A 115,343-nucleotide genomic window follows, 5' to 3' on the forward strand; every position below is an offset into this window, starting at 1 on the left:
CCTAACTCTTCCAAGCTGGCATCGCGATGGTCCAGACGAAGCTGCCCAGCAGCACGCAAATTATCGGGGACCTGATCGCCAAGTATTTGGAAAGCTTCAGTTACTTTGGCGGAAGCTTCAACAGCAGCTTTGGCAGAACGGCGCATGTTGGCATCATCAAAGTTGGCCAGTCGGTTAGCCTTGCCTCGGGATTCGCCATCGGAACGCTTACCAGTCCATTCACGCGACGTTTTGGGCGCACCAATGAGGTTGAGCATACGCTCAATAGCATCAGGATCGCGTAAGGTCACTCGCTCTGAGCTACGAACCTGACGGGCAGTAGCTTTAATCCCTAGTCTACGAGCCGCCTGCACCAGTGCCAAGGCTGCCTCCGGGCCGGGGCACACAATCTCTAAGTATGAGGCTTTACCAGGATCCGAAAGCTCTCCGTGTGCCAAAAACGCACCGCGCCAAGCCGCCTTTACCTGCGAAATGTTGCCGGAAATAATATCTTCTGGCAGGCCTCGAACTGGTCGCTTTCGTTGATCAAGCAAACCAGTTTGTAAAGCGAGAGCACCGCCAGCGCGCAAAACTCGCACCGAGTATCGAGTTGCTTGGCCTGTAGGAGTCTGACGGGTAACTTCAATGAGTTCAGACTCATGACCGTATACGTCACGAATTGTATTTTGCAACCAGTGAGCTGCAGGCAAAGAATCAAATTGAGCCTCGACTACAATGTGGCGCTGAATGATGTGTAAGCCACCACCAAACCGTATCATTGCAGCAGACTGCGCCTTCTTAACTTGCGGCAGTTCACTATCAATGCTGGCGAGCTCACTTTTGACGTCATCCAGTAGGGCCAAGACCCGTCCTCCTACGATTCTTAAGATAACTATTAAGGCCTCATCATGTCAGAACTGGACAAGACCACCGGACTACTGTGATACCGAATATCGTGGACAAACTACACTATTGGCATCTGTACCGAAGTCCGATATTCGGCACACCCTAGGCTACCTGTTACGCGGGACGGACAGCAATACATTTTAGCGATGCACCGCACGAAAGCTGTGGATAAACTCACAGTTTGCTTCTGTGCGGAAGCTCTCGAGCAGAAACTGTGACTTCTAATCCTTGCCGGCGTAAGCGAGATGCTAATTCTTCGCTCATGGCCACCGAACGATGTTGACCGCCGGTGCAGCCGATGGCGATATTGACGAAGTGTTTATCTTCGTGAGCATAACCGCGAATTGCAGTCATGACAGCCTTGGTATAGGCATCAATAAAGTCCTTAGCCCCCTGGCTAGCCATTACATAATCGCTAACAGCCTTATCTCGACCGGTAAGTTCACGCAATTCAGGAACCCAGAAGGGATTGGGCAAAAAACGCACATCGGCCACGAAATCAGCGTCGATAGGCAAGCCATACTTAAATCCAAACGAGAAGATATGCACAGCAACGGTGGTCGGACCTTTGCCAAGCAATGCCTCGTAGAGCTTAGTCGAAAGCTCATGAATGGTGAGATGAGAGGTATCAACGACGATATCGGCACGTTCCTTCAGCCCCTCCATCAGTTGGCGTTCCTTAATCACGCCATCGGTGAGGCGACCAGAGCCTTGAAGAGGATGCGGGCGCCTCACCGACTCATAACGAGCGATCAATACTTGGTCGGAAGCATCCAAAAAGAGAATTCTGCACTTAATGCCTAAGTCGTCTAAATGCCCAAGTACTGCATTCAAATCGTCGAAGTAGGAACGCGATCGTACATCGATAACCGCGGCTAGACGTTTGATAGTACTGCCAGCCGAAGTCATTAAGTCAACCATCGGGACCAGCAATTTAGGGGGTAAATTGTCTACCACATACCAGCCCATATCTTCTAAGCAATCGGCAGCATGTGTTCTTCCGGCACCAGACATGCCGGTAATAAGCATAACTTCAAAACCTTCTAGCGGCGGCTGCACCTGATCAATCTCGTAAGACTGAGTCGAAATCTTGTGTTCACCGCTCATGAAATCTCCCCTTGCATCGCAGTATCCATTGCCCCTATAGGCACTTGCTCAATAGCTAACCCCGTCATGAGTGACAGCTGCCGTACAGCTTGGTAGAGCAACATGCGTTCTCCACCCACAGCTATTCCCCCTCTACCATTGTGCCACGCTTGGGTTAACTTGCTTGCCTGACGATTGTACGCCACATCCAACAAAACCGGCTGCTCACAGTTGCTACTAGTTTGCCTCAAACCGCTGCTTTCTAAGCGCTGCGCTAGAGCATCAGCCCCACCGGAAGGTATTGCCGAAACCACTATTCGAGCTTGCATCAACGCAGACAAGCAATTTTCCATATCGGTAAGTTCCACACGTGCGAAACTTAATTGCTGGGCCAGCTGAACCGCCTGCTTTGCATGCTCGAGATGATGGGCAACAATAGTTACACGGCGCACTCCTAAAACAGATAGCGCTGCCAACGCCGAACAAGCAGTTGAACCAGTACCGATGACCACCGCCGAGGCGTCTGATACTCCCATGTAATCTGTATCATTTTTGTCTCGACCCCCAAGAGAAGCTGCCTCGATAAGACTGACTGGTTTGAAACTGTCGTGCATCCTCGATGGATTGCCGTATTGACTTCCCTCGGTCAAGCCTTCCGATATGGCACAGACTATACCTTCAACATCTGTGTTGTAGAGATGCAAAGACTGAGTAGCTCTCTCTACTGACCAGTCGAAGATAGCTGTATTGGCTACGCCCAATCTCTGCGACCAATAGTCTTGCGCCTGTCCGTAGGCAAAGACTTCTTGTTTCAAAGGCATTGTCAAGCTTAACCCTGCCCAAGACACGTCGGTAGCAGATAAGAATAAGCTAAGCCCTCCGCTGGAAACTTCTTGGCGACTATACAACCAGCCAGTCAGCCCCAAGGCTCGGTATGCCGCTGTATGTAAGAGTGGCGACAAAGAATGCTGGATGGGGCAACCCAGAACCGCGCACTGATGGCTCACTTGGGGCATGACCCCTCCTTGTATTCTTTCAACTCACCTCTAGCTTAACGAACTTTCGTTACTGCTCAGCACCATTGTGTGTTACCGTCTCGTGACTTTCGTTTGCTTGGCTCTGTTCTGACTCGTGCAGGGCTTGGTAAATAATCTCTGCTTTTTTATGGCCAATACCATTCACGGATTCCAATTCTTCAAGGCTCGCCAGGCGCATCTGTCTCACCGAACCGAAAGCTTTCAACAAGCGCTTTTGATAAGCCTGGCCTACGCCTGGGATGTCGTCTAGGGCCGAGCGCAGAGAACCTTTACGCCTCGTTTGCCGATGGTAGGTGATGGCAAATCGGTGGGACTCATCGCGCACTCGCTGCAGTAAGTACATTCCTTGAGACTGACGTTTCAAAATGATTGGATAATCATCATCGGGCACCCACACTTCTTCTAGTCGCTTGGCTAGACCGCACAAGGCTACGTCCTGCACACCGGCATCTCGCAAGGCCCTGGCAGCAGCCTCCACCTGCGGCTTACCACCGTCGACAACAATCAAATTGGGCTTGTAGGCAAAATGGCGTGCTTGCGTGTTTTGCTGGACAAGCTGCTGCCCGTCTGGTAGATCAACATTGGCAGTTAAGCCCTTCTGCGAAGCCTTCTCCAACTCTCGCTCATTTTCGAGACTTTCGCCAGAATCGCCTGCAATATTGCCATGCTTGAAACGGCGGGTCAACGTCTCGTAGATAGCAGACGTATCGTCCAATGCTCCCTTGCCATCCGCCCCTCGAATAGCAAACCGTCGGTACTCTGATTTCTTCGGTATAGCATCCTCAAACACCACCATCGAAGCTACTTGGAAAGCACCGGCTACTGTATTGGAAATATCGTAGCATTCAATGCGCAAAGGCGCTTGGCTAAGACCAAGAGCTTGAGCAACGTCATTCATGGCTGCACTCCTCGCTCCAAGGTCTGAGATACGACTCATTTTGGAACGTTGAAGAGACTGTTGAGCATTGACATCAGCTCGCTCCATCAACGCTTTCTTTTCGCCTCTGCTAGCCACGCGAATAGTAACAGCTCCCCCACGTATACCCGAAAGCCAGTTTTCTAAATCTTGAGTCCTTGCAGGTTGCACAGGAACCACGATTTCCCTAGGGACCGGTGAAATAGGTTCAAGTAAATCGACTCGACCAGTCTGCTCCTGGCGTTCATGGCGAGCTTTAGTAGCACGTGCTCGGTCTGCAGCGTCTAAGGCAGTTATCCGCTGCGTACTTCCAAGTGCATCACGTTCCTGACTGACCTCAATGGAGGAATCATCGCTGCTGGGCAGTTCGATAGGAGGTAGACTCGGATCTTCTTCCTGCTGGTGCTCAGAAGCCAAATCGGAATACACCTGGATGATTAAATCGCTCATCAGTTCTTCGTTTGAAACATCTTCAACACGCTCAACGCTCCAACTTCTCTCACCCCTGATGGCGCCAGAGCGCACGAAGAAGGCATGAACTGAGGCTTCCAACTCATCGGATGCCATGCCAAAAATATCAGCGTCTACGTCTGAGTTAAAGACCACAGAGTTCTGCTCGATAACAGTTTCTAGCATAGCAATTTGATCACGCAAGCGAGCAGCTTTTTCAAAATTCAGCTCGCTGCTGGCTTCTTTCATCTGCTTATGCAAACTTGCCTTGTACGACTTTCCTAAACGACCAGTCATGACACCAACGAGCTCAGCTACGAGCTGACGGTGATCACGTTCAGATATGCGACCAACACAAGGAGCCGAGCACTTCCCGATAGAAGCCAACAGACAGGGCCTTCCAGAGAGTTGTGCTTTATGAAAAACGCCAGGAGTGCAAGTGCGCACCGGGAAGCTTTTTAAGAGCCCGTCAAGTGTATGGCGCACATCCCATACCTTGGCATAGGGGCCGAAGTAACGGGTATCGCGCCTTTTACGCACACGGGTCATCCAGACGCGTGGCACTTCTTCGCCGACCGATACTGCCAAATACGGGTAAGTTTTATCGTCACGAAATACGACATTAAAACGAGGATCGAATTCCTTAATCCACGTATATTCTAGGGTCAGTGATTCCAACTCAGTACCAACAACGGTCCATTCCAAGCTACGAGCTGTCAGAACCATAGTCTGAGTGCGCGGGTGAAGGTTGGTAAGAGGCTGGAAATAATTACTCAGTCGGTTGCGAAGATTTTTCGCCTTGCCTACGTATATTACGCGACCGTCTTCATCACGCCACTTATACACCCCGGGCTGAGCGGGGATATCTCCAGCTTTAGGCCTAAAAAGGTCGCGACTATCTCCCAAGAGGGGGGCACCGTTTGCGTTGACCCCCTCTTGGTCTGCTTCAGAACCAGTTTCGGCAGGCTGAACCAAGTTCTGGGCAGTTCTGCGCCAGACACTTGACGAATGCCGTTCGAAGCAGCTTCTTGACATTTATACCTTCACTTTACGGGTTGAGCTTGTTCGTCTTGCTTTGGAGGAGTTCGTCTTGCTGGAACGTTTCTTATCAACTGCAGCCAATTTTGCTTCGTCGAGCATGGGCTTGAGGAAGCGGCCTGTCCAACTTTGCGGGGTTAAAGCTATGTCTTCTGGAGTTCCTTCCGCCACGACAGTACCGCCACCGTCGCCACCTTCAGGACCTAAATCGACGACCCAGTCGGCAGTCTTTATTACATCGAGATTATGCTCAATGATAATGACGGAATTGCCTTTGTCAACCAAACCTTGAAGAACGTCTAGCAGCTTTCGAACATCTTCAAAGTGCAAACCGGTCGTGGGCTCATCCAATATGTATACAGTGCGACCGTCTGAGCGCTTCTGTAATTCAGTAGCTAGCTTGACTCGCTGCGACTCACCACCTGAAAGTGTTGGAGCTGGCTGCCCCAGTCGGATATAACCTAAGCCGACATCTACCAGAGTCTTCAAATAACGCGAGATGGAGGGATAAGCCGAGAAGAAGTCAGCAGCCTCTTCTATGGGCATGTCAAGCACATCTGAAACCGTTTTGCCCTTGTAGGTAACTTCAAGTGTCTCGCGGTTGTATCGCTTACCGTGGCAAGTTTCGCACTGCACGTATACGTCGGGCAGGAAGTTCATTTCAATTTTAATAGTTCCATCGCCATGACAGGCTTCACAGCGCCCACCTTTTACGTTAAACGAGAACCTTCCCGGTCCATAACCACGAACTTGCGCTTCGGGAGTCTGAGCAAAGAGCTGACGAATCTTGTCCCACACGCCAGTGTAAGTGGCTGGGTTCGAGCGAGGCGTGCGGCCTATAGGATTTTGGTCAACATGAATCACCTTGCGCAAGAGGTCGAGACCCTCAACACGGGTATGTTTACCCGGAACAATGCGAGCATTGTTGAGATTGTCTGCTAGCACTGGGTACAAAATAGAATTCACCAGAGTCGACTTTCCAGACCCAGATACTCCGGTAACCAAAGTCATCACGCCCAGGGGTAACTTGACCGTCAAATTCTTCAAGTTGTTTTCCCTGGCACCAACCACTGTCAGTTCTTTAGTGCGGTCTATTTTGCGACGATGTTCAGGTAAGGCAATCTTTCTGCGACCGGCAATATAGTCTCCGGTTACCGAACGGCTAGCGGCAGTCAGGCCAGCGGCAGGACCGGAATAGATAACTTCGCCACCGTGCTCACCCGCACCAGGGCCAATGTCTACTAACCAATCCGATTCCCTAATGGTATCCTCGTCGTGCTCAACCACGATAAGGGTATTACCCAAATCGCGCAGGTGTTTCAAAGTTCTGATAAGACGCTCGTTGTCTCGCTGATGCAGCCCTATAGAAGGTTCATCCAAGACATACATAACGCCAACAAGGCCGGAGCCAATCTGCGTTGCCAAACGGATGCGTTGCGCTTCACCGCCGGAAAGCGTGGCCGCAGCTCGAGACAAGGTCAGATAGTTGAGGCCCACGTCGTTGAGGAAGCGCAGACGGGCGCAAATCTCTTTGAGCACTTCCCCGGCAATCTTGGCTTGCGCGCCATCCAAGTGCAAATCCTCAATCCACTGGTAAGACTGAGAAATCGGCATGTCACATACCTGCGCAATGGAAAGGTCCTTGACCGTCACCGCCAGCACTTCGGGCTTGAGCCGTTTGCCGTGGCATACTTGGCAGGGCACCTCACGCATGTACGACTCATAATATTGTTTCATCGAGTCAGAATCTGTTTCATCGCGACGGCGCATCAGTGTACGAATCACACCTTCGAAACCAGTCGTATACTCGCGCAAACGGCCCCAACGGTTACGGTAGGACACCTTCACCTTGAAGTCATGCCCATACATAATCGAGTGCTTGACGTCGTCGGGGAGATCTTTCCAGGCCGTTTTGGTAGAAAAGCCCATTTCCTCTGCTAAGCCATCCAGCATATGCCCATAGAAACTCTGCTGAGTCTTAGTGGAAGACCAGGGCTCAATTGCACCATCCGCTAAAGATTTATCCGGATCTGGCACAACCAATTCAGGGTCAATTTCCAAGCTGAATCCTAAGCCTGTGCAGGTGGGGCAAGCGCCGTAAGGCGCATTGAAGGAAAAGGTGCGCGGCTCGATTTCATCAAGCTCCAATTCGTGACCATTAGGGCAAGAACGGTGCTCAGAGAACGGTTGCCGACGCTGAGGGTCTGCATCTTCTAAATCTACAAAATCAGCTACTAGCAGCCCCTTAGCTAAGGTGAGAGCAGTCTCCACCGAATCAGTAAGGCGCTGACGGACTGAAGGCTTAATAACGAGACGGTCAACTACTACCTCAATGGTGTGTTTCTTTTGCTTAGCTAACTTGATGTCGTCCGACAACTGATGCATTTCGCCGTCGATGATTGCTCGCGCATAGCCATCCGATCTCAACAGACCTAGTGTTTCAACGAACTCACCCTTGCGTCCACGGGCTATAGGAGCCAAAATTTGGAAACGGGTACCTTCTGGCTTTTCCATCAGGGTATCAACTATTTGCTGAGGCGTTTGCGAGCTTACGACCGCTCCGCAAACTGGGCAATGAGGAATACCGGTACGTGCAAAAAGCAAACGCAAGTAATCGTAGACTTCTGTGATGGTACCCACAGTGGAGCGAGGATTGCGATTCGTGGTCTTTTGATCGATAGAAACAGCAGGACTCAGACCTTCTATAAAGTCCACGTCTGGCTTATCCATCTGCCCAAGAAATTGACGAGCGTAGGAAGACAACGACTCCACGTAGCGACGCTGGCCCTCAGCAAACAACGTGTCAAAAGCCAGGGACGACTTTCCAGAACCAGAAAGGCCAGTAAAGACAACCATCTTATTGCGTGGAACTGTCAGATTGACGTTCTTGAGATTGTGAGCACGAGCGCCTTGTATCACAATCTTACGGTCGTTTGCTAGATTGTGCAGGTCTGTGATTAAGGTACCATTGTTGTCCTTCATTTTTGGCTCCTTGATCCCTGCGTGCGACATATTACCCACCATGCTTCGCTCCTGCACTTGTTTCATGCGCTCTCTCAATGCTTACTGCCTGAAATTGACAAATAGCTCAGATAACCAGTTTACTCCAAAGAGCGAAATATTTCGAACGAATGTTCGATTAGAGCGAAGTTAGCTTCCTGTCAGAGTTGCGCTACAGGCGTTTTCTGCATAAAACACGACTTGCTCGAACACAGACTCTAAAATAAGAAATAAGACCTATTGAGGGCCTAGAGAGCAGTAAGGAACAAGGAGTTGTCATGAATTCACATGAAGATGCATCGACTACAACACAACCGAAGCTCAAGGTCAATACACCACAAAGCGACAGATCTTCGCCAACTACGGCAGTGAAAACACCTTCTGTTTTAGCAGCTGAGCGCTCAGCACACGAGTCTGTGGCCCGCAGTGATGCGCGCGCCGAACGAAGGTGGAAGCTTATCGAGACGATCATCCTGTGGACTGCTTGGATTATCATGGTTGCTTTCAACGGTTACGCTGAAGTCTTCCAATTCCAAGGAACTACTACCGGGCAAATCGCCAAATCTGCAAACGTCTGGTTTATGCCGGCAGGCTATGCTTTCGCCATTTGGGGTCTCATATACATCGGTTTGGCTGTATGGCTGGTTCGCTATTGCATGGCTGGACCTTCGCGCAAAAAGCTCGGTTTCCTACCAATGAGTCTTAGTGGGCTCATATTCGTAGCCACCTGCGCTCTTAACATCTGCTGGCTAGCGTTCTGGCACATGAAGAGATTCACTATCTCTCTCATCATTATCTTGGCATTGACCGTCTTAACTTGGCTGCTTTATGCCATTGTGCGCCACGATGAAGATGAGAAAAACACCTCTTCTGCCGTCCGCATCTTGGATTGGGCTCCCTTGTCCTTGTATGGCGGCTGGCTGACCGTTGCCACCGTTTTGAACGCTTTCTTCGATGCGGAAGTCCTGAGCATGGGCATCGCTGACGTAATACAAGTGTTTGCTGTCGTGATTTTGCTAGGACTCTTGCTGATAGTCGCTTTCCTCATGGAGCAGAAAGCCAACGATTGGGTGTTTGGTCTCGTTATCTTCTGGTCAGCCCTAGCTATTGGCATCCAAATTCTGAGCAGAAATACAGCTATTGGCGTACTTGTGATTGCTATAGCAGCTGTGGGCGATGTGCTGGTCTACTTCCCCTGGGACAAGTTTAAGCTTGTTCGCCGCTGAGAGCTCAAGCTTTATCAGCCCCTTCGCTATGATGGTCGTCGGGGCTTAACGCGTTTGCTACTAGGGAAGATGCGCTGAGCCAACTTGATGAACGGTAAGAAAGCGGTAGGCAGAGAATGGCAATTGAGGCACAGGGACTTGAAATTCGCATAGGAGCCCGCCTCCTGCTATCCCCCACCGACTTCCACGTCGTTAAGGGCGATCGCATAGGTTTAGTAGGCCGTAACGGCGCAGGCAAAACTACACTCACTCGCGTCATTACAGGCGACATGCTGCCCTCAGCAGGCTCCATACACGTCAGTGGACAGCTAGGATATCTACCTCAAGACACCCACGCTGGCGACCCGGAACAGACGGCGCTCGACCGAGTCATGTCCGCTCGTGAAATTTCAGCCATTATTAAGCGATTGCGCAAGGCCGAAACTGACATGACTAATCCCGACCCAAAAATCATGGAAAAAGCCATGAACCGCTACGACAGAGCTCAACAAGACTTCGATGCCGCAGGTGGTTATGCTGCTCAATCCGAGGCCATTGTGATGGGCGAAAGTCTGGGATTGAGTCAAGATACGCTTAAACAAACCCTCGGCACACTTTCCGGCGGCCAACGACGCAGAGTGGAACTGGCCCGCATCCTCTACGCCGGTGCCGACACCATGATTCTTGATGAGCCCACCAACCATTTGGATGCCGATTCTATTGAATGGCTCAAAAACTACCTCAAGAAATTTGAAGGCGGCTTCCTCGTTATCTCTCACTCCACTGAGCTACTTGACGAAACAGTGAACAAGGTTTGGCACTTAGACGCTCAGCGCTCGCAGATCGATATGTATTCGATGGGCTGGAAGGCCTACCTCAAACAGCGCGTAGTAGATGAAGAGCGTAGGCGTCGCGAACGCGAAGTAGCCGAGAAGAAAGCCGATCGCCTGATGAAACAAGGCATTCGTCTCCACGCCAAGGCCACCAAAGCTGTTGCCGCTCAAAATATGATGAGGCGAGCTGAGCGCCTGCTTGAAGGGACTCAAGAGGCTGAGCGGGCTGAGATGGTTGCAGACTTGCGCTTCCCCGAGCCTTCACCTTGTGGCAAAACGCCTATTATGGCCGAAGAAGTCTCAAAAGCATACGGTTCTAACATTGTTTTTGCAGGCATCAATCTGGCCATAGATAAAGGTTCGCGAGTTGTCATTTTGGGATACAACGGAGCTGGTAAAACTACAACCCTGCGCATTCTTTCCGGTATTGAAAAACCTGATACTGGGCATATCGCCCTGGGACACGGCGCAAAAATTGGTTACTTTGCCCAGGAGCACGACACACTTGACGACAACTTAAGTGTACTTGAAAACCTTCAGCGTGTAGCACCAGATTTGGACGATACGCAGGCCCGAAGTATCCTAGGCTCTTTTCTCTTTTCAGGAGACGATGCTATGAAGCCAGCTTCGGTGCTGTCTGGCGGCGAGAAAACTCGTTTAGCCTTGGCTACCTTGGTCACCTCTCGCGCTAATGTGCTGCTTCTTGATGAGCCTACCAACAACTTGGATCCAGCATCAAGGGATGAAATCTTGAAAGCGATTGCCAAGTATGAAGGTGCAATAGTGCTCGTAACTCACGATGAGGGTGCCGTACAAGCCCTTGACCCCGAGCGTGTTTTACTCATGCCCGACGGTGACGAAGATTTGTGGAACGACAGCTACTTGGACTTGGTAGCCGAAGAGTAAGGTACAACCCCACAGGGGGTCTCTACAGGCATAGCCAGTGGGGACCCTTAATCTTCATCGCCCAGTACTTCCACACCTTCGACACCATCGGTCTTACCAACTTCTTCAACGAGGCCAGAAACATCACCTTTACCTAGTAAGTTGACTGTAACCGAGGCTCCGTGCCAGCCCTCACGTTTGACTTCTCGAATGCCCAGCACCCTAGATTCAAACCCCATCTTGCTTGCTTCTAGCAAAGTGGCTCGTAAGGAACCATGTCCATCTTCATATACAATCCGTAGGCCCGTACTTTGCCTATTACGCAACAGCCACTTCACGATTGGTGAAATAACAAGAATCGAAATGAAATATAATGCAACTGCCACAATTGCAACGGTGAACATACTGGCACCGCAAGTTACACCAACCGCTGAAGCCACCCAAATAGCAGAGGAAGTTGTCAAACCACGCACGGCATCATGGTTAAAGAAGATAACACCAGCGCCGATAAAACCTATGCCAGAAGCCACACCGGCAGCTATGCGAGAAGCGTCCCAATTATAATTCCCAACTGCTGCGTTCACACCATAGATAGAGACAAGTGTAAAGAGACAAGAACCGAGACCTACTAAAATATGGGTGCGAATGCCGGCATCATGCTTGAGGTATTCACGTTCAAAACCTATCAAGCCACACAGCACTACAGTGAGTACGAGCGCCACAATCTGTGTTGCAGCTGGCAGTTCAAATCCTTGCATATACGCTGTCCTTCCTGCGACACTCCATACTCAATAGCATAAGTTTCGAGATTAGCCTCTTATCGTGACATGAGCAAGCGTTTAAGTAGAGATAAGCGGTATGCGCAAAGCACGAAAGCTCGTTAGAGTAGTATGCAAGACTACTGAAGCCATCTGGGCGATGCAGCCGAGAAAGGACGAGACCATGGTCAAAGACGAGTATCAAGCTGAACACAAGTTAGCGAGGACTGCTTACCGATCCCAAGTAATCCGTTCCTTAGAACAGCCCCTCCTTGAAGATGGTCAACCGCTCATGCAAAAAGCTGGACAAGCGGTGGCTGCAAACGCTTGGCTCATGCTCTCAATGGCTGGAATAGATATTGAAGATGCTACTGTTGCCATCTTGGCTGGCGGCGGCAATAACGGCGGCGATGGCTTGTATGCAGGGGCTCAATTGGCAGCTTGGGGAGCGGAAGTTACGGCGCTTGCGACCGGCACCCAACTTCACGACCGAGCTACAGATTCTTTTGTTCAAGCAGGCGGCACCATATGGGTCTTGTCTCCACAGGCCAATATACCTTTCGCCCCGTCAGCAGACGACACATCCCAAGCAAACGAGCGATTACAAGAGAGTATAAAACTGGTACGCCACTGCGATATCATCATTGATGCTATGACTGGCATAGGCGCGAACGGCCCCCTTCATGGCATTGCCCAGACTCTAGCAGCCACAGTTGGGCAAGCCGAGGGAAGCATTCAAACTGCTTCGTATCAGACACAGCCTTGGAAAGCAGATCGGCCCCTGATTTTGGCTGTTGATGTACCTTCTGGAGTTAATGTCGACATGGGAACCTTACCTGGCGCTTATATCCCAGCCGATGTCACCGTCAGCTTTGGAGCACTCAAACCTTGTTCCCTTCTTCCACCGGCGGCATACGTGTGTGGCCGAACAGTTTTGGTAGATCTTGGCTTTGATGTTGAAGACGTGCAAGCAGACGTCGAAGCAATGACTGCAGAAGCTTGCGCCAGCTTACTGAAAGTTCCAACAATCAATGATAGCAAATACACACGGGGTGTCGTCGGACTTGTTACCGGCTCTGCACGATACCCGGGAGCAGCAGTCTTGAGCTCCAAAGCGGCGGTTGCCTGCAATGTAGGGATGATTCGCTATATAGGTCCCGAACAGAGCGCTCGCTCGGTAGTCGAGGCTCTACCAGAAGCGACGGTCGGGGCAGGGAGAGTGCAGTCGCTAGTCGTCGGCTCAGGCGTACCTACCAGTAAGGCTGCGCAAGGCAGTGAAAGTCAACGCGATATTATTCGTAGCATTCTCGAAGGCAGCGGTGATGAAGACGGCACGTCTCATTCGCTGCCTCGCGAAGACAAACCCTCCACTCCTGTCTTAATTGATGCGGGGGCTTTAGACCTACTCCCCCACGCCCAGCTAACTCCCAACTTTGTAATAACACCTCACTTTGGTGAATTGGCAGAGCTGCTCAGCAGGTATGGAGAGGAAGTAAGCGCTGCTCGCATAGCACAGGAGCCACTAGCTTGGGCTATTGAAGCGTGGAAACTCACGGGTGCAACTGTCCTGCTCAAAGGTGCTATCACCTTAGTGATCTGTGACGGCGATGACGAGGGGAACAAACCTCAGATTTACACCAGTGGTTTCGGACCTACTTGGTTGTCAACTGCAGGGTCTGGAGATGTCTTGTCTGGAGTAGAAGGAGCGTTCTTAGCCAGTCAGGCAGATCTTATTGATGGTGATATGCGTCACACAGGCCAGATTGCTGCGGCCGGCGCATACTTACACGGATTGGCAGCATCCTTGGCATCTAACAGTCGTGAGCGGGCTTGGAAGAAGCCACTCATAGTTCGCGATGATCAGCTGAGTGAGTTCGTAGAAGACGCGCAAAAGGCTTGGAGCATTGATTTCGATAGTGCAGACGGCTTTACTGCTATAGGCCATCCCATACATGCGTCAGACATCGTCAACGAATTGGAACACGCTCAAGAGGTTTTACTCGCTCTACGATATGCACCTGATTCGCAACAGCTCGAAAGCAACAAAGCAAGCGATGATGACACTGGCCATGCTCAGATTCAAAATCGCTCACAAAGCTTAGGATATGCTGGAACGAACGAGTCTGAGCGCATGAATAACACGGGTATAGCAGCCGCTTCCGCTTTTGATTCCTTATGGTTTTAGGAGGTGCAGGTGGACGGAAAACTCATCCTCATGCGACATGGCCAAAGTGAGTGGACGCGCAGTGACATCAACCGTTTTGCTGGTTGGGTCGATATTCCCCTGAGCGAATGGGGAAAGCAGCAAGCACGCCAGGCAGGTCAGCTTATACAAAACGCAGATCTTAAACCCGATTGTGTATTCACCTCACTCTTAAGACGTTCTATTGAGAGTTCGAACCTAGCATTAGACATGATGAATCGTTTGTGGGTACCAGTACAACGTTCTTGGCGACTCAACGAACGGCATTATGGCGCTTTCCAAGGGCAGACCCGGCCAGATATGCTTGCTCAATACGGGCAAAGGCATTTCGGTATATATCGGCGCTCGTATGATGTGGCACCGCCTGCACTTAGTGTCGATTCGCCCTATTGGCAGGGTCAAGATTCTCGCTATAGCGCGCCCTTCCTAGACCATTTAGATCAAAAGGATCCGGCATGTATCACCGCAGAATCCCTAAGCGATGTGCTGATGCGCTTTCTGCCTTATTGGCAGGAACGCATTCTTCCCTTACTTGCTAGCGGGCAGACTGTTTTTGTGGTCACTCACGGTTCGGTAGTTCGCGCAACGATTAAGATGCTCGAGCAGCTCTCTGATCACGATATCCAATATATCAACGTACCGACTGGCATACCGCTGGTGTACCGGTTCGTGAAGACTACACACTCTAGCCAATTACTTGAGACTATTGAGCCAGGAAGATACTTAGACCCCGTGGCCGCCAAATCGGGTATTGCCCACGTAGAAGCCTTAGGACAAGGCGAGTAGTTTTCGAAACATAAGGAATTGTCACTGCCGCTATACTGAGGGGCATGACCCTTCTCCAACTCAAATACATAGTAAAGATTGTCGAATGTGGCTCTATGAACGAAGCCTCCCACGAACTTTACATATCACAACCCGCTCTATCTTCAGCGGTAAAAGAGTTAGAAAATGAGCTAGGCGTTGAGATTTTCACCCGCCATTCTCAAGGCATCTCTCTCACAGTTGATGGGGCGGAATTTTTAACCTATGCCCGCCAAGTGTTGGACCAAGTCGACTTGATGGACAAACGTTACCAGCAGACTAAGCCGCGCAAACAGTTGTGCCGTGTTTCCACTCAGCATTACATGTTCGCCGTCGAAGCCTTCGTCGAAATGATTAGTTCGATTGAATCTGAGGAATACGAGTTCACTATTCGAGAGACGCAGACCAAAGACATCATTGACCAAGTGTCCAGCTTACGTTCCGAGATTGGCATCATTTATCAATCCGGATTCAACTCTCGCATCATATCTAAACTTCTTCGTGAAAAGCATTTAGCTTTCCACCCTCTCTTTCGTTGTCAACCTCACGTGTTTATCTCCCGCAATAATCCACTCGCTGCCCGTCAAGAACTAACTATGGAGGACTTGGAGCCGTATCCATTTTTGCAGTATGAGCAAGGCAACGAAGGTTCCTTCTACTTTGCAGAGGAACCAGTATGGCCTGATTATTCTTCAAAGCAAATAACGGTTTCTGACCGTGCAACCATGTTGAATTTTATCGTTGGGCTCAACGCTTACACCGTGTGCACGGGCATTGATAACGAGGACCTGAATACTGAGAAAATAACTACAATTCCCCTACGCTCAGAGGAAACCATGCTACTGGGTTGGATTAGCAATGAACGAGCGAAACCTTCCCAAGCTGCCCAGCTGTATTTAGGCAAGCTCAGGGAGGTCATCGCTCATCACGGTTACGATCTCATCGATTAGAAATACAACTTCCAAGCAACCGTTTCCTATATGGCGTTGGGTTTACCTGTGGCTCCAATGGCAGGCAAGCTTCCAGCCTTGCCGACCTGATTTTCGTCTAAACCAATGGCCTTATAGAGGGCCTTGCGCACATCGTCAGCCCCGCCGCGTATATGGTTTATCTGCAAATACGTATTGTTGATAATGATGGTTGGGGTAGTCATCTTACCCTTGTCGCTACCGTCAGGATGCGCTAATTCGGCACGCGTAACCGTATAAGCGTTGAGTTTTTGTGTCCACTCAATATATTCCCCGCTCGCAGCTTTCTTAGCCACTGACTCAGGAACGCCGACCGACATCATGCGCTCGGCAAGCTGTTCGTCGCTAATGTCTTTGCCAGCTTCTTCCGCCGGTTGGAAATCTTCAGCATAGAATGATGCAACCACGTCGAAGAAGTGCTTAGGATCCTCTTGAGCAACTGTTGCCGCAGCCGAAGCGGTACGGCTGGAATATTGGTCAGAACGCGTTCGGTCAAGGAAGTCCATAAAATGCATGCCGACATTGATTTGCCCAGCTTGTATCATTTTCTCCAAGCTAGGGTCGAGCGTGCGGTGCACAGATGCACAAGGTGGGCATAAAAAGTCCATGTATATGTCGAAAGTTGGCACATTTGCACTCGCCCGGCCAACACCTTCTTTACTCACGATAATGCCGCCCTGATTGTCTGCAACGCTTGGCTTATGGACCACAGCTTGCAGTGCTTCGTATTCCTTGTTCTGGACTGGCTTCGGAGCTCTTGCAGCCGCGGCTGAAGTCTCAGAGGCAGTTGGCGAGGTGATGGGATCTGAGTTATGAACCCAAAAAGCACCAGCGCACACTAGAGCCACGATTATAACCAAACCCAGTACAGTTACCAGTCCTTTGCGGCTTTTTGCCTGTTGAACCTGCTCGTTTGAAGTGGGCTGAGGTGTTTCCATTACACTTTCCTTCTGTTCTTTGCTGACCTACGACTCTATTGAAACTTCCTAAAAGAGAGCTGTATTGCCTATGCTACCTGACTCATTGTCCATAGAAAAGCCGGAGCATTACCTCGCGGGAACGACGCATTGCCCCAAGTAGTTCATTGGCGAACTCGGCTCCCCGGTGGGCAGGATAACCAAGATATACAGCCATGGCACCAAGTGTATAGGTATCATCGGGCAAAATATCAGCTTGGTTAGAGCGGCCTGACCACAGGTAGCTCCCATTGCGAGCGCTGGTACACAGCCGCCAGCCAGCTTCCATAGCTGACGCATCACGCTTTCCGATAAGACCGAGATGTCGCAGGGCTTGCAAGGCTTGCAAGGTGGAAGTTACTTGCAGCTCACGATGGTTGCCGGCATATTCTAACTGCAGAAGTTGTACAGTCCATTCGATATCAGAGAGCCCTCCCGCTCCTAGTTTCAAATGGCGATCTCGGCGCACCCCGCGAGGCAACCGTTCTGCCTCCATACGAGCTTTGAGCTTGCGAATTTCGCCAGCTTGCTCTTTGGTCAAGACAGACGAGGGATAGCGTAAAGGATCAGCAATCTCCGTAAGGAAACGCTGGCCTAGCTCGCCGTCTCCCGCAGCGACACGTGCCCTCAAGAGTGCTTGGTGTTCCCATACACTGGACCACTGCTGGTAATAGGTACGGCACGACTCTAGGGAACGCACCATTGGCCCGGACCTGCCTTCGGGACGCAGGTCTAAGTCCAAATCAACTTTTGGCTCTACGCTCACCGTCATACTACCCAAAATTGCTCGCAACTTGTCGCAAACCCCTTGGGCAAATGCGAGAGCCGATTGGTCGATTACTCCGCTTTCACCTTCATAAATAATCATCGCATCGGCGTCTGAGCTGAAATTTACCTCACGCCCACCGTATCGTCCTAAAGCGATGATACTCATGCGAGATGGGGCTTGCGACTTGCCTTCCTCGCGAAGCTGGGCTTGCAGCGACCACTGCAAGGCTGCTTCTATCATAGCGTCGTAGACATCACTCATTCCAGTCAAGCAGGTGTCTTCATCGCAAACCCGGCTGAGCCAGCCCAAACCTATGCGCTCTATCTCGCGTCGACGCATAGCCCTCAATGCTGTTGCAAAATCTGCCATGTCATCGCCGTGCCGCTCCATATACCCCTTGCAGGTTATGGTAAGCGATTCCAGTGAACGCGGTCGCAACTGTTGGTCATCGCCCAGCCAAGTAACCGATTCGACCGACTTGCATAAGGCAGTGCCCAAATACCGCGAATTCGATAGCACATGACACAGGCGTCGGGCAGCAGATGTGGAGTCGCGCAAGAACCCTAGGTAGGCACTTTTGTTACCGAATCGTTCTTCGAGCGTACGCCAGCCTAGGAGCCCCATGTCAGGGTCTTGACCATTGCCGAGCCAGGCAAAAACTGCCGGCAAGAGAATGCGGTTTATCTTCGCGGATCTGGTCAACCCTTGAGTAAGCGCTTGCACATGGCGTAAGGCAGCATCCGGATCAGCGAAACCGATTGAGGCAAATCGCTCCTTTGCAGCTTGCGGTTTCAAGCTTACTTCGTCGTCTTCGAGCTGAGCCTCGATGGGAAGCATTGGCCTAAAATAAATAGCTAAATGAAGGGTACGAATCTCTCGACGGGTTTTGTCGTATCGTTCCACCAGTTCGTCTGCGTGCAGGCGGAAAGCCCGTGCCAACCGATATAAGTCATCGTTGCCGTCAAGGTCTTTGAGAGTCAATTTGCGCCGACTGTCTAGACCACCCCGATTGTGAGAGCCTAAGTCCGGGAACAGATGGGTGCGCTTGAGTAGCCACATTTGTTGTCGATGCTCAACAACGCGTTCAAACCGGTAGTCTGCTGCTAGCCGCTGAGCATGCTGAGTTGCAATATAACCGCCAGTTGCGAGCGCGGTCAATGCATCCAGGGTTGAGCGAGTATGCAAACTAGGGTCAGTCCTACCATGTACCAGTTGGAGCATTTGCACAGTGAATTCAACATCTCTTAAACCTCCTTGCCCTAACTTGATTTCCCTGTCTTTGAGCTTGGCTGGTATCAAGTCTTCAACCCGCGAACGCATTTGCTGGCAATCGTATACAAAGTTGGGCTTTTGCGAAGCTGACCACACCAGTTCATTGCACATCTCTTCGAAAGCCTGTCCGAGTTCGCGATCTCCTGCAACACTTCGCGCCTTGAGTAGGGCTTGGAACTCCCAATTTTGTGCCCACGAGCCGTAGTATTCTTCGAAAGAATTCAAAGTACGCACTAGTGGCCCATCTTTACCTTCTGGCCTCAGGGCCGTGTCAACTTTCCAAAGGGGTGGTTCACTAACTGCAGGAATAACAGACTGGCAGACCTGTTGAAGAGTCATCGCTATATTGCTGCCCACTTCAACAAGACTTTGACTATTCAATGCTTGCTTGCCGGGTGCTGGTTCCACTACATATACTAAGTCGACATCTGAGACGTAATTGAGTTCTTGAGCTCCTAATTTTCCCATACCGATGACACTAAAACGGCAGCTATGAGAACCAGCTACACGCTCTTGAGCAATACGTAAGGCTCCTTGCAGGGTTTCATCAGCCAGCTGGGAGAGAGCTTGACTGATCTGAGGCTGAGTTTCAACTGGGTCTTGGGCGTTGAGGTCTTGGGCCATGATGGCAACTAATCGACAATAGTAAGCAGCTCTTAGGGCGTTCACCGATGCCGCATAGCTGGGGCTTGCGCCCTTCTCGTGCAAACGGTCAAGCGCGCTTTCGATTGATGACTGATTGCGTTGGAGCTCATTTCCTTTAGCGTTATCTATTTCGATAATCGAGCTGATGAGCTCGGGGCGATTTTGCATGAGTCGGCCCATGGTTTGGGAAGCGCCGAGCACTTGTATCAGCGAGGTGAACGCCTGCGACTGTTCCGCTAAATCAGCCAGCGCATATTGGCTTAGCCCAGCATCACAAGCGCACTCGAACTCGTCTACACACTCACCGGCAGCATTCATCGGAACAGTACGGTCTCCGTATTGCACGAGGTGTACCAGCGATTCCAAGGCACGATCGGGGTCACAGGCCAGAGCTAAGGCGTGCAGTAATGTTTCGCAGCCTTGAGAGCTCAAACCCCGTTCTTGTAGGAAAGCCACTTCACGGCGGGCGCTTTCTAGATGGCGCAGCCCGGCACGAAGCAGCAATACAGAGCTCAACTGTTGACCGCTATCTACTTCATCAGTTGCCACGCTTCGGTCCTTCTCTTCTCTAGTCCAAGCCCGCTCTTCCATACTATCCGCATCCCAAAACACCCACCACCCCTCCCCCGCAAGCTTTTTACAATTTTGGGCACTTTCTCACGAAATCATGCCAGCGCCTGCTTAATAGCGTGAAAAAGTGCCCAAAATTGCAAACTGCGGGGAGATTATGAGGGTCGCTGCGGGCGTGAGGCTTGTATTAGAAAAGAGTGCTATTGGGAATTTCCACGAACAGTGGTTCAACATTGCGCCATATCCGGCGGGTCACAACGGGATGATTCATGGAGTAGAGATGAATACCATCCACACCTTGAGCGAGCAAATCGCATATTTGCTCAGATGCGTAAGCGATGCCTGCCTCAGATAAAGCTTGAGGGTTGTCTTCCCATTTATCGAGCATACGCACCACTTGCGCAGGAATTCTAGAGCCGCAAGTCTGGCTCATATGACGCACCTGACTGGCACGAGTCACCGGCATAATGCCCGCTTCGATAGGGACACTAATACCAGCTGCACGGGCACGATCTAAGAATCGCATAAAATCTTCATTCGAATAAAACAGTTGAGAAATCAGATGTTCAGCCCCAGCATCCACCTTTTCTTTGAGATGAGCTATATCAGCTTCCGGCGAACTGGCTTCAGGATGCGTTTCTGGATAGCAGGCAGCAACTATCTTCATACGAGGCTTAGAAGCGTGTACATAATCGATTAAGTCACGAGCATACGTAAAAACTCCAACAGGTTCCCGCCCCTCAACGCAATCGCCCCGCAGAGGCAAAACAGCCTGAACGCCCGCCTCTTCAAACATATCAAGCGCTTCATCTACCATTTCACGAGTCATATACTGAGCCGTCAGATGCGCTACAGCAGCAAGGCCATACTCCTGTCCAATAGTCGCGCAAATTCGAGCCGTGGCGGTGCGATCAGCATGTTTACCAGTTCCGTAAGTGACCGAAATGAAATCTGGTTTCACACCTTCTAAACCATCTAAAGTATCGTAAATAGAACATACGGAAGCATTACGCCTGGGCGGAAATACCTCAAGCGAAAATATAGGTTCGTGCAACCCCACAACCTCCTCTAACTTTCGTCTCCAGCGCTCCCACGCGCACCCCTGATAAGTATGGTTTTCGCCGCGCTCACATTGAGACGAAAACCACACAGTAACAGCTTTAGTTTTATACCAGCTCCTGCCTGATATGTTGAGCAGCAGCAACCATGTGTTCCAAGCTAGGCCACGTTTCCGCATTAGCGCGAGTTTTCAATCCGCAATCAGGATTAATCCACACTTGCTCAGGCCGCATCTTAGATAAAATTGCCCGAATCCGCGTTTCAATTTCTTCTCGGCTAGGAATGCGAGGCGAATGAATATCGTAAACACCCGGCCCAGCTTCTGTCGCAAAGTGTGCCTTTTCGATTGCGTCCAAGACAGTGAGATCAGAGCGCGATGCTTCGAAGGAAATAACATCGGCATCCATGGCATCAATATCTTCGATAATGTCGTTGAACTCCGAATAGCACATATGCGTATGAATTTGCGTAGATGCTTTAACCCCCGAATGAACCAGACGGAAGGCTGCGACGGCCCAATCCAAATAGTCCTTATGCCAGTGAGAGCGACGCAAAGGTAGCTTTTCGCGTAAAGCCGCTTCATCAATTTGAATAATCTTGATACCAGCTGCTTCCAAATCCAGCACTTCATCACGAATCGCCAAAGCCAGTTGCTGAGTCTGCATTTGCCGACTGATATCTTCCCGCGGCCAAGACCAGTTGAGAATAGTAACTGGCCCCGTCAGCATCCCCTTCACTAGGTGCTGAGTTCGCCCCTGTGCGTAGGCACTCCAACGAACTGTCATGGGCTGAGTTCGAGAAACATCGCCCCAAATAATAGGAGGCTTCACACACCGCGTTCCATACGATTGAACCCAAGCCTGCTGAGTGAACAAGAACCCTTCAAGCTGCTGTCCAAAGTATTCAACCATGTCATTGCGCTCAAATTCGCCATGTACCAGCACATCTAATCCAACCTGCTCTTGACGCTCAATAACATCATCAATACTAGTAGCTATGAACTGGTCATACTCGCTTTGGCTAATTTCAGCCTTCCTCAGGCGCGCCCGCTCCGCCCGAATTTCGCGGGTTTGTGGGAAAGAACCAATCGTTGTTGTCGGGAGGAGAGGCAGCCCTAGCTCTGCTCCCTGAATCTTCTGACGGTCGGACCTCTGCGGTTGGCGAACAAAATCGCGCTCGTCGAGACAGCTGAGACGTGACTGAACGGATGGATTCGCTGAAACACGCGTACCATCGAAGAGCGCCTGATTGACAGCCAGAATGGGCGAGGTATCTCGTTCTACCTGATCTTGTTCCACCAAAGCTGCAACGTCGCAAAGCTCTCCCAACTTTTCGACGGCGAAGGCAAAATGATCGCAAACCGCTGTACCCAGGCCAGTTTCGCCTTCAATACTAAAAGGCACGTGTAAAAGCGAACAAGCAGTAGAGACAACAACTTTGTCGGCGACCTCTTTTACGGCATCAAGCAGGCCTAAACTCCTTACGTAATCGTTACGCCAGATATTACGACCGCTTACGACACCGGCAAAAATTGTGGCATCTTGTCCCGCTCCATAACGAGCAAGGGCTTCCAAATTTTCGTCGCGCCCTTCAACTAAATCCAAACCAATACCATCAAACCCATATAGTTTGAGAGTTTCATAGCAGTCTGCCACATGCCCAAAATAAGTTTGCAAGAGCAGCCGCACGGAACCGTTCGCACTTGTTCTCGCCGGCAATATACGACTATACAAGCTCTTAAACAGCTCAATATCGCCATCTGCCTTGTCCATTACCAGATAAGGTTCGTCGAACTGCACCCAGAGGGCACCTAAGTCGATAAACCGCTGTAATACTTGCGCGTACACACCTGCAATCGCATTGATGAGACCCATATCATAGGTGAGATGCTCACCCTGTGGGCCGCGTGCAAGTTTTAGGAAGGTATAAGGTCCGATGATGACCGGCTTAGTAAGAATGCCTAATGCTTGCGCCTCACTAAACTCGTCAAACGGCTTGCTTGAGCTTAACTCTATGTGGGCAGATTCTTCAATTTCTGGAACTAGATAGTGATAATTCGTAGTGAACCACTTCTTCATAGGCAGGGCAGTCACGTCGCCTTGCGCTCCTTGATATCCTCGGCCCATAGCAAACATGGTGTCTTCCGGGCTCAGTCCAAGATTGCGATACCGAGCGGGCACAGCGCCAAGCAACATTGCTGTGTCGAGCATCTGATCGTAATAGCTAAAATCATTGCTGGGAATGAGATCAACACCGGCGCTATGCTGGGTAAGCCAGTGCTGCTTCCTCAGTGCTCGAGCCGTTTCTCTCACCTGGTTAAGGCTGCTTTGCCCCTTCCAATAGCGTTCGATAACCTGTTTGAGCTCACGCTGGGCGCCGATTCTAGGGAAACCGACTACAGAGGTATTCACGGACATACATCCTCCAAATTCTGCTGGTGCAACTAGCTGTCAGCCTAGCAGTGGAGAGCACAGGGTTGGTAATTAGCTCAAGTATGGTGTCGCTATAAGTTGAAGCTATAGCAAAACCGCATGCTATTTGTTTTCCTTATATAGGAGTTTCCAAATTGCATGCGGTCTACTGAAAACGAGGCTCGTGGGCTTACGGTTCGACCATATCTTTAGGGTTTAAGATTCCCAAAAGCTGAGAGCCATGCATATTCCATTCACCAAAAGGATGGTCACTTGCCAAAATTGCGACATTTGCGGGCGAAAGTCCAAGATTCAGCTTCCGCATAAGCTTGGCGTCGGTATGAATATCAGAAAGAAGTTGGGCTCCCATAGACATCGCCGGCTCGTGTGCCACTATAAGCAGCGTATGTTCATTCGCCTTGGTGACAGCGAGCTGGTCGAAAACTGCCTGAGTTCCGTCCGAATACAAACTTTCTCTATAGTCCACATGCGGATCGTCGCCGAAGAGGTCAAGCATCTGGTCGAGTGTTTGTCTCGTTCGAGCAGATCCCGAACATACAATCCGGTCGGGAATTAGCGAAAGTTGAGAGAGAGTCGCACCGATGCGCTCTGCCTGGTCAAGACCTTCCATGCTCAAAACGCGTTCACGGTCTCCATTGTATTCACCGGGCTTAGCCGCCGCATGCCGCATTAAAAGGAGCAGGTAGGCATATTTTTTACTGTTCTGCACAACTGCTTGCGCGTTTCCGCTCACGAATTCTTCTCCTATCTGAAAGCGAGTGTCTTACTCGCTTCAAATCAGTACTTGACATGTGCGCTATATAACTCTTGCGCAGCAATGGCTTGCCGCTCTTGCTGTTCTAAGTCGCGCAATACTTTACGTAATTTACGGTCAGAGATATCTCGCAATTCGAGTGAAGATAAGTCACTCATTGCAGCAGATGTCTCTGAATCGGCTGTTTGATCTGGTCTCTGGTCTACATCAGTGTAAAGATCCTTGGTAGCGTGCGTGCGCTTACGCATCGCTTGGTTACCTAGAGCCATTGACCTGGTCACAAGTAGGAAACCTGTATGTCCAATCATTTGATGCTGAGGACGCACTGCTAAGCCGTCCGCTTTCCAACCGCGCTCAAGTAATTCAACCATCTCCGGCTCCGTCCACTGACCGCTTGAACGCAAGGCCTCTGCCAAACGGCTGAGCTGAGTAGTGGTGGTGATATAGGCTGTCAGCACTCCCCCAGGCACTAACGCTTGCCAAACAGAGTCCAAGCGATTCCAAGGGTCCAGCTGATCCAACACAACCCTGTCGAAGCTATGAGATGTCAAAGTAGGCACTACTTCGTCAAAACTTCCAACTAACAGACGCCACCAACTGGGACGTTGCCCGAAATAGACAGTCGCATTCCCCTGAGCGACACGCGCAAATTCTGGACGCATTTCCACAGTAGTGAGTGTCCCCGCTTCACCCACAGCATCAAGCAAAGCAATACTCATCGCACCTGAGCCTGCACCGGATTCCAAGACGCGCATACCTGAGCGTATATCCCCAATGCTTATAACTTGCGCTATATCTTTTGGGTACATAATTTGCGCGCCACGTGGCATAGAAAGAGTATAATCAACTAACCGTGGACGCATCATCGTGTATGCCCAACCACCCGATGACCTCGCTGACTTCCAAGGCTTGCGTTGAGAACGTTCATCCGCAAGGACATTCGTATTCTCGCTAGCCTGTGACGAATCAGAAACAGAATGATTGTTCGTTGAGGAATCCGCCTGTTGGATTTCCTTGAGCTCGGCAACTGAAACGGTATGTATCACAGTACCCTCAGTTTGTCCGATTATTAAATCATGGGTTAAAAATCCTCGATCTGTTTGAGTGATAGCTCCCGCTTGGAGCATGATAGTAAGCATTTTGCCTTTGCGGTCGGTCAGCTGAACCTTTTCACCAGCTCGTACGGGCCCCCGCCTCACCACCATGAATCCTCCAGCTGAAGCCAGCACAATCGTTACTATTCTAGGCGAAGTCGCATCTCAAAAAGGCATACAACCCTCGCCATCAAACCGCTCCGCCATAATCCCAGTTCCCTCACCAAAATAATTTTGGGCAATTTTACACTTTCTGTACACAGCATACCAAAGATAATGTGCGAAACTGCCCAAAACTCACTTTCACTTTCGATGCAATAAGATTCGTTACTCCAAATAGCTGATTCTCACGCAACCATATCTCCCCAATAACACCAGCCCCAAGAGCCCAAATGCCCCTAGAATCAATTTTGGGCAACTTCTCACGCTGACTGAGCCAGAGCGGCTATTTAGCGTGAGAAGTTGCCCAAAATTGATTTTTGAAGATGGGGGGGGAATAGGGAGATAAACTATGTTGCAGTTTTCTCGAGTCAGAGGCTAGACCGCTGCCCCATACGAGTCGAGTCGCGGATTCTCTTTATAGGAACCAGCCACGAAGAAGAGACTCAGCACTCCCACCACAAACACTGCGCTAATAGTAATAATCGCCCACATTGGTACGTTGGGAATCCACATAGCAACAAGAAAAGCGATGACAGAAAGAATGATGAGAGTCCAGCTTAAAATACGGAACCATTGCTTTACCGAATGTGGTTTTTCAATGACCTTTGGATTGTTTAAGCTTAGATCAGACTGCAGTGCAGACGTTGCAAAGTCTCTGTGTCCGCTAGGTTTCCATTCGCCAGTTTCACCATTAGCTAGTCGGCGAGCCTTCTCCTGAAGGGCAATCTCGTCAACGACACCTCTACGACTTTTCGTCTTGCCGCCTGTGAACTGATTATCCCCGTTCTTACCCGTGCTTCTTGCACGTGCTCGACGTTCGGCACGATTTGACATCTCTAACGCCTCCATTACTTTGTGCACAGCGTATCCGTGCTGAGACCCCTTATATGTTCCACTCGTCACGTTATGAAGAGGAAACGCACAATTGTTATCCTAGCCTATAGTAACGAGAGAGTTAATTATGAAACGCGATTATCCTCCAGACGTGTATAACCCGAAAGTTAACGTACCATTACTATCTTGACACCATCTCAAAAACGTTGCTTATAAGATCATCGTTAAGTAAGCGACCACGTCGGGTTGCTACGATTCGCCCCGCTTCGACAGCCGCAAGCCCGGACTGGGTAAGCGCAGAGACATCCTGTTGAGAGATGGCTTTGCCTGCTACTCGTTCAAGTTTCGCCAACGACAGGCCTTCGCGTAATCGCAAACCGAGCATGACAATTTCCTCGACATTTTCTTCGACCCCGATGATTTCGCTACCGCCCCATGGGATGCGCTTAGCATTGATCGCATGCGCCCATTCGCCAGGATGGGTAATATCCCAAGCTCTCAAAGATTTCTTGGCAACTGGTGCTGATTGCATCAACTCTGTATCTGCTAACAGAGCATGTTGCTGAACTTGCAAAATCGAATCAGCTTGAGAAGCCCCGGTTGATCGCCACATCGTGGACTGACGAGCGCCTGCAGTCGCATCAGATTCTGCGAGGAAACTTGCTTTATTATAGTGAGAATGAGCACCTGGCCCTATTCCTGCCCAATCCACGTTACGCCAATATCCTAGGTTATGTCGGGATTCGTGCCCAGGTTGAGCCCAATTAGAGATTTCGTACCATTGCAGTCCCGCAGATGCAAATATATCATCTGCGAGCTCGTATTTATTGGCTTCATCATCGTCGTCAGGACTATGCAGAGCGCCGGACGCAATTTGCCTACCCATTTTCGTACGTGATTCTATGGTGAGGGCATACGCGGATATGTGATTTACACCGAAATTTAGGGCTGTTTCGACACTCTGTCGCCAGTCGTCAATGCTTTCGCCGGGGGTACCATAGATGAGGTCTACGCTGCACTCGAGTCCTATATGTTGAGCTGCCGCCACATTTGCCGCCACATTTGCCGGCGTATGTGTGCGATCTAAAGTTGCGAGTACGTGAGGCACAGCAGATTGCATACCAAAGGAGACACGTGTAAAACTGCCATCCTTGAGCTCTTGTAAGTAGCTTCGGTCCACTGTGTCTGGATTGGCTTCAGTTGTAATTTCAGCACCAGTCTCGATGCCCCACATTTCGCGGATTGCCTCGACCATACGCACAAGATCGTGCGCAGGAAGCACTGTAGGAGTTCCTCCACCAAAGAAAATGGCCGACACCGGCGGCTCTACGATGTTGTGAGAATGCTGCCACTGCTTCAGCAAACGCATTTCTTCGATAGCCATGTTTGCGTAGTTCTCACGGCTGGCGCCCTCTCCTAAATTCGTGGCAGTATACGTATTGAAATCGCAATATCCACAACGTTTCAGACAGAAAGGGACATGAATGTACACTTCAAACGGAAAAGTAGTTTCATCTGGCTCTACGTTCACGCCAAACATTTGTTCCACCATCTCTCTCGTCACTCTTCGCTGTCGCCCACATAAACCACCCCACTCCCCGCCCTTCGCTATCTCAATTTTGGGCACTTCCTCACACATCTGTCCGCTTACCGATAGATTATCGTGAGAAAGCGCCCAAAATTGCTGTAATGGCAGAGTTAGTGGGTATTTGCGAGGGCTGGAGTTAATCACTAGCTGCTTTCAGCGTGTATTTATCGACAATGAAAGCAGCCTGCATAAGACCGATTGTTTGCCGATTATTACTCTTTCTTAGCAGCTCGGATCTTATCTTTACTATCGCGATCTTCAGGATCACTCGTAGTCAGCGCAGCGATGAAAGCCTCCTGCGGGACTTCCACATGTCCAAGCATCTTCATCCGCTTCTTGCCGGCCTTCTGCTTTTCGAGCAACTTACGCTTACGCGTAATATCGCCGCCATAGCATTTTGCCAACACGTCTTTGCGAAGAGCACGAATCGTTTCACGGGCGATGATACGCGAACCAATTGCAGCCTGAATCGGTATTTCGAATTGCTGGCGAGGGATAAGCTCGCGCAATTTTTTGGTCATCATTACACCGTATGTGTAAGACTTTTCTCGGTGAACGATGGCACTGAAGGCGTCAATTTTCTCGCCTTGAATCAAGATATCAACTTTCACCAAATCAGCAGATTGTTCACCAGCCTCATGATAGTCCAAGCTGGCATAGCCTTTAGTTCGGCTCTTAAGCTGATCAAAGAAATCAAAGACAATCTCAGCGAGCGGCATTTTGTAATGCATTTCCACGCGTTCAGGACTCAAATATTCCATTGTGCCCATTTGACCTCGGTGGTCCTGGCACAGGTCCATTACTGAGCCGATAAACTCTTTAGGTGTAATAATATCCGCAGCGACGACTGGCTCGACTATACGTTTGACCTTGCCCTCGGGGAATTCGCTCGGGTTTTTAACCACATGCAGCGTTCCGTCTTCCATTGTCACTTGGTAGGTCACATTCGGCGCCGTTGAAATGAGATCAAGCCCGAATTCACGGTTCAGCCGCTCGTTGACAATCTCCATGTGGAGCAGTCCCAAAAAACCACATCGGAATCCGAAGCCTAGCGCCACTGATGTTTCGGGCTCGTACACAAGCGCCGCGTCATTAAGCTTCAGCTTATCGAGAGCATCGCGTAGCTCGGGGAATTTAGCGTTATCTACGGGAAACAGGCCAGAATAGACCATTGGTTGCGGGTCTCGGTATCCAGCTAGTGGTTCAGCAGCCGGGTGTACCTCGCTAGTGATGGTATCGCCAACTTTAGATTGTGCTACATCTTTAACGCCAGTAATGACGTAGCCTACTTCACCAGCACCCAAGGCTTTCGTTGACATCATCTCTGGACTGATAACTCCCAGTTCGACCGGATCGTGAACGGTGCCGAGGCTCATCATACGAATTCTTTGCCGCGCTTTAAGTTCTCCGTCTACCATACGAATATAGGTGACAATGCCGCGGTACGAGTCGTACACAGAATCGAAAATTAGTGCACGGGCCGGCGCTTCACGGTCACCATGCGGGGCAGGAACTTCGGCCACGATGCGGTTAAGCAGCTCTTGTATGCCCTCACCAGTTTTCCCCGAAACTCGCAGCACATCGTTCATCTCGCAACCCAGTAGATTGGCAATTTCTTCGGCATGTCTGTCCGGGTCAGCGCTGGGCAGGTCGATCTTGTTCAGCACGGGAATCACGGTCAAATCGTGGTCTATGGCCATATAGAGATTCGATAGCGTTTGCGCTTCAATGCCCTGCGTTGCATCGACAAGCAAGACCGCGCCTTCACATGCTTCAAGAGCGCGTGAAACCTCATAGGTGAAGTCAACATGGCCTGGGGTATCAATCATGCCCAGAGTGTACTCAGTACCGTCTTTAGTCCAGGGCACTCGTACAGCCTGCGACTTTATAGTGATGCCGCGCTCCTGTTCGATATCCATGCGATCCAAGAAACGGTCATGCATTTCTCGCTGCGCAACAACTCCGCTAAGTTGGAGGATACGATCCGCCACGGTTGATTTGCCATGGTCGATATGCGCTATGATGCAAAAATTGCGAATAAGCGACTGCTGTGTGAATCCTGGCTGGTTTGTATACGTAACCACCGGGCTCCTCTCCTCGCGACACCTGAAGTTCTAATTCTATCTTGTGGCCTAGGCTTTACTGCACTAAGCGATTCCCAGCTCTCAGCTGCAACCGTTAAAAACCCACCCGTTTTACGCTCCCCCATCGAATTTTGGGCACTTTCTCACGGTTGTGGTCACAATCAGATGTAAATTCATGAAAAATTGCCCAAAAAAAATGATCTGAGCAATCGATTGGGCCTTTTGCTACTTTCTTTTTGCGTGGGTTAAGCAAGCTTTGCCGTTTCCGTGTTTACTTCTTGGATTACCCTCTAGAATAAAGCAAGAGGTTAAGGAGAGAATATGAGATTGAGACCCTATCGTAGGCATGAGGACGATGCGCGGTTAATAGAGCTGGCCCAAGAGGATATAAATACTCGCGGTCACACAGGTCTGAGCGAGCAGGATGCAAAGTTGTTTGCACGCCAACGCTTTGCTGAAGAACTCGGCAAAGAGATGCGTCCCGACGAAAATGTAATCGTCATTGCGATAGCAGATTCACATGAAGAAATTACCGCATTAACTGCTCAATCCACTGTATCAACCAACAACGAGGAGGAAAGCTCAGACAATAATCAGTGCCTTAAACCAAGCCATTGTGCAAGCCGGATTATGGCCTTTATCAAGCTCGAGATACGACCAGATTCAGTGACGAATCGTCCTGAAGGCTTTATACATCATTTATGCATCGATCAGCGTTGCAAAAATACACGTTTATCTGCCGCTCTTATCAACGATGCACAACACTGGGCTCAGCGCAACGGTTTGTACAAACTTTCGCTCGATTTAGACGCCGCCGATGAAGCCTCCATCTCACTATATGAAGCAAGCGGTTTCCATGTTTCATCCGTAAGTATGGAAATACCTTGCTTGGAACCAGAGCGGTGAATACCATAGCTTTATCATTTTCGTGCCCGCATGATAGTATTGAGAACTGTCTGTACAGATATAGCACATGTCGTTTGGAGTAACATTGGCAAACATTAAGTCGCAAAAGAAGCGGATCCGCACCAACGAAGCAGCGCACCTGCGCAACAAGGAAGTCAAGAGCGCCATCAAGACTTCCATTCGCTCCGTTCACAAGGCTATTAACGATGGCGATAAGGACAGCGCAGAGACAGCATTTGCAGTGGCGGCTCGACGCCTCGACAAGGCAGCTGGACGTGGTGTAATCCACCGCAACCAGGCCGCTAACCGCAAGTCTGGTTTAGCAACCGCTATCAACGCTATGTAATTTTGTTCCGCTAGCAGCATCTTAAAACCCGCTTGTCTCGCAAGAGCAGGTGGGTTTTTTGATTCGGTCCGTTCGATTTTAATCAATAATCTCTATGCGTGGTGACCTACCGCGCCAACAGTCTTTTAGCAAGTCTGTGTTTCTCCCCATCATTTAGCGGTTATACATCTGAGTAATGTTTATACTCAATCTTTCACGACCCTCTTTTGGGTCAAACATCTATCATCCGTATGCTTCTTTCCATTTTTGGGCAACTTCTCACACAAACAGCTACGTAGCTCTCACTTTTCGTGACGAACTGCCCAAAATTGATACGCGAATAAATGCGATGGGGGTGGGCACGCATCGACTGCTGAGATTGATTAACAATGTGGACAGTTATCCACATTCGACCACATAGGTCATTTTTCTTTGGTTGCAATTTGATTTCGTTTTAGAGTCAAGATTATGAACCAACAAGAGAAATTACTGAATCAGCTCACGCGCAAAGCTCACCGGCAGCGTCATTGCATCGTTGCGAAAACTAACGCGGAACGAATGCAGTTATTGCGTGCTTCACGTACTCAAATCGTAAAACAGGTCAAAGCACATCTGTATATGCCTTCGGCTGCTTGGGAAGCCCTCACACACCCGGAACGTGCAATGTATTTAATGCGCGCTACTAACGAGCGCCACCCCGAGTGGACATTCTGCTACCTTTCAGCAGCCCTTATATGGGAATTAACGGGCACCATTTTCCTCAAAGCGCAGATGCATGTGGCAGCAAGCAACCATACTCATGTCCGTTGCAAAGCAAGTATAAAATTCCACTATTGCTTGGTAAAACAGGCACAGCAACGGGCAGGATTAAGCGTTACCCCCCTGATTCAAACAGTGTACGACTGCGCTCGACGACTCGACTATGCAAATGCGCTGGCCATCTGCGACAAAGCAATGCGCAAGTATGGTCTTACCAAAGCGCAGCTCATCGATTATGCCAATCTTTCTTCACACACCTGGGGTCGGACAAGGGCACTCTACGTTTTCTCTCACGCTACTCCACTTAGTGAAAGCGGTGGCGAGTCGATAGCTAAAGCTCGCTTTGACGGTTGGGGTTATCAGCAACCCCAACAACAAGTCAATGTCTCTAGTCCTCTTCGGGGCGGAAAGTTGATACGTCTCGATTTCTCCTGGTTGACTGACAGCGGCAAACAGGTTGCGGCCGAACTCGACGGTTACGAAAAATATGTAAATCCCAAGATGACCGGCGGACAATCCCTACCAGATATTGTCTTTAAAGAAAAAGATCGAGAAACCGAACTGTCTTTATCTGGCTATCTTATTATCCGTTTTTCATACCACCAATTACGAGAAAGGCACGGTCTTAACGTGAAGAAAAAACTAACCATGGCACAGGTACCCAAGGAGCACAAAGGAACGAATCCGGAAGTAATCTCTTTATTCAGCACTTGTTGGGAATCAACTCACACATGTTGGGCTGGAGTTGGGATTGGACGAAGGCCGAGATCAAGTTCGCGCGCCCACGATAGCAGGAGACCACCTTCCCGGCCCAAAGCACACGCAAGACGCAAACCACCTCAAGAACAGATCAGTTGTTTGACATGAAGCATGCCAGGGGGGGGGGGACTAAGCAGCCTCGAGCGGGCTTGTCCGCATGTACACAGCCCAGCTTAAGAGGTCAGCATATGGAAGCGAAGCGTATCAAGGTAGGAATAAAATGTCAATACGCTTCGCTCGGTTCAACAATGTTAGCAGACCTTCCACATCCAATTGTGGAGGTCCGTAACCTCGCCAAGCTGGATACCAAGTAGCTGATTACGCAGTTGCATTGTTAACGATCCGGATTCACCATCAGCAACTGTCACATCAAAAGCTTCTGATTTGAAACACTTAATCGGAGTAACGATGGCAGCCGTACCGCAAGCAAATACCTCAGTAACTTCTCCAGAACGTATGTCTTCCAAAAGATCATCGAGGCGTATCATCGATTCACGCACCTCATGGCCGGCATCTTGCGCAAGCTGAATAAGGGAACGCCTCGTCACACCAGGCAAAATCGTACCGGTTAGCGACGGGGTCTCTAACGATCCGTCTCGATGCACGATGAACATATTCATACCGCCGAGTTCTTCCAAATACGTTCCCGTAGCAGCATCGACAAAGCAGACCTGTTCGCAGCCGTGCTCGCTACCGCGATTCTCCCCCACCAAAGATGCGGCATAGTTCCCACCACATTTTGCGAATCCGGTTCCCCCCGGTCCAGTTCTGAACCAACGGTTCTCAACCCAGATACTGACCGGCTTCACTCCACCTGAAAAATAAGGGCCTGAAGGCGAAGCAATCACGCAGAAATCAACTTGGTGAGGGGCGCGTACACCTAAGAACGGCTCTGACGCATACATAAAGGGCCGCAAGTACAGAGTATATTCTCTGCGAGTTGGAACCCACTGAGCATCTTGCTGGACCAAGGCAGCCACGGCACCTAAGAAATCATCGGTACTCAGTTCGGGAAGCGAAAGTCGACGAGCAGACTCTTTGAAACGTTCAGCGTTGGCATCTGGCCGGAAAAGCCAAATCGAACCATCTTCGCGATGATAAGCTTTAAGGCCCTCAAACACTTCTTGAGCATAGTGCAAGACCGCAGCTGCAGGGTCAAGATGAAGAGGTCCATAAGGCTCAACTTGGCCATGCGACCACCCACTTTCCTTATGCCACGTCATCCGAACCATACTGTCAGAAAATACTTGACCAAAGGCTGGTTTGTCAGTTTTTGATTCACGGTCTTCGGGCGTTGCCTTATTGGGGTTTGGCAACACTGAAAATGCTGAAGCAAGACGGTTTAAAACTTCTGGATTATGGTGTGTTTGCTCTGTCATATCGTTCTTCTTCTCAGCAGGTCTCGGCGGTTTGTCTATCAGTCGGTTCGTCGCTTGTGGCGATTTCAACCATATAGAGCATCTTAGAGGTCATCCTGTAAAAGCCCAGCCGGAACGTCCACATAATGACATCTCTTCACCAAAATTAACGTCATCGTCTCCTCCTTCCATTCTCACCGGTATAACTTTTGGGCACTTCTTAACAGAAAAGAAGCGAATACTGGCAATAATAGTGAGAAAATGCCCAAAATTGCGTACATGATGAGGAGGGTAAGGAGAGGAGGTAGGGTGAGCAGGGAGGGGGGATACAGTTGTGGGGTTGCGTATATGATTTACGCAACCCCACGTTGGTGAACAAGCGAGCTGAGCTCAACCAGTCACTGGAGCCTTAGAAACTTACTCGGCAGCCTTTTCGTCAGCGGCAGGAGCAGCGGCCTCAGCAGGAGCGTCGCCTTCAGCGGTCTCGGTGCCCGCAGAAGTCGAAGCAGCTTCTTCCTTGGGAACTTCTACCGTGACGATTGAATCTTCAAGGCTATCAATGACCAATTCTGCGCCCTCAGGAAGAACGAGATCCTTGGCCAGAACCTTGTCGCCATCTGCGAGGCCGTCAACACTAACCTCGATACGCTCAGGCAGGTTGGTCACATCTGCACGAACCTGGAGGTTCTGCATATCGATGAATGCAACAGCAGCACCCTTAGTAACACCCTGAATGAATACAGGAACGTCGACAACAACCTTCTCGCCGGCGCGCACTTCGTAGAAATCAATGTGCTCAACCTGGCGCTTAACAGGATTGCGCTGAACATCCTTGACCACGGCCATCTTAGTTTCGTTGCCGAACTTAATAGTGAACAGCGCGTTTGCACGACGCAACGCGAGGGTGGTCTCCTTCATTGGCAGCTTAACGAATGAAGGCTCAGTGCCACCGGCATAAATGGTTGCCGGAATCTGCTTTGCCACTCGCATACGGCGGGCAACACCCTTGCCGAACTCGTTGCGAACTTCACCCTCAAGAGTAATAGTATTTGCCATAATCTCTCCTTGTTCGAATCTCTTATGCAATAACTCGGCGCTTCAACGCGTCGGATTGCTCGCCGAACTACTTGATAGGCAAACCATCACGCCGAGTCGATAACGGATATGTCATCACAACACACCCCTCGCCAAAGCAACATTTATAAGTCTACCACGAACCCTCGCTAAAACCCCACCCCTACGTGTACAGATCGTCTTACGAGCACCACGTATAAACCAACATGCCCCAACAATCAGCGCAGGGCCCGTTCACCACAGGATCCGCGCAATGTTGGTGTAAGGAAATACATGGTTCAATCTATCAACACAACTCAAGATTCAACCACATCCACGCCTAGCATCAACCCGGGCTTGCTGCTTTATCTCAGTGTTCCTTATATTCGCCCGAATCTTGTGCTTTATTCGGCCTTGCCTGCGCTACCATCGACAGTGTTTGTCTTACCAACGGCACCGGCTGAAGGAGAGGAGGTTTGAGCGCCAAATCCGCCTTGTTGTTGTTTCTCTTGCTCCGACTGACCTGACTGGCTCTGCTGACTCTTTTGGCTCTGACCAGAGCTTGGGGTGGCGCTGGGAGTGGCTTGCTCACCGGGGCGAGCAGACTGGCTGGCTTGTTGACTTGGCTGATTATTTTCTGTGCTCGAGGACGAGGAAGTCGAAGATGCCGAGGGCGAAGGTGTTGCACTAGTAGACGGAGACGGATTCGTGCTCTGGGGCGAGGTCTTCTCATTACCGTCAGGAGATTGGCTTGGCGCACTTTGCTGCTGTGAGGGCACAGACGTGTCAGGCGTTTGCACGCTCTGTGATGGGCTGACAATATTGCGCACAACCTGGTCAGTACCTTCACCTCGAGTAAGTAGGTTAATTACCACAGCAGAAAGAAGAACGGACACCAAAGCGCTCACCACAGATACCACAATTACCATCTGCTTTTTACGCTGTACAGAAGTGTGAGCAGGTGTCACAACACTCTCTAGGCGCACGCGACTTTGAGACGATTGGGCAGTTGAAATCTGACCGGAGCGAGATGAACGAGCCGAGCGTGGCACAGCTGAACCATGCTCATACGGCTCAGCAATTGGAACGAATACCTTGGTATCGTCGTGGTCTACTCGCTTGGGCATGATGGAAGTTTGATCATCCTCATTTTGGGCTGGCCCAGACTCACCATACGCACCTGCAGCACTAGAGCCCACACTACTAGATATCCTCCCCTGCAGATTTATAGCAGCTTGCGGAATCAAAACTTGCGTTTGCTTATCTAGGATTTGTGCCGCAGTCTCCTCGTGCCTAGGCGCGCGCGAACCTGTACCACGTTCACTAACTTCTACGTGTTCTTCTTCACCGTCAGGACTAATAACAGTTTCCTGGATTTTTTGTGTCGAGGCGTCTAAGACGTTCTTGTAGAGTTGAGAAGCAACAGCCGAGACGATTGAACCCACTGCCACGCCGATAGCAGAACCAGCTATGCCGATCTTTGCAGCGAGGAAGAAAGAAGTGACCGCAGCAAGTGCGCCCGCAAACACCTGTGCCCAAGACAAGTCCTGGAAGAACTTTTTCACTCCTGCTCCTTCCGTACCCGTTCAAAGTACGTTATTCATCAAGGAATGTAACCACTCATCTGAGTGATTACCTCGTGTTGAATCATGCTAGCGCTTGAACAGGCGGACTCGCCGAAGCCAGCAAAACGTCTACACAGGTTTTACTGCCGGAGCATTTCGTTGCCAGGATTGTTCCAATCCACTACACGAGCAATGACTGGTCCTCGATTGTAGTCGAGTAAAGCCCAGCGAATGCCCTCTTCTGCTACAAACCTTGGTACGAAGTGGGCCCAGTGAGCGTTGCGCACCGACCCTAAACTCGCGTTTTCCTCGTGAACCTGCGTGAGCCCCATAAGCGCTTGGATAGTCTGGGCAATCCAAGAACCGTGCGAGAAGATAAACAAATCTGTTTGCTCGTCTGCCTTGGCAATCCAATCTTCCAAGGCTTGAAGACCACGTCTACCGACAGCAACTTTAGACTCCGCCCCGTGTTTCAGCTCTCCCCCAGCAGACAGCATCCACAACCGGTAATCCTCAGGCCAGCGCTCCTGAACCTGCTCGGGAGTGATGCCCTCCCATTCACCAAAATTGCGCTCGCGAACCCGTTCATCTGGATAGACTTCTAAGCCCAAAGGACTGGCGAAAGCCTGCGCAGTAGAGAACGCCCGAGACAAATTAGAAGCCACGACAAGCTGCCGACGCTCCGGAAAGGGATCAACGTATTCTGCGCGCAAAGCATGAGCGGTTCGCGCTGCCTGCCACCGGCCGACATCGTTGAGAGCAATATCAGTTTGGCCTTGCATACGGTGAGCTGCATTGTAGGCAGTTTGGCCATGTCGCACCATGACAATACTACGTGCATGGTGTTCTGTCATAGCCATTGCTGCCCCTACGCTCTCGTTCATTCGGATGCCGGTGCGATCTCCCCATTAGACTCTGTACTCTGAGAGAAGAGAGGATGCTCAAGCTGCAAGTCAATGGGCACACTGTCTTTCCAGAGGCGCTCCATATCGTAGAACTTACGAGATTCCTTGTGCATGATATGAACCACGAAATCAGAATAATCAAGCAGAATCCAGCGGGCTTCTTCAACTCCCTCGCGTGCAGATGGCTTAAGACCAAGTTGAACTTGGAGCTCGCGCTCGACTTTGTCCGCAATTGAAAGAACCTGACGTTCATTGTCACCACTGGCAACCAAAAATGCGTCTGTTATAAACAGTGTTTCACTCACATCGAAAGCGATAATATCAATCGCCTTCGCTTCATTTGCAGCCTTTGCAGCCACTCGTACAGCGTCAATAGAACTTTCTAGTGCTGGCACTGTTTCACCTTCTCACCTTCTACGAAACTCTCATCCCGTATTTTGTACCGCTTATATAACTTCTTTTTTACTCTTGTGAAGATTGATCACTGCTATCCTCAGCTTGGCGCTCCCAAGACGGCTGCCAGTGTTCAATCGTATGCTGCGTATTCTCGGAATAGACCATGGCACCATCTGGAACCTGATGACGAATAACCGAACCTGCTCCTGTCGTAACTCCATCGCCAACGCTTACTGGCGCTACAAAAAGATTACCAGCACCAACGTGGACATCAGAGCCAATCTCAGTGCGATTCTTATGAACTCCGTCATAGTTAGCGGTAATAGTGCCGCCGCCGACGTTACTGTGCTTTCCGATATGGGCATCGCCAACATAGGATAGGTGCGGAATTTTGCTGCCTTCGTCAATCTGAGCCTTTTTCATCTCGACGAAAGCGCCGGCTTTGGTGTTATCTGCGAGCTCATTACCAGCTCGCAGATACGTCCACGGGCCGATGTTTGCGCAGGCACCTATGCTGCTATCTTGCACGCGAGAACGCTCAACTTCGGCTCCTTGGCCAATACGTGCGTCGATAAGCGTGGTGTACGGACCCACCACGGCCTCTTCAGCAATCGTGGTGTGCCCTTGTAAGAAGCAGCCTGGAAGTATTACAGCATCTTGCGAGATAGTCACATCGTCTTCAATCCAAGTAGTTGTTGGGTCAACAATAGTGACACCTTCACGCATCCAGTACTCGCATATACGCATGTTGTGGGCCTGGGCAAGGTGCGCGAGCTGAACTCGGTCGTTGACGCCTTCAACACTCAAGGGGTCTGGAGCTGCGTAAGCACCAACACGACCGAGTGAACGGGCTGCTTCAAGTGCATCTGTGAGATAGAACTCACCTTGCACATTTTTGTTGTTCAAACCAGAAATAGCTTGGATAAGCACTTGAACGTCGAAAACGTATACGGAGGTGTTGACCTCGTTGACTTTAAGTTCGGTTCCAGTGGCGTCTTTTTGCTCGACAATACGCAGTACTTGACCATCTTGGTCTCGAATAATGCGGCCATATCCGTTGGGATCGCTCAGCCGAGTTGTCAGTACCGTGGCACCGTCGGCTTGGGTCTTGTGGAAGTCCACTAGTCCTTGCAAAGTCTGGGTATCAAGCAAAGGCATATCAGAGGCGACAATAAGAACCGTTCCGTCACTGTCAATACGATCTGAGAGTGCACTCAATGCGCACTGCACAGCCCGTCCAGTACCGGGAATCTCATCTTGCTCAACAATGGTGACTTGCTTGTTGTAGCTACGCGCGGCCTGTGCCACCCTCTGAGCTTGGTAGCGCACCACTAAGCTCAAAATATCAGGATTGAGCTCCCCTACCGAGTCCATGACCCTGTTGAGGAAGGTTTTACCTGCTAATTCGTGCAGAACCTTAGGCTTTGAAGAACGCATACGCGTACCTTCTCCAGCTGCCAAGATAATAGCGGCCGACACAGCCCTTGCGCTGCTCAAATCTCTACTTCCCCAGTTTCAGCAATGGTAATCAAATTCTGAATGGAGTCGACAACCTGATCTGGTCGGAAGGGGAAGGTTTCAACCTGCTTACGGTGTGTAATACCGGTCAAAACCAAGAAAGTATTCAAACCGGCTTCGACACCAGCGACAACGTCCGTATCCATTCGATCGCCAATCATGGCTGTAGTCTCGGAATGTCCGCCGACTCGGTTAAGAGCGGTACGGAACATAATGGGATTTGGCTTACCGACGAAGTATGGCTCGCGGTTTGTTGCCTTGGTAACCAAAGCTGCTACGGAACCAGCTGCGGGCAGAATGCCTGAATCGCTGGGACCGGTCGCATCTGGGTTCGTGCAAATAAAACGCGCACCACCAAGAATAAGTCGAATTGCTGTAGTAATCGACTCGAAGGAATAGGTGCGAGTCTCACCTAAGATTACGTAATCGGGATCGGTGTCTGAAAGAATATAACCGGCCTCGTGTAGAGCGGTCGTTAATCCTGCCTCACCGATCACGTAGGCAGAGCCATGTGGGATAGTCCTTGCGCAGAAGTCTGCGGTAGCCAAGGCAGACGTCCAGATGTTTTCTTCCGGTACATCGATACCAGAACGACCTAAACGAGCAGATAAATCCCTAGGTGTGTAAACCGGATTGTTGGTAAGAACTAAGAACCTTCGATCGTTTGCTTTTAGCGTTTCGATGAATTCTGCTGCGCCAGGCAGCGCGGTGTTCTCATGTACGAGAACACCGTCCATATCAGTAAGCCAGGTCTCGATCTTCTTGACTGCCAAACTGCTTCCTTTCGGTTGGCCGCCGACCTGTCCTAGGGCTTGCCCCGAAGGGATCGGCAAGCTGCAAGCTCCCCCACCTGGATTCGAACCAAGACTAAAGGTTCCAAAGACCCGTGTGCTGCCATTACACCATGGGGGAAAGGCAGGTTGCCCTGCCAAGTTCAATTATGACATATCCCCTCGATACGCCACGCACTTGCGCGTGGCGCGCGAGAAATCAAGCAAAAAGGAAGCCTTGCCCGTGATGGGATGGATAGTTGTCGAAGAGCTTAGCCACGGAACCATCTTCGAATACTGCACGAATTGCTGAACCCAGCAGAGGCGCAATCGAGAGTACTGTCAGGTTATCCCAACGCTTCTCTTCAGGAATCGGCACGGTGTCAGTAAGTACCACTTCGCGGGCGTCACAATTCTTTAGACGCTCGACAGCCGGCCCAGAAAGCACACCGTGAGTAGCTACGATAGTGATGGAGTTTGCTCCAGCTTCGCGTAATACCGAGCAAGCTTGAGCAATAGTGCCGCCTGTATCAATCAAATCATCAACCAAGACGCAGTCGAGCCCCTTCACATCGCCGACTACACGATTAGCCACTGCTTTGTTGGGCTGAGTGATGTCACGGGTCTTGTGAATAAAGGCCAGAGGAACGCCACCCAAGCGCTGAGCCCACTGCTCGGCCACGCGGATACGACCAGCATCGGGAGAAACTACGGCAACATTGGACAAGTCCAAGCGATCGCGAACATAGTCAACCAAGACAGGCATAGCAATCAGGTGGTCAACAGGACCATCAAAGAATCCTTGAGACTGAGAGGCATGCAGGTCTACTGACATGATGCGGTCAGCACCCGCCGTCTTGAGCAAGTCAAACATCAAGCGACAAGAAATAGGCTCGCGGCCCAAGTGCTTCTTGTCTTGACGAGAATAGCCCAACAGGGGGCAAACTGCCGTGATAGAACGAGCTGATGCCCGCTTGAGCGCGTCAATCATGATGAGCTGCTCCATGATTGATTTATTGATCGGATCGGCGTGGCTCTGAAGCACGAACACATCGGCTCCACGCACAGACTCCGTATACCGCACATACATCTCACCGTTTGCAAAGTCGTAAGCGGTGGTCTCTAACACTTCGATACCCAGCTGCGCGGCCACCTCTGTAGCCAGCTTGGGGTGGGTCCTGCCCGTAACGAGGATGAGGTTTTTACCGGGCCTGCCTTTGAGGATTGTGCTCACCATATCTCCAAACGTTGGTGTCGTTGAAGCAACACTCCTATGGTAGCCAGCGAGCGTGACAGAGTGAGCATCTTTCGCGACACCCCTTCCCCCAGCTCACAGCTGAGCGCTTTACTCACTCCTAGCACTCGGATACAGTCCGTGCTTATTAATATATTGCACTACACCGTCGGGAACTAAATACCACACTGGCATCCGCTCAGCAGCGCGTTTGCGCACATCAGTTGAAGATATGGCAAGAGCTGGAATTTCAATCATATCGACCGCTTGTTTGGGTAGTTCCAGCCCCGAAAGTGTCGACGAATAACCAGGCCTAGAAACGGCCACGAAATTCGCCAAACTCCACATTTGATTGGCGTCTTTCCAACGCATGATTTCTGCAATTGCATCAGCACCAGTGATGAAGAATAGCTCACAATCAGGGCGAAGAGCGTGAATATCTCGCAAGGTATCGACAGTGTAAGTAACTCCCGGCCGGTCAATATCGACTCGAGAAACAGTGAATTTGGGATTCGAAGCAGTTGCGATAACCGTCATCAGGTAGCGGTCTTCCGCGTTTGTAACTTGCTTGCGAAGCTTAAAAACTGGTCGACCAGTAGGCACAAAAATAACTTCGTCGAGATCGTAAACCCAAGCTACCTCGGAAGCTGCTACTAAATGCCCGTTGTGAATGGGGTCGAAAGTACCACCCATAATCCCAACTCGCCGCTGCTTATGCCTGTGGTGTGCATGTACAGGCCTTTGAACCGGTTCAGCGATGTCTAAGTCCTGAGCCATCGCTTCGGGACTGAGTTGTGCCATTCGGCGCTTGTTGCTCAGAGCAGACGAGGCTTTGCGATTCTGGTCAGACGAACTCATAGGCTGGCAGACTCCTCGTTGCCATTTTGTTGAGCGTTTTCCGCTGCTAAGTTGGCAGAGAGGCCAGTGCCCACGTGGGTATGCAAATCGACTTCGCTGGAGGCTTCTTGCATTTCCTTCACTTCCTCGGGAGATGTCACTTGATCTGGGTCGATACGACTCATGTCTTCATTCCATTCCTGCTGCACCACTTGATGAATCTCCTGATAGGTGGGCAGCGGGAAGTCTGGCTGATAGTGCCGACGCACCTGAGCCACGCACTCAGTAATCATCACCAAAGTCTGTGACAGCTGGTCAATCTCGCCATCGCACTCCTGCTTTCGGAAGAGTGGGATCTTGTCTTCCATCTCAGAGATGACCTTGCGGACCTGATCTAGCTGAACCTCGTCCAAATCGACGACTTGCTCGGCATCTTCATCGGGCCAACCAATCAGTACAGCATCAGCATATTCCAAGCAGGCTCGCTGGTCTGCGGTAGGAATGCCATCCTCAATTTGAACCAAGTAAACGTAGCGCAGTTGGCTGAGGCGCTCAGAAGCCACACGCAGCCAAATTTTTGGGTTCCCCGCTTCTTTGGCCTTGAGCTCTTCGACGTTCTCGTTCACTGCCGCACCTGCCCTGTTCCGTAGCCAATCCATTTAGTCGTCGTCAACTCATTCAACCCCATCGGCCCTCTGGCATGCAACTTTTGGGTAGAAATTCCTAATTCTGCACCCATGCCAAACATCTCGCCGTCTGTAAAACGAGTAGAAGCGTTGACCATAACTACAGCCGAGTCTACCCTACTGGAAAAACGCTCAATGGCATTGTAGTCTTGCGCAAGAATAGCTTCGGTATGGCCGGTTGAATGGTTGTTGATATGGTCGATGGCTTGATCAATAGAATCAACAATTTTAAGGCCCATAGTTAAAGCTAGGTATTCCTCATCCCAATCTTCCGGCTGAGCCTTGCGCACTAACTCAAGAGGCAGAGCGCTCTCTTGTTGCTTCTGAAGACCTGCTATGAGGTCATAAGAAATAGTATCTAAGCGCAGTTCCACTTGCGCTGCGGTAAGAGCTTGGGCCACCATCGGCACGAACTGGGCAGCTATATCGCGGTGAATGAGCAATTTTTCAGCTGCATTACACACTCCGACGCGCTGGGTTTTAGCGTTGAGAACAATCGACACTGCCTTGCGCATATCTGCAGAGGAATCGACATAGATGTGAACATTGCCGGCGCCCGTCTCGATAGTGGGTACTTTGGAATGCTCAACTACGCTCGAAATGAGTCCTTTACCGCCCCTAGGCACCAACAAATCAATGTGACCACGTGCTTCCATGAGCGCGCGAGCGCCGGCACGCCCGTATTGGTCAACGCTCGAAATCAAGTCAGGCGAAAAGCCTTGTTGCTCCAGACTGCTCTGCAAAAGTGCAACGGTGGCTTGGTTAGTGCGCTCGGCTGCGTGACCGCCTCGTAGCAGGACCGCGTTGCCAGACTTGAGGCCTAAACCAGCTACATCGACCGTCACATTTGGCCTTGCCTCGTAAATCATCGCAACTACGCCCAAAGGCACACGAATCTGGTTGAGCCTCATGCCATTGCCCATCCTATGCCCGCTGACCACTTGCCCTAACGGGTCGGGCTGCTGAGCCACTTGCTTCAGAGCTTGGGCCGAGTTGGCAATGCGCTCTCGGTCATAGTGCAAGCGGTCGAGCAGTCCGCTACTCATACCAGCAGCGAAGGCTTCTTGCTCGTCTTGCTCGTTGGCCGCGATGATGGAATCTGCACCTTCGTTGAGGGCATCGGCGAGCGCATGGAGGAGCTCACGGCGAGTTTCGCTTGTGGCTAGCGCTAAGTCACGCTGAGCTTGAGCTGCCTTATCCGCTTGCTCACACACGTCTGCGAATACGCGTGAGTCGAACTCGTCGGCAGACGTGCGGCCACTGTCTTGCGCTTTCATGCTCCTCCTTACGCTTGCCTTCAGATGAGCTGAGGCGAACTCGTGTTTCCTACGATTGTAGACCTAGGCAGCTCCCCTTGAGGCGAGGGTCAGTTCACTTGGTCAAGGCCCTCATAGAGGGGGAAGTCTTCGGCCAAAGCGTCGACCTTGGCTTTAAGCGTATCGACATCGGTTTGAGGGCCTTCTGCGAGCGCTTGGGCGATAATGTCTGCTACCTGCTCGAATTCGGTAGCTCCGAAACCGCGTGTAGCCAGCGCTGCTGTGCCGATACGTAGGCCTGAGCTCACCGAAGCTGGGCGCGGGTCAAAGGGTACGGTGTTGCGGTTGACGGTAATCCCCACTCGTGCAAGCAGGTCTTCTGCATCTTTACCGGTCATGTCACTATGGCGTAAGTCGACCATGACCAGATGCACGTCTGTTCCTCCAGTGAGGACGGAAATGCCCTGTGCTGCGAGCTCAGGGGCACTAAGACGGTCTGCAATAATGTTGGCACCCTCGAGCGTGCGTTCCATGCGTTCTTTGAATTCGTCACTTCCCGCAATCTTGAAAGCTACTGCTTTGGCTGCGATTACGTGCATTAAGGGACCGCCTTGTTCCCCGGGGAAAACAGCCGAGTTGATTGCCTTAGCATATTCTTGACGGGCTAGTATGAATCCCGAACGTGGGCCACCTAATGTCTTGTGGGCTGTGGAGGAAACGACGTCTGCGTAGGGCACCGGGCTGGGATGTAATCCTGCTGCAACCATTCCTGCAAAGTGGGCCATATCGACCCAGAGCTTGGCTCCCACTTCGTCGGCGACCTCTTTGAGGGCTTTAAAATCTTCAATACGTGGGTATGCTGACCAGCCGCCGATGATGACGCTCGGGTGTGTTTCCAAAGCCCGCTGCCGCACGAGTTCGGGGTCAATGAGGAAGGTTTCTGGATTGACGGTGTAGGTTTCGGCCTTATAGTAACGCCCCGAAAAGTTCATTTTCGTGCCGTGCGTTAAGTGGCCGCCGTGGTCGAGAGCTAAGCCGAGTATGGAGTCTCCAGGCTGAGCGAGCGCTTGGTAAATGGCGGCGTTGGCTTGGGCTCCTGAGTGAGGCTGCACGTTGGCATAGTCTACTCCAAAGAGATCGACGGCGCGCTGACGGGCTAGGCTTTCGACCTGGTCTACGAACTCGCAGCCACCGTAATAGCGTCGGCCCGGATAGCCTTCGGCGTACTTATTGGTGAGCACTGAGCCCTGCGCCTGCAAAACTGCCTTGGGCACAAAGTTCTCAGAAGCAATCATTTCTAATCCGCCACGCTGACGCTTGAGTTCAGCTTCCAGCAAATCTGCTATCTGCTGATCCGCGCTGTGTAGGCTCTCCTGAAAGATATGAGTGGCTTGTTCTCTGTCCTGTGCAGTCATGTGTACCCCCTGATTGAAGCTCACAGCACCTCAACACAATTGCCTCGGCCCTGCAAGTGTCTGCTTGTCTCTTATACTGTTATATATACCTGTATTACATTGTTTTTAGCGCTTTTGTGGCGGCTTTCGACTTTGCGAAAGTTGTAGCACTCAGTTGGCTTGTGTGAGCACCGTCGAAAGATTCGAGTACACGTGCTCAGCCTATCAGCAAGAGCTAAGGCCCAGGCCTAGTGTGTTTAGGCGCTGCAACAAGTTATATGGCAGAGTGTATACAAAAGAGCAGCAAAAAAGGAGGCACTGTGACCGAAGCCACAGAAGGCGGGTCTGTCGCGCAGCTGGAGGAGGAGCGGCCAAAACAAGTGGTGCGCACCCTGCTTCACTCTTTGCGCGATTATAAAAAGGCAAGTTTGCTGGCACCCGCATACGTTTTCGTCGAGAGCGTGTTAGAGATTGTTATTCTGACGATTATGGCCGTGCTCATCGATCGCGGTGTTTCGGGTCAGTCCATGCCCGACATTTTTAAATTCGGTCTTATCTTGCTGTGCTGCTCGGCAGTGTCGCTTTTCTGCGGTTTTATGTCAGGTAAGTATGCGGCTATTGCCTCCTCTGGCTTCGCTAAGAACTTGCGCCATGACCTCTTTGACCAGGTACAGTCGTTCTCTTTCACCAACATTGACCGCTTCTCTACAGGCTCGATTATTACCCGTCTGACTACGGACGTTACCAACCTGCAAAACGCCTATCAGATGATTATCCGAATCGGCGTACGAGCTCCCATTATGGTCGTCGTGGCTTGGCTCTTCTCCTTCCGTATTTCGCATTCCATCTCTATGGTCTTCCTCGCAGCGGTACCCATATTGGGAATCGGTCTCATTGGCCTATCGGTGTATGTGCACCCACTCTTTGAGAAGGTTTTCCATACATACGACCATCTCAATGCCGTAGTCGAAGAGAACGTGCAGGGCATCCGAGTGGTGAAGTCTTACAACCGCGAAGACTTTGAAAACCGCAAGTTTGGCCGTATCTCCTTGGCTATTTACAACTACTTCAGCAAGGCTGAGAAGGTCATGAGCTTCACGGTTCCCTTGCTGAACTTCTGCATCTATGCCTCGCTTATCCTTATCTCTTGGCTAGGTGCCAAGCAGATTGTGGCATCAGGCAATAACTCTGCAATGGGCTTAACTACTGGCGACTTAACAGCTTTGGTTACCTATGCTATGCAAATTCTTATGGCTATGAATATGGTTGCCATGATTGTGGTCATGGTCATCATCTCACAAGCCTCCGCAGAGCGCATTTGCCAGGTACTTCAAGAGGAATCGACCGTGCGTGATCCTACACATCCTCTTATGGAAGTGCCGAACGGCTCTATTGAATTCGACCAGGTGGGCTTCCGCTACTCTGATCAGTCAGAAAAGCCCGTGCTCGATAATATCAATCTGTCCATCGCATCAGGCCAAACCATCGGAATCGTTGGCGGCACTGGCTCTTCCAAGTCCAGTTTGGTGCAGCTTATCCCCCGCCTCTACGATGTTACTTCCGGATCGTTGAAGGTGGGCGGACAAGACGTGCGCGAGTACGATTTGGAAGTTTTGCGAGACCAAGTCGCTATGGTCTTACAAAAGAATGTGCTCTTCTCTGGTACCATTGCTGAAAACTTGCGCTGGGGCAACCCTGATGCTACAGACGAGCAGCTCCGCCACGCCTGCCAGCTAGCCCAGGCAGATGGCTTCATCCAAGAGTTCCCTGACAAGTACCAGACGCACATCGAGCAGGGCGGATCCAACGTTTCGGGCGGGCAACGCCAGCGCCTCTGCATAGCTCGCGCCCTGCTGAAGAAGCCGAAGATTCTCATCTTGGACGATTCCACATCGGCAGTTGATACCAAGACTGACCAGCTCATTCGCCAAGCTTTCACTAGCGAAATTCCGGACACTACCAAAATTATCATTGCGCAGAGGGTGGCCTCAGTCCAAGATTCCGACCGTATTGTAGTGCTTGATAATGGCCAGATTCTCGACACCGGCACCCACGAGCAACTGCTGCAATCCTGCGACGAATACCGTTCTATTTATGAATCACAAACCAACAACCAGCCCCAAGGAGATGATCTTCAATGAGCGCGAAGTCCTCTCAACATGAGCAAGCTGGCCTCCAACGCGCCACACCCGGCACGACCAAACGCCTCTTTAGCTACATTTTGCAGTACAAGTGGCAGGTTGCCGTTATCGTAGTGAGCATCGTAATTTCGGCTGCATCGCAGGCGGCTTCGGCCCTTTTCTTGCAAACGCTGATTGACAAGTACATCCTGCCCTTGGTCGGAAGCAAGAATCCTTCTTGGGAACCACTGGTGCAGATGCTCATTATGATGGGCTGCTTATATGCAGTGGGCACTTTTGCAGCATGGCTGTGGTCGTGGCTGGTCGTAAGCGTAGAGCAAGGCACGCTTAAAGACATTCGAGACCAGATGTTTGCCCACCAGCAGCAGCTACCCATCCGATACTTCGACACCCACGAGCATGGCGACACCATGAGCCGCTACACCAACGACACCGACACCCTGCGCCAGGCCATTTCTCAGTCCTTCCCGCAGATGTTTTCGTCCATTATTGCCGCCTTGGCTGCGCTGATTTCTATGCTCTGGCTCTCGGTGCCCTTTACCCTCTTTACCTTGGCATTTACGGCTTTCCTCATCTTTGTAGTGCGAAAAATCGTGACTCGAAGCGGCCTCTACTTTGTTAAGCAGCAGCAGGAGTTGGGCGGCGTCAACGCTTTTGTTGAGGAAGCTGTTGGCGGGCAGAAGGTTATCAAGGTCTTCAACCACGAAGATGCCACTGCGCAGACTTTCGCTAGCAAGAATGAAGCCCTCTTTGAAGCATCGGCAGAGGCCAACACTTACGGCAATGTAACCATGCCCATCGTGGGCAATATGGGCTACGTGCTCTACGTATTGATGGCAATTTTGGGCGGTATTGCTGGCATTGCCGGCTGGAGCAACTTCGGCTTGGGCGGGGCTGGCACGCTTACCCTAGGCACCATTATCTCCCTGCTCACCCTCTCGCGCTCTTTCATCAACCCCATCGGCCAGGTTTCCATGCAGTTCAACATGGTCATGATGGCCTTGGCTGGCGCTTCACGTATCTTTGCCTTGATGGATGAACCAGTAGAGTCCGACGAGGGAAGCGTCAAACTGGTCTCCGTGGAGCTCGGCTCTGATGGTAAGACCATGACAGAAGCCGATCACGAAACTGGTCACTGGGCTTGGAAGCGCGCCGCAGATGATGATGGCACGCGCTCCCTGGCAGCAGCAGCCAAGCTGCGTGGAGATGCCCGAAAAGTAGCAGAGAAAGCCAAGGAAGTGGCCGTCACCTCTCCTGATGGTCGCTATACCCTATTGAAGGGTGATGTGCGCTTTACTGACGTCACTTTCGGATACAACCCTGACAAGCCGGTCTTGCACGACATTACCTGGTTCGCTGAACCGGGCCAGAAGATGGCTTTGGTAGGCGCTACGGGCGCTGGTAAGACTACGATTACCAACCTCATTAACCGCTTCTACGACATTCAAGAAGGGCAGATTCTCTACGACGGCATCGACGTGAAGAACATCTGCAAGCCCGACCTGCGCAGGTCTTTAGGCATCGTGCTACAAGATGTGAACCTTTTCACCGGCACTGTGCTCGACAATATCCGCTACGGTCGCCTTGATGCCACCGACGAAGAGTGCATAGCAGCTGCCAAGCTCACCAATGCTGACGGCTTTATCCGCATGCTCCCCGATGGTTATCAGACCGTATTGGAAGGTGATGGCTCCGGTCTTTCCCAAGGCCAGCGCCAGCTGATTTCGATTGCTCGCGCCGCCGTGGCTGACCCACCGGCCATGATTTTGGACGAGGCCACCAGCTCTATCGATACCCGCACTGAGGAAGTGGTGCAAAAGGGCATGGATAATCTGATGAAGGGGCGGACCACCTTCGTTATCGCCCACCGTCTCTCTACCGTGCGCAACTCCGACGTCATCATGGTCTTGGACCACGGTCGCATCATTGAGCGCGGCAACCACGAAGAGCTCATCGCTCAAAAGGGCGAGTACTATCAGCTCTACACCGGAGCACTCGAACTAGAGTAGTTCCTAGCCTCATACAGGTAATGGCACGTATCTCGCACCCAAATTGGGGGTGCGAAGTATGTGCCATTTTTCTTGCTCAGTGGCTGAAAACTCGCAATGTGAGCAGACTGCGCCCTGCTTTAGGCGATTAGAGGTCCTTCTTCTGGTAAGTGTGTATGGAGAAGGCTATGGAGAGTGCTACAGTGCCGATTGCTAGGCATATACCTAGAGCTGTCGTGCGCACAGTGCTTGCGCTGAGAAAATCAACAATATGCAGAAATATTGCCGTCCAATCCCAAGGGGCGCGAGAGGCCAGCAGTCCGATAACTGCCAAACCTGCAACACTGAAGCCTAAACCTCTCATCACGCTCATACTGCTGAACCGGTACAGGAACGGTGTAACGATGCCGGTAAGTATCAAAACGAGTAATATGCAAACTCCGCTGGTGGCCAGTATCGGCATGTCAACAGGAGTGCCCGTTAATCGCAGAATTACAGGCACCAGCAGTAGTCCAACTAGATAGGCAACTATGTTGACACTAATCTGCAAGTATCGACCTAAGACCTGCCGCCTACGCGAAATGGGAATCATGCCATCCAAACGAACATCCCCAAACTGCTCAGTAATCATGAAGGGATACATGTTGAAAATTACCGTCATAAAACCGACACTGCCGCCCACTGCACCCAAAACTCCAGAACCGAATTCTGCCGTCTTAAGACCGAGAACTCCCATTACTGCTGACATAAGAATCGGTAAACCAAGGATTATCAGTATGCCGCTGGCCTTTCCGTAAGCATCCATACGGGCCTTGTCGAGTCTGGCTTGTGCGATGATATCATTCATGACTTTACCGTCTCTTGTTCGTCCTCTAAGCTCTTGCCGCTGATACCGGTCTCATAACCACTTTTTAACAACTTACCGGTTAGCCGAATAATGTCGTCGAATCCCGGGCGCTCTTGCTGGTAGCGGCCTTTGGCAGAGTCGGTTACCGTCTGCCCCGGTTCTCCCCCGCTTATGAAAGCTTGCACATGCTCGGCAGCAACCAAGGCGTCGAAACCGGTCGAAAACTCATGGATGCCGACTGCTAGCTGGCGTTGGCTTGAATTGAGATCGCCCGGAGCTCCGTGAATGAGCGCGAACGCATCCTCGAACTCGTCTCGCGGCCCGGTGTAATAGAGCGAACCGCCGTTGATATAGGTGATGAAGTCTGCCACTCGTTCAAGGTCTGAGGTGATATGGGTAGAGAAGAGCACCGAGTGCTGGCCGTCGGCAATATAATCAGCCAATAAATCCATGAGCTCGTCTCGTGCTAATATGTCTAGGCCGGCTGTGGGCTCGTCCAAAATAAGTAGCCGGGCATCGTGGCTGAGAGCGACCGCTAGCATGAGCTTCATCTGCATACCGCGCGAAAGCTCTTTGACTTTCTTCTTAGCTCCTAGTCCAAAACGGTCTAAATACGCTTGGAAAGTGGTCTGGTTCCAGGCTGGATACAGGGGTGCCATAGCCTTGCCGCAGCGTTCCACCGTCCACAGGTCTACGAAGTATGAGGTATCGAAGACTACTCCCAGCTGTGATTTCACGCGCTCTTCTTGGGCGATATTATCCATGCCCAGCATTTCGATAGAGCCCTGGTCTCGCTTGGTCATGTTGAGCATGAGCCGAATCATCGTAGACTTACCGGCGCCGTTTGGCCCGATCAAGCCCATAATGTAGCCCATGGGCAGATCGAAAGTGACATCGCCCAGACTAAAAGGCTGACCGGCACCATCGCTGTGCTTAGCCTCGTATCGCTTGCCAACATCGTTGACACGTAGGGCGTAGGTAAGGTCGCCCTGAATACTTTGCTTCATGGTATGCTCTTTCTTTGCTCGCAACCCAGCTTTCAGCCTTACGAATACAACTCAGCGGCAATGCGGTCGAGCATGGCATGCAAGTCAGTTTGCGCCATACCTGCCGCTTGTGCAGCCTGTAGAGCCTGGCTCAAATTGGAGTGAACCTGTTGAGTCAGCTGCTCATGCATACGCTCGTTGCCCCGGTCCATAACGAAGCTGCCCTTGCCCTGCACGTTTTCTATAATGCCCTCTTGAGCAAGTTCGTTGTAGGCTCGAGTGACGGTCAGTACCGAGATGCGCAAGTCCTTAGCAAGCGTACGCAAGGAGGGCAGTGCCTCCCCCGCCTTGAGTTCGCCATTGAGAACCGCAGCCCGAATTTGGTCTTCAATTTGCTGATAGATGGGTTGACCGGACACGGATGAGATGATCAGTTTCACCCTAGCCCCTTTCTGTGTAAGTGATGACAGTCCAGTTTCCTCGTACGAACCAGGCACAAGCAAACAACTGTTGTACTGTCATATATGACTATATAACAGTTAGAGTAACTGTGCAAGTCATCAGCATAACAGTTGCGCATTCGTTGGAATTACAGCGAAATAGCGGAGCATCGATGGCTTACAGAAGCTGCGGAGCCTGGGCAAAATCGCGGATAGCACCATCTGCCTCACGCGTGATGGCATCCCAATCAGAAGCCGACGACTCGTCGTACATGGCCCAAGCCTTCATCCCAGCCCGGTGAGCTGACTTGACTGCTATGAGCAAGTCTTCAAAAACTGTGCAATGGCTCGGTTCAATGCCAAGTCTGCTCGCCGCCAGCAAGTAAATATCGGGCTCTTCCTTGCCCTTGCTGTGCGCATCATCGACGCTACAAACGTGGTCAAAGTAGTCTTTCATCTGAGCATGCCCTAAAGCAGCTTCTCGTAGGCGCGGCGGCAAGCTCGTGGCCACAGCCAAGCGAGCCCCGCTCTCGCGCAGGCTGCGCAAATAGCTCACCGCATGAGGCTTAGGGCTGACCGCGATGGCATAGAGCAGCTGAGCATCATCATTCCACTCATCTACCAAATCTTGGGCGCTTTCCTGCAAGTTAAAACGCTCAACAGTGTATTGAGCAATTGCCCCAGTTTGCATAGACGCCACGTGGGCCGCATAGTCGGCTGGCATCTCAATATGACGGCGACCAAAAAAGCGGCGGTCAATCTCTCGCCAAATGCCCATCGAATCAAGCAGGGTGCCGTCCAAATCAAAAATGGCAGCCTTACCAGCGTTAACACCGCGCTCGACCCCGCCCGTAGCATCGCTTTCTTGACTCATAACCCACACCCCTCGCCCAAATATGTAGAACTTCTCAGGCTATCAGTGCTTAGAGACGACTCGATTCCAACAGCTCTCGGGCATGCTGCAAGGAAGTATCGGATTCGCTACCGGCCAGCATGCGGGCTATCTCTTGCTCGCGCTTGGCTTCGCTCACTTCTTCCACGCTGGTATTGGTAGCACCAGACCCACTTTCTTTAACAACCACAAACTGGCGGTCCGCCCAAGAAGCCACCTGGGCCAAATGTGTCACAACAATAACCTGGGCACTCTGAGCCAGCAAAGCCAGCCTCTTGCCCAGCTCAACCGCAGTCTTGCCACCTACTCCCGCATCGACTTCGTCAAAAATGAAAGTGACCCGCTCCCCCAGCTCGGTAGGGTGACTGGCAGCAGAAGCAGCATTTGAGCCCTTCTTAGCTTTCGCCTGGCTCTTGCCAGCAGGCGATCCCTTAGCCTCAGCAGCCACCAGCTCCATAGCCAGCATCAACCGGCTCAACTCGCCGCCAGAAGCGCTCGAACCCATCGGAAGCTGAGGAGATCCAGGAAATGGCGTAAAGAGGAAGCTCACATCGTCTACTCCGTGGGCATCCAAACGCGAATCGGCCCGAGCCGCAACCTGCACCGACAACGCAGCCCCGCTCATAGCAAGAGCATTGAGTTCTTCGCTCACTTGGGCACTCAGCCGCTTCCCAGCCTCTTGACGCTTACTAGAAAGAGTTTGAGCAGCTTCCAAGGCTAGCGCATGCGCCTCTTCTCGCTCACCGCGCAAGGCCTGAACCTTTTCGGGGGAAGCATCCATATCTTCCAAGTCATACCCGGCTTGCTCCCGCCAGGCGAGCACATCTTCAATGGTGGGCCCCCAGCGCTCTTTGAGTTCTTCTATGTCGTGAATGCGAGCGTTGAGCTTGTCGAGGTCTCCAGATTCCCCCTCGCCATCTATCTGCTGAGCCAAGCCAAATACTAGGTCAGAGAGGTCTGCGCTCATGGAACGCAAGCGCTGTATTGGGTCGTCGAAGAGGTCGTTCACGCCCACTGCCTGCAAGGATTGGATAGCCTGATCAAGCAGCGCTGCAACGCTCGGCGCATCAACGTCGACATCGGCAGCCAGCTGGGAGGCATCTAAGGCCGCTAAGGCACCGGTAACGCCCTCCCCTATCTGGGCAGCATGCTCGATTCTGTCTCGATGCTCCTTGAGTTCGGCATCTTCGCCAGCCCTAGGTGCCACCTGATCGATGCGGGCGATAGATTGGCGTAAGTAGTCAGCCTGTTGTAAGGCCCCTACCTGCTGTTCACTTAGCTGTGTCAGTCGCTTATCTAATTCTTGCAATCGCTCCCAGGCCAACCGGTAAGCGTCTAGTTCAACCCCATCGCCTGCGTAACGGTCGAGGAAGTCTCGCTGCCGGGCAGGGGCCGCCATTCGCATCTGGTCTGACTGACCGTGGATAGTGACCAGCTGAGCACTAACATCGGCTAAGAGCGTGCGAGGCATGGTATGCCCATTAACCAAAGAGCGCGAACGCCCCTGCTCGGGAACTGAGCGGGCCAAAAAAAGCTGCCCGTCTTCCAGCTCCATGCCAGCGTCTTCAAGTATGTGTGCGGCTGGGGAATCTGCGTTGACTGCAAACACGCCTTGGGCCCAAGCGGCTTCTTGCCCCGGGGCTATTCGGGCAGTTTGCGCAGGAGCTCCGGAGATTAAGCCGATTGCATTGAGCAGCATGGACTTACCTGCGCCCGTTTCGCCAGTAATAGCCGTCATGCCGGGGGCTGGGCTGAGCAGGGCGTGGTGAATCGGACCTAAGTCACGTACTTCGAGTTCTTCAAGCATCTCTTGCCTCCTGCCCTCGCTTAGCGGAGAGATTGGGATGGTGTTGTTCCCTCCACCCCACGACCGGCAAATCGAATTTGCTCACCAAACGTTGGGTAAAGGAAGCTCCGGACAGTCGCGCCAAGTGGAATATGTCATGCGATTGGCGGACCGTAACTCGCGAACCCTTGGGCACCAAAAGCTGGCGGCGACCATCGCAGCAGATCCAACCATCGGAAGGCGAATCGTCGAGCAAACCAATAGTATAAGTGGACTGCGGGCCAATGACGAGCGAACGCGCGAAGAGGGCATGCGCCGCTATAGGCACCATTTGCAGGGATTGGGCGTCGGGCCACACAATCGGGCCTCCTGCCGAGAAAGCGTAGGCGGTAGAACCAGTTGGAGTTGCAACGATAATGCCGTCGCAGCCGTAGGAAGACATTTCTACGTCGTCTACGCGCAGGCTAACCTCAACCATTTTGCCCCGGCTGTATCGCTCTAGCGTCATGTCGTTCAGGGCCCAGTCAGTCAAGGGCTTATCTGCCCCAGGCAGCCACAAGTCCACGTGGGCCACCATGCGCTCTTCAATGGAGTAATCGTGGGCGGCAACCTTGGACATGGCCTCACCAATTTGGAAGCTCTCAAACTCAGCCAAGAAGCCTACATGTCCAAGATTCACCCCCAAAATGGGCACTCCGGTACATTTCACCAGCTCTGCGGCGCGCAAAATAGTACCGTCACCGCCCAAGACGATAACGATTTCAGTATCAGGGTCGACCTGTTGGTAGGGCTCGCCGAAAGCTGGAGCTTCGCTGTTATCAACGATAGAAACGCTAAAACCTGAGCTTTTCAGCTGGTTCAGAGCTTCCGTTACGATACTGCTCGAACGCACGCGCTGATGCGTGACCACTACCGCTTTTCTCTCGCTCATAGCTCTCCTTCGCCCGCCATCTTCACTTAGCAAACTACCCTTTACGCAGTTCGCTCCTCAAGAGTTTGGTCGCCTATGCCCTTTCGTACCAGTTGCGGCGGCTGTTCACCATCGACCGCAGCTGCATCAACGAGGACTTGGTCGATGTCTGAGCGTTCCGGAATTTCAAACATGGTGTCTTCCAAAGTTTTTTCGATAATAGAGCGCAGTCCGCGGGCACCGACTCCTGCCGCGAGTGCCTTTTCAGCAATCCTATCTAAGGCATCCTCGCTGAAGGTGAGGGTCACGCCATCGTCGAGGAACATGCGCTGATATTGCTTCACCAAGGCGTTGTCTGGCTGAGTCAAGACTTGCTTAAGTTGGTTTTGGTCCAGCTTGCCCAGGGTAGAAATGACTGGCAAGCGGCCCACGAATTCGGGCAGCAATCCGAAATTCTCCAAGTCGTCTGCGTTGACCTCGCGCAGAATCTGCTCACGCGGCACGTCTTTGTCTTTCCAAGAGGCAGCGAAGCCGGACTCATGCAGGCCCAAGCGCTGTTGAATAATGTCTTCAAGGCCTACGAAAGCACCGCCACAAATAAAGAGAATGCCGTGGGTATCGAGCTGTATGCACTCCTGATCTCGCTGCTTGCGCGAGCCTTCCAAGGGCACCCGGGCTACTGTGCCTTCAATAATCTTTAGGAGAGCCTGCTGCACGCCTTCGCCAGACACATCTCGGGTTATGGAGGTGTTCTCCCCCGATTTGCGGGCAATTTTGTCAATCTCGTCGATATATATAATGCCCTGCTGAGCTCGCTCTACATCGCCGTCAGCTGCCTGCAAGAGTCGCTGTAAGACAGTTTCTACGTCGTCTCCCACATAACCAGCTTCGGTCAGCGTCGTAGCATCCGTAAGCACAAAAGGCACATTCATCATGCGAGCCAGAGACTGAGCCAAATAGGTTTTACCCACGCCTGTAGGGCCCAAGAGCAAGATGTTGGACTTATCAACTTCAACATCGTCCAAATCTGCGTTCGCTGCTGGCGGCGCCGGCAGCGGCATGGAAGAGCTACCTTGGTCAGCTGCATCGGTCTTGGTGCTCACTCCCATGCGAGAAGCGACCCGCTGGCGCTCGATATTGGCCCGCTTGTAGTGGTTGTAAACAGCCACAGCGAGCGTACGCTTAGCAGCTTCCTGTCCCACTACATAATGATTGAGATAGCCGAAAATCTGGCTGGGCACCGGCAGAACTACCTTGCTCTCCTGGTGCTCTTTCGTCTGGTCCTCGGACAGCATTTGCACGCACAAAGCCACGCATTCGTCGCAAATCGCAGAAGACGGCCCCTTAATCAGCTTGCCGACCTGCTTCTCACTTTTGCCGCAGAAGTCGCACCGAAAGAGTCCCTCATTGTAATTGACAACGCGCCCCATGCCTGCTCCTTGTGTTAGTTCCGTTGCCTATATTACGCGGCGGGCTCGCCTTGGCGCAACGAATTGAGCAATGTGGTCGAATGTGCCTGCTCCTACGAAGAGGAAACCCCCAAGCTAGGCATTCCCAGCTCAGGGGTTTCACCCATGGTAGTGATAGCGGCGAACTACTTGCGGCTTTCCAATACTTCGTCTACCATGCCGTACTCTTTGGCTTCTGGCGCGGTCAAAATCGTATCGACTTCGATGTCCTTGCGGATTCGTTCGACATCTTGACCGGTGTGCTTGGCTAGGGTCTCTTCTAACCAGTTGCGCATGCGCAGCATTTCCTTGGCTTGAATCTCAATCTCCGTGGCCTTACCGAAGTCCTGCTGCATGGCTGGCTGGTGAATCAACACGCGAGCATTGGGCAGCATGAGTCGCTTACCCTTGGTGCCTGCTGCCAGCAGAATCGAAGCTGCCGAAGCTGCCTGACCCAAGCAGACCGTCTGCACATCAGGCTTAATGTACTGCATGGTGTCGTAGATTGCAGTCATAGCAGTCATCGAACCGCCAGGAGAGTTGATATAGACGATGACATCGCGGTTGGGGTCTTGGCTTTCAAGCACCAAGAGCTGGGCCATAATATCGTCGGCAGATGTGTCGTCGACCTGCACACCCATAAAGATAATGCGGTCGTCGAAGAGGCGTGTGTACGGGTCTTGACGCTTGAAACCGTACGGCGTTTTCTCTTCGAACTGCGGCAAAACATATCGACTTTGAGGGCTCATGCCTGCCATTGCGCGCGGGCCTGCTAAACGCTGGGCGCGGGCTACGAATTGTGCTTCTTCAGAGGCCATGCTCACTCCCCTTCCTGGGTTTGCATCGTGCTATGCGTGGTCACGATCTTGTCTACGAACCCGTATTCCAAAGCCTCCTGGGCATTGAACCAGTGGTCGTACTCGTTGTCTCGGTAAATCTCTTCAATCGTGTGACCGGTTTGGTCAGCAGTGAGCTGGGAGAGCGTCTTCTTCATATCCATAATCAGCTCGGCATTGATGCGCACATCGGTTGCAGTACCGCCAACGCCGCCCGAAGGCTGATGCATCAAGACTCGGGCGTGAGAGGTGATGAAACGCTTGCCCTTAGTACCGGAAGAGAGGAGGAACTGGCCCATTGAAGCGGCCATACCCACGGCCACAGTTGCCACATCGGGCTGAATGAGCTGCATGGTGTCGTAAATGGCCATGCCAGCCGTAATGGAACCACCAGGAGAATTGATATAGAGCCAGATATCCTTGCTCGGATCTTCGGCTGCAAGCATCAACATCTGGGCGCAAATAACGTTCGCATTCGCGTCCTTGACCTCATCGCCCAGCCAGATAATACGATCTTTGAGTAGGCGGTTGAAAATGGGGTCAGTAATCGAGGGAACTTCCCCCTCGTCCATAACGGGCATAGTTGCAAGAGTATTGCTCACCGTGTCTCCTTTGAAGTACATGTCATAATCTGAGCCTACCGCTTCGCACTGACGCTTGAGGCCGGTTGTGCTAGCTGCGCAAAAGCCGCGTCCAGCACCTACAAGGGATAATTCCCATGATAAGCGCTGAACGCGGCTTGAGCTACAACCGCTTGCGCGGATTCACACTTATTCGTTGCCCTCTGCGGCAGCAGCCTGAGTCAGCTCGTCTGCAACAGCGGCAGCAGCAGAAGCAGCCTGTACGCTCTCGGACTCGTCTTCCTCAGCTACGGACTCGTCTTCGCCCAAGAACTGGGAAAGATCCAAGACCTTGCCATCAGAATCCTTGAAGGTGACTGCGCGCATACCAGCGAGCATACCCTTAGAGCGGCCCACTTCCTGCACGGCAGAACCCAACTGGCCATTCTGCACGATGGCGTTGATGAAGGCGGAGGGATCCATGCCGTACTGCTGGGCGATGGAAGCCAAGAAGTTAGTAACATCAGCCTGAGAGACCTTTACCTCCAGCTTATCAGCCAAGGTATCGAGCACAATCTGGTCGCGCAGTTCCTTCTCGACGGTTTCCTCAGCTTCAGCCTTCTCTTCCTTAGAAGCAGACTTGGCATCCTTACCGGCATTCTTGAGTTGGTCAGCAATCATGGACTCCTTGATGCCCTTGGGCACAGGAATCTCTAGGCCTTCCTTGAGCTTGGCGATGAAGGCATCACGGGCATCGGTAGCCTGGCGACCTTCAGCATCTTGCTCGCACTGCTTGCGCACGTCGGCCTTGAGCTCTTCAAGAGTCTCGAACTCGGAGGCCTGCTGAGCAAAGTCGTCGTCGAGCTCGGGCAGTTCCTCTGCCTTTACCGAGTTGACTTTGACCTTAATCTGAGCCTTCTCGCCTTCATGCTCGCCAGCTTCGAGAGTGCCCTCGAAAGTGGTCTCTTCGCCGGAGGACAGGCCGTCGAGAGCCTCGTCCAAGCCGTCGAGCATGGTTTCAGAACCGAGCTCGTAAGAGACACCCTGCTGGGAGTCGGCGCTCTCGCCGTCGATGACAGCGTCGAGGTCGATGGAGACGAAGTCTCCCTTCTTGGCGGGGCGGTCTACCGAGATCAACGTGCCGAAGCGCTGACGGAGGTTATCCAAGCGCTTGGTCACGTCTTCGTCCGTAACCTCAGGCTTGGCAACTTCGATTTCCATGCCTGCAATGTCGGGCAGCTCAATCTGAGGGCGAACTTCTACCTCAGCAGTGAACTTGAGTTTGGTGTCGTCCTGAGCGGACTCAGGAACTTCCTTGACGTCGATTTCGGGCTGAGCCATAGCATGCAGCTCCTTTTGTGCCAGAGCCTTGGAATAAAGCTCGGGAACACCCGAATTGACTGCTTCGCCGGCAACGGAGGCAAAGCCGACCCGCTGGTCGATAATACGACCGGGCACATGGCCTTTGCGGAAGCCAGGTACGTTGACCTGCTTAGCAATGTCTTTGCGAGCCGCATCCAGATACGGGTCAAACTCGTCCTTGTCGACGGTAATGGTAAGCCTCACCTTTGTGGGCTCAAGATTCCTAACGCTGATTTTCACGCTGCGCTCCAATTCATCACAACCGTTTGGTCTGCCTATATCTGCCAGTTTTCTGCCAATCCAGCAACCTTTACATCATAGCTCGACTTACGGACTCGCTGACCAATTCCACCTGCCAGGGGCGAGCCCCCTCATCACGTAGAAAAGCACCAACATCCCTGCGGGCAGGTTCGTCGGTCCAGCACAAGTCTCGCAAGTATTGCGGTTTTATCACCAGATCAACAGGCATATTCGTATCTTTAGCTATCTGTTCTACACTCTGGCGCACTGCACTCAAGCGTTCAAAACGCTCGGGATGCCGCTTCCAGACTTTCATCGAGCGCGGCCCGCTGCCCTCTTCTGAATCGTCGTGTGGCACCTGCGGAGGCTTGGGTAACTCGTCGTTGCTCAAGACCAGAGCGTCGAGGATGGTCTGCCTCCACACGCTGGGCCGAATCGAGCGCTGGATGGGCGCATATCGCTCAAACATTTTGTCTTGCTCGCCGCCGGTACGCATGCGCACCCGCTCATTAAGAGAGCGAATAGAGCGGAACTGGCGGCCATTGCGTGGCTTCAAGCGAGCCGCCTCAATAATGGCCGCATCAGGCAGCAACAGACTAGGAGAAATATCGTTCTCACGGGCCAGCTCGTCTCTCTTAGTCCACAAGGCCCGCACCACTGCCAATCCCCGCCTATCGTTGCGCAGGGAGGTAATGTGAGAGGTCCGGCGCCAAGGCTGGCTGCTGGGTTCCTTACGCTGGCCGCCGGTCTCTAAGAGCCAAGCGAATTCTTGGCGAGCCCACTCGCTTTTGCCCTGCTGGAGCAAGTCTTTCGTCATGGCATCTTCGAGCTCAAGCAGGAGTTCCACGTCGAGAGCCGCGTAATTACGCCAATCTCTGGGCAGTGGTCGGTAGGACCAATCGGCTGCTGAATGCTCTTTTGCAAGGCTTATACCAAGATAATGCTCGGTCACGGCAGACAGGCTTACATGGGCCAAACCAAGCATGCGGGCTGCAAGTTCGGTATCAAACAGCCCTTGCATTTGCATTCCTAGCTCAACGAAACCGGGCAAGTCCTGCCTGCTATCGTGAATAATCCAGCTAGCATCGCCTATGGCGTGGTTGAAGTCTTGCCAAGAGCCGCCCTGCTCCCCTATGGCTACCGGGTCTACGAGTGCGATGTTGACGCCAGAGCGCTTGAACTGCACCAAGTAGTCCTGCTGTCCGTAGCGAAAACCTGAGGCCCGCTCTGCATCGGCTGCCAAGGAACCGCTAGCTTGCGCGTATGCCTGGCACATCTTTTGAAAAGCTGCCAGAGTATCGATAACTGTGGGAACCCCTTCGCGAGGTTCGGCAAGCAAGTGTGGTTCTAGGTCTTGGGCCAACTGGTTTCACGCCTCTTTTCGGTAAGCCTGTGCCGTATAGACGTACACAGCTTAGCGCAAGGTCTGAAAGTCTGTTTAATAGACTACAAAACCGTGGGATTCGAGCTGCTTCTTCACCCGCTCTTGCAGGGCGTGAGAGGGCCCCTTCTTCTCTTCCAAAGGGTAAGGAATGCGCATCTCGTGCCACTTTGGCCGACCCAACTGGTGGAAGGGTAGCACGTCGATGTGTTCAATGGCATCTTTGAACTGTTCGCAGACTTCCGCGACTTTTTCAACGTTTTCTTCTGAATCGGTCAGGCCCGGCACTAAGACGAAGCGCACCCATATCTTGGAGCCAGCATCTTGCAGGCGCTTACCAAAGTCGATGGTGGGAGCCAAGGTGCTGCCGGTCACGATTTTGTAGGTTTCTTCGTCTCCGGACTTCACATCGAGCAGGCACAAGTCGATGTCGTTAATCATCTCGTCGGTATAGTTTTTGTTCAAAAAACCAGAGGTATCTAGGCAGGTATGTACGCCCATCTCTTTAGCTGCCCTAAAGACGCGGGAAACGAAAGCTGCCTGCATCATGGACTCACCACCCGAAAAGGTGATGCCGCCGCCGGTAGCCTTGAAGAGGTCTTCATAACGGGCCACTTTGTCGATCATGGCTTGCAGGTAGACCGGCTTGCCGTCGCGCATCTTCCAAGTGTCGGGATTCTGGCAGTATTGGCAGCGCAGGGGGCAGCCCGACATAAACACGGTCATGCGGGTGCCGGGGCCGTCGACCGAGGTATTGATATCCCAAGAGTGCACGAAGCCGATATCGCCGGTACGGAGGGCATCGATGCGGTCGCGCCGGTCGAGGCCGATGGGAGAATCGAAACCGGATAGGCCACCCATCAGGGTTTGACTTTGATAGACCTTAGACTCTTTCAGCATGTGCGGATTCGTGGTATGGAATTGCGTGCCTTGGGCCATCATGTGCCTCCCTGCATTGATTGAGCCTGGTCTTTGTAGGTATCTGTGCGAATACCAACAGTATAAAAGAGGGGCGAGGCTTGTGCCCCGCCCCTCAAACTTTTCAAGCTCTAGGCTTGAAGAGCGCTAACTTACTAGCGCCTCTGACATCAGTCAGTCACAGATCCCTGGTGGAAGGTGCGAGAGATGACGTCGAGCTGCTGCTCGCGAGTCAGCTTGACGAAGTTCACCGCGTAGCCGGAGACGCGCACGGTCAGGTGCGGGTACTTGTCAGGATTCTCAACTGCATCCTCAAGCTGCTCCTTGCGCAAGACATTGATGTTGGCGTGGTAGAGACCGTGGCCGTTGCCGGAATCCAGGATGCCGACCAGGTTCTTAATACGCTCATCTTCGTCGCGGCCCAAGCCGTCAGGGGTGATGGTGTTCGTCAGCGAGATGCCGTCGAGAGCATCGTCGTAGTCGATCTTGCCCACCGAGAACATGGACGGCAGCATGCCGTGCGAATCCATGCCGTTCTCTGGGTTGGCACCGGGTGCGTATGGGGTGCCTTTCTTGTGGCCAGAGGGGAAGGAACCGGTGTTCTTGCCATACTCCACGTTGGAAGTGATGGTCAGAATCGACTGGGTAGGAACGGCGCCGCGGTAAACCGGGAGCTTCTTGACCTGGCCCATAACGGTAGAAACTGCCCACTTAGCCAAATCGTCAGCGCGGTCATCGTCGTTGCCATAGACCGGGAACTCGCCCACGGTCTTGTAGTTCACGACCAAGTTATCGTCGCCGCCTTCTACGTACTCAGGAGTGCCCTGGGCATCCTTGTTGTAGATCGGGTAGACCTTGGCATACTTGATGGCCGCCAGGGAGTCAGCAGCAATCGACAGACCAGACATACCGCAACCGAGGGTACGGTAGACTTCCTTGTCGTGCAGAGCCATCTCAATGGACTCATAGGCATACTTATCGTGCATGTAGTGAATGATATTCAGAGCTTGCACGTAAGTCTCAGACAGCCATTCCAGAGCCTTCTCGTAGTTGGCCTTGACCTTCTCGTAGTCGAGAGTGCCGTCTGCCTCAGGAGCGATGGGCTCGATGATGCCACGGTCGATAACCTGCATACCGGTCATCTCGTCGCGGCCACCGTTGATGGCGTAGAGCAAGGCCTTGGCGGAGTTCACACGAGCGCCGAAGAACTGCATCTGCTTACCAACGCGCATAGGAGACACGCAGCAAGCGATAGCTGCATCGTCGCCCCAGTGAGCGCGAATGTCCTTGTCGGACTCGTACTGGATGGCCGAGGTGTCGATGGAGATACGAGCGCAGAAACGCTTGTAGCCCTCGGGCAGCTTCGGATCCCAGAAGATGGTGATGTTGGGCTCAGGACCAGGTCCGAGGTGCTCAAGAGTCAACGTTGCGAGCAGACGGAAGGAGGTCTTGGTGACCAGCGGGCGACCGTCGTCGCTGAAGCCAGCGTCGGACCAAGTTGCCCAGTAGGGATCACCGGAGAAGATCTGATCGTAATCGAGGGTGCGCAGGAAGCGAACAATGCGCAGCTTCATCACGATGTTGTCGATAATCTCCTGAGCATCGGTTTCGTCAATGAGGCCAGCGGCGAAATCGCGCTCGAAGTACACGTCGAAGAAGGCAGAGAGACGGCCGATAGACATTGCAGCACCGTCTTGGCTCTTGACGGAAGCCAAGTAGCCCATGTAGGTCCACTGCACAGCTTCTTGAGCGGTCTGAGCGGGGCGAGAAAGATCCAGGCCGTACTCTTGACCCAGCTTTAGCAGCTGCTTCAGGGCCTTAATCTGCTCACCGTGCTCCTCGCGGAAGCGAATCCAGTGCTCGATCTCTTCCTCGGTGAAGTCGTTGCGGTAAGGAATCGAATCCTTGTCAGCCTTCTTGCGGGCAATCAGCTCGTTGACACCGTAGAGGGCCACGCGGCGGTAATCGCCGATGATGCGGCCACGGCCGTAAGAGTCAGGCAGACCGGTCAGAATCTTGTTGTGGCGGGCCAGCTTGATGCGCTGGGTGTATACGTCGAAGACCCCATCGTTGTGGGTCTTGCGATAACGGGTAAAGATCTTCTTTACTTCGGGATCGGGCTCTTTGCCGGCCTCAATAATGGCCTGCTCAACCATGCGCCAACCGCCGTTGGGCATCATAGCGCGCTTGGTAGGAACGTCGGTTTGCAAGCCAACGATGACGTTATCTTGAGTGTCTTGAGCAGACTTGCCGTCAATGTAGCCGGCAGGGAAAGCGTCGATGCCAGCGGGAGTGTGGGTATCCACATCGTAGACACGCTGCTTGCGCTCGACTGCGAGGAAGTTATCGTCAAGATGCTTCCACAGAGCCTTGGTCTTCTCTGTTGCGGGCTTTAAGAAGGATTCATCGCCGGTGTAAGGCGTGTAGTTTTCCTGAATAAAGTCGCGAACGTCAATATCTTGTTTCCAGTCTTCGCCTTTGAAACCCTGCCAAGCCTTCGCTTGAAGCTCCTCCGGAGAGACGGCCGTCTTTGCATCAACTGCTGTCATTGCCACTCCTTAATTTATGTTCAGTCGCGCATCTTCACGCTGCTGCCTTCATTCTCATTATATGGGGTTAAGCCTCATAAGTAGCTACGCTCAGTAGTGAGCTTGGTCACATTTTGAGTTTTGCTCTTTACAAGAGCGTGTCGTCTTGTTCAGAATCTTCGCTCTGGTTGGCAGTTCCGTCCCAAGACTGCTTCCACTTTTTATTGTCTTCTTCCCATTTTTTATTGCGCTGCTGAGCAATCTTCCAAGCCTGCTCAGCGGCTTCTTTACTGGGATAAGGGCCCATGCGCTGCTCCAGCGGAGAGAGCTTGCCCTGCTCAGCCTGGCCGCTCGAAGTGTTGAAATACCATTCGTTTACTTGATCCATCTGCAACCTCCTATTGAGAAAGCTTGTGCGTGAAACTCACGGCAACAATCCGAGCAGGCTAGGGCTCTAGCTCCAGCCCGCCCGAGCCGGCCCCGCGGGCTTCTACTCGGCGAAAGCGTTCGTAATCGGCAGCCTGCGATCGCGCCCGAAGGCTAAGGCCGTAACCTTGGGCCCGAGCGGGTACTGACGGCGCTTCCACTCCGCCCTATCTACCAAACGCATGACGGTGTCTACGGTTTCAGGATCGAAACCATCGGCCAGCAAATCGGCCCGGCCATGGGCTTTTTCAATATAGGCCGCGAGTACTTGGTCCAAAAGCTCGTAGTCTGGCAGGGAGTCCGAATCCTTCTGCCCCTCGCGCAGCTCAGCGGAAGGCGCCTTAGTAATGGAAGCATCCGGAATCGGCTCGCTCTTGCCCGCAGCCAGCGCCTCGGCATTGCGCCACCGGGCCAACTGCCACACGCGCGTTTTGAGCAAGTCTTTAATCGGCGCATAACCGCCCACAGCATCGCCGTAAATGGTGGAGTAGCCGCAAGCCAGCTCAGACTTGTTGCCCGTAGCCAAGGCCAGCAGCCCCTTGGAGTTGGAATAGGCCATAACGATTACGCCGCGAATGCGCGCTTGAAGGTTTTCGGCAGCCACCCCGCTCAAATCAAGCTGGCTTTGGAAGGTCTTGTAGAGCTGCTCGATAGCTTGCACATCGTAATGGGCACCCAGGCGCTGGGCCAAGTCAGCAGCGTCGTCTTTGGAGCCGTCGGAGGAATACATGCTGGGCATGGAAATACCCCATATATGCTCTCCCCCGCAGGCGTCGGCCGCCATGGCAGCCACCAGAGCCGAGTCGATGCCGCCCGAAAGCCCCAAGCACACGCCCGTAAAGTGGTTCTTCGCCATGTAGTCTTTGAGGCCCAGCACGCAAGCCTTATAGACTTCTTCGTCGCCGTCGAGGTCTGGGGCCATCTGCGAGCCCATCTGCTCAGGCCCAGCCTCATCGCCCTGGCCCGCAGCGAGCGTCCAGTAGCTTAAGTCTTCTACGAACTGCGGCGAATGCTCCAGCAAATCACCGCTTTGACCCATTACGAAGGAGCCGCCGTCAAAAATGAGGTCGTCTTGCCCGCCTACTTGGTTCACGTAGACCACGGGTGCGCCCACTTCGCGCGCCCGGCGAGCCGCCAAGTCTCGGCGGACATGGCCCTTGCCCTCCTCGTAAGGCGAGCCGTTAATAGTGAGTAGGAGGTCAATGTTGCGCCCAGCCAACTCCTGCACCGGCCCGCCGTCTTGCCAAATATCTTCGCAAATAGCTACGCCGATGCGCTGCCCGTTAATGTTGAGCACCACCGAGCGCTCCCCCGGAGAGAAGATGCGGAACTCGTCGAAGACCCCATAGTTGGGCAGGAAATGCTTGTCGTAAGCGCCCCAAACTGCGCCCTCGTGCAAGACCACCATTCGGTTGCGCGGCAGGTCGTTACTGTGGTCCGTGCCCACAGTGCCCACCACTACAAAGAGCTCGCCCAAACCCTGCTCAAGCAGCTGGGCCGCCAACTCGTTGGCCTTATCCCAGGCTGCCCGGCGGAAAGTGCCTCGCAAGGCTAAGTCTTCGATAGGATACCCGGTCAAAGCCATCTCGGGGAAGGCCACCAGCTGGGCACCCTCACGGCTGGCCCGCTGCGCAAAGTCGAGCACCTTGGCCGCGTTCCCGCTCAAGTCGCCCACGCAGGTATCAATCTGCGCCAAAGCAATCTTCAAGGCCTGCCGAGCGCCAGCCTGCCCGTACTCCACCTGCTCAAAGCGATCCATCTGTTCCATACCCCCAACCCTACCCGCGAGCCTACCCCGCACAAGCCCTCAAACCCCAGCTTCGCCAAGAGCTGCACCCCGCACAAATACCGCTTCTCCCCTGCCCAAGTCTTCACACACGAACTCAACCAGATACAATCAAACCAGGAAACCAATGTGTTGCACTTATAACGTGAACACAGGCGGTTGAAGGTTCCGACTTGAGCGTGGTAAGCTCGGGTCAATATATACGATTGGTTTGCTCACTTTTGACAAGGCTTGGGGAAGTTTTGTGGTTGCTTCGTTGCACCCGGTGAGTAGATTGCCTGACTAACTTACACAGGATATACGAGTATGCGCCGTTTTCGCCTCACCAATGCCATGAGCATGGCATTGGTCTTGATTGTCCTTGGGGGGGGGGCTATTCAACTAGCCCAGCCCGCCCACGCTGACCCTACTCAACTCACCCGCAAATCAGCACTACCGGGCGGCAGCGAAACAGTAGACGGCGTTACTCTCTCCCCTACTCACGGACCTATTTCTGGCGGCAACCAAGCTACTGTCACCAAACCACCCGCCAACGTAAGCTTCACACAAGTCTCAGCCGGCAACAACAGCGCAGCAGCAATCGGCTCAGACGGATTCGTCTACTGGTGGGGAGAAAACAAACAATGGGCACCCGTGCGCGCCCACACACCCACCGGCGTGCGCTTCACCCAAATCTCAGCCGGATACACCCACTACCTTGCTCTATCCACCAAAGGCGAAATCTACTCTTGGGGCACCAACAACGCCGGCCAACTAGGCAACGGCGACACCACCGGCACCACCCAGGAGGATGCTAAACCCATCAGCCGAGGAGCTATACCCAAGAGCGTGAAAATCACCCAGATTGAGGCCGGCGACCGGCACTCCACCGCTATCGATGCCAACGGCAAAGCCTACGCTTGGGGCCTCAACACCTACGGTCAGCTGGGCAACAACGACTCTACTCACGCCAACCAGTTCGAACCGGTAGCCATAGCCCAAGGCGCCATCCCCGCCGGAGTGACCATCACCCAGATCAGCGCAGGCGGCCAGTTCACCCTCGCCCTGGGCAGCGACCAGCGCGCCTACTCCTGGGGCTACGGAGCCAACGGACGCCTCGGCACCGGCAACGCTGCCAACCAAGACGCACCCGCGGCCGTGGCCAAAGGACAAATACCAGCTTCTGCCACAGTTCAGCAAATCAGTGCCGGCGACTGCCATGCCCTGCTCGTAAGCAGCGACCATAAAGCGTATGGATGGGGAGTTGACAGAAGTAGCCAATTGGGAATCGGCAGATACATGAGCAATCGCGGCAACCCCGATATATACTCGCCGCTGCCCGTAGGCATACGGCAAAACTTTTACTATCTCGTCGATGTCTCATATGTGCCCCCTACGGTGAGCCATGTCGAAGCAGGCATCAACACTTCACTCGCCATCGGCACGGATAACAGAGCTTACAGCTGGGGAGATAACACCTACGGGCAAGGCGGTCTCGGAATAAACAACAGTATCTCTGACGGAACATACGGCGGCAGAGTCGATTGGCCCCATGCGGTGCTCTATCTCACCGGTGTCACACAGGCCAGCGCGGGCAATGCGGTCGCGCTCTTTGTAGACTCCGGCGGCACTCATTCCTGCGGCAATCCGTCCGAGGGCAGGCTCGCCAGCCCGAACGCGGGCATCATCAACCCCGGCCTGCCCGGCATGGGGCTCACCGTGCAGAACTTCCCCGTGCCCGTGTGGACCCCGACCTTCGCAATCGTCAACGTGTCCTTCGCCGGCACGCCCGTCGCCTCCCACACCGTGGACGCCGCGGGCAACTGGCACTTCCCGGTGCCGACCCACGCCGTGGGCAAGGTCGACGTGACCGTGGACTGGAACAACGTGTACGACAAACGCCCCCAGCCGCCCGTTACCCTCCACTACGACTACCGCACCACTTATACCGTCAGTTTCAAATTAGGCGGAGGAACCAGCAGCCCACCACCCAACCAAAACGTTACCAACGGCGACGCCATCGCATGGCCTGAAACACCAAGCTGGGAGCACCACTGGTTTAACGGCTGGTTCACCAGCGCTGGCCAACCTTGGGATTTCACTGAAGGTGTCGAATCGGACATGACACTCACCGCTCAATGGGAAGACTACGAATTCACTCGCACACCCGGCACCGGCCCCACTAGCGGAAACACACACGTAAGCGTCACCGCCCCCGCCCCTCCGACAGGCATTCGTTACTTCGCATTCAGCGCCGGTGACAGCAATACCTTGGCTCTTGCATCTGACGGATATACGTATGCATGGGGCTCAAACCAGTACGGTCAGCTGGGCAACGAACAAGCCGGCAGCAGTAGCTCCCACCCGGTCCGGGTGCAACTACCAGAAGGGGTCCATCTAGCTCAAATATCGACCGGCTACGCCCACAATATTGGCTTAGACACTAATGGTCATGTATGGACTTGGGGCTGGAATAAGCACGGTCAACTCGGCAGCGCCAGCAAAGCTGACACCGATTCCCCCACTTATGAGCCTATAGATTTGACCGATGCTGGCGCGTTACCAGCTACCATCAGCCAGATTAGCGCCGGATATGCCCACAACATGGCACTCGACAGCGACGGTAACGTGTGGACTTGGGGCTGGAATAAGTTCGGGCAGCTAGCTAGCACGGTCAACAACTACACCGATTCCGCAAACCCGACTCCAGTTAACATCACAGATAACGCTACCTTACCTATCAGTACAATCAATCAGATAAGTGCCGGAGCTGCCTACTCAATGGTTTTGGATAGCGATCACCATATTTGGACTTGGGGACTCAATAACTGTGGACAGTTGGGCACCGCTACGAATAATAGCTTAGATATCGCAAATCCCACACCAGTAGACCTAGCTGCCGCCGGACGCATACCAGACACCATTACCCGGGTGAGCGCCGGTCTCTCCCATGCCCTTGCGCTCGACTCCACCAACCACGTTTGGACATGGGGCTGGAATGACTCCGGTCAGCTAGGCTTTTCCCCTACCGGGAACCGCGCCAATCCCAACCCCTACGACATTACTGCTGTAGGAATCCTGCCCGCAGACATCAGTCAGATTAGCGCGGGAACTTGGCACTCTACCGCCGTGGACAGCAACCAGCATGTCTGGACTTGGGGCGGCAATCAATATGGGCAATTAGCGACAGCCGCCAATCTCGGTAGTATGACTGCCAATCCCATTCCTGTTGACATTACTGCAGCAGGAATCCTGCCAAGCGGTGCTACCAAACTCCAGACCGGGGCGGGCCACACCATTGCTCTAGACAGCAGCTACCACGGGAGTACTTGGGGCCACAATGACAGCGGACAACTCGGCCACGAGACCGCGGGTAATAGCCCCCAACCAACGCCTAAAGCGATTAGCCTCCAAGAAATCTCTCTAACAACCGCCAAATTCGACACTACTCCTATTCCCAACCCTCCAACGTGGAATACGAGTGAAGAAAAATGGCATATCACCTCGCCAGCGCATATTCCGGGGCAAGCGGATATTGCTCTGAGTTGGACCCTAGGCAGTCACGCTCAGCCTGATTACATACTCCCCTACTTTTACAACTACAACTTACCCGAAGCGGGCAGCATTCCCCTGCAACGAATGAGAGCCACACTAGCTCTGAGTTTGGGCTTCACAGGGAGCTTAGTTGTAGCTGAAATCAGTCTCTACCGCCGACGTAAGCATGGACGCTTTGCTAAGTCGCAAAAACTTAGGAAAGCGTAGGCAAGGACTACAAAAACTCACCGCACCGCCAAGCCGCTGCTAGCCAAACGTTTTCTGTATATGCAAAAACCACGGCAATCGGCGGCAATCAAATTGACGGGGCAGGTGAGATTGCCAGGATTCTATCTTGTGCCTGCCTTACACAGTAGTGAATCAGCCATACCACAGTCTGCGCCGCAATCCCAGCCCCAGACTCCGACCACCAGCCTGCCCGAAGCAGCAATCCCCCCAGGAGCACTCTCGCGAGCGCACCAGCTTCCCCTAAGCCGCAAAACAAACTCCACGAGACTCGGCCTATCTTGATGAAAGATGCCGACGGCTTCGGCATGGGCGACTTTTACGGTAGCGGCATGATGACCTTAAACGGCACGTATGTGGCGCTCTTTTGGACGCGCTTTTGCGGGCTGAGCATTCAGTCGGCTCAGTCGATTCTGGGTACTGCCGCTTTCATTTCCGCTATTTCGGCGCTCTTCTTCGGCTCCTTTGGCGACGCGCTCTTCCATTTTTCTGCCGGTCGCCGTTTTGGCAGGCGTCACTTGATGATGCTCATAGTGTGCCCGCTGATTCTTACGGGCATCTTGATTTGGATTCCGGGCTTGCCGCATTGGGCTTACCTGGTGGAGTTTGCTATATGGATTGTGACAGGCCAAATCTTCCAAACGGCTTATAACTCGCTGCCCACCGAGATGACCGACGACTATAAGGGCCGGACTAAGCTGTCTACGACGCGCACTTTTATTGCTACGCTCTCTGGCACGGCCCTGCCGCTGGTGGGCGGCGCAGTACTGGCTACCCGGGGCGAGCAGGCTTCGTCTTACCAGATTTTTGCTATTGGTTTTACGATTGCTTTTGCGCTGGCTGTGTTGTACGCTTGGCGGCACACTTGGGAGATGTCGCCCCACCAGGCCGGGTATGGCTATTTGGAGGAGCAAAGTGGCCACCATGATTTCTGGCGGCACCCGGTACTGATTATGGCCCGCCTAGCGCAGGTGTGCCGGGCTTACGCTTCGACCTTGCGCATTTCGGCTTTCCGCAAGCATTTGGCTATTTATATACTGGTTCAAACTTCGATGGATGTGTTTGGCGGTAGTGGAGGATTTAACGGGCTTGCCTTATGGCCAGGTTTGGCCTGAGGAGGTGCGGATATAAAGGTACAAAAACAGGGCCGACGGTTTACCATACCGTCGGCCCTGAATTGTCACCTTGCTAAGTGCTGAGCCTACCGCTCTGCTTTAGCGGCTTTGCGTTTCTTCCGCAGCCTTGCGCACGGCGATAGATGCCAGCAAGCCCACTAGTAGGAGGACACAGGCGAAGGCCATGGCCATCTGACCACCTTGAACAAAGCCGGAGGTCAAAGCATCAGTAATCTGCGGGCCGAGGGCTCCAAACTTACCGTGACTGCCTTGAGCGCGCATTCCGGAAATCATGTTGCCTGCTGAGGATTTGACTCCTGCAACGAGTCCGTCGGATAGACCACTGGGCAGACCGGGAATAGCAGCGAGCTTGCCGGGCGTGGTGAAGCCGACAGCTACTGAGAGGGCCGTGCCGGAAACCGCAGCGCCTAGGGCCGTACCCAGCTGGCGGATAGTGGACTGGGTAGCAGAGCCTTCCCCGGACTGAGCGATGGGCACTCCGGAGAGCACAAGGCTGGTCAACTGGGCGGACGCGAAGCCTAGGCCCAGGCCGTAGACGACGAGCGCGGCCATGAGCAGCCAGATGGGGGTTGTTGTGCCCATGCAGGCGATGGCGGCAATAACACCAACCATTTCGAGCACTAAGCCGAGCTGTACGGTGCCACCAGCGCCGAGTTTGGCGGAGACGAAGCGGGCCAAGCCGCCGGAGACGATGGAGCCCAAGGCCAGTACGGCGATGATGCCACCTGCTTGAAGGGTGTTGAGCGAGCGAGCGTTAATCAGATAGAGCGGCAATGTGAAGATGACTACGAACTCGCCGGCATTGATGATTGCTGCGGTGAAATTGCCCCAACCGAAGGTCTTGATTTTGAAGAGAGTCACGTCAAGCATGACTAGGCGACCGCTGGACTTGCGCTTAAGTTCGAGGGCCACGAAGCAGGCCAACAGCACAATGCCAAGTGCAAGACAGATGGGAATAACGGACAGGGCTGCGCTCTGGGGCCAGGTGAAGGAACCGATAGTGAGCGCCTTGGCAGGATGCCACCAACCGTAAGTTTCGCCTTCAATCAGGCCAAAGACTACGAAAGCTGAGCCGAAGGCCGAAAGGAGAATGCCGCCAGCATCTGAGAGCAGGCTGGAGCCGGAACCGGAACCGCTGCCTTGGGCCTTGGATTCGGGCACGAAGGGGATGGAGCAGATGAAGACGATAGCGCCCAAGGGCAGGTTGACGAGGAAGATCCAGCGCCAGCCGATGGTTTGCGTAAAGAGACCTCCCAGGAGGGGGCCGATGGCTGCGGCCGAAGACATGACCGCGCCCCACACGCCGAAGGCTGCTGCCCTATATTTACCGCGGAAATTGGCCGAAACTGAGGAGAGGGTGGAAGGCATAACGAGTGCGCCGCCGATGCCTTGGACCACGCGGGCCATGAGCAGCATCGAACCGCTTTGGGAGGCAGCGGCCAAGAGCGAGCCTGCCACGAAGATGACGGTGCCAATTTGAAGGAGGCGCTTGCGGCCATACATATCTCCCAGGCGGCCTGATGGCAGGAGGAGGGCCGCCAAGATGATTGAGTAGAGGGCGGTAATCCACTGGGCATCAGTGAGGTTGATGTTGATGGCGTTGATAATGGCTGGGATGGAAACGTTGACGATTGAGGAGTCTAACACAATCATGGCCAAGCCTAGGGCCAGCACCCACAGGGCCTTCCAGGGCGGTTTGGGCTCTCCTGCTGACTCTTGAGCGGTTTGCGCCGCTTTGACTTTGGCTTGTTCTTGCCCCGTTTGTGCTGTCATATTGCGCCCCTCCATAGAGCCTTAGGCCCTGATACTAACTCGTTCGCGGCCGTTCGCTAGTAACTTTTTGCGACACACTGTCTCGAACCTGCTTAGACTATACGTCTCCCCCACCCAAAATGCAACTCGCCAATCCTTGCAATCATTGCCTTCCTGCACGACCCAAGATAAGCATAGAGGGGTTGGCTTAGAATGCCAGTAAGCAATGATTGCAAACGCGCGCCAGCTGAGTAGCGCTGGTCTAAGAGGAGGTGGGGATGCCCAAGATTCAAGAGCCAACCCTCAGCGAGCACCGCCAGCGCCTCCTGACGCAGATTTTGGATGCGGCCGAGCTTATCCTCAAAACGCAAGGGCGAGCAAACCTGACTATGGCTGCGGTCAGCGAGCGCGCGGGGATTGCCCGCAATTCCATCTACCGCTACGCCCAAAACACTGACCAGTTGTGCGACAAGGTCTTGGAGCGGCGACTGCCCACTTGGTCGCGAGCACTGGGCCAGGCCTTGGAAGGCTTGAGCGATCCGGCACAAATTATCGCAGCTTGGAGCCGGGCCAACCTGCGGCAGACCAGCGAGCACGGGCACGGCTGGCTCATGGACCTCTTTAGCTCCTCCAACAACGAGCATATTCGCAAGAGTTTCCTCTATGGCGATTATCGCAGAGCCGACCAGAGCGTGGATGCGCTGAAAGCTAGCGAGAATCCCCTAAAGACCCAGGAACCCACGCAGGCCATGATTAGCTTTCACCATCTGGTCAACGGGCCACTTATCGCAGCTTGGGAACAGCTCTTGCCTGGGCGCGCCGACACTGGCGTCGAGCTTACGCGCGGCCTAGTGCAGTCGGGCATGCGCCTTATCGACGCTTTAGAAAGCCAGCAGCCTCCAGCAGCCAACACAACTATCGAAGCGGTGATAGGAGACGTTGATAGGAGTGTACAAGCGGTAGTGGCAGCACTTACCGGCACAGCAAGCTAGTTTGCTCTTGCGGCTTAAGTGGCTTGGAATAGGATTTTTCGGAGCAGTGTTGCAGTAAATAAGAATATGAAAAAGGGAGAATTATGCGATTGCTTGGCAATATTATCTGGCTCATTTTGGGGGGATTGTTTCTTTCCCTCAGCTGGGCCTTCGTAGGGTTAATCTTGAGCATCACTATTGTGGGCCTTCCCTTGGGCGTGCAGGCCTTCAAAATGGCAAAGTTGACTCTTTCTCCTTTCGGCAAGACCGTTTATTATGGTGGCGGTCTCGGCTCCACCATTGCTAACGTTTTCTGGATAGTATTGGTGGGCTGGTGGATGGCCTTGGGCTACGTCGTTGCAGGCTTGGCAAATATGATTACTATTATTGGCATTCCTTTCGGTATTCAGTCTTTCAAAATGGCTGCGCTGTCTTTAATGCCCTTCGGCTCTCGGGTCGCCAAGAACTTGTATTAAGTGGCTTTCTCGACCGTACTTGTGCGGTCTGAGAGAGGTGAGATAATAGAAGTATGACAACTGTAATTATGCATACATCCGAAGGCGACATCCGCCTCGACCTCTTCGACGACAAAGCTTCCCAGACCGTTGAGAACTTCTTGGGCCTGGCTTCTGGCTCCAAGGAGTGGAAGGATCCCATCACGGGCGAAACCCGCAACGATCCCTTCTACAACGGTTTGACCTTCCACCGCATTATCAAGGACTTCATGATTCAGGGCGGCTGCCCGCTCGGCACCGGCACCGGCGGCCCCGGCTACGAGTTCGACGATGAAATTGACCCCAATCTCACCTTCGATGCTCCCTACAAGCTGGCTATGGCCAACGCTGGTACCCGTCGCGATCCTCGCAGCGGCGAGATTCACGGCACCAACGGCTCCCAGTTCTTCATCACGAGCGTGCCTACTCCTTGGCTCGACGGCCACCACACCATCTTTGGTGAGGTTGCAGACGAGGCTTCCAAGAAGGTAGTGGATGCTCTGAACTCAGTGAAGACCGGCCGCGGCGATCAGCCAGTTGAGCCCGTTATGATTGAGACGGTAGAAGTGCTCTAAGCTCGGGCACCTTCGCAACTGTTCAGGCCGGACTCTACTAGGGTCCGGCCTTTTATATAGGTCAATAGAAGGAAGGGGCTGGCATGGAAGCAGCAGACGCAGGCAGTCAACAGGCAGGCTCGACAGGCAAAGGGCCGGTGCGGGTTGCGATTTTAGGGGCTGGCCGGATTGCTCACCACATGGCCCAAACCTTGCAACTTATGCGCTCAGACCCGCGCTACCGAGACTTGGTAGAGCCTTACGCAGTGGCCTCTCGCTCGCTGGAGCGGGCGCAAGTCTTATCTCAGCTCTATGCCATCCCTCACACCTATGGCTCCTATCAAGAGCTGCTCGAAAACCCGAACGTTGACTTAGTCTACATTGCGACTCCTCACAGCCTGCACGCCCAGCAGGCTAAAGACTGTCTTGAAGCTGGTAAGCACATACTGGTCGAAAAGTCTTTCACCCTCAACGCTAAGCAGGCTCAAGTCGTGATTGACCTAGCCCGCAGCAAGGGGCTTTTGTGTGCCGAAGCTATATGGACTCGCTATATGCCTTCTCGCGACTTGCTTGCCCAGATTCTTTCCTCGGAAACAATCGGGAAGATTCGAGCTGCCTCGGCTAGCCTGTGCTACCCCACTACCCATAAGCCGAGAATAGTGGATCCAGCTCTTGGCGGCGGCGCTCTGTTAGATGTGGGCGTGTACTCACTCAACTTTATCGACATGGTTTTTGGTGGCCGCCAGCCCAAGCAGATGCAGACCACCGCTGCCATGTATGCAACGGGCGTGGATGAATCGAACAGCACTACGCTCGTCTATGCAGACGGTTCAATGGGCGTGGCCAGCTCGTCGATGAGCGTTGCTTGCGATCGGACCGGAAGCATTTGGGGCAGCGAGGGATACATAGTCTGCCACAACATTAACAATATCGAAGCAATTGACGTATACGGGGCCGACCACCAGCTGCTCGACCACCACGAAGTTCCCGGCCAGCTCACCGGCTATGAGTACGAAGTGGAGGCAGCAGCTCGGGCCATACAGGCCGGGCAGGTGGAATGCCCGCAGATGCCTCACAACACCACTATTCGCATGATGGAGTGGATGGACGCTATTCGCGCTCAGTGGGGTATGCACTACCCGAGCGAGGCCTAAGCGCACGCATACCAGAGGAAACGCAAGCTGCACATTAAGTCTCTTGCTACATTTCGGCGCGTACTACTGGCCATAGGCTAAAATGATATTCTACGTCCTCTGTATTGAGAGGGCATTCGCGCTTGGGGAAGCGCAACACCAGTCTTTGGTCTTAACAGGCCCTCTCAGCGTCAATCGGGGAAAGCGCTGCAACTGTGGAAGGACGCTTGCGTTCATGGCTAAACAGCAGCAATACCACTGGCTCAGCGGATACATTGCCAGCATTTATAGGCAGTCGAAGTCTGAGTTCAAGAAGCAGCTCGCCCTGCCTGGCTTCAAAGGTACCCAGAGCGACGTGATGATGTTTCTTTACGACCATAAGGGCTTGTGCCAGCGGCAGATCGCAGCCCAGATGGGGGTCGACCCCAGCCTGCTAGCTCGCGACATTAAGACGCTCTTGGAGCATAAGCTGGTAGTGAGCCAAATCAATCCCAACGACAAGCGCGCCAATGTGATTGCTTTAAGTCAACAGGGAGAAGAGCTTGCTAAGCGGCAGATTCGCGCCATCAACACATGGTGGTCCCACTTCTTTGAGCAGGAGCCAGAAGTGGACCCTGCCGCGGTTTTGCAAACGCTCGCAGCTTTGAACCGTCATTTGAAGGTCCAAATCAGCGCAAACGCGCAGTAAGTCTACCCCTTATCTGAGGCTTTCTCAGCCGTTCCGGCATTCTCGCCTTGACTCTTTATGCTACTAGCAGAATCTGATTGATTCTCTTGAAGAATGCTACGAATGCGTTCCAAGCGAGGCCCCACCTCATGCTCATAGCCGCGGTCGTTGGGCCGATAATACACGTGGCCAACTAATTCATCGGGCATATACTGCTGGGGAGCCACCGCGCCGGGCCAATCATGAGCATACCGGTAGCCATCATGATTACCCCAAGCCTTCATCAGTTTAGTAGGAGCATTGCGCAAATGCAGGGGCACCTGGCCTATATTGCCAGAGTCAACGTCTGCAAGAGCTTGGTCGATGGCCAGATAGGCAGCGTTCGACTTGGGCGCAGTCGCTACAGCAATGACAGCTTCGGACAAGATAATACGCGCCTCAGGCATACCAATCATGGCAACAGCTTGGGCAGCAGCAACGGTCGTCTGCAAAATCTGAGGAGCAGCCATGCCCACTTCTTCAGCAGCAGCAATCATAATGCGTCGAGCAATGAAGCGCGGATCCTCCCCTGCCCTGAGCATGCGAGCCAGATAGTGTAGGGCCGCATCCGGATCTGAGCCCCGCATGGACTTAATAAAAGCCGAGGCCACATCATAATGGTCGTCGCCCTGTTTGTCGTAGCGCACAGCAGCCACATCCATAACAGCAGCAACCACTTTGAGGGTAATAACGGGCTTGCGAGCGCCCTTCTTGCGGGGCTGCTCACCAGTGACCGCACCAGCTGCGGCCTCCAGAATCGTGAGGGCCTTGCGAGCGTCGCCACCCGCTAGTGAAACGATGCGTTCTCGGGCCTCGTCGTCTATCTTTACTTCATCTTTGAGCCCGCGCTCGTCGACCAGCGCCCGATCGATGAGATGTGCAATATCTGAAGCTTCCAAGGACTCAAGTTTGACCACTACCGAGCGCGAAAGCAGGGGTGCAATGACCGAAAAGCTAGGGTTTTCAGTGGTTGCAGCTACTAAGGTTACATCCCGATTCTCTACCGCGGGAAGCAGGGCATCTTGCTGCGACTTAGAAAAACGATGGACTTCGTCCACGAATAAAACGGTCTCTTGGCCAATTGAAACTAGGCGTTCGCGAGCGCCAGCCAGCAACTCACGCAGTTCTTTAACGCCGGAAGTCACTGCCGAAAGCTCTTCAAAGGCGCGGCCGGACTGCTCGGCCACGATGTATGCCAAAGTAGTTTTACCTACCCCGGGAGGACCAAACAAAATAACCGAGCTGGGCGCGGTGAGCTTGGTTTGACTGCCAGAGCCCGAGCGAGCCAAGCGCTCCAAGGGGGTGCCGGGCGCTACGGCCTTGGTCTGCCCCACGAGCTCGCTCAATTCGCGTGGTCGCATCCGTACTGCCAGCGGCAGGGTGTGCTCTTCGGGCACTTGCGCAGCAGCAAAGAGATCGTCTACCATACTCCCCGACCCTCTTTCTTGTGTACTTCTACTCTAGTATGGCCCGGCTCTTAACACACCCCGCTCGCTCACAGCTTGAGCAGCTCTTCAATGGGGCCAACCTGATAGTCGGTAAAGACTACTTGACCCTCTTCTTGGCTGGCGTCGACATCTACCAAACCGGCAATGCCCCAGTCGTGCTCGCCTTCAACATCGTCGAAGACCTGCTGAACCCGCCAAATATGCTCGCGGGTCTCTCGCGAATCGTCGATGCTAAAGAAGTCATTGGATCGGGCCTTCTCGCCAGTATTGATGGCCTCGTGCTCCTCGTAGAAGTCGTCGAGCGCATCTTCCCAGGCTCGCAGGGCGTAACCCCAATCCGCATCGAGGTTCGCCAGCTGTTGGGGCTTGTCGAAAGCCACGAGCTCTACCCTGTGGAACATGGCATTGCGCACCAGCAGTTGGAGAGCCCTGCGGTCGTGCACGACCTGGTCCTTGTCTTGCGGAGGTGCAGCGTCCAAATCAGCAGAAGGAGCCTGCCCAGCTTGGCCAGCAGCCTCCCATTCGTCGACTAGCGAAGAGTCAACTGAACGCACTACGAGCTTGAGCCAGGCGATTACATCGTCGAGCTGGTCGTCGAGCTTGCTGTCTGGCACAGTGCGGCTCAGGGCCCGGTAGGCGTCAGAAAGATAGCGCAGCAGCGTGCCCTCGGAGCGTGAAATACCATAGCGGCCCGTGTAGGAGTTGAAGTCTGAGGCAGTTTCCAGCATGTCTCGCAGTACTGACTTAGGCTTGAGCTCGAAATCGTTGGCCCAAGGCACATCGCGCTTATAACGATCGAAGGCCTCATAGAGCAGCTCTTCTAAGGGCTTGGGGTAGGTAACTTCTTGGAGCTTCTCCATCCGCTCCTCATACTCCATCCCCTCAGCTTTCATCTCTTGGATGGCTTGGTCGCGCGCCTGCCTCTGCTGGGCCTTCAAGACCTGTCGAGGATCCTCTAGGGTGGCTTCCACCATCGAAATGAGATCCATGTCGTAAGTGGGTGAATCTGGGTCTAAGAGCTCCAGGGCAGCCAAAAGGAAGGGCGAGAGAGGCTGGTCCAAGGCGAAGTCTTCGGGCAGGTCCACAGTTGTATCGTAGTCGGGAGTGCCATTAGGGCCTTCGAGTATCTCGATTACGCCAGTATCTTGCAGGGTTTGGAAGATTTCCTCAGCCCGAGCGTGGAGGTCTTCCTTCTCATTAGGCGTCTGCAAAGAGTCATCAATGAGCTGGTCGACCCGGGCGCGGGCATCGCCTCCCTGAGCCACCTCGTTAAGCACCATGGCATGCGTAACCTGCAAGCGGGCCTTCAAGGTTTCCGGCTGAGCCTCCACTAGATGGTCGAAGGTGGTCTGACTCCAAGTCACAAAGCCTTCCGGAGCCTTCTTACGCTTGATTTTCTTGAGCTTCTTGGGGTCGTCGCCCGCCTTAGCAAGAGCTTTGGCATTCTCAATCTCATATTCGGGCGCTTCGGCCACTACCAGACCTTCCGAGTCGAAGCCCATACGCCCAGCCCTGCCAGCAATTTGATGGAATTCGCGGGCCCGCAGCCGGCGCATTTTGAATCCGTCGAACTTGGTGAGCGCCGTCAACAATACCGTGTGAATGGGCACATTGATACCCACGCCTAGGGTGTCAGTGCCGCAAATAACGGGCAGGAGGCCTTGTTGGGCCAGCTGCTCTACCAACCGCCGGTAGCGAGGCAGCATGCCAGCATGGTGAATGCCCACGCCCGTGCGCAAGAGGCGGGAGAGAATCTTACCGAAGCCAGTTGTGAATTTGGTACCTGCGATAGCTTCTTTAATACGCTCGCGGTCTTCCTTGCTGGAGACTCCCGAGCTCGAAAGAGCCTGCGCTGTCTCAAGCGCTGCATCTTGCGAGAAGTGAACAATGTAGACCGGGGTCTGCTGTTTGCCTATTAACTCTTCAATAGTAGAAGCGAGAGGAGTTTCGACATAACGATAAGACAACGGCACCGGGCGAGGTGCATCAGCCACCACATCTACCGGCCGACCTGTGCGCTCTTGGAGGGAATCTGCAATAGCGGAGACATCGCCCAAGGTTGCTGACATCAGTAAGAACTGGGTCTGCGGTAGCGTCAGCAGTGGCACCTGCCAGGCCCAACCGCGGTCAGGGTCTCCGTAAAAGTGGAATTCGTCCATAGCCACGCAGCCCACGTCGGCATGCTCGCCCTCGCGCAAGGCTTGATTAGCCAAAATCTCCGCAGTGCAGCAGATGACGGGCGCATCGGTATTGATATGCGTGTCTCCGGTAATCATACCGACGTTCTCACGCCCCAAATCGTGGACTAAGTCAAAGAACTTCTCGGAGACTAGAGCTTTAATAGGAGCCGTGTAATAGGAACGCCTGCCCGTGCACAAGGCGATAAAATGCATGGCGAGCGCCACTAGCGACTTACCCGAGCCAGTGGGCGTGTTGAGTACTACATGATCTCCCGAAAGCAGCGACATCACCGCTTCCTCTTGATGGGGCCAGGGAGTGATGCCCTTATCTGCTACCCACCCAAAAAAGCGCTCATAGAGCTCGTCACTATCGAGATTGCGCTCCTCACCTATGCTAGGCACCTGAGCTGAAAGCGAAGCGTACTGGCCTGGCTGAGCCTCTTTGGCTGCGAGCTGATGGGCATTGCTCCCGGGGCCGTCAACAGGCAGCCTTGAGTTGGATGAAAGGTCTTGCTGCTGATCGGTATGTGACATACCTCTAGTCTAGCGGCGGGGGCGGGCAGATTACTAGGCGCTTGAAAGAGGCATTTACTGCTCTCATACAGGTAGGGCAGCAGCAGACAAAGCATGCAAATACACATTTTTTGCTTCAATTAGATTTTTCGCAAAAGCGTGTCTATAATAAGTTAAGAAACAAAACTAAATAATTGGATGGCGGCCTTCGACACAGCAGTCCGTCACCGTCCGCACTACCGCCATAGTGCTTACCAAACTTGGTAGGCACCTGACCGAGTCCAGAACGCGGGAGCTCTGAACTCGCAGTACACCACAAAACAGCTGCCGGCCACACGGTCAGCAACTGAGTTAAGTGAAGGGAATCAATGATGAGAAACAAGACATGGATTGCAGGCGTCGCACTTGCCACAGCCACAGTGCTAGCACTCTCGGGGTGCTCAATGGGTGGCAGCTCGTCTTCTAACAAAGAAGCTTCGGGAGATGCCGACGGCAAGGGCAAAACCATTACCGTATGGGCCATGAAGGGTGACTACACCGACGAAACCTTAGCTGCCATTAACAAGGCCTTCAAGGAGAAGACCGGAGCCGACGTTAAAGTTCAGACTCAGCAGTGGGATGGCATCGGCACGAAGATTACTACCGCCTTATCTACCTCCACTCCCCCAGATATCATCGACATGGGCAACACGCAGGTTGCTGGCTATGCAGCTTCGGGCGGTCTGATGGATCTGACCAGCGAAAAGAGCAATCTGAGCGCCGGAAACAAGTGGATTAAGGGATTGGAAGAGCCTGCAACCATCGACGGTAAGCTCTACGGCGTTCCCGCTTTTGCTGCCGCTCGCGCTGTGATTTACAACAAGCAGATTTGGAAAGACGCTGGAGTTACCTCCGAGCCCAAGAACTGGGATGAGTTCACAGCTGCTCTCGATAAGGTACAGGCCAAGAATGCTGAGAATGCCGACTTTGTGCCCTTCTACATGCCCGGCCAATACTGGTATTCAGCCCTCCAGTTCATCTGGGATGCCGGCGGTAATGTAGCTCAAGAAAAAGATGGCAGCTGGAAGGGTACCATGTCGAGCGAAAACTCTATTAAGGGCATGGACCAGTGGAAAGCCTTCCAAAACAAGTACTCTAGTGAAGCTTCCCGCAGCGTCGACACAGAAACTCCTAGTATGGACGACATGCTGGCAGATGGCAAGACCGGCGCTATCCTGAGTAATTCCGCCACTATTGGCACCGTAAAGAAGACTAATCCTGCGCTCACCGACGACAGCCTAGGCACCTTCGCAATGCCCGGCCAGTCCGGCAAGAATCAGGTCTCCATGGTTGCCGGCTCCGATTGGGCTGTAGCTGCCAAGAGCCAGAACCAGAAGCTCGCCATTGAGTGGCTCAAGATTGCTGCCAGCGACGAGATTCAGCAGACCTGGGTCTTTGAGCACGACGGATGGCTGCCCAACTCGGTAGAAGGCTTGGACAAGTCTATGAAGTCCGACAAGTTCCCACAGGTACAGAAGGGCTTCTTCGAAGCTGCTAAGAATTCCAAGACCACTCCGGCCTCCCCCAACTGGGCAGACGTCGAGTCTGACAAGTCCATCAACGACTTCACCAAGACGATTGCTACTGGTAGCGCTTCCACCAAGGATGCAGCACAGAAGTTCGATGCCCACCTAGACGAAGTCTTCGCTAAGAAGAACTAGCCCCTCGTCTTGAGCGAACTTGGCCGGCTGCCTACTGTCTATCTGCAGCCGGCCAGCCCCTCCTCAAGTAAACCGTCGGATCATTGTAAGGGAGTTGACATGACAGATTATTCCGGCACGAGCCCATCGCCGATGCCGTCGCACAGCAGTCTTGGTCGCAGCAAGCAAGAAACCCGAGCGCCCAAGAAGATGAAAAGTTATGGCAAGATGGCTGGCCTCTTACTGACACCCACCGGCATAATCTTGGTGGCGCTCGTAGTAGTGCCCATCATATTCTTGGTCTTCACCTCCTTTACTAACTTCAACCGCAAGTCGCTCATGACTGGCGAGTTTGAGATGAGGGGCTTAAGCCAATACCAGGCAGTGATCTCAGGTCCTACCTTCTGGGCTGCTTTAGTTAGGACCTTCCTCTTTACTGCCGCCCTCGTAGTTGGCTCCATGCTCATCGGCATGGGAGTAGCTCAAATGATGACCAAACTCGGTACGTTTATGCGCTACGTAGTCACCTTCGTATTGATTTTCGCTTGGGCCATGCCTAATGTAGCGTCTTCCTTCGTTTGGGTTTGGCTCTTCCAACCCAAATACGGCGTTATCAACTGGCTTTTAACCAAGCTGCGTATCTTTGGAGACGTATCCAACTTAGCGTGGTCTGATAACACTACTCTTGCCTTCGTAAGTATCTGGCTACTAGTGGTCTGGCAGGCAGTGCCCTATATCGCCATTACCCTCTACGCTGCAACCTCCCAGCTGGACCCTTCCAGTCTTGAGGCCGCCCAGCTGGACGGCGCTGGCCCCATTCGCACCTACTGGCAGATTATTGTGCCGCTGATTTCTCCCAGCATTTTGGTTATCGGAATGCTTTCAGTCATCTGGGACTTCAACGTATTTAACCAGATTTGGCTAGTCTCTGCCGGCGGCCCCAGCGGTTCTACATCAACAATTGGTGTCTTCACCTATAAGAAGGCCTTCATCAACTTTGATATTGCCCAGGGCGCAGCCATCTCTGTTATTACCGTAGCAATTTTGCTCGTTATTACCAGCTTCTATGTACGCAATCTCCTGAAATCAGGTGAGGATCTATGAGCACCACAAACACCAGCCGCACTTCCTCCAACGGCCAAGCAGTTCCCAGCAACAAGCGCTTCAACTGGCATAAGTTCGGCACCGTTATCGTCGCTATAATCTTCTGCCTTATCTGGTTCTTCCCTGTTTATTGGATGGCTATCACTGCCTTCAAACCTCGTAAGGAAGTGATGACCTCCAATCCGGTCTTCATTCCCAAGCACTGGTCTGTAGAGAACTTCCACACCGCAATATTCAACACTACATTCTTTGTGAACTTGAAAAACTCCGCTATTATCACCTTCTGCGCAGTCATTATCTCGATTGTTTTCGCCTTCTTAGCCTGCGCGGCACTCACCCTCTACCGTTTCAAGGGTCGCAGAGTCATCATGGTAATGGTGCTGGCTATGCAAATGATTCCGGGTACGGCCATGCTTATCCCCCAGTTCATAGTCTTCAACCAGTTTGGACTGCTCAACAAGTATATAGGTCTCATTTTGGCCTATATTGCTCTCGTCTTGCCCTTTTCAATTTGGAATATGCGAGGATTCTTCCTATCGATTCCCTCTTCCATCTTTGAATCGGCTCGAGTCGAAGGTGCTAGCGAATGGCAGATATTGCGGCGCATTACCTTCCCACTCGTAGCTCCCGGCGTAGTATCGACCTCCGTATTCGCCTTCATTACCGCTTGGAATGACTACTTGACGGCCTACACCTTCATGAAAGACGAGGCCAAGTACACGCTACCCGTGTGGCTAGCATCCTTCACCACTCCAGCAGGTACCGACTTCGGCGGGCAGATGGCCGCTTCGGTACTCTTCTCACTGCCTGTGGTCATATTCTTCATGATTATCCAGGGCAATATCGCCAAGGGTGCTACTACCGGCTCGGTAAAGTAGGTAAGCTTAGGGCCAAGAGCGAGGAGCAAAGGCACATGAGCAACTCAACTGGCGCTTCAACCAGCATCAGACACAAAACGGTCGGATCGCGCGTATCCCTGCCCTCAGATATTCGCAAGAATAACCGAAGGACCGTGCTACGCGCCCTCTACCCCGACCGCTGGCTCTCTAGGGCAGACATCGCTAAGACGACCGGACTCTCGAAGGTCTCTACCTCCGATGTAGTGGCAGATTTAATCGATGATTCACTCTTGGTAGAAGGAGGGTTCAAGCCCTCTTCCAAGCCCGGTAAGCCAGCTCTGCTGGTCGGCATGCACACGCAAAGTATGTGTGTCATGGGTATTGATCTCTCTGAAGTTGGCACGGTCCAAGGCATCCTTACGGACTTGCAAGGCCGGGTAATCGCCCGTTCCAGCAAGGCGTTAGCGCCCGCACAGCAGCTTCCCTTAGAGCCTATTGTCGACTTGTGTAATGAGCTCACTAGCCAAGCACCCGCACCAATTTTAGGTCTGGGAGTCGCCACGCCCGGCACCGTGAACGAAAACGGCACCGTATTGGCTGCTCCTAACTTGGGATGGACTGATCTCAACCTCGCCGCAGAACTCACATCCAGGCTGGGCGTACAGACCTACGTGACCAATGATGCTGATAGCGCAGCCTTCGGTGAGCGATGCTTCGCTCAAGGCCCGGCCAACATGATTGTGGTGCAAATAGCCCGAGGCGTAGGTGCTGGTGTGCTGATTGACAACCACATTGTGCGAGGTTCGCATTATGTGGCCGGCGAAATTGGACATGTGGTTGTCGACGAGAATGGCATTCCATGCGCCTGCGGCAAGCGCGGATGCTTGGAAACGTTGACCTCAGTACCCTTCCTCGAAAGCCGGATAGTTGAAGACCCCGGCAACCGTGAAGACATACTGGCCGGAGCCGGAGAGGCTCTAGGTGCTGCACTTTCGATGCCGGTAGCGCTCATTAATATCACCGACATAGTCATATCTGGCCCCACTTCCATCGTTGACACCACCATGCTTAATGCGGTAGAGAATACTATTAACGACCGGGTCCATTCACGCTTCATCCGCTCGGTACACGTGCACCCTACCGTCTTAGGCACCGATGCAGCGGCTTTAGGCAGCGTGGCTTGCGTATTGCGCCACCAGCTCGGTGTCCTATGACCAATAGCTCGTCCGAAACCCCATGACAACTATCTCAGCTTCAACAAAGGAGTCACCGTGTCTCAAACAGTACACACCTCGCCAAGTTCCACTGCTAGCTCAACCCAACTAGCGCTCATCCCCCAGCCCAGCAAACTCAGCATTACTGGTTCTCCTATACTCATGCCTTGCCAGGGGCGCATCTCATATCAAGGACCCCAAGAGAATTCCTTCTCATCAACTGGCAATTTTCTAGCCCAAGAGCTGGCGAGCGACATTGAAGAAAGCACAGGCTTTAGCTGGCAGTGTGCCCAAGGCTCAGCGTGGAAGGCTTGGATAAGCCTACAGATAGATTCCTCCCTGGCAGCCCAAGAGTACCGAATAGTCATCGATGAACGCCAGCCATCACCAGTAAACTTAATCGGTGGAGACATGGAAGGATTGCGATACGCAGTTCAGACCTTACGCCAAATCTTCAAGCAGAGCGCTCCCCTACTACCCCAATTGCGTATTGAAGATAAGCCCGTCTTTGCCGTGCGCTCATACAGCCTTGATGTAACTCGCGGGAGAGTACCAACGATGGCTTGGCTCAAGGCTTGGGCAAACAAGCTTGCCTATTACAAGTACAACCAGCTGCAACTCTATATCGAGCACACCTTCGCTTTCGACGGAATGAGCGAATCTTGGCGAGGCACCTCTCCGCTACAGCCTCAAGACATTATCGAATTTGACACTTACTGTGCCCAGCTGGGCATCGAACTAGTACCGTCGCTCTCCACCTTCGGACACCACTACATGACCTTGCGCACTCAAACGTATCGCCGCTTGGGAGAGTTCCCCCAAGATGCAGAACGCCCTTACTCTTTCATTGAGCGCCAAGAGCATCACACGCTCAATGTTGCAGATCAAGACGCTTTTGCTTTCTCGTGCGCCATTATTGACGCTTACGCACCGCTCTTCCGGACTAAAAAATTCAACATCGGCGGCGATGAAACCTTCGACCTAGGAAAAGGGCAGTCTAAGGTGCTCGCTGAACAGGTTGGCGTTGAAAAACTGTATGCCGACTACGTAGTCAAACTCTGCCAGCATGTGGAAGAGCAGGGACGCGAGCCCATGTTCTGGGGAGATATTGCCGTCTCCACGCCCAAAGTGCTCGACCGACTGCCCAAGGACAATCCCCTGCTCAACTGGCTCTATAGCCCAGAAGTTGACGACGAAAAAGTTAAGATGGTTGCCGACATGGGGCTACCTCAATACGTATGCTCAGCAGTGCAAGCATGGAACGGATTACTGCCCAAGGTCCACGACGCTTGGTCAAACATCTACCGTCTCAACCAATACGGATTGCAGTACGGAGCGGTTGGAGCCATGATTACCGACTGGGGCGACTACGGGCATATAAACGACCCGGTCATGAGTATCCCTGGTATGGTCTATGGCGCTCAATACTCGTGGAATCCGCAGGGCCCCGGTTTTGATCAGATGAACCGGCTCATGGATGAACTCGAATATGGCGACAGGCAGGGCAAGTATGTAGAAGCTTTGGTAGAGGCCAGCGAAGCCGTGGCTTTCAGCTGGGGCGACATGGTGACCTACATGGAGCTTGACGATGGTCAGGGCAGCGTTAACACCGACGTAAGTAGCTTCCTCGCTAGCATCCACACTAAAGAAGAGTGGAGCCTTGAAGACATCACCAGTTTAAGCCAGGCCAGAACACACTATCTTGAACTCATCCTCGATAAGCTCAAGGACGCGTCGAATCTCAATCAGCGGCTAGATCAAGCCAGCAAACAGCTTGCCTCGGTCGTAGCTGGTAGCTCATTGCCAGCTTCACAGACCGGTCAAGCCCAACTCCTATCTGTTGAAGGCCAACGCTTGTTCAATCTCTTAGGACTGACTTTGGCGAGCAAACTGGGCTTAACCGATACTCAGACGCAGTCTGGCTTGCCCAGCCCAGAGGAGTTAGCCAGCGAGCTCGAAAACTGGTTTGAAGGTTATCGAGCCCGTTGGCGCCGAGTCAGCAAGGAATCCGAATTGCGGCGTATTTCCGCAATAGTTTGGTCTTACGCCGATATGTTACGCAGGTAAGCCACGCTTATTCTTGCTTATCGTCCCGGTTCGTCTTCTCTGAGGAAGAGCCGGGACAACGCTTATGCAGCCCCTTGCGCTCACCCTCTTCCTCATGAGAGCCCAAGTGCGGCTTCAAGAAGTCAGGAATTTCATGGCTCTTGTGGTCGACCTGAGTTTCAGGATGAGTTTCGTCATAGCCCTGCATGTAGCGAGTTTCACGCCAATGACGGATAGAAGCGTTAGAGCCACGATGATGGACGTGATACTGCAGGGGTGCGCCACCAAAGCGGTCGGTATCCACTTCTTTAGCCACTGCAATCTGGTTGACGTTTGAAGGATCCATAATTGCTAGCGGCGGCACCGGTTCCACGTCAACCGGCGGAGCTGGAGCAGCAGTGCGCTGTTGCATCCGCTCAGGCAGCATGCGGGCAAACTTGGAAAGCAACGAGCAGACGATAAAGTAAATCACGGCTGCTACTACGAGCGTTTGCAAGATGTTGAAATACATCGAGCCCAAGCGTCGAGACTCCTGCAAGAGGTCGGTATACATGATGATTGAGCCCAAGGCGGTATCTTTTACCACTACCACCAGCTGAGTCACCGCAGCTGGCAGCATGGCATATACGGCCTGAGGCACCTCAATCTGCATCAAAGACTGGGTCTGAGTCAATCCCAAAGCCACTGATGCCTCGCGCTGACCACCGGGCAAGTTGCCCACACCAGAACGAATCAGCTCAGCAACCACAGAGCCATTATACAAAATCAGAGATAGCACAACAGCCCAGTAAGAAGCTTGACTCACGCCAGCGAAAGCGAACCAACGCCAGAAGAAAATCATCAGCATCAGCACGGGCACCGCTCGGCAAAACTCCACGATAACGCCCGAAATGGTTCTCAGTAATACGCTGGGTAGTAAGCGCCCCAGACCAAAGATAAAACCAAACAAGACCGAACCAATGACAGCCAGCACTGAAGCTTTGATAGTCAGCCACAAGCCAGGCAAGTAGAAGTCCGTCCAGGCTTCAGTCTCTAGAGCCGGCTTCCACAGCTCCCAAGACAGCTGGTTTTCACCGTCTGGCGGATTGTGCAGACGCACCAGTATGAGGACAACAATTAACGCAAAGACTAAGCCTGCGATCCAATTGGCAATCTTAATCTTCTTGCGACCCTTGGGGCCTGGCTGATCGAAGAGGAGAGAACTCTCATTTGCTGTAGCCATTAGGGTTCACCTCCTGACAGCGAGCTTGTTGGATAGGAATGTGGTCAAAGCGCCAATCGGCAAGACAATAATCACATATCCCATAGCGAAAATAAGGAAAATCGCGACGATAGCATTGGCATGATATTCAATCATCTCGCTCATCAGCGAAGAGCTTTCTGTCGCGACGGAAGCAGCGGCTGCCACAGTGGAGTTTTTCAACAAGGCGATAAAAGTGTTGCCCAAAGGTGCTACTGAGCCTCGGAAAGCCTGCGGCAAAATAATTTGGGTCGCAGACTGGGTAAAGCTCAACCCTAAGGCACGAGCGGCCTCAGCCTGGCCCAGAGGCACAGTATTGATGCCTGAGCGCAAGGACTCGCACACGAAGGCAGCCGTGTAGAGAGACAAGCCCACTACAGCCAGCCAGAAGAAGTTGACATCGAAGCGGTCAGAAAAACTCAGCTTCAGCTGGGCGAAGGCTCCCAAAACCATGAAAACCATGATGATAGTCAGCGGCATATTTTGGAAGAAAGACACGAAGCCCGCAGATACCGTCCTCATAGAAGAAATCGGTGAGATACGCATGATAACCAAGATGATGCCCAACACGAGCGAGAAGAGAGCAGCCCACAAGGTCAACTCGATGTTGACTAGGAAGGCACCGGGGATATTGTATTGGCTAAATAATTGCGCAATAGTATTCATCGTTTACTCTCCTTCCTCTGGTTTGGGCGGGTTGTATTTCATATCTGGCTTGAAGTGAGCGCCCTTAGTGTTTTCTTGCAGGGCCCGCTTCCAGGAGCCGTCGGCAATCATCTCTTTGATGGCAGAATTGACCTTGCGAGCCAAGGCTGTGTCTCCCTTTTTGATACCAACTCCGTAATACTCTTGTGTAAAGGGCTTACCCACCACGCTCAACCTGCCCCGGGCGGAGGAAGCCAAGCCAGCCAGAATGATGTCGTCGGTAGTAACCGCATCGACAATTCCCGAGAACAGAGCCGTAGCGCACTCAGCATAGCCGGGCTGCTCCATTAGCTGCACTTCGGAGGCGAAACGCTGCTTCACCGTAACTGCCGAAGTGGAACCAGTCACCGAGCACAAACGTTTGCCATTTAAGTCTTGGGGCCCTTGAATGCTGGTATCTCCAGCGCGCACCATCAAATCTTGCCCAGCCACAAAATAGGGACCAGCAAAAGTAATGACTTTCTGACGCTCTGGTGTGATGGAATAGGTCGCCAAAATTATATCGACATCGCCATTTTGCAGCATGGCCTCACGCTGCTTAGAGGGGGCTTCCTTCCAGATAATCTGATCCTCAGAATAGCCCAACTGCTTAGCGATGTATTTGGCTACATCAACGTCGAATCCCACATAGGTGCCGGACTTTTTGAAGCCTAAGCCTGGTTGATCAAACTTGATGCCAATGCGTATTTTGCCATCTTCTTTGTCAGAACCACAGGCCGACAGTGAGAAGACGCAGGCAACAGCGCACAGGGCAGCAAGCAGGGCCCGCCAGAACCGTTTGGTACTGGCATTCCCTCCTGTAAACAGCCTCGAACTACCGTTCATAACGTATCTTTCCAATCATCTCTCGACGTTCGTATCAGTGAGTCAAAATCTTTGATAGGAACTCTTGAGCACGCTCGCTCTTAGGGTGGTCGAAGAACTCGTCTGGCTTGCCCTCTTCGAGGATGCGACCGTCGGCCATGAAGACGATTCTGTCGGCGGCCTTGCGGGCAAAGCCCATCTCGTGGGTCACACAAATCATGGTCATACCCTCCTTAGCTAGCTCAACCATCACGTCCAAGACCTCGTTGACCATTTCGGGATCCAGTGCTGAAGTTGGCTCGTCGAAGAGCATAATCTTCGGCTTCATAGCTAGAGCGCGGGCAATGGCTACACGCTGCTGCTGACCGCCGGAAAGCTGAGAAGGCATCTTGGAAGCCTGAGATTCCACGCCGACACGAGCCAAGAGGTCCATAGCCAAGTCTTCTGCATCTTTCTTGTCCATGTGGCGCACCTTCATAGGGGCTAGAGTCACATTATCCAAGATGGTCTTGTTAGCGAACAGATTAAAGGACTGGAAAACCATGCCCACTTCTGCCCGTAAACTAGCCAAGTCCTTACCTTCTTCGGGCAAAAGCTGGCCGTCGATGCGGATAACGCCAGAATCGATAGACTCTAAGCGGTTAATCGTGCGGCACATGGTGGATTTACCAGAGCCCGAAGGCCCCACCACCACTAGCACCTCGCCCTGGCAGACGCGAAGGTTGATGTCTTTCAAAACGTGCAGCCTACCGTAATGCTTTTCTACGTGGGACAGTTCCACCAAAGGCCTGTCGCTGATCGGAGGCTTTTCGAGCCCCGATGCAGCCGACGTATCTATTCCTGTCTGTAGGTTCATTTCGCTCATACTAAAGCATTGTAGTCATAAACCTTTACTGATGGACACCACCGGGTTACTAGGAGGTTAACAAAAGAGGGGGCAGGCTAAGCCCACCCCCTCTCGTATTGAGGATTTACTCCTCTTCCTCTGGGTTATAGTCGACGCCAGTTTCTGCGCGCTGCTCGTCTGGAATTGGAGCCGGAGCGCCAGTCATCGGATCTTGGCCGCCTCCAGACTTGGGGAAGGCAATAACATCGCGAATAGAGCTGGCCCCAGTAAGAATCTGAGCCACACGATCCCAGCCGAAAGCAATACCAGCGTGAGGAGGTGCTCCAAACTTGAAGGCCTCAAGCAGGAAGCCGAACTTCTCCTGCGCCTCGTCTGGGTCGATACCTAGCACGTTTAACACGCGGTCTTGAATATCGTCGCGATGGATACGAACAGAACCACCGCCGATTTCCGAACCGTTGCACACGATGTCGTAAGAATCACTCATGGCATGCTCTGGATCCTGATCGAACTTGTCAATCCAATCAGCAGAAGGCATGGTGAAGGGGTGGTGCATGGAAGTCCACTTGGAGTGGCCCACTGCCACATCGTCATCGTCTGGGTCGTCGGTAGCCTTGAAGAGCGGGAAGTCCACCACCCAAGTCATAGCGAACTCGTCGGGCTTAAGTAGGCCTTGGCGACGGGCAATTTCTACACGCACCGCACCCAACAAAAGCTGAGAGGACTCGCGGCCACCTGCTGCAAAGAAGACAGCATCTCCGTCTTCAGCCCCAACTGCCTGCTGGAGGCCTTGACGCTCAGCATCGGAAAGGTTCTTCGCCACGGGACCCTTGAGTTCACCGTTGCCAGAGAACTGCACATAAGCCAAGCCCTTAGCGCCGCGCTGACGGGCCCATTCCTGCCAACCATCGAACTGGCGGCGAGGCAGGTCAGCCCCGCCTTTAAAGACCACAGCGCCCACATAAGGTGCCTGGAAGACTCGGAAGGGAGTGTCCTTAAAGTAGTCGGTCATCTCCACAATCTGATTGCCGAAACGCAGGTCTGGCTTATCTGAGCCGTACTTATCCATGGCATCGTGCCAAGAAATACGATTAATGGGTAGTTGAATATCATAGCCAGCAGCCTTCCAAATGGAAGCGATAACCTTCTCGGCCATAGCCATCACATCGTCTTGGGAGGCAAAGCTCATCTCAATATCGAGCTGAGTGAACTCAGGCTGACGGTCTGCACGGAAGTCTTCATCGCGGTAGCAGCGAGCAATCTGATAGTAGCGCTCAAAGCCCGAGACCATGAGCAGCTGCTTCAAAAGCTGAGGAGACTGAGGCAATGCATACCAAGAGCCAGGCACCAAACGTGCAGGCACAAGGAAGTCGCGGGCACCCTCGGGAGTCGACTTAATCAGCGTCGGTGTTTCAATCTCGCAGAAGTCCATCGAGTCAAGGGCCTGGCGGGCAGCCGCATTCATCTTGGCGCGCAGGCGAATGTTGGACTGCATGGAGGGTCGGCGGAGGTCGAGATAGCGATACTTTAAGCGAATATCTTCGCCGGGCAGTTTGTTCTCAGACTCATTTTCCAGAGCTGTAGACACTTGGAAGGGCAGGGCATCTGACTTGGCCAGAACTTCGATACTCTTTGCCACAATCTCGATGTGACCAGTAGCCAAGTGCTCGTTATCGTTGCCTTCAGGGCGAGCGCGAACCTCACCGGTAATCTCAACCACATACTCCGAGCGCAGAGGCCTAGCCAGCTCCTCGTCGTACACCACTACCTGCACAAGGCCTGTGCGGTCGCGCAAGTCGATAAAGGCAACACCACCGTGGTCACGACGGCGGTCTACCCAACCAGCAACGGTAACTTCCTGACCAATTTCGGACTCTGTCACCTGGGTGGCATAGTGCGTTCTGTAAGCCGAATGGCTCATACTCGTCTCTTCCTCCATCTTGGCTGGTGCCTGACCCTCGTTCAGGCCTTGCTCTCCACCTGCTGCTGGGCATACAGGCTATCCGGCGTCCAAGACACGGGATCAGCCGCTTCTTGCTCACCAGTAACAATATTCTTCACTTGGTTACTCTGGTCGGCTTCGCTGCTTGCATCAGCTTGGGCCGGGAACCAGACGTAAGGAATGCCCAAGTGGTCAGCATATTTAATCTGCTTACCGATCTTGGCTGCGGTTGGGGCCACATCGGCAGCGATACCACGCTTTCGCAAAGCATCGGCAAGGTGATTACTCGTCGTGCGCTCGTCCTCATTCCAGACTGCCACTAAAACGCTAGCCGGCGAAACTCGGGAAGCTTGAGCTCCCACCTGGTTGAGCAGGTAAGACAAAAGTCGAGACAGACCAATTGACAGGCCCACACCCGGGTAAGTTTTCGAGCCTTGAGAAGCCAAATTGTCGTAGCGCCCACCCGAGCAAATCGAACCCAAGGACTGAGCTCCATCTAAGAAAGTCTCGTAGACTGAGCCGGTGTAATAATCCAAGCCGCGGGCAATCTTCAAATCAGCAATCACAGCACCCGGGCGAATCTTATCGGCTTCGTCCACAATCATTGCCAGCGTATTGAGACCTTCAATAGCCAGCTGATAAGCGTCACTGTCTTGGTCAATGCCGTGGGAGGCACACAGCTGGTCAAAACCTGCCTTGAGTTCGCTGCCAGAATCGGCGGTGAGCTCAGCCAATTCCAAGCATGCCTTGGCCTGAGCCGGGCTAGCACCACAATCTTTGACCAGAAGCTCTGCTACTTCGTCGGCACCAATTTTGTCGAGCTTATCAATCTCTCGCAAAACGCCTTCGATGTCGCTTAAGCCAAGCCCGCGGTAAAAACCTTCGGAGAGTTTACGATTGTTAGCGTGGACCGTGGCCTTGGGCAGACCGTAAGCGCGCATCTCTTCAAGAGCTGAAACCATTACTAAAGGCACTTCAACCTCATAGTGGTCGGGCAGTTCACCGTTACCGATTACATCGATGTCGGCCTGCACAAACTCACGGAAGCGACCTTCTTGCGGGCGCTCGCCACGCCAAACCTTTTGAATCTGCCAACGCTTGAAGGGGAAGGTCAGATGGCCAGAGTTCTCGACTACGTAGCGAGAAAGCGGCACCGTCAAGTCAAAGTGGAGGCCCAATCGGTCATCAACTGGCTTGCCATCTTCGTGACCAACTTCTTGCAAACGGCTGAGCAAATAAATTTCTTTACTGGTCTCACCTTTTTTGAGCAGGGAGGCCCCTGGCTCAACTGCTCGGGTCTCAATTCCTATGAAACCATTGAGTTCAAAGACATGCCGAAGCGTGTCTATAAGGGTCTGCTCAACCACCCGTTGTGATGGGAGCCACTCGGGAAATCCTGATACTGATGCACCTTTAGCCATAATTACCTATAATAGAAGATGTTAGGGAGAAGTGGAGCACGTGTGCGGCACTTTCCCCTGCCTCTACCTCACGAGCTAAAGGAGCTGGCCATGGCCGACGAGACTGCCACCACATCCGAGAATACCCCTGTACCCAACGAACAGTCTGCTGCGCCACAAGCACAGCCGGCAGCAGCGCCTAAACCAGGCACCCCCTCCCCTGCCGCCTTGGCCAACAAGACTGCTCATATCCCAGCGGCTCCCGCAGCCTCGACCTATAGTGCTACCGATCTAAAAGCTGCTGAAAGTTTCGGGCGCGTCGACGAACAAGGTTCGGTTTATGTGCGCGACGGTGAGCAGGAGCGCGAAGTAGGTCAATTCCCTGATGCTGCCAATACTGGTGAAGCTCTTAATTTGTATGCCCGCCGCTATCTCGACTTGAAAGAAAAACTCAACCTCTTCGCCACTAGGCTGAAGGCAGCAAACATCAAGGCTCGCGAAATTGATGAATCATTACAAAGCCTCGGAGAAGAAACCAAAGAACCCGCAGTCGTTGGAGACATTTCCGCTCTGCGCGCCCAGTTGGAAGAGCTGAAGAGTGAAGGCGAAGCCAAGAAGGCCCAGCTGAGCGAAGAGCGCAAGGCTGCTATGGCAAAGGCTATCGAAGAGCGCACTGCGATTGTGAACGAAGCCGAATCCATTGTGGCTAGCCTGGGAGACCAAACCAACTGGAGGCAGACTGCTGACAAGTTCCGCGCCCTCTTCGAGCAGTGGCAGGAGCACCAGCGCACCAACATTCGTATCGATAAGAAGCACGCCGACGAACTCTGGAAGCGCTTCTCGACGGCTCGTTCAAGCTTCAACCAGTCCCGCCGCAAGTGGGCTCAGGAGCGCGATGAGACTCGCTCACAGGCCAAGCAGATTAAGCAAGATATTATCAGCCGCGCCAACGAGTTGAAAGACTCAACTGACTGGGCCGACACCTCTCATGAGTTCAACCAGCTCATGGACCGCTGGAAGGCTGCTGGTCGCGCCGGGCACAACGAAGACGAGAGCCTGTGGGGTCAGTTCCGCCAGGCTGCTGATGCCTTCTTCAACGCCCGCCAAGCCGACCGCGATAAGACCTCTTCCGACGAGCAGGAAAATCTCAAGCTCAAGGAAGCCTTGGTCGTTAAGGCTGAAGCTCTGATACCGGTCAACGACGAAGCCGCTGCCAAGCAGGCCCGCCAAGCTCTTGCGAAGATTCAAGAAGAGTGGGATCAGATCGGCTACGTGCCACGTACTGAGATGCGCCGCATTGAAGGCCGTCTCGATGCAGTAGACCGCCAAATCAAGGCAGTTGAAGATGCTGCTTGGAAGAAGTCTGACCCCGAAGCCGATGCTCGCAAGTCCAGCTTTGAAACCCAGCTTGAATCTCAGCTAACTGAACTCAACGAGCAGATTGCCCAGGAGTCTGATCCAGATAAGAAGCGTACTTTGGAAGCCGAGAAGGCCACCAAGGAACAGTGGCTTAAGGCTATTCAGTAGCACGTGCGCAGGCAGATTACTTCTGCCGAGCTTAATAAGATAAGGGGCTTGCCTAGCGAGAACTAGGCAAGCCCCTTATTCGTACGATATGCGAGCGGCAACTGCGCTTACCTGTACCGCATTGAATCACACCTTGCGCATACGCGATGAAGCAGAATCCTTGGCTCCAGTGATGCGGTAAGCATCGAACACGCCATCAATCTTACGCACGGCCGAAAGCAAGGTATTCAAATGCTGAGGGTCTGCCATCTCAAAGACGAACTGGTTGACCGCCACCCGGTCACGACCGGTGCTCTGAGCGCCGGAGAGAATATTCACACCGTGATCTGCCAGTACTTGGGTAATGTCCGAAAGCAGGTGTGCCCTATCGAGCGCTTCCACCTGAATCTTGACCATGAAAGTGCCTTGGTTGCTGGACCACTGCACATCGACGATGCGCTCAGGATGATGCTTTTGCAAGTCTAACAAGTTCTGGCAATCGGATCGATGCACGGAAACGCCTTGGTTACGGGTAATGAACCCTACAATCTGGTCTCCCGGAACTGGCGTGCAGCAGCGGGCCAGCTTGACCCAGACATCGTCGACACCCTTAACAGAGATACCTTGGGAAGATGAGACCGAGTGGGTATGGCTGACCTGACTTAAGGGCAAGGCTTCCTGCTCAACTTCGTCTTCTACTGCTGAGCGCCCTACATCGTGCACCAAGCGAGAAATAACATTTTGAGTAGAGATCTGTCCGTCACCAATAGCAGCGTATACCGATTCAACGTTGGGATAGTTAAGTTCTTCTGCCACACCCACCATAGACTCAGGTGTCATGAGTGTTGAGACCGGCAAATTACGCTTGCGCATGGCACGGGTCAGCTCATCGCGGCCTTCCTCGATGGTCTCCGAACGCCGTTCTTTACTGAACCACTGACGGATCTTATTGCGAGCCCGAGGAGATTTTACAAAACTTAACCAGTCTCGCGAAGGACCATCTGTATCGGACTTTGACGTTAAGACTTCTACAGTGTCGCCGTTCTCCAACTTAGTGTCTAAGGGTACTAGCCGGCCGTTGACACGTGCCCCCATCGTACGATGACCCACTTCCGTGTGAACCGCATAAGCGAAATCAACAGGGGTTGCCTCGGCAGGCAAGGATACGATTTTGCCTTTGGGCGTAAAGACATAGACTTCAGCAGCTCCCAAATCATCTTTGAGAGAACCTAAAAACTCATTGGAATCAGGGGTTTCACTGGTCCAATCGGCCAGCTGTTGAATCCACTTTAAATTGTCGGCTTCAGAAAGCTCGGACTGCTCAGTCTGCTCGCGGTGTACATCGCTCTTATCTGGAGAAGACAAATCACGGCCTGCCTGGCCATTTTCTTTGTATTTCCAGTGGGCCGCGATGCCAAATTCTGCCCTGCGGTGCATTTCCCAAGTACGAATTTGAATCTCGACTGGTTTGCCGCCGGGGCCCACGACCGTCGTATGCAAGGACTGGTACATGTTCAATTTAGGCATAGCAATGTAATCTTTGAAACGCCCGGGAACGGGGCTCCAACGGGCATGAACCGCACCTAAAGCCGCGTAACAATCCCTGATGGAGTCGACGATAATGCGTACGCCCATCAGATCGTAAATACTCTCAAAATCGTGCCCGCGCACAATCATCTTTTGGTAGATGGAGAAGTAATCCTTAGGTCTGCCAGTTACCGCAGCCTTCACTCCCTGCAAATCCAAATCGAGATGAATGTCGTCTAAAATCTGCTTCAAATAGACATCGCGCTGACCTGCACGCCTAGAGACCAGAACCACGATTTCGTTGTAAATCTTAGGATAGAGCGTCTTAAAGCTAAGCTCTTCCAGCTCTGTCTTGATGGCATTCATACCCAACCGATTAGCCAGGGGGGCATATACATCGAGCGTTTCACGGGCCTTACGCTGAGCCGAGGAGGGCTTAACGTAGCGCCAAGTACGAGCGTTATGAACGCGATCGGCCAGCTTCACTACCAGCACCCGCACATCTCGGCTCATAGCCACCACCATCTTGCGGATAGTCTCAGCTTGGGCCAAATCACCATAGTCCATCTTTGAAATCTTGGTGACACCATCTACAAGCCCGGCAACCGTGTCGCCAAATTCTTCTCTACACTCTTCGAGGGTGTAATCCGTATCTTCGACCGTGTCATGGAGCAGTCCTGCTGAGACGACCGTTGGTCCCATACCCAAATCAGCCAAAATCTGGGCCACTGCGAGCGGGTGAATAATATAAGGCTCGCCAGATTTACGCCGTTGACTCGCATGTTGCAAAACAGCTCGTTCGTAGGCCAGAGGCAACATGGACAAATCGGCATGAGGATGGTGGGCCCGACACACTTGTGCGATGGGCTGCAAAGGATTAAGGGGGTCGTCGGAGATTTCACAACCTAAGGCACGCGAAGAGAAGCCTGTTGGCCCGTCTTTGTTGACATCGTTGTCGCAGACTCTGCCTTCCATAGCGACCATGTCACTCCTCTCGACCCGGTAATGCAACTATCCTACACGAGCTGGGCGCAACTGCTGACCAGTTGCGCCCAGATAAGCTGTGCTCTATTTACAAACCAGTGGAGCCAAACCCCCGAGAGCTACGCTGAGAATCTGGCAACCGTGTCGCCGCAACAAAGCGCGCCTGCGCATAGCGCTGAATCACCAGTTGAGCTATTCGATCCCCTGCCTCAAATCTCACACTGTGCTCTGAATCCAAATTTATGAGAGGTACCTGAATCTCACCACGATAGCCTGCGTCTACCGTACCGGGCGCATTGAGGACTGTGACGCCCTGTTTAACAGCCAAACCCGAGCGAGGGTGTACCAGTGCCACATACCCTGCTGGTAGAGCCACAGCGATGCCGGTAGGCACCAAAGCGCGCTCAAATGGGGCTAGGGTGAAGGAGACTCGGGTGCGCAAATCAGCACCCGCATCCCCTTCCAAGGCATAACGCAAATACGGCTGCTCAAGTTCCTGCTTATCGATACCGCTTTCGTCATCGCCATGAATGGCTTTGACTAGCACTTCGATAGTTTCCGGCTCGTTGTATGCCTCGTCGTAAGCCATCAGGCAGCGCACTCCTTGCATACGGGCTGTCCATCTTCGCTCATGTATGCCAGCTGAGAACGATGCTTAACCAAGAAGCAGACGGAGCAAATAAACTCGTCTCCCTGCATTGGAATAACCGTGATTGAAGCATCCTCATTGCTTAAATCTGCGCCGGGCAGCTCGTAATCTTCGGCAATGGCGTTCTCGTCATCGTCGATGTCAGTGGGAGCTTCCTGACTTTTTTTACCTAATTCTTCGATGGAGGCCTCATCCTCGTCCTTATCACGCGGGGAATCATAGTCTTGTGCCATCGTACGTCCTTTCACTCTCGTGTCTACACTGTCCGCGGCCCCTAGTGCCGCTCATAGGATACACGAATCTACTGCGGATAGAATACACGATTTATAATGCTCGTAAAATACCACGTATAGGGCACAATAAGAAGTAAAGGTCTGTATCCGAGGAAGAGAAGGTGCTGGGATGCCTCTAGAAGAGATTGCAAAAGCCCGCTTCGATCACGTCAGTGATCAGGGCGATTTAGTGTTTGCCTGTGGCCTTACACTCTTCGCCGTGAGCCTCGATAATACGCTAGATCACGCCATTCTTGAGGCTCGGCAGATACTTGAAGAAGAGCATGGAACACCCATTCCTCAGGCAAGTTCGGCACTGCCAATTTCTGCTATTCAAGCTGCTGTTCGTGCCGGCGAATCGACTGAACAGGTGGCGAAAGAATTCGCTGTGAACGAAGCCATCGTTCGGCGTTTCGCCACTCCTATTGAAACTGAAAAAAAGTATGCCATTGAGCAATTTCTTTCGATGTCTGCTCCCAAACGAGGCTCGGGTTACTCCAATGAAGAGGCCATAAACCGGGCTTTAGAGGCAGTAGATGTAAGTATGAGCGCCATCACGTGGAGCGCGACACGCCGAAACCACAGTCCGTGGAAAATTCGTGCTTCTTTCCAGGCCTCAGGACACGCCGTGCAGGCTGACTGGACTTGGAACATGAAAGAAAACACTATCACTTGTTTAAACACGCCAGCTAGAGAGTTGCTCGAAGGCTCTATCAGTTTCATTACTTCGGTAGAAGAACCCCAAGAAGTGGCTGTCCAAGAATCCTCTGCCCAGTATGACGAACTGAGTTCAGAGGAGCAATTGGTCGAGCATGACTTCGTGGAAGAGCAAGCAAGCGAGATTAGCAACGAGCACCCTACCACCACGGCTCCAACTGTAGAAATCTCCACACTGCCAGCCGCGCCGAGTGTGGAAATACAGGGAACAAACGACCAAGTTCCCGGCTTAACCCCAGCAGCAGTGCATCAAGATTTAGATGCACCAGCAATTGCTCCAGTTGTGGTCGAACCTCAACCACAAGATGGTCAGACCAGCAGCTCAAAGCAAGATGCCGAAGACTATCCGGTACCTCCACCTTCGCTTGTCCAAACACCAGTCGAAGCAGCTGAACCTGACAACGCCTCACAAACGAGCGAACCTACCCAAGCCCAAGATACGCCCGAACACGAAGAGCCGGAAGCTGACTCTCACGCGCCTAATCCACTCACAGCTTGGATGTATGGGAGCAAACGTTCAAAGTCTCAAACTAACAAAACCCCTGGTAAAACGGCTCAGCCTGAAAGCAAACCGACCCGGACATCAACAAGTAGCCCCAAAACTTCCCCTGCGCAACAGCCAAAGGTGAATAGCCCTGCTCCAGCCACAGAACCGAGCAAGGTGCCATCTACCCCGCTGAAGCAGGCTAGGCAGGCCGCAAGTACATCAAGTGCGACGGTCCCAGCAGACCAACAGCCTCAGCAGCAAGCGCGATCGAACGAACCTAGCACACCGGCAGACGAACCATCTATAGACAATAAAGACACCAAACAGCCCAAGGAACAAGGCGGGCCCCATAAACGTGCGGGCCGATCAGCCGTTCCATCATGGGACGAAATTCTCTTCGGCGAATAAGCAGGTGCGATGGAGGGGCTGGCAGGTTGACTGCCAGCCCCTCTTTCATGCTACATCCACCAAGCAGGGGATATCGGTTTCCAAGTATGTTTGAGACCCGTGCACTCCCGGCAGACGGGTTGCAAGGTCTGCCTGGGTACGCGAATCAACCACGGTCGCTCCTCCCAGCGAACTAATCATGACATCACCAAACACGTTGCGCAACCGAGGGTCAACGGGCCCGAACAGGCCTTCTTGTATCGCCTGCTCACGGGTTCGAATTACGGCGCTCTCCCCCAAAGCCTCTTGCCAACGCTGGGCCACTTGATTCGGGTCTGCACCTTCTTGCAAGTACAACATTACCTGACGCGGTTCACCTCCCACCAAACTAATACCCTCTTGTAGATGTGGGTGGTCAGCTAAGTCAAACCGAGACTTCGGATTAGCGCTTACCATGCCGTGATCGGCAACAATAACAATCAAGGTTCCCTTCGGCGATTCTCGCTTGAGCGACGCTAGCTGAGCATCAGCCTGTTCCAGGGCAGCGACCCACTCTTCGCTCTCCCAGCCGAGGGCGTGCCCAACCTTGTCGATATCGCGAATGTACAAGTAAGTTAATCCTGGTTCTCGAGCCGCCTTGGCGGCAGCCAATACCCTGGACCTTGAATGCGTATGCGATATGTAATCTGTGCCACGCAGAGCAGCCCTAGTGAGCCCTGAATAGGCAAACTTGGGTAAACCCGAAGACGTGACTCTTACCTCTTGCTCAGCTAAGGATTGAAATACCGTCGGCTGGCGCTGCAAATCCTCTGGCTCCGGAGCATCTCTAAACTGTATGAGCTGGGCTAAAGCCCCGGTCTGTACGTTGCGCTGAGTGTATCCAGCCATACCTGTCAAGCCCGGGCAGCAACCCGTACCGAAGACACCCATAGCTGCCGTGGTTGTGGAAGGCAGGCAGGTAGTGATAGGTCGGTTGTTGGCTTCGTCTGAGAGCAGCGAACGCAAGTATGGTGTATGGCCCAAGCGCAGACGCAAGTTCCAAAAACCTAGTCCGTCGACAACAACCACAATGGCTGAGCGGGCGTCTGGAAAGCCCAAGGCCGCCTGCAATTGCTGCGGTTTTGCATGGACGGCAGTCGATATGGGATGCCCGATGGCACTACTTATGGCAGGCAGCACCGACGAAAGGTGGAAGGCCTGCCCCCGAGATCTGGCACTAGTATCGTCACCGTAGCTGCTATCTGGCGCTAGAGCAGTCAATTCACTCATACTGGGAAAATCATCCATACCCCTATTCAAGCACGACCTAGGTTGCTCCCAGCTCAAAGCCGCACGCAGTAAGCCTTATCACTGGTCTTGGGCCGGGCTGCCGCTATCATAGTCACGAGGCGCGAGAAGGAGAATACATGGCGGGACATCGCAAAAGCAATCCAGGCTACGACATGCGTGAAATCAAGGAACATATTGTCGAAACGCCCTTGGGCGAGGAGATGAGCAAATCCTTCTTAGAATACGCTTATTCTGTCATTTATGCCCGCGCTTTGCCCGATGCTCGTGATGGTCTCAAACCAGTACAGAGGCGCATTATTTACCAAATGGGCCAAATGAACCTCACTCCTGACCGGCCCTATATGAAGTCTGCTCGCGCAGTGGGCGAAGTAATGGGTAAACTCCACCCCCACGGCGATTCTTCTATTTATGAAGCTATGGTGCGCTTAGCCCAGCCGTTCGCCATGCGCCTTCCCCTAGTTGATGGCCACGGCAATTTTGGTTCCTTAGACGACGGCCCGGCAGCTTCGCGATATACCGAGGCCCGTTTGGCTCCCTCCGCCTTGGGTATGAATGCCAACATCGATGAAGACACGGTTGACTTCACTCCTAACTACGACAACAAGCTCAAAGAGCCCACCGTTTTGCCCGCAGCCATCCCGAATTTGCTAGTTAATGGCTCCTCGGGTATCGCCGTTGGTATGGCCACCAATATGATTACCCACAACGTGGGCGAAGTGGTGAACGCAGCCAAGTATGTGATGGCTCACCCCGATGCTTCTCTTGACGATTTAATGACTTACGTACCCGGCCCGGACCTGCCCGGCGGCGGTATTATTGTGGGGCGAGAGGGCATCCGTAAGGCCTATGAATCAGGGCGTGGCGCCTTCGTGACTCGTTCCCTTACCCACATTGAAAACGTCACTGCCCGCAAAAAAGCCATCGTCGTCACCGAACTGCCCTTCATGGTAGGACCTGAACGAGTTTTGGAACGCATTTCCGAGGGAGTGAAAAACCACCGCATCGAGGGCATCTCGGGAGCAATTGACTTAACAGACCGTCACAACGGTACCCGTTTGGTTATCGAGCTCAAGTCTGGATTCGACCCTGCGAAGGTGCTTGCTCAGCTCTTTAAATACACGCCTTTGGAAGATTCCTTCACCATCAACAACGTAGCACTAGTGGGTGGCCGTCCTCACACTATGGGACTTAGGGAGCTCTTAGACGTATGGATTGCTCATCGTCGGCAAGTTATCGAGCGCCGCAGCCGCTTCCGTAAGCGCAAGGCTCAAGAGCGTCTTCACTTGGTTGAGGGCCTCTTGCTGGCCATGCTCGACATCGACGAAGTTATCCAAGTGATTCGCACGTCTGATGATGCTGACAGCGCCAAAACCCGTTTAATGGCAGTCTTTGACCTCGACGACATTCAAGCCAAGTACATCTTGGAATTGCGTTTGCGTCGACTGACCAAGATGAGCCGTATTGAGCTTGAAGGCGAGCGAGATGATTTGAAGCGCCAGCTCGAAGCCCTTGAACTGATTTTAAGCTCGCCTGCCCAGCTTGATAAAGTCGTTGTTGAAGAGATGGAAGAGGCTGCGGCTGCTTACGGAACACCACGACGTACAGTAATTCTTGACGCCGAACCTTCTGGTGACTTGGCTCCGGTAACGGTGCAAAGTGATGGAAGTAGCGAGAGCAAGGCAGCTGCTGCCGTAACGAGTTTGGGACTAGCAGCAGGTGCTTCGGCTGCCAAATCGACTCAGGGAGCAGATGCCTCAAGCTTACAAATGCAAGATGATCCTTGCACGGTCTTAATGAGCGCTTCTGGTTTGATTGCGCGTTCGAGCGAAGGTGCACTCGACATGTGGCTGAGCCGGTCAGCAGCAGACGGACGGGCAGCAGACGACCAAATCGTCTCTATCTTCGCCACCCACACCCTAGCGTCATACGCTCTCATCACTTCAGCTGGACGTTTAGTAACGGCAGCGGTCGCAGATTTGCCTCAGCTGCCCTTGACCACTTCACTCAGTTTGAGCGGTGGCGTGGCAGCCGACGAACTGCTAGGCATGACGCAATCAACAGAACCAGTTGCTGGTGAACGGACGATCGCGGCAGTAGATCTTTCTGATGAAACTCCCCTAGCTCTAGGAACCCGGCGGGGCGTGGTCAAGCGTTGGAATCGACAGTCTCCCACAACTATGGATTCTTGGAATGTCATTGACCTAGAGGCCAATGATCAGGTAGTATTCGCAGCTCCAGCAGCAGACGATAGCAGCTTGGTATTTATCTCCTCTGACTCGAGTCTACTCAATTATGAAGCCAACAAGGTGCGACCTCAGGGGCGCAATTCAGCTGGTATGACTGGCATACGACTGGCAGAGGGCGAGCAGGTGGTGGCCTTCGCGGTTGTACCTCGCAATCAGTTGGCTTGGACCTATACCGAGGGCGAGAACGGGCTGACCAGTCAGTCGGGCGCAGTGGTGCTCACTGTGGCAGGCGATGCTGATGCCCTGCCCGGAACCGAAAACGGTGCTGCCAAAGTCACTCCCCTACAGATGTATCCTGCCAAGGGGCGTGGCACTGGCGGAGTACGCTCTCAGCGGTTCTTAAAGGGGCAGAACAAGCTCATTGCGGCCTGTGTTGGGCCTTGGCCTCTCCATGCTTCAACCGCATCTGGACACCCAGTAGACCTTCCAGAAGTCGACATGCGTCGAGATGCCTCGGGCCAAGATTTAGCAGCATCCATTGCTTTCGTAGCCTAAGTAACCAATACGTCTGCGTCAATAGGCCATAACTCACAGTATGCCCTATTGACGTTGGAACAGTCTGACTAAGCGTTGAGGGCACACTATAAGCTGCAAAATGCCCACCGGCAAAGGAGATACGGTGACTTCGTACCTTTTAATGCCCTGCAGCATTCGAGACTCTTACAAGGCTGATTATAAAACTGCCTAGCACTCACTGAACCACAACTGCAATACAAGAAGAGCCAAGGAAGTTGTATCCTTGGCTCTTCGAGACAGGCAACCCATTGAATTGGGGCAAACACCATCAGGTATCAATCTTTGAACGATCGAAATCGTCTGCATTCTCGACAATAAACTGTTTACGGGGCGGCACGTCGTCACCCATGAGCAGGGGGAAAACGCGCGCTGCTTCTTCGGCATCTTCCATCCGAATTCTGCGCAGCATACGGGTACGTGGATCCATCGTGGTGTCTGCCAGCTGATCGGCATCCATCTCACCCAAACCCTTGTAGCGCTGAATATCTTCGTTGAAGGTGATGCCTTGCTTGCCTAAGTCTGCGAGCTTGCCTTCTAACTCGTCGTCTGAATAGGTGTAGATATACTCGCCTTTGCGCTTGCCCGTTAGGGATATGCGATGAAGCGGAGGCACAGCCGCATAGACATGGCCTTCTTCGATTAAGGGCCGCATGTAGCGGTAGAAGAGGGTGAGCAAGAGGATACGAATATGAGCCCCGTCAACATCTGCATCGGTCATCATAACGACCTTGTTGTAGCGAGACTGGCTAATGTCGAAGTTGGCACCTGAGCCAGCACCCACCACCTGAATGATGGAAGCGCACTCTTTGTTGCCTAAAATCTGAGAAATTGAAGCTTTCTGTACATTCAAAATCTTACCGCGAATGGGCAAGAGCGCTTGGAAGGCCGAGTTACGGGCAGCCTTAGCCGTGCCGAGTGCCGAATCGCCCTCCACGATAAAGAGTTCAGCCACATCATCATTGCCGGGCATGCAATCCGAGAGCTTGGCGGGCATGGAAGCTGACTCTAAGGCATTCTTACGGCGAGTAACTTCCTTGGTTTTGCGGGCTTGCACACGGGCGTGCATCTCCCCCACAATTTTCTCCATGACCCGACCGGCCTGCTCTTTGAAACCGCGCTTGGAACCGGTAATCATCTGCCCAAACTGGTCGTCGGTCATCTTAGTCACGATGGGCTTCACTTGGGCTGTGCCGAGCACATCCTTGGTCTGGCCTTGGAACTGAGGCTCAGCAATACGAACCGTAATCACCGCAACTAAGCCAGCGAGCACATCGTCTCGTTCAATTTTGCTATGGGGGTCCTTCAGGTTGACCTTGAGACGGCGAGCATTGGCTTCAACCACCTTGCGCACTTGTCTGGTCATGGCATTCATAAAGCCATCGACGTGCATGCCGCCACCAGGAGTGGCAACGACGTTGACGAAGGAACGCACGACCGAGTCGTAATCGTTCACCCAGCGCAGGGCAATATCAACACCGCACACTCGCGCCACTTTTTGCGCGTGCAATTCTCCGTCGGGCCCCACCTTCTGGGTTTCTTCCTCGTATGTTTCCTCACCGGAAATATGCCAGATGTCGCTTACCGGCTCACCGCTGGAAAGATAATCCACAAAGTCAACGACTCCGCCGGTATGAAGAAATTCCTCCACCCGCTTATGGCTCTTAGATTGAACATCGGCACTACTCGCGCTCAAAGAAAGGGCCTCAGAAGCAGCTGCTTGGGGGTTGGCCTCAGCCTCACCACCTAGTTCGGCTAGTTCATTGCCTTCAGCTCCGTCTGCAAGTTCGCCCGTCTCAGCAGCCTGCTCAGGAGCGATTAGCGCAGATACGGCATCCAGCTCATTGCCGAAGGTATTCTGCTCTGCTGCTGCCTGATGGTCAACTTCTAAGAACTGGTCTTGGTCGGGGTCACCGGTTTGCTCAATATGCTCGTCGATAACCGTGATTTTTAAACCGGGCACTAAGAAGCTTGTCTGTCGTACTCTGTCAATCAACTGCTCGTAGCTAAACTGAGCAGTTTCGTTAAAAATCTCAGGGTCAGCCCAATAGCGGATACGAGTGCCTGTGTGGCTCTTTGGCGCTGTTCCTACCACCCGCAACTGGGTTGGACGCCCTTTACGGGTGCGTTTAAAGGGCGCTGTAGGCGAAGGCTGCTCTGGATCACTATCTTCATAGGTTCCAGGATGGCCTTGGTGGAACTCCATCCGATAAGTCTTGCCGCCGCGGTCAACTTCCACATCTAAACGTGAACTGAGCGCATTGACAACGGAAGAACCGACACCGTGCAAACCGCCAACGGCGTTATATGAAGCGTTACCAAACTTGGCTCCTGCATGGAGCTTAGTCAGCACCACTTCCACACCAGTCAAGCCAGTCTTGGGTTCAACATCCACAGGAATGCCGCGGCCGTTGTCTTGCACTTCGATGGAATTATCGGCGTGCAAAATCACGGTAATGTCATTGCATGCACCAGCCAGAGCCTCGTCGACCGAGTTGTCGATAATCTCCCACAAGCAGTGCATAAGGCCTTGGCTATCGGTTGTTCCGATATACATGCCCGGGCGCTTACGCACTGCGTCTAAGCCTTCGAGCACAGTAAGCGAATCTGCCCCATAGGACTCGTCTTGCGTTGTCTTTACTGCCTTTGCCATATCCCTCACTGCCGTGTCTACTACAGTCCGCTGTCTTGACTACCAGTTCCTCAAGCTCATTGGTCGAGGAAGTCGCGCAAGGTCTGCGAGCGCGAAGGGTGGCGCAGCTTCGACATAGTCTTCGATTCAATCTGGCGGATACGTTCGCGGGTAACGCCATACACACGACCGATGTCGTCGAGAGTCTTGGGCTGGCCGTCTTCAAGGCCGTAGCGCATCTTGATAACGCCAGCTTCTCGTGGGCTCAGCGTCTCCAATACCTGCTTGAACTGCTCTTGCAGGAGGGAGAATGCCACAGCGTCGGACGGTGCAATAGCGTCGGTATCTTCAATCAAATCGCCGAACTCGGAATCGCCGTCCTCACCCAGAGGGGTGTGCAAAGAGATAGGTTCACGCCCATACTTCTGAACTTCTTGCACCTTCTCAACGGGCATGTCCAATTCGCGAGCCAACTCGTCTGGAGTTGGTTCACGACCCAAGTCTTGGAGCATCTGACGCTGGACGCGAGAGAGCTTATTGATGACTTCGACCATGTGAACGGGCACGCGAATCGTGCGAGCCTGGTCTGCCATTGCGCGTGTGATGGCCTGACGAATCCACCAAGTAGCATAAGTTGAGAACTTATAGCCCTTGATGTAATCAAACTTCTCCACGGCTCGAATCAGACCCAAGTTGCCTTCCTGAATCAAATCAAGGAAGAGCATGCCACGGCCGGTGTAACGCTTAGCGAGAGAAACCACCAGACGCAAGTTCGCTTCCAGCAGGTGGTCCTTAGCTTTTTTGCCGTCATTCGCAGCCCATTTGAGCTCACGGCGACGCTTGAAGGGTAGCGACTCACCATCTTCGTCGAGCAAGTGCTGCGCGTAGAGACCAGCTTCGATGCGCTCAGAAAGATCGACTTCCTGCTCTGCATTCAGCAGGGACACTCGGCCAATCTGCTTAAGGTAATCCTTGACAGGGTCCGCGGTAGCTCCGGCAGTAACTACCCGGCGCTTTGGGTTGCCAGAAGGAGCAACGTTCTCGTCATCGTCTGCGTCAGAGACAACAAACGCACCCTTCACTTCTGGAGGTGTCACCGGTTCGGCAGGAGCGTCATCTTCGTCGTCGTCATCTTCCACAACGTCGTCGATTGGCTCACCGTCTTCGTCTACATCGATAGTTGGCCCGTCTGCCTGGCTCAACTCCTCAATGTCGAAGTCGTCTTCTTCAACCTGCTCTTCTTCGGCAGGAATGACTTGCTCGTCTTCAAGTTCATCTACAGGCTTTGCAGACTTCTTGCTGCTTGCACTGGCTTTTGTAGCACTCTTCGCCTTCGTGCCCTTGCTGGTCTTGGCCTTAGCACTCGCAGCACTTTTACGGCCCCTACCCTGTGACTTCGACTGGGTTTGGCTGGCCGCATCCTGCTCTAGCTGCTCGCTCTTATCAGACTTGGTGTCCTTAGTGGCCAACGTATTCCTCCTGAACCTTCCTGCCCCAGACCGCTTGCGCAAAGGCGCACTTATGGCAAGGGCAAATTGTCAACTACACCAGTGAACCATTCCAACCGGACTATTATTCCCGATTCTGCAAAATTCATTGATTTTGTCGGCTTCTTTTCACCCATGCTGGCTTCACACCATGCTGATATGCAGTGGTAATAATCGAGGCAAGCGTGCATTGCGGGTTCAACTGCAAAGCCTGATACGCATAATCCAAACCCTCCTCACGGTTCAACCACCATGAGATATATCCCATAATCGCGAGCGGTTGCTCATGGTAAGCATCCGGCATGGCAGTAACCATGACATCAAGCAAATCTAAGCCATTGCGACACCTTTCAACATCGGGATGCATAGACGGGTCGGTAAAGGCGCAATCGATGGACTGGCACAAGATCTGTACGTTGCCCTGAGCATACGGCTCGGCGCACAAGCGGAGAAGGTCCTTGTATGACAGCATGGAACGAGGGCAGAGCATAGAAATAATAATGGCATCGCGAATGGGTAAGGTCTCACTCATACCTACAGCAATAGCCATCAGTGGTGAACTATCGGCAGCAATACTCTCCTGGCCGCCGGTAATCTCATGGCACCACAGTTTTATGGGCTCGCGCATCCACTCACGGTCCGCTTCACACACCCCATGCTCACGCCTATTCATCCGATAGGTGTCCAACAGTTTCGCCATCTGAGTGTTTGCGACTTTCAGCTTGCCTGGCTCTGTCTCCTTGTGCTTGAGATTGTCTGATGCTGTCATATCTGGCCCCTTGACTTAGTTATCCTTACGAAGACGTTTATCCTTGTAGTTTGAGCTTGGCATAGAAGCCACTCATAAATCCAGCTGTGAAAGCAATGTGGTCGAATGTGGACGATCCCTTGTGCCAAGCCAAAAAGTGCACCCGTACCTATAAGCTCAACACTATGGATTACACCACCACTCGCCAAGTCGTTGAACAGGCTATGGATAGGCAAATAGCCAACTACTTTGCGCAGTGCACATACCCCACGCAAGGGCTCTTACAAGCCGTTGAGCGCGCAGTTAAGGCTCAGGCTTCACATTCCAGCCAAGGGGGTAAGCGCCTGCGTGCCCTGCTCTTGCTTGCCTGCTACCAAGCCGCGAGTTCGCCCAGCGTGCAAGAGCTTGAAGCAGTCCCCTTTCCCACAGCGCTTATCGACTCGGCTTGCGCCCTTGAAATCTTCCAAACCTCCGCTCTCATACACGACGACATCATCGACGAAGCCCCCTTGCGCCGCAGCCAGCCCTCAGCACACATAGCCTTAGCGAGTAGTTTTCAGGAGCTTACGGGCACCGCCAGCCAGCAAGCAGCAAGAGCCGGTCAGTCCTTAGGGCTCTTACTGGGCAATCTTCTAGCTGCATGCGCTACAGAGGCCATCAGCAAGGCCGCGGCTAGCCTGCCGCGCAGCGAAGATATGCGCCAGGCTTTTGCAAGGATGGTTGGGCGAGTGAACCAAGGCCAGATTATGGACTTAACCATGGAATCTTTACCGCTTGACCACGCTGAGCCTTTGCGCCAAGCTGCCCACACTGCCATCGCCCTAAAAACTGCCTCATATACGACCGTGGCTCCCATCGAGTTGGGATTACTGGCAGCTGGACGAGACCCACACAGCGCGAATTGCATTGCACATAAACTCGGCAGAAGTTTAGGGCTGGCTTACCAATTGCGCGACGACCTGCTCGATGTCACCGGTAGTCCTGAAACTACTGGAAAACCGCTGGGCGGCGACATTCGGGAAGGCAAACGGACCTTACTGCTGTGCGAAGCCCTCGTGAGAACTTCCGGTAAAGAACGCGAGCGCCTCATCTCTATCTATGAAACCGGGCATCCGAGCGAGGCCGAAGTGACTTTTGTAAGGCAGATTTTTGCAAGTTGCGGCGCCATTGACGCAATTAGCGCATACGCGCAAGAGCTCAAAGCGCAAAGCCAGGAGGCTCTAACAAGCAGCTGCCAACAGTTGGATTTGGACACCAACAGTCGCGAAAAACTGAGCCAAGCGTGTGATCTCATCCTTCCCCAAGCGTAAGCACGAGGAATCTGCCCAGCTCAGGCGGTAGCATAAGAGCAACACGAGGTAGCTCAAGAGCGAAACACCGATAGTATGCAGCACTCATCCGGTGTATTTTTCGCTAAGAATAGGGCTGCACACACCAATTTTCGACGGGAAGGCCATACGATTACGACTATGAGTCAAGCGGCGCAGGCAAACAAGGGTCAGATTATCGATGGCCGATACCGCATCATAGGCAAAATCGCCGACGGCGGTATGGCTACAGTGTATGAGGCACTCGATCAGAGACTTGCCCGACACGTAGCCATTAAAATCATGCATACTCAGCTGGCCCAAGGCCCCCACCGTGAGCAGTTCGAGGAGCGTTTTCGCAGGGAGGCCCGCTCGGCTGCTGCGATTGCCAACCCCCATATCGTACAGGTCTATGACACCGGCCAAGTAGACGGACTCGACTTTTTGGTTATGGAATACGTGCATGGAGTCAACCTGCGACATGAGATGAATGAGCAAGGCAACTTCAGCGTCCGCCAAACCATCCGCATCATCTCGGAAGTCTTAGATGGACTCGCCTCCGCACACGAAGCAGGTGTCATCCACCGCGATATTAAGCCTGAAAACATTCTTATCAACGATCGCGGCCATGTAGAAATCACCGATTTCGGTTTGGCCAGGGTGGCTTCTCAGTCAACCCTATCCTCAACCGGCATGCTCTTGGGCACTGCTGCCTACCTGCCGCCTGAAACGATTGAAAATAATCAAGCCACGCCTCAAGGCGACTTATATGCAGTGGGAATCGTGGCCTACGAGATGCTTTCCGGCTCGGTTCCTTTCCGCAGCGACAACCCGGTAACCGTAGTCTTCAAGCATGTCCACGAAGATGTGCCCCCCCTTAGCCAAGTGTGCCCCGGCATCGAGCCCAAAGTATCTGATTTTGTAAAGCACCTAGTAGAGCGTTCGGTTGAAGCCCGCCCTACCGACGCAGGTGAGGCTCTGCGGGAATTGAACTCGCATTTAAGCGATTTAAGTCTGGAAGCCTGGCGCTTCCGGGCAAATCCTACAACAGACAATAGTGATGGCAGTAAGCCCACCCTCGTAGCCGCTGTGCCGGGCGCAGATCGGCAGACTGACTCCCGTCACCAAATTGACTCAGAGGCCGCTACAGACCTCTTTGCTGGGCTTGGAGACGGCACTGACGAGGGCAGCTCCCCCGCAGAGAGAGATAATCAGCGTTGGGATTCAGATGCCAGCAAGCCAGATGCAGTTGCTGCTCAAGATCGCACAACCACGACAGCAGAACATGCAGGCTCGGCGACAGCTACTCGGCCATATGAAACAGCTGATTCAACTTCAAAAAGCACAAACGCCGACGCTCAAGATACAGAACCGCTCGCGGCCGTCTACCAGTTGGGCAAACTCGACAAACAGCCCACTCATCGCTGGCGTAAGCGTCTGCTCATTGCTTTACTGGTAGTGGTACTCCTAGCAGGGGCCGGAGCTGGCGGCGGCGCTTGGTGGTATTTCCGAGGCCCCGGTTCGTATTGGAAACTGCCCAAACCCGGCGATGTCTCCTGCCAAATTAACCAGTCATGCTCTATCACCGGAGCTGACTTTGCCCGGTATGAGCAGAATCTCAAAGTGGCAGGCATTCCCTACAAGACCAAACAGGATTACAGCGATACGGTTGCCGAGGGGCACATTATCTCAGCTCAGCCTAGTACGGTCGATGCCCAGGTCAGCAAACGCGGCGGCAATGTCAACCTTATTATTTCGCAAGGCGTGCGCACAGCTATCATTCCTGCCGACATTTTAAACCCGCAATCCCCTTCTGGTGCCCAACCACTCGAAGCTCTCAAAAACGCTGGATTCGATAACGTCCAACACCAAGAAGACAAAGACCAGTATTCGATGGATGTGCCCGGCGGCGCAGCTCTCGCCATTACTCCCGAGCCAGGCAGCACGCTCAAGCACAACGAGCCGATTGCGCTCACCCTGTCCAAGGGCAAGATGCCGGTCAGCATGCCCGACATCGTTGGCAAAAGTAAGCAAGACGCCCTCGCCGCTCTCAGCGCGGACCGCTTGACAGCCAACCTAAGCGAACAGTGGTCAGACACCGTTCCTAGCGGGCAGATTATGTCAGCCTCCCACAAGGCAGGAGACCAGCTCCACTGGGGCGATCAGGTTGAAGCAGTCGTATCTAAGGGGCCTCAAATGGTTACTCTTCCAGACCTGCGCGGTAAGAATGAAGACGAAGCTAGCAAGATCTTAAAAAGTCTGGGGCTCGATGTGAAACTCTCCGCTCCCCTAGGAGATTTGTCGCACACTGTTCGATTGCAAAGCCCGGCACCAGGTCAACAAGTTCGCCTGCACGGTGAGGATGGCAAACCAACTGTCATCACCCTCACCGTTGTCTGAGATGAACTAAACTCGGCCTTACTGCTGGGCCGCTACCCGCTTCTTAACCACTTGTGCATAGATGTCGACGTATTCTTGACCACTCATGCGCTGAATTTCTTTCATCACTTGGTCGGTCAGCTGTCGAATTTCTTCGTGGGTGATTTGATTCACGCTCTCTTTGCGCACCATAATTGGCTGACCAAAGATGACCTTAGTAGAGCCCTTACTGGGCATCGTTTTACCCGGCCGCTGCAATTCGC

General features: G+C 53.0%; 84 protein-coding genes, 1 tRNA gene and 2 pseudogenes (2 of these 87 running past the window's edge). 27 read left to right on the forward strand and 60 right to left on the reverse strand.

Annotated features, from left to right (window positions below; all coding sequences use genetic code 11):
* The 5 genes and pseudogenes from whiA to uvrA all read right to left on the reverse strand — a co-directional run.
* Positions 1 to 842 carry the 5' portion of a DNA-binding protein WhiA gene (gene whiA / locus R8377_RS04090; RefSeq protein WP_317642228.1) on the reverse strand. It extends 109 nt beyond the left edge of the window, so the window shows 842 of its 951 coding nt (coding positions 1–842); it begins with the start codon at positions 840 to 842; the stop codon falls past the left edge of the window.
* A gap of 217 nt (positions 843 to 1,059) precedes the next feature.
* On the reverse strand, positions 1,060 to 1,992 hold the full coding sequence (gene rapZ, locus R8377_RS04095; protein WP_425604981.1) for an RNase adapter RapZ: 933 nt from the start codon (positions 1,990 to 1,992) through the stop codon (positions 1,060 to 1,062).
* Positions 1,989 to 2,987 (reverse strand): shikimate dehydrogenase family protein, encoded by a 999-nt coding sequence (locus tag R8377_RS04100; protein ID WP_317642229.1) that lies wholly within the window; start codon positions 2,985 to 2,987, stop codon positions 1,989 to 1,991. Before R8377_RS04100 ends, rapZ begins: the two co-directional genes overlap by 4 nt.
* 49 nt (positions 2,988 to 3,036) lie before the next feature.
* The gene (gene uvrC, locus R8377_RS04105) at positions 3,037 to 5,409 is read right to left on the reverse strand and encodes an excinuclease ABC subunit UvrC (protein WP_317642230.1); all 2,373 of its coding nucleotides are present in this window, start codon (positions 5,407 to 5,409) and stop codon (positions 3,037 to 3,039) included.
* Between the two features lie 99 nt (positions 5,410 to 5,508).
* Positions 5,509 to 8,394, reverse strand: a pseudogene (gene uvrA, locus R8377_RS04110) (excinuclease ABC subunit UvrA); the annotation flags it as partial.
* 296 nt (positions 8,395 to 8,690) lie between these two features.
* Between uvrA and R8377_RS04115 the strand changes: the two are divergent.
* Positions 8,691 to 9,638 (forward strand): TspO/MBR family protein, encoded by a 948-nt coding sequence (locus R8377_RS04115; RefSeq protein WP_317642231.1) that lies wholly within the window; start codon positions 8,691 to 8,693, stop codon positions 9,636 to 9,638.
* A gap of 116 nt (positions 9,639 to 9,754) precedes the next feature.
* Positions 9,755 to 11,356 (forward strand): ABC-F family ATP-binding cassette domain-containing protein, encoded by a 1,602-nt coding sequence (locus tag R8377_RS04120; protein WP_317642232.1) that lies wholly within the window; start codon positions 9,755 to 9,757, stop codon positions 11,354 to 11,356.
* A 47-nt stretch (positions 11,357 to 11,403) separates the two neighbouring features.
* Here R8377_RS04120 and R8377_RS04125 read toward each other — a convergent pair whose 3' ends face one another.
* Positions 11,404 to 12,093: an MgtC/SapB family protein gene (locus R8377_RS04125; protein ID WP_317642233.1), complete on the reverse strand. Its 690-nt coding sequence runs from the start codon at positions 12,091 to 12,093 to the stop codon at positions 11,404 to 11,406.
* Between the two features lie 100 nt (positions 12,094 to 12,193).
* Between R8377_RS04125 and R8377_RS04130 the strand changes: the two genes are divergently transcribed.
* The 3 genes from R8377_RS04130 to R8377_RS04140 are packed head-to-tail and all read left to right on the forward strand — an operon-like array spanning position 12,194 to position 16,050.
* A complete protein-coding gene (locus R8377_RS04130) occupies positions 12,194 to 14,278 on the forward strand; it encodes a bifunctional ADP-dependent NAD(P)H-hydrate dehydratase/NAD(P)H-hydrate epimerase (RefSeq protein ID WP_317642234.1) in 2,085 nt (694 codons plus the stop codon).
* A 9-nt stretch (positions 14,279 to 14,287) separates the two neighbouring features.
* Positions 14,288 to 15,082: a 2,3-bisphosphoglycerate-dependent phosphoglycerate mutase gene (locus tag R8377_RS04135; RefSeq protein ID WP_317642235.1), complete on the forward strand. Its 795-nt coding sequence runs from the start codon at positions 14,288 to 14,290 to the stop codon at positions 15,080 to 15,082.
* 44 nt (positions 15,083 to 15,126) lie between these two features.
* Positions 15,127 to 16,050, forward strand: a complete 924-nt coding sequence (locus R8377_RS04140) for a LysR family transcriptional regulator (RefSeq protein ID WP_317642236.1) — start codon at positions 15,127 to 15,129, stop codon at positions 16,048 to 16,050.
* A 26-nt stretch (positions 16,051 to 16,076) separates the two neighbouring features.
* On the opposite strand, the gene R8377_RS04145 is transcribed toward R8377_RS04140, so the two are convergent.
* From R8377_RS04145 to lepA, 9 genes are all read right to left on the reverse strand, one after another.
* Entirely contained in the window at positions 16,077 to 17,006 is a 930-nt protein-coding gene (locus R8377_RS04145) for a DsbA family protein (protein ID WP_317642237.1), read from the reverse strand.
* 82 nt (positions 17,007 to 17,088) lie between these two features.
* Positions 17,089 to 20,259: a bifunctional [glutamine synthetase] adenylyltransferase/[glutamine synthetase]-adenylyl-L-tyrosine phosphorylase gene (locus R8377_RS04150; protein WP_317642238.1), complete on the reverse strand. Its 3,171-nt coding sequence runs from the start codon at positions 20,257 to 20,259 to the stop codon at positions 17,089 to 17,091.
* Positions 20,260 to 20,467: 208 nt separating this feature from the next.
* Positions 20,468 to 21,334 carry a methylenetetrahydrofolate reductase [NAD(P)H] gene (metF, locus tag R8377_RS04155; protein WP_317643696.1) on the reverse strand — a complete coding sequence of 289 codons (867 nt, stop codon included), beginning with the start codon at positions 21,332 to 21,334 and terminating at the stop codon, positions 20,468 to 20,470.
* Positions 21,335 to 21,446: 112 nt separating this feature from the next.
* Positions 21,447 to 23,756, reverse strand: coding sequence for a 5-methyltetrahydropteroyltriglutamate--homocysteine S-methyltransferase (gene metE, locus R8377_RS04160; protein WP_317642239.1), 2,310 nt, complete (start codon positions 23,754 to 23,756; stop codon positions 21,447 to 21,449).
* Positions 23,757 to 23,940: 184 nt separating this feature from the next.
* A complete protein-coding gene (locus R8377_RS04165; protein WP_317642240.1) occupies positions 23,941 to 24,504 on the reverse strand; it encodes a SixA phosphatase family protein in 564 nt (187 codons plus the stop codon).
* A 44-nt stretch (positions 24,505 to 24,548) separates the two neighbouring features.
* The gene (locus R8377_RS04170) at positions 24,549 to 25,730 is read right to left on the reverse strand and encodes a tRNA (adenine-N1)-methyltransferase (protein ID WP_317642241.1); all 1,182 of its coding nucleotides are present in this window, start codon (positions 25,728 to 25,730) and stop codon (positions 24,549 to 24,551) included.
* A gap of 426 nt (positions 25,731 to 26,156) precedes the next feature.
* Positions 26,157 to 26,615: a tripartite tricarboxylate transporter TctB family protein gene (locus tag R8377_RS04175; protein ID WP_317642242.1), complete on the reverse strand. Its 459-nt coding sequence runs from the start codon at positions 26,613 to 26,615 to the stop codon at positions 26,157 to 26,159.
* Between the two features lie 181 nt (positions 26,616 to 26,796).
* Positions 26,797 to 28,167, reverse strand: coding sequence for a radical SAM family heme chaperone HemW (hemW, locus tag R8377_RS04180; protein WP_317642243.1), 1,371 nt, complete (start codon positions 28,165 to 28,167; stop codon positions 26,797 to 26,799).
* Between the two features lie 248 nt (positions 28,168 to 28,415).
* Complete coding sequence (gene lepA, locus R8377_RS04185) at positions 28,416 to 30,287, reverse strand: translation elongation factor 4 (RefSeq protein WP_317642244.1); 1,872 nt, start codon at positions 30,285 to 30,287, stop codon at positions 28,416 to 28,418.
* 321 nt (positions 30,288 to 30,608) lie between these two features.
* On the opposite strand from lepA, the gene R8377_RS04190 reads away from it, so the two are divergent.
* The 3 genes from R8377_RS04190 to R8377_RS04200 all read left to right on the forward strand — a co-directional run bounded on the left by R8377_RS04190 (position 30,609) and on the right by R8377_RS04200 (position 33,144).
* The gene (locus R8377_RS04190; RefSeq protein ID WP_317642245.1) at positions 30,609 to 31,193 is read left to right on the forward strand and encodes a GNAT family N-acetyltransferase; all 585 of its coding nucleotides are present in this window, start codon (positions 30,609 to 30,611) and stop codon (positions 31,191 to 31,193) included.
* Positions 31,194 to 31,278: 85 nt separating this feature from the next.
* Entirely contained in the window at positions 31,279 to 31,539 is a 261-nt protein-coding gene (gene rpsT / locus R8377_RS04195; RefSeq protein ID WP_317642246.1) for a 30S ribosomal protein S20, read from the forward strand.
* Positions 31,540 to 31,986: 447 nt separating this feature from the next.
* On the forward strand, positions 31,987 to 33,144 hold the full coding sequence (locus R8377_RS04200) for a hypothetical protein (protein ID WP_317642247.1): 1,158 nt from the start codon (positions 31,987 to 31,989) through the stop codon (positions 33,142 to 33,144).
* Between the two features lie 143 nt (positions 33,145 to 33,287).
* On the opposite strand, the gene R8377_RS04205 is transcribed toward R8377_RS04200, so the two are convergent.
* The 13 genes and pseudogenes from R8377_RS04205 to glyA all read right to left on the reverse strand — a co-directional run bounded on the left by R8377_RS04205 (position 33,288) and on the right by glyA (position 46,029).
* Positions 33,288 to 34,415 (reverse strand): branched-chain amino acid aminotransferase, encoded by a 1,128-nt coding sequence (locus tag R8377_RS04205; RefSeq protein ID WP_317642248.1) that lies wholly within the window; start codon positions 34,413 to 34,415, stop codon positions 33,288 to 33,290.
* Between the two features lie 396 nt (positions 34,416 to 34,811).
* Positions 34,812 to 35,450 (reverse strand): 50S ribosomal protein L25/general stress protein Ctc, encoded by a 639-nt coding sequence (locus R8377_RS04210; RefSeq protein ID WP_317642249.1) that lies wholly within the window; start codon positions 35,448 to 35,450, stop codon positions 34,812 to 34,814.
* 401 nt (positions 35,451 to 35,851) lie between these two features.
* Positions 35,852 to 37,012: a hypothetical protein gene (locus R8377_RS04215; RefSeq protein WP_317642250.1), complete on the reverse strand. Its 1,161-nt coding sequence runs from the start codon at positions 37,010 to 37,012 to the stop codon at positions 35,852 to 35,854.
* A 140-nt stretch (positions 37,013 to 37,152) separates the two neighbouring features.
* Positions 37,153 to 37,872, reverse strand: coding sequence for a histidine phosphatase family protein (locus R8377_RS04220; RefSeq protein WP_425604982.1), 720 nt, complete (start codon positions 37,870 to 37,872; stop codon positions 37,153 to 37,155).
* A 20-nt stretch (positions 37,873 to 37,892) separates the two neighbouring features.
* A complete protein-coding gene (gene rsfS, locus R8377_RS04225) occupies positions 37,893 to 38,312 on the reverse strand; it encodes a ribosome silencing factor (protein ID WP_317642251.1) in 420 nt (139 codons plus the stop codon).
* 67 nt (positions 38,313 to 38,379) lie between these two features.
* Positions 38,380 to 39,810 (reverse strand): bifunctional UDP-N-acetylglucosamine diphosphorylase/glucosamine-1-phosphate N-acetyltransferase GlmU, encoded by a 1,431-nt coding sequence (gene glmU / locus R8377_RS04230; protein WP_317642252.1) that lies wholly within the window; start codon positions 39,808 to 39,810, stop codon positions 38,380 to 38,382.
* Positions 39,807 to 40,604: an HAD-IIA family hydrolase gene (locus R8377_RS04235; RefSeq protein ID WP_317642253.1), complete on the reverse strand. Its 798-nt coding sequence runs from the start codon at positions 40,602 to 40,604 to the stop codon at positions 39,807 to 39,809. The genes glmU and R8377_RS04235 overlap by 4 nt, the downstream gene beginning before the upstream one ends.
* A gap of 68 nt (positions 40,605 to 40,672) precedes the next feature.
* A tRNA-Gln gene (locus tag R8377_RS04240) sits at positions 40,673 to 40,743 on the reverse strand.
* Between the two features lie 78 nt (positions 40,744 to 40,821).
* A complete protein-coding gene (locus R8377_RS04245) occupies positions 40,822 to 41,838 on the reverse strand; it encodes a ribose-phosphate diphosphokinase (RefSeq protein WP_317642254.1) in 1,017 nt (338 codons plus the stop codon).
* 108 nt (positions 41,839 to 41,946) lie between these two features.
* Positions 41,947 to 42,546 (reverse strand): annotated as a pseudogene (nadD, locus tag R8377_RS04250) (nicotinate-nucleotide adenylyltransferase); the annotation flags it as partial.
* Between the two features lie 143 nt (positions 42,547 to 42,689).
* Positions 42,690 to 43,298 carry a phosphoribosylglycinamide synthetase gene (locus R8377_RS04255; protein WP_317642255.1) on the reverse strand — a complete coding sequence of 203 codons (609 nt, stop codon included), beginning with the start codon at positions 43,296 to 43,298 and terminating at the stop codon, positions 42,690 to 42,692.
* Entirely contained in the window at positions 43,295 to 44,635 is a 1,341-nt protein-coding gene (locus R8377_RS04260; protein WP_317642256.1) for a glutamate-5-semialdehyde dehydrogenase, read from the reverse strand. The genes R8377_RS04255 and R8377_RS04260 overlap by 4 nt, the downstream gene beginning before the upstream one ends.
* An 89-nt stretch (positions 44,636 to 44,724) precedes the next feature.
* The gene (gene glyA, locus R8377_RS04265) at positions 44,725 to 46,029 is read right to left on the reverse strand and encodes a serine hydroxymethyltransferase (RefSeq protein ID WP_317642257.1); all 1,305 of its coding nucleotides are present in this window, start codon (positions 46,027 to 46,029) and stop codon (positions 44,725 to 44,727) included.
* A 257-nt stretch (positions 46,030 to 46,286) separates the two neighbouring features.
* Here glyA and R8377_RS04270 point away from each other — a divergent pair, with 257 nt between their 5' ends.
* Together R8377_RS04270 and R8377_RS04275 are read left to right on the forward strand one after the other, a co-directional pair.
* On the forward strand, positions 46,287 to 48,149 hold the full coding sequence (locus tag R8377_RS04270; protein ID WP_425604983.1) for an ABC transporter ATP-binding protein: 1,863 nt from the start codon (positions 46,287 to 46,289) through the stop codon (positions 48,147 to 48,149).
* Positions 48,146 to 50,158, forward strand: a complete 2,013-nt coding sequence (locus R8377_RS04275) for an ABC transporter ATP-binding protein (RefSeq protein WP_317642259.1) — start codon at positions 48,146 to 48,148, stop codon at positions 50,156 to 50,158. The genes R8377_RS04270 and R8377_RS04275 overlap by 4 nt, the downstream gene beginning before the upstream one ends.
* Positions 50,159 to 50,285: 127 nt before the next feature.
* Here R8377_RS04275 and R8377_RS04280 read toward each other — a convergent pair whose 3' ends face one another.
* From R8377_RS04280 to R8377_RS04350, 15 genes are all read right to left on the reverse strand, one after another.
* Entirely contained in the window at positions 50,286 to 50,984 is a 699-nt protein-coding gene (locus tag R8377_RS04280; protein WP_317642260.1) for an ABC-2 transporter permease, read from the reverse strand.
* Positions 50,981 to 51,991 (reverse strand): ABC transporter ATP-binding protein, encoded by a 1,011-nt coding sequence (locus R8377_RS04285; RefSeq protein ID WP_317642261.1) that lies wholly within the window; start codon positions 51,989 to 51,991, stop codon positions 50,981 to 50,983. The genes R8377_RS04280 and R8377_RS04285 overlap by 4 nt, the downstream gene beginning before the upstream one ends.
* Before the next feature lie 38 nt (positions 51,992 to 52,029).
* On the reverse strand, positions 52,030 to 52,410 hold the full coding sequence (locus tag R8377_RS04290) for a GntR family transcriptional regulator (protein ID WP_317642262.1): 381 nt from the start codon (positions 52,408 to 52,410) through the stop codon (positions 52,030 to 52,032).
* 178 nt (positions 52,411 to 52,588) lie between these two features.
* Positions 52,589 to 53,284: an HAD family hydrolase gene (locus tag R8377_RS04295; protein ID WP_317642263.1), complete on the reverse strand. Its 696-nt coding sequence runs from the start codon at positions 53,282 to 53,284 to the stop codon at positions 52,589 to 52,591.
* A gap of 49 nt (positions 53,285 to 53,333) precedes the next feature.
* Positions 53,334 to 55,109: a DNA repair protein RecN gene (locus R8377_RS04300; protein ID WP_317642264.1), complete on the reverse strand. Its 1,776-nt coding sequence runs from the start codon at positions 55,107 to 55,109 to the stop codon at positions 53,334 to 53,336.
* Positions 55,102 to 56,019, reverse strand: coding sequence for an NAD kinase (locus R8377_RS04305; protein ID WP_317642265.1), 918 nt, complete (start codon positions 56,017 to 56,019; stop codon positions 55,102 to 55,104). The genes R8377_RS04300 and R8377_RS04305 overlap by 8 nt, the downstream gene beginning before the upstream one ends.
* Before the next feature lie 41 nt (positions 56,020 to 56,060).
* Complete coding sequence (clpX, locus tag R8377_RS04310; RefSeq protein ID WP_317642266.1) at positions 56,061 to 57,428, reverse strand: ATP-dependent Clp protease ATP-binding subunit ClpX; 1,368 nt, start codon at positions 57,426 to 57,428, stop codon at positions 56,061 to 56,063.
* Between the two features lie 164 nt (positions 57,429 to 57,592).
* Positions 57,593 to 58,264 (reverse strand): ATP-dependent Clp protease proteolytic subunit, encoded by a 672-nt coding sequence (locus R8377_RS04315; protein ID WP_317642267.1) that lies wholly within the window; start codon positions 58,262 to 58,264, stop codon positions 57,593 to 57,595.
* 2 nt (positions 58,265 to 58,266) lie between these two features.
* A complete protein-coding gene (locus R8377_RS04320) occupies positions 58,267 to 58,884 on the reverse strand; it encodes an ATP-dependent Clp protease proteolytic subunit (protein ID WP_317642268.1) in 618 nt (205 codons plus the stop codon).
* Between the two features lie 168 nt (positions 58,885 to 59,052).
* Complete coding sequence (gene tig / locus R8377_RS04325) at positions 59,053 to 60,444, reverse strand: trigger factor (protein WP_317642269.1); 1,392 nt, start codon at positions 60,442 to 60,444, stop codon at positions 59,053 to 59,055.
* Positions 60,445 to 60,514: 70 nt separating this feature from the next.
* Positions 60,515 to 61,807: an HRDC domain-containing protein gene (locus R8377_RS04330; protein ID WP_317642270.1), complete on the reverse strand. Its 1,293-nt coding sequence runs from the start codon at positions 61,805 to 61,807 to the stop codon at positions 60,515 to 60,517.
* Between the two features lie 75 nt (positions 61,808 to 61,882).
* Positions 61,883 to 62,764 carry a pyruvate formate-lyase-activating protein gene (pflA, locus tag R8377_RS04335; RefSeq protein ID WP_317643701.1) on the reverse strand — a complete coding sequence of 294 codons (882 nt, stop codon included), beginning with the start codon at positions 62,762 to 62,764 and terminating at the stop codon, positions 61,883 to 61,885.
* A gap of 149 nt (positions 62,765 to 62,913) precedes the next feature.
* On the reverse strand, positions 62,914 to 65,292 hold the full coding sequence (pflB, locus tag R8377_RS04340; protein ID WP_317642271.1) for a formate C-acetyltransferase: 2,379 nt from the start codon (positions 65,290 to 65,292) through the stop codon (positions 62,914 to 62,916).
* A 127-nt stretch (positions 65,293 to 65,419) separates the two neighbouring features.
* Positions 65,420 to 65,659: a hypothetical protein gene (locus R8377_RS04345; protein WP_317642272.1), complete on the reverse strand. Its 240-nt coding sequence runs from the start codon at positions 65,657 to 65,659 to the stop codon at positions 65,420 to 65,422.
* Between the two features lie 102 nt (positions 65,660 to 65,761).
* Positions 65,762 to 67,456 (reverse strand): NAD+ synthase, encoded by a 1,695-nt coding sequence (locus tag R8377_RS04350; RefSeq protein WP_317643703.1) that lies wholly within the window; start codon positions 67,454 to 67,456, stop codon positions 65,762 to 65,764.
* Between the two features lie 333 nt (positions 67,457 to 67,789).
* On the opposite strand from R8377_RS04350, the gene R8377_RS04355 reads away from it, so the two are divergent.
* A complete protein-coding gene (locus R8377_RS04355; protein ID WP_317642273.1) occupies positions 67,790 to 71,224 on the forward strand; it encodes an RCC1 domain-containing protein in 3,435 nt (1,144 codons plus the stop codon).
* Positions 71,225 to 71,526: 302 nt separating this feature from the next.
* Positions 71,527 to 72,357 carry an MFS transporter gene (locus R8377_RS04360; protein ID WP_317643704.1) on the forward strand — a complete coding sequence of 277 codons (831 nt, stop codon included), beginning with the start codon at positions 71,527 to 71,529 and terminating at the stop codon, positions 72,355 to 72,357.
* A 99-nt stretch (positions 72,358 to 72,456) separates the two neighbouring features.
* On the opposite strand, the gene R8377_RS04365 is transcribed toward R8377_RS04360, so the two are convergent.
* Positions 72,457 to 74,151 carry an MFS transporter gene (locus R8377_RS04365; RefSeq protein WP_317642274.1) on the reverse strand — a complete coding sequence of 565 codons (1,695 nt, stop codon included), beginning with the start codon at positions 74,149 to 74,151 and terminating at the stop codon, positions 72,457 to 72,459.
* Positions 74,152 to 74,408: 257 nt separating this feature from the next.
* On the opposite strand from R8377_RS04365, the gene R8377_RS04370 reads away from it, so the two are divergent.
* From R8377_RS04370 to R8377_RS04390, 5 genes are all read left to right on the forward strand, one after another.
* Positions 74,409 to 75,122 carry a TetR/AcrR family transcriptional regulator gene (locus tag R8377_RS04370; protein ID WP_317642275.1) on the forward strand — a complete coding sequence of 238 codons (714 nt, stop codon included), beginning with the start codon at positions 74,409 to 74,411 and terminating at the stop codon, positions 75,120 to 75,122.
* Between the two features lie 83 nt (positions 75,123 to 75,205).
* Positions 75,206 to 75,577 carry a YccF domain-containing protein gene (locus R8377_RS04375; RefSeq protein WP_317642277.1) on the forward strand — a complete coding sequence of 124 codons (372 nt, stop codon included), beginning with the start codon at positions 75,206 to 75,208 and terminating at the stop codon, positions 75,575 to 75,577.
* A 53-nt stretch (positions 75,578 to 75,630) separates the two neighbouring features.
* Positions 75,631 to 76,170 (forward strand): peptidylprolyl isomerase, encoded by a 540-nt coding sequence (locus R8377_RS04380; protein WP_317642278.1) that lies wholly within the window; start codon positions 75,631 to 75,633, stop codon positions 76,168 to 76,170.
* Positions 76,171 to 76,253: 83 nt separating this feature from the next.
* A complete protein-coding gene (locus R8377_RS04385) occupies positions 76,254 to 77,303 on the forward strand; it encodes a Gfo/Idh/MocA family protein (protein WP_317642279.1) in 1,050 nt (349 codons plus the stop codon).
* Positions 77,304 to 77,517: 214 nt separating this feature from the next.
* On the forward strand, positions 77,518 to 77,970 hold the full coding sequence (locus R8377_RS04390; RefSeq protein WP_317642280.1) for a MarR family winged helix-turn-helix transcriptional regulator: 453 nt from the start codon (positions 77,518 to 77,520) through the stop codon (positions 77,968 to 77,970).
* A 2-nt stretch (positions 77,971 to 77,972) separates the two neighbouring features.
* Here the strand turns inward: R8377_RS04390 and R8377_RS04395 are convergent, their stop codons facing one another.
* Positions 77,973 to 79,415, reverse strand: a complete 1,443-nt coding sequence (locus tag R8377_RS04395; RefSeq protein WP_317642281.1) for a replication-associated recombination protein A — start codon at positions 79,413 to 79,415, stop codon at positions 77,973 to 77,975.
* Between the two features lie 68 nt (positions 79,416 to 79,483).
* On the reverse strand, positions 79,484 to 82,150 hold the full coding sequence (locus R8377_RS04400; protein WP_317642282.1) for a DEAD/DEAH box helicase: 2,667 nt from the start codon (positions 82,148 to 82,150) through the stop codon (positions 79,484 to 79,486).
* A gap of 347 nt (positions 82,151 to 82,497) precedes the next feature.
* Between R8377_RS04400 and R8377_RS04405 the strand changes: the two genes are divergently transcribed.
* The 5 genes from R8377_RS04405 to R8377_RS04425 all read left to right on the forward strand — a co-directional run bounded on the left by R8377_RS04405 (position 82,498) and on the right by R8377_RS04425 (position 89,032).
* On the forward strand, positions 82,498 to 83,829 hold the full coding sequence (locus tag R8377_RS04405) for an extracellular solute-binding protein (RefSeq protein ID WP_317642283.1): 1,332 nt from the start codon (positions 82,498 to 82,500) through the stop codon (positions 83,827 to 83,829).
* A 99-nt stretch (positions 83,830 to 83,928) separates the two neighbouring features.
* Positions 83,929 to 84,912 carry a carbohydrate ABC transporter permease gene (locus tag R8377_RS04410; RefSeq protein ID WP_317642284.1) on the forward strand — a complete coding sequence of 328 codons (984 nt, stop codon included), beginning with the start codon at positions 83,929 to 83,931 and terminating at the stop codon, positions 84,910 to 84,912.
* Positions 84,909 to 85,790, forward strand: a complete 882-nt coding sequence (locus R8377_RS04415; RefSeq protein ID WP_317642285.1) for a carbohydrate ABC transporter permease — start codon at positions 84,909 to 84,911, stop codon at positions 85,788 to 85,790. The genes R8377_RS04410 and R8377_RS04415 overlap by 4 nt, the downstream gene beginning before the upstream one ends.
* Positions 85,791 to 85,825: 35 nt before the next feature.
* Positions 85,826 to 86,965 carry an ROK family protein gene (locus tag R8377_RS04420; RefSeq protein WP_317642286.1) on the forward strand — a complete coding sequence of 380 codons (1,140 nt, stop codon included), beginning with the start codon at positions 85,826 to 85,828 and terminating at the stop codon, positions 86,963 to 86,965.
* A 57-nt stretch (positions 86,966 to 87,022) separates the two neighbouring features.
* Positions 87,023 to 89,032 (forward strand): beta-N-acetylhexosaminidase, encoded by a 2,010-nt coding sequence (locus R8377_RS04425; protein ID WP_317642287.1) that lies wholly within the window; start codon positions 87,023 to 87,025, stop codon positions 89,030 to 89,032.
* A gap of 7 nt (positions 89,033 to 89,039) precedes the next feature.
* On the opposite strand, the gene R8377_RS04430 is transcribed toward R8377_RS04425, so the two are convergent.
* From R8377_RS04430 to hisS, 6 genes are all read right to left on the reverse strand, one after another.
* Positions 89,040 to 90,233, reverse strand: a complete 1,194-nt coding sequence (locus tag R8377_RS04430; RefSeq protein ID WP_317642288.1) for an amino acid ABC transporter permease — start codon at positions 90,231 to 90,233, stop codon at positions 89,040 to 89,042.
* A gap of 6 nt (positions 90,234 to 90,239) precedes the next feature.
* Positions 90,240 to 90,917: an amino acid ABC transporter permease gene (locus tag R8377_RS04435; protein WP_317642289.1), complete on the reverse strand. Its 678-nt coding sequence runs from the start codon at positions 90,915 to 90,917 to the stop codon at positions 90,240 to 90,242.
* A gap of 3 nt (positions 90,918 to 90,920) precedes the next feature.
* Entirely contained in the window at positions 90,921 to 91,718 is a 798-nt protein-coding gene (locus R8377_RS04440; protein WP_317643705.1) for a glutamate ABC transporter substrate-binding protein, read from the reverse strand.
* A gap of 97 nt (positions 91,719 to 91,815) precedes the next feature.
* Entirely contained in the window at positions 91,816 to 92,625 is an 810-nt protein-coding gene (locus tag R8377_RS04445) for an amino acid ABC transporter ATP-binding protein (protein WP_317642290.1), read from the reverse strand.
* Between the two features lie 106 nt (positions 92,626 to 92,731).
* Positions 92,732 to 94,528 carry an aspartate--tRNA ligase gene (aspS, locus tag R8377_RS04450; protein WP_317642291.1) on the reverse strand — a complete coding sequence of 599 codons (1,797 nt, stop codon included), beginning with the start codon at positions 94,526 to 94,528 and terminating at the stop codon, positions 92,732 to 92,734.
* Positions 94,529 to 94,569: 41 nt separating this feature from the next.
* A complete protein-coding gene (hisS, locus tag R8377_RS04455; RefSeq protein ID WP_317642292.1) occupies positions 94,570 to 95,970 on the reverse strand; it encodes a histidine--tRNA ligase in 1,401 nt (466 codons plus the stop codon).
* A gap of 90 nt (positions 95,971 to 96,060) precedes the next feature.
* Between hisS and R8377_RS04460 the strand changes: the two genes are divergently transcribed.
* Positions 96,061 to 97,476, forward strand: a complete 1,416-nt coding sequence (locus R8377_RS04460) for a DUF349 domain-containing protein (RefSeq protein ID WP_317642293.1) — start codon at positions 96,061 to 96,063, stop codon at positions 97,474 to 97,476.
* A 126-nt stretch (positions 97,477 to 97,602) separates the two neighbouring features.
* Here the strand turns inward: R8377_RS04460 and R8377_RS04465 are convergent, their stop codons facing one another.
* The 3 genes from R8377_RS04465 to R8377_RS04475 all read right to left on the reverse strand — a co-directional run bounded on the left by R8377_RS04465 (position 97,603) and on the right by R8377_RS04475 (position 100,848).
* A complete protein-coding gene (locus tag R8377_RS04465) occupies positions 97,603 to 99,957 on the reverse strand; it encodes a RelA/SpoT family protein (protein ID WP_317643706.1) in 2,355 nt (784 codons plus the stop codon).
* Positions 99,958 to 100,054: 97 nt separating this feature from the next.
* Positions 100,055 to 100,555, reverse strand: a complete 501-nt coding sequence (gene dut / locus R8377_RS04470) for a dUTP diphosphatase (RefSeq protein ID WP_317642294.1) — start codon at positions 100,553 to 100,555, stop codon at positions 100,055 to 100,057.
* Positions 100,555 to 100,848 (reverse strand): DUF4193 domain-containing protein, encoded by a 294-nt coding sequence (locus R8377_RS04475; RefSeq protein ID WP_317642295.1) that lies wholly within the window; start codon positions 100,846 to 100,848, stop codon positions 100,555 to 100,557. The genes dut and R8377_RS04475 overlap by 1 nt, the downstream gene beginning before the upstream one ends.
* 169 nt (positions 100,849 to 101,017) lie before the next feature.
* Between R8377_RS04475 and sepH the strand changes: the two genes are divergently transcribed.
* A complete protein-coding gene (sepH, locus tag R8377_RS04480; RefSeq protein WP_317642296.1) occupies positions 101,018 to 102,499 on the forward strand; it encodes a septation protein SepH in 1,482 nt (493 codons plus the stop codon).
* Positions 102,500 to 102,544: 45 nt separating this feature from the next.
* Here the strand turns inward: sepH and R8377_RS04485 are convergent, their stop codons facing one another.
* Positions 102,545 to 103,765 carry an alkaline phosphatase family protein gene (locus R8377_RS04485; RefSeq protein WP_317642297.1) on the reverse strand — a complete coding sequence of 407 codons (1,221 nt, stop codon included), beginning with the start codon at positions 103,763 to 103,765 and terminating at the stop codon, positions 102,545 to 102,547.
* Between the two features lie 119 nt (positions 103,766 to 103,884).
* Between R8377_RS04485 and R8377_RS04490 the strand changes: the two genes are divergently transcribed.
* Positions 103,885 to 106,509 carry a DNA gyrase/topoisomerase IV subunit A gene (locus R8377_RS04490; RefSeq protein WP_317642298.1) on the forward strand — a complete coding sequence of 875 codons (2,625 nt, stop codon included), beginning with the start codon at positions 103,885 to 103,887 and terminating at the stop codon, positions 106,507 to 106,509.
* 289 nt (positions 106,510 to 106,798) lie between these two features.
* Here R8377_RS04490 and R8377_RS04495 read toward each other — a convergent pair whose 3' ends face one another.
* The 3 genes from R8377_RS04495 to R8377_RS04505 form a co-directional block, all read right to left on the reverse strand.
* Positions 106,799 to 109,180 carry a DNA gyrase/topoisomerase IV subunit B gene (locus R8377_RS04495; RefSeq protein ID WP_317642299.1) on the reverse strand — a complete coding sequence of 794 codons (2,382 nt, stop codon included), beginning with the start codon at positions 109,178 to 109,180 and terminating at the stop codon, positions 106,799 to 106,801.
* Between the two features lie 56 nt (positions 109,181 to 109,236).
* The gene (locus R8377_RS04500) at positions 109,237 to 110,628 is read right to left on the reverse strand and encodes an RNA polymerase sigma factor (RefSeq protein ID WP_317642300.1); all 1,392 of its coding nucleotides are present in this window, start codon (positions 110,626 to 110,628) and stop codon (positions 109,237 to 109,239) included.
* Between the two features lie 124 nt (positions 110,629 to 110,752).
* Positions 110,753 to 111,415 (reverse strand): hypothetical protein, encoded by a 663-nt coding sequence (locus R8377_RS04505; protein ID WP_317642301.1) that lies wholly within the window; start codon positions 111,413 to 111,415, stop codon positions 110,753 to 110,755.
* A gap of 107 nt (positions 111,416 to 111,522) precedes the next feature.
* Between R8377_RS04505 and R8377_RS04510 the strand changes: the two genes are divergently transcribed.
* Both R8377_RS04510 and R8377_RS04515 read left to right on the forward strand, forming a co-directional pair.
* The gene (locus tag R8377_RS04510; protein ID WP_317642302.1) at positions 111,523 to 112,704 is read left to right on the forward strand and encodes a polyprenyl synthetase family protein; all 1,182 of its coding nucleotides are present in this window, start codon (positions 111,523 to 111,525) and stop codon (positions 112,702 to 112,704) included.
* 159 nt (positions 112,705 to 112,863) lie between these two features.
* Positions 112,864 to 115,101 (forward strand): Stk1 family PASTA domain-containing Ser/Thr kinase, encoded by a 2,238-nt coding sequence (locus R8377_RS04515; RefSeq protein ID WP_317642303.1) that lies wholly within the window; start codon positions 112,864 to 112,866, stop codon positions 115,099 to 115,101.
* A gap of 18 nt (positions 115,102 to 115,119) precedes the next feature.
* On the opposite strand, the gene R8377_RS04520 is transcribed toward R8377_RS04515, so the two are convergent.
* Positions 115,120 to 115,343, reverse strand: partial view of a lysophospholipid acyltransferase family protein gene (locus R8377_RS04520; protein WP_317642304.1) — the end only. The gene runs 460 nt beyond the window's last position; 224 of the gene's 684 nt are visible here — the last part of the coding sequence; its start codon lies beyond the right edge, outside the window — the gene reads right to left on this strand; the stop codon is at positions 115,120 to 115,122.

Source organism: Bombiscardovia apis, assembly GCF_033095945.1.
Taxonomy (GTDB): Bacteria; Actinomycetota; Actinomycetes; order Actinomycetales; family Bifidobacteriaceae; genus Bombiscardovia; species Bombiscardovia apis.

Bases quoted from the DNA above. Each gene is read 5' to 3' on its own strand.
- R8377_RS04270 (WP_425604983.1), top strand. From the start codon at position 46,287: ATGGCAGAGTGTATACAAAAGAGCAGCAAAAAAGGAGGCACTGTGACC.
- R8377_RS04200 (WP_317642247.1), top strand. From the start codon at position 31,987: ATGAACCAACAAGAGAAATTACTGAATCAGCTCACGCGCAAAGCTCAC.
- pflB (WP_317642271.1), bottom strand. From the start codon at position 65,292: ATGACAGCAGTTGATGCAAAGACGGCCGTCTCTCCGGAGGAGCTTCAA.
- dut (WP_317642294.1), bottom strand. From the start codon at position 100,555: ATGGCTTACGACGAGGCATACAACGAGCCGGAAACTATCGAAGTGCTA.
- R8377_RS04490 (WP_317642298.1), top strand. From the start codon at position 103,885: ATGGCGGGACATCGCAAAAGCAATCCAGGCTACGACATGCGTGAAATC.
- R8377_RS04435 (WP_317642289.1), bottom strand. From the start codon at position 90,917: ATGAATACTATTGCGCAATTATTTAGCCAATACAATATCCCCGGTGCC.
- R8377_RS04145 (WP_317642237.1), bottom strand. From the start codon at position 17,006: ATGGAAACACCTCAGCCCACTTCAAACGAGCAGGTTCAACAGGCAAAA.
- R8377_RS04375 (WP_317642277.1), top strand. From the start codon at position 75,206: ATGCGATTGCTTGGCAATATTATCTGGCTCATTTTGGGGGGATTGTTT.
- R8377_RS04300 (WP_317642264.1), bottom strand. From the start codon at position 55,109: ATGCTTGAAGAACTCGAAGTACGTGACTTAGGTCCGATTCACCACGCC.
- R8377_RS04365 (WP_317642274.1), bottom strand. From the start codon at position 74,151: ATGACAGCACAAACGGGGCAAGAACAAGCCAAAGTCAAAGCGGCGCAA.
- R8377_RS04390 (WP_317642280.1), top strand. From the start codon at position 77,518: ATGGCTAAACAGCAGCAATACCACTGGCTCAGCGGATACATTGCCAGC.
- R8377_RS04220 (WP_425604982.1), bottom strand. From the start codon at position 37,872: ATGGCTATGACAGAACACCATGCACGTAGTATTGTCATGGTGCGACAT.
- R8377_RS04495 (WP_317642299.1), bottom strand. From the start codon at position 109,180: ATGGCAAAGGCAGTAAAGACAACGCAAGACGAGTCCTATGGGGCAGAT.
- R8377_RS04125 (WP_317642233.1), bottom strand. From the start codon at position 12,093: ATGCAAGGATTTGAACTGCCAGCTGCAACACAGATTGTGGCGCTCGTA.
- R8377_RS04505 (WP_317642301.1), bottom strand. From the start codon at position 111,415: ATGACAGCATCAGACAATCTCAAGCACAAGGAGACAGAGCCAGGCAAG.
- R8377_RS04485 (WP_317642297.1), bottom strand. From the start codon at position 103,765: ATGGATGATTTTCCCAGTATGAGTGAATTGACTGCTCTAGCGCCAGAT.
- R8377_RS04245 (WP_317642254.1), bottom strand. From the start codon at position 41,838: ATGGTGAGCACAATCCTCAAAGGCAGGCCCGGTAAAAACCTCATCCTC.
- R8377_RS04210 (WP_317642249.1), bottom strand. From the start codon at position 35,450: ATGGCAAATACTATTACTCTTGAGGGTGAAGTTCGCAACGAGTTCGGC.
- R8377_RS04190 (WP_317642245.1), top strand. From the start codon at position 30,609: ATGAGATTGAGACCCTATCGTAGGCATGAGGACGATGCGCGGTTAATA.
- R8377_RS04380 (WP_317642278.1), top strand. From the start codon at position 75,631: ATGACAACTGTAATTATGCATACATCCGAAGGCGACATCCGCCTCGAC.
- R8377_RS04360 (WP_317643704.1), top strand. From the start codon at position 71,527: ATGAAAGATGCCGACGGCTTCGGCATGGGCGACTTTTACGGTAGCGGC.
- R8377_RS04395 (WP_317642281.1), bottom strand. From the start codon at position 79,415: ATGGTAGACGATCTCTTTGCTGCTGCGCAAGTGCCCGAAGAGCACACC.
- R8377_RS04415 (WP_317642285.1), top strand. From the start codon at position 84,909: ATGAGCACCACAAACACCAGCCGCACTTCCTCCAACGGCCAAGCAGTT.
- R8377_RS04420 (WP_317642286.1), top strand. From the start codon at position 85,826: ATGAGCAACTCAACTGGCGCTTCAACCAGCATCAGACACAAAACGGTC.
- R8377_RS04115 (WP_317642231.1), top strand. From the start codon at position 8,691: ATGAATTCACATGAAGATGCATCGACTACAACACAACCGAAGCTCAAG.
- R8377_RS04205 (WP_317642248.1), bottom strand. From the start codon at position 34,415: ATGACAGAGCAAACACACCATAATCCAGAAGTTTTAAACCGTCTTGCT.
- sepH (WP_317642296.1), top strand. From the start codon at position 101,018: ATGCCTCTAGAAGAGATTGCAAAAGCCCGCTTCGATCACGTCAGTGAT.
- R8377_RS04130 (WP_317642234.1), top strand. From the start codon at position 12,194: ATGCGCAAAGCACGAAAGCTCGTTAGAGTAGTATGCAAGACTACTGAA.
- clpX (WP_317642266.1), bottom strand. From the start codon at position 57,428: ATGGGGCGCGTTGTCAATTACAATGAGGGACTCTTTCGGTGCGACTTC.
- R8377_RS04280 (WP_317642260.1), bottom strand. From the start codon at position 50,984: ATGAATGATATCATCGCACAAGCCAGACTCGACAAGGCCCGTATGGAT.
- aspS (WP_317642291.1), bottom strand. From the start codon at position 94,528: ATGAGCCATTCGGCTTACAGAACGCACTATGCCACCCAGGTGACAGAG.
- R8377_RS04285 (WP_317642261.1), bottom strand. From the start codon at position 51,991: ATGAAGCAAAGTATTCAGGGCGACCTTACCTACGCCCTACGTGTCAAC.
- R8377_RS04370 (WP_317642275.1), top strand. From the start codon at position 74,409: ATGCCCAAGATTCAAGAGCCAACCCTCAGCGAGCACCGCCAGCGCCTC.
- R8377_RS04170 (WP_317642241.1), bottom strand. From the start codon at position 25,730: ATGGTGGTGAGGCGGGGGCCCGTACGAGCTGGTGAAAAGGTTCAGCTG.
- R8377_RS04460 (WP_317642293.1), top strand. From the start codon at position 96,061: ATGGCCGACGAGACTGCCACCACATCCGAGAATACCCCTGTACCCAAC.
- R8377_RS04475 (WP_317642295.1), bottom strand. From the start codon at position 100,848: ATGGCACAAGACTATGATTCCCCGCGTGATAAGGACGAGGATGAGGCC.
- R8377_RS04295 (WP_317642263.1), bottom strand. From the start codon at position 53,284: ATGAGTCAAGAAAGCGATGCTACGGGCGGGGTCGAGCGCGGTGTTAAC.
- uvrC (WP_317642230.1), bottom strand. From the start codon at position 5,409: ATGTCAAGAAGCTGCTTCGAACGGCATTCGTCAAGTGTCTGGCGCAGA.
- R8377_RS04140 (WP_317642236.1), top strand. From the start codon at position 15,127: ATGACCCTTCTCCAACTCAAATACATAGTAAAGATTGTCGAATGTGGC.
- R8377_RS04400 (WP_317642282.1), bottom strand. From the start codon at position 82,150: ATGTCACATACCGATCAGCAGCAAGACCTTTCATCCAACTCAAGGCTG.
- R8377_RS04385 (WP_317642279.1), top strand. From the start codon at position 76,254: ATGGAAGCAGCAGACGCAGGCAGTCAACAGGCAGGCTCGACAGGCAAA.
- R8377_RS04465 (WP_317643706.1), bottom strand. From the start codon at position 99,957: ATGGAAGGCAGAGTCTGCGACAACGATGTCAACAAAGACGGGCCAACA.
- R8377_RS04350 (WP_317643703.1), bottom strand. From the start codon at position 67,456: ATGGATCGCTTTGAGCAGGTGGAGTACGGGCAGGCTGGCGCTCGGCAG.
- metE (WP_317642239.1), bottom strand. From the start codon at position 23,756: ATGTCCGTGAATACCTCTGTAGTCGGTTTCCCTAGAATCGGCGCCCAG.
- hemW (WP_317642243.1), bottom strand. From the start codon at position 28,167: ATGGTGGAACAAATGTTTGGCGTGAACGTAGAGCCAGATGAAACTACT.
- pflA (WP_317643701.1), bottom strand. From the start codon at position 62,764: ATGGCCCAAGGCACGCAATTCCATACCACGAATCCGCACATGCTGAAA.
- R8377_RS04275 (WP_317642259.1), top strand. From the start codon at position 48,146: ATGAGCGCGAAGTCCTCTCAACATGAGCAAGCTGGCCTCCAACGCGCC.
- R8377_RS04405 (WP_317642283.1), top strand. From the start codon at position 82,498: ATGATGAGAAACAAGACATGGATTGCAGGCGTCGCACTTGCCACAGCC.
- R8377_RS04315 (WP_317642267.1), bottom strand. From the start codon at position 58,264: ATGGCCTCTGAAGAAGCACAATTCGTAGCCCGCGCCCAGCGTTTAGCA.
- R8377_RS04120 (WP_317642232.1), top strand. From the start codon at position 9,755: ATGGCAATTGAGGCACAGGGACTTGAAATTCGCATAGGAGCCCGCCTC.
- R8377_RS04430 (WP_317642288.1), bottom strand. From the start codon at position 90,233: ATGGCTACAGCAAATGAGAGTTCTCTCCTCTTCGATCAGCCAGGCCCC.
- R8377_RS04175 (WP_317642242.1), bottom strand. From the start codon at position 26,615: ATGTCAAATCGTGCCGAACGTCGAGCACGTGCAAGAAGCACGGGTAAG.
- R8377_RS04410 (WP_317642284.1), top strand. From the start codon at position 83,929: ATGACAGATTATTCCGGCACGAGCCCATCGCCGATGCCGTCGCACAGC.
- R8377_RS04305 (WP_317642265.1), bottom strand. From the start codon at position 56,019: ATGAGCGAGAGAAAAGCGGTAGTGGTCACGCATCAGCGCGTGCGTTCG.
- rapZ (WP_425604981.1), bottom strand. From the start codon at position 1,992: ATGAGCGGTGAACACAAGATTTCGACTCAGTCTTACGAGATTGATCAG.
- R8377_RS04445 (WP_317642290.1), bottom strand. From the start codon at position 92,625: ATGAGCGAAATGAACCTACAGACAGGAATAGATACGTCGGCTGCATCG.
- R8377_RS04515 (WP_317642303.1), top strand. From the start codon at position 112,864: ATGAGTCAAGCGGCGCAGGCAAACAAGGGTCAGATTATCGATGGCCGA.
- R8377_RS04345 (WP_317642272.1), bottom strand. From the start codon at position 65,659: ATGGATCAAGTAAACGAATGGTATTTCAACACTTCGAGCGGCCAGGCT.
- glyA (WP_317642257.1), bottom strand. From the start codon at position 46,029: ATGACTGCACAGGACAGAGAACAAGCCACTCATATCTTTCAGGAGAGC.
- R8377_RS04100 (WP_317642229.1), bottom strand. From the start codon at position 2,987: ATGCCCCAAGTGAGCCATCAGTGCGCGGTTCTGGGTTGCCCCATCCAG.
- hisS (WP_317642292.1), bottom strand. From the start codon at position 95,970: ATGGCTAAAGGTGCATCAGTATCAGGATTTCCCGAGTGGCTCCCATCA.
- R8377_RS04260 (WP_317642256.1), bottom strand. From the start codon at position 44,635: ATGAAAGCGCAAGACAGTGGCCGCACGTCTGCCGACGAGTTCGACTCA.
- R8377_RS04355 (WP_317642273.1), top strand. From the start codon at position 67,790: ATGCGCCGTTTTCGCCTCACCAATGCCATGAGCATGGCATTGGTCTTG.